We start from the raw sequence: 115,343 nt of genomic DNA, 5'->3' as shown, positions 1-115,343 counted from the left end.
GCCGTCATGGTGGTATGTGGTGTCGCTCTACGGCGTCTCGGCGGGGGCGATCTTCGTTGCCGCCATCGCCATGTCGCAGCTTGGTCCCTATCGTGCCGTCTGCTGGCGGGACCTCCGCATCATCATCACCCGTTTCTTGCCCTTCAAGGCCGCCTAGACATGTGTGGTATCGCAGGCATCGTCAATCTGCGCGGCTCCGCCGTGGAGCCGGCCGAGATCTCGCGGCTCACCAGTCTGATCGCGCATCGCGGTCCGTTCGGCGAGGGCATCTGGTTCAACGCCAAGCGAAACCTCGCCTTCGGCCATCGCCGGCTCGCCATCATCGATCCCGGCGAGGGCGGCTATCAGCCGATGCAATCAGGCGATGGCCGCCATGTGATCGTCTACAATGGCGAGATCTATAACTTCCTCGAATTGCGCCGCGAGCTCGAGGCGAAGGGCGCGGTGTTCCGCAGCCAGTCCGATACCGAAGTGATCCTTGCCGCCTGGCAGGCGTGGGGCGAGGACATGCTGCTGCGCTTCAACGGCATGTGGGCGCTGGCGATCTACGACACCGCCACGGATGATCTGTTCCTTGCGCGCGACCGTTTCGGCATCAAGCCGATGCTCTATGCGCTGTCGTCCGAGCGGTTCGTGTTCGCGTCCGAGCAGCGGGCGCTGGCGCGGAGCGGACTGATCGAGACATCGCTCGACATCGATGTGGCGCGGCGGCTGTTGCTTGATCCGTTCGGGATCGAAGGCAGCGAGCGGACCCTGTTCGCGCAACTGCGCCGCCTGCAGGGCGGCCACTGCATGTGGCTGCGCCAGGGCAAGGTGCAGGTGCGCCGCTGGTGGCGGACCGTGGATCACCTGCCTGATGTCCCGGCTAGCGAGGCCGAACGCGTGGCGCGCTTTCGCGAACTGTTTCAGGATTCCGTGGCCTTGCGCATGCGCAGCGACGTTCCGATCGGGACTTGCCTGTCCGGCGGCTTCGACTCGTCCGCGGTGATCTGCACCATGTCGGCGCATGAGAAGGCCGGCATGGGGCCGCGCGACAGCACCGCCTGGCGGCACGCCTTTGTCGCGACCTTTCCCGGCGACAGCAACGACGAGCGGCCGATGGCGGAGGAAGCGGCCGCGTGGGCCGAGGTGGCGCCGAGCTTTCTCGAGATCGGCCGCTCTGATGCGCTCACCGACATCGACCGGATCCTCGACGACAATGACGACGTCTATATTGGGCTGCCGAGCGCGCCGTGGCTGATCTATCGCGAACTCCGGCGCCAGAACGTCACCGTGTCGCTTGACGGCCACGGCGCGGATGAATTGATGGGCGCCTACATGCAGGAGGGGCAGTCGACCGCATTCCGGATCCGGAACGCAGCGGCCGCGCTCACGTCACGATCGAAGCTGGCGCAGCGCGGCATCGATTTCTTGCGGGCGCAGATGATCAGGCGGCAGGGGTATTACTTCCTGCGCGGCGGCGCGGCGGCGATGCCCGCACCGTTGCGGCTGGTCGCCGAGGATGACGAAATGCCGGGCGCGTGGGGGGCGCTGAACCGGCGCCTCTACCGCATGTTTCACTCGACCACGTTGCCCACCATTCTTCGCAATTTCGACCGGCTCTCGATGGCGCACGGGATCGAGGTCCGGATGCCGTTCATGGACTGGCGGCTGGTCACCTACACGATGGCGCTGCCGGAAACGAGCAAATCGGCCGACGGCATGACCAAGGTGGTGGCGCGGCAGGCGATGGCAAACCTGATGCCCGAGAGCATCCGCACCGCGCGCCGCAAGGTCGGATTCAATTCGCCGATGCCGGAATGGCTGAACGGTCCGTTGGCCGGCTGGACCACAGAGCTGCTCGATCGGAAGGTCCCGGCATTTGCCGAGTTCGTCGACGAGGTGCCGCTTCGAAAGGCGGTCGGCCGCTTGACGGCATCGCAAAGCTGGGGTTGGGAATCCGTCGGCCGGATCTGGCCGTATCTGAACATGAAATGGATGTTGGCGAGGTCCGCGTAAGCAATGCGTCTGTTCCAGAACAGCGGTCTCTATCCGTCCTATCTGCCGCGGCTGAACCAGCTCGCGGCAAAGGCATCGACCTTCGCGGCGCGGCGCGACGTGTTCCTGCACGATCGCTTTGGCGCGGCGCATTTCCTCAAGCCGGTGCTCGACGGCGCACCCGAAACCTTCTTCACCAACGGCGACGACGAAGTGCTGCAGCGCCGATGGGCGCATGAGCACGGCATCAAGGGGACGCCGACGCTCGAGGCAATCCTGCTTGCGCAGATCGAGCATCACGGAACCGAGGTGTTCTACAATCTCGATCCGGTGCGCTATCCGAGCGCGTTCGTCGCAAAGCTTCCCGGCTGCGTGAAGAAGACATTGTGCTGGCGCGCGGCACCCTCCGGAAATGCCGACCTGACCGCCTATGGCGCGGTGCTTGGAAACTTCCCTTCGATCCTCGAAGCCTGGCGCAGCAAGGGGTGCCGCGCGGAGCTGTTCTACCCCGCGGTCGATCCGGTGATGGAGCAATACGGCCACGGCGAACGGCCGATCGACGTGGCGTTTGTCGGTGGATATTCGCGGCACCACAGCGCGCGGGGCAGGGCCCTTGAACAGGTCGCGGCGCTGGCGGCTGATCGCAACATCGTGTTCCGCCTCGATGCGTCGCGGCTGACGCGGCTCGCCGAAAGCCCGGTCGGACGATTATTGCCGCTGGGGAAGCACCGGCGTCCCGAAGCCATCGCGCGGATCGCGAGGTTGCCGCTGTTCGGCAGGGACCTCTACGAGTTGTTCGGATCGGCGAAGATCGTGCTCAACGGCGCAATCGACATGGCCGGCAACGATCGCGGCAACATGCGCTGCTTCGAGGCGATGGGCTGCGGGTCGCTGCTCGTGTCGGACGCCGGCAATTATCCGGAGGGGATGGAGGATGGCGTCACGATGCGCACCTACGACGCTGCTGAAAGGGCCACCGAGGTAATTTCAAGCAGCCTGCAGGATTGGCCACATTGGGCTGGGATCGCCGTAGCCGGTAGGAGGCGCGTGCAGGAGACCTACAGCAAGGCCTCGCAATGGGCACAGTTTATCGATCTCGTCGCGCGGATTGGGCCGTGCTAGACCATCGTAGCGGGAGCTTGCGGGATGGCCCGATGCTGAAAATATGGGGTGATGACATGACTTGCGGGTTGAGGTGGCCGGACTTGCGGGCCCGGATCGCCGGCCAACTGGCTCGCTTTCCGTAAGCCGCATGAATCTCGATTTCCTGATCCAGCGATTAACCGGCCGCAATTTCGACTATCTCGTCCAGCGGTTGATCGGCCGTGCCACCTGCCGGCTGCAGGACGGAGCGGTGCTTGGCACTAGCGCGAGAGTTAAGAACATCGTCGGCGACACCGACAGGATCGTGGTTGGAAGCCACAGCCGGATTCTCGGAGAGCTTATGACGTTCGCTCATGGCGGTGAGGTGCGGATCGGCGAGTGGTGCTATGTTGGAGAGGGGACACGGATCTGGTCCGCGGTGTCCATCGAAATCGGAGACCGTGTTCTCATCTCGCATTCGGCGAACGTCTTCGACAGCCTCACGCATCCGCTGCGCGCAGCGGAGCGGCATCAGCAAGTCAAACAGATTTTCACGCGCGGCCATCCGCGCGACATCTCGCTTGACGAGCGTCCTGTCCGGATTTGCGATGATGCCTGGATTGGGGCCGGTGCAATGGTTTTGCGCGGCGTCACGGTGGGGCAGGGCGCCGTTGTCGCGGCCGGTGCGGTCGTGACTAGGGATGTTCCGCCGTTTTCGATCGTCGCGGGAAATCCGGCCGTCCTGGTGAGGGAGCTTGGCCCCGATGAGCGGTGAGCGCAAGTTTACTACCTGGGAGGAAGCAGTGGTCTGGCTGCGCAATCAGCCGGACCAGCGCCAGCTCGTGCTCGACGCGTTTTACGACGATCCGCTGATCGGCGCTGCCGAGCGTTATTTCCAGAGCTCCGAGTGGCAGGCGGTTGCCGCGCTGCTGGCGGGCCGGACTGGTGCCGCGCTCGACGTTGGTGCCGGCCGCGGCATCGCGAGCTACGCGCTCGCTCGAAGCGGCTTTGCCGTGACTGCGCTCGAGCCGGATCACAGCGCGATCGTGGGTGCGGCGGCGATCCGCGAGCTGGCGGCGCAGACGCAATTGCCAATCCGGGTGGTCGAAGAGTTTTCCGAGCGGCTGCCGTTCGCCGATGCGATCTTCGATCTGGTCTTCGCCCGTGCCGTGCTGCACCATACGCGCGATCTCGAAGGTGCATGCCGGGAGATGTTCCGCGTGTTGCGGCCCGGCGGCATGCTGATCGCGGCGCGCGAACATGTCATCACCAAGGAGGCCGATCTTCCGCAGTTCCTTGCGCAGCATCCGCTGCATCATCTTTACGGCGGCGAGCATGCCTTCCTGCTCGATCGCTACACCGGCGCGCTGACCGCCGCGGGATTTTCCGCGATTGACACGCTGGCGCCGCTGCAAAGCCCGATCAACCTGTTTCCCTATACGCTGGACACGCTGAGAGCAGCGATCGTGACCAAGTTGACGCAAAAGGTTCCGGTGGCGCCGCTGTGGCGAACCGCGCTTGCGTCACGCCAGGTCTTCGTCTCACTGCTGTCGATGGCCGAACGTTTCGACAATCGACCTGGCCGGCTCTACTCCTTCGTCTGTCACAAGGCCTGAGCGATGATCGTCTGGGTCACCGGCGCCAACGGGTTCATCGGCCGCCATCTCGTGCATGAATTGGCTGCGACGGGCCATGAGGTGCATGGCGTCGGGCACGGGGCACTCGATGCAGCGGAAGCCCGGCGCCTTGGTTTGCAGAGCTGGATCAACGGTGAGATTGACGCGGCCAATCTCAACACGCTTGCCGCTGCGCATGGGTTGCCGACGCAGGTCTTTCATCTGGCCGGTGGATCATCCGTCGGCGTCTCGATCGAGCGGCCGTTCGAGGATTTTTCGCGGACCGTCGCCAGCACAGCGCGGCTGCTCGAATGGCTGCGCGGATCCGCGCCGGATTGCGCAGTGATCGCCGCGTCGAGTGCGGCCGTTTATGGCGCCGACCATATCGGCCCGATCGCTGAAAGTGTCGTGCCGGCTCCGATGTCGCCCTATGGGCAGCACAAGCTCATGATGGAGCAATTGTGCCGGAGCTACGCGCGGTCGTTCGGCCTCGGTTGCACCGTCGTACGGCTGTTCTCGGTCTTTGGTCCCAACCTCCGCAAACAATTGCTCTGGGACATCTGCTCGCGGCTGAAGGCCGGGGAGCAGGTGCTCACCCTCGGCGGGACGGGTAACGAGATACGCGACTGGACCGACGTTCGCGACGTCGTCCGACTGCTTGCCGGCCTCGCGGAAGCGTCGCCGCAGCAGACTTTCCGAATCATCAACGGCGGTTCGGGCCAAGGGACGAGCGTTGCCGACATCGCCGCCGGCCTGATCGGGCAGTGGGGCAGCAACACCGTCGTGCGACACTCAGGAGTAAGCCGGCCTGGCGATCCCGTGAGCCTGCTGGCGGACGATGCGATGTTGCGCCAAATCGGGTTCGATTGGCGCATTCCGCTTGCTCAGGGCCTTGCCGACTACGTGACGTGGTTCAAGGGGCAAGCTTCGTGACGTCGCTCCCGTTGCGGATCGCGTTCAGTCACATTTCGCGCCGGCTTTGGGCCGGCGGATTCAATTACCAGCGCAATCTGTTCGCCGCGCTCGGCCGGTTCCGGCCGGGCGAATTCGTTCCGGTCGTCTTTGCCGGGAACACAGCCGATGAGAATGAACTCGCGGAGCTTGCCGCAACACCGGGTGTTGAGGTGGTCCGGTCGGCAGCATTCGATGGACAGCCAGGTTTAGCCGCGGCACTGGGGCTTGGGCTGGACCCCGGAGCCGCCGCGGCGTTTCGTTCCGCGCGTGCGGATGTTGTCGTTGAAGCGGCACGTTTCTTCGGTTGGCGACTGGCGATTCCGGCCGTGGCATGGATTCCTGATCTGCAGCACCGTTCGCTGCCTCAGTTGTTTCCGAGGACGGCACGCTGGCGCCGCGAGATCGGTTTTCGCGTTCAGATGGCGTCGGGGCGAACCATCATGCTGAGCAGCGAGAGCGCCTTTCGCGATTTTAAAGCCTACTACCCACATGCCAGAAACCGGGTCAGCGTGGTTCGCTTCGCAACCCAGCCGCCGGCCGCTCTGCTGAACACGGATCCGTCCGAGGTGATCGCGACCTACGGCCTGCCGGAAAACTATTTCTACCTGCCCAATCAGTTCTACCGTCACAAGAACCACCAACTCGTGGTCGACGCGCTCACGATCCTGAAGGAGCGCGGCGCCAACGTGGTGGTCTGTGCCTCCGGCAGCACCGAGGACCGCCGCGAGCCGGGCTACTACGAACAGGTCAACGCGCAGGTTCGCGAGCGCGGCCTCGATGCGCATTTCCGCCATGTTGGGACGATCCCCTTGTCACACGTCTACGCGCTGCTGCGGGCTTCAACCGCACTGATCAATCCATCGCGTTTCGAGGGATGGAGCACGACGGTCGAGGAGGCGAAGTCGTTCGGCGTTCCGATGATCCTGTCCGATCTCGACGTGCACAAGGAGCAGACCGACGGGGCTGCGCGCTATTTCGGCGTCAATGATCCGGTCGCGCTCGCAGACCACCTAATGCAAGTTTCACAGGAGGCGCGCGGGCTCGTCGTCCGGAACGTCGTCCCGCATCAGGACGACAGCGTCCGCGCCTTTGCGGCGAGCTTTGCGGCCACCATGCGGCGGGCTGCCGGTCAGGAGATCAGTGAGCCAGTCGCAAGATAGAAGCTGAGATCGCACAGCAGATCGCGCGGGCGCTGCTTCACCCGGTGAGGTTGACGTTCATCGCGTGAACGGGGTAGAGGAGAGCTCAGGCGCTGGGTCGGATGTCATGCCGCGGCGGCCAGACTGCGCGTCCTGTCGAATTGTCCACGAAACCCAGACCAACAGGTTAGTCCCACGTGTGCGGCATATTCGGCCTCATCGCCAAGAACGGGCTCGTTGATGCTGATCAAGTCGATCGACTGACCGATCTGGTCGCGCACCGCGGGCCGGATGGGCGTGGGGTGAGGGTCAGTGGCAATGTCGGGTTGGGACACCGGCGCCTCGCCATCATCGATCTAACCGAAGACGGCGCGCAGCCGATGCGCGACAGGCTGCTGCCGATCTGGATCACCTACAACGGTGAAATCTACAACTACCTCGAGCTCCGCGCGGAACTCGAGGCGCTCGGACATGTCTTCCACACCGCGTCCGACACCGAGGTCCTGCTGGCCGCCTATGTCCATTGGGGCGAAAACTGCCTCGAGCGCTTCAACGGCATGTGGTCGTTTGCAATCCATGACGAGCGCGACAATACGCTGTTCTGCGCGCGTGATCGCTTCGGTGTGAAGCCATTCTACTATGCCGACACGGCGACGCAGTTCGCATTCGGCTCAGAAATTCGCCAGTTGCTGCCGTTGATCGGGCGCTCCGTCGCCGACGACGATCTTGTCAGGGATTTTCTGGTCTGCGGCCTCAGCGACCATACCAATCGGACCTTCTTCAAGGGCATCGAGAAGCTCGCCCCCGGACACAAGATGCGCGTCGATGTCGCAACGGGCCGGATCAGGACGGAGCGCTATTATTCGCTGGCGCCTCGCCCGGACGTGGCGGACGGGCAGGATGCCGCCAGATTGCTGCGAGAGCTGCTCGACGACGCAACACGTCTGCGCCTGCGTTCGGACGTTCGCGTCGGAACCTGCCTGTCGGGAGGACTGGACAGTTCGAGCGTCGCGACGCTGGCGGCACGGCGCTATGCGACCACATCCAACGATCGCTTCTTTGCCATCACCGCGGTCAGCGAGCAGGCCGCCAATAACGAGGAAGCGTACGCCGCCGAAATCGTGGCAAGCGCCGAGCTGAACTGGTTGCGCACCAAGCCGGGCTACGAGGATTTCGCCTCGACGGCGGAAACCCTGCTCGAGGTTCAGGAGGAGCCATTCGGAGGCCCCTCGATCATGATGCAGTATGAGGTGATGAAGACGGCGCGCGCGAACGGCGTGATTGTGCTTCTCGACGGTCAGGGCGGCGATGAAACGCTGCTCGGATATCATCGCTATTATGCGGCCTGGCTCCGCGACCACTTTCATCGCTCGGGTGTGCGCGGATTTTTTTCCGCCTTCGGCGCGGCCAGGAACGCGGGCGTTTCAGCCAGCCGCCTGTTGATGTACTTGTTCGGGGCCAGCCTGGCGGGACTGCGAGCCGGCGTCTATCGTTGGCGATACGCATTCCTGAAAAGTCCAGCCCTGCCGGAGTCGCTTCGCCGTTTTGCGCGAAACACGAACGATGCACGGGAGATGCAGGTTCTGGAGATTACCGAAACCAACCTGCCGATGCTGCTGCGCTTCGAGGACAAGAATTCGATGCGGTTCGGCATCGAAACACGATTGCCATTCCTCGACTACCGCTTTGTCGAATTTTCACTGGGCTTGCCGACCCGGACCAAGGTCAATCACGGCTGGACAAAATGGCCGCTCCGCGCAGCCATGCAGGATGTTCTTCCGGCCAACATCTGCTGGCGCAAGGACAAGATCGGCTTTGCCGCTCCCGATCAGCTCTGGCTCAACCGACACTCGCCTGTGATGTATGACAAGGTGATCGGCAGCGCGCTGCTAGCCCGCTACGTCGACATGGCTGCAGTCAAGAGGAAATTCCACCGGCTCGACCTCGGAATGCGCTGGCGGCTCTATTGCGTGGCGCTCTGGGGCGAACGCTTCCGGGTTGGAGCCCCATGAAGATCTGTATGCTGTCGAGTGTCCATTCGGCCAACGACATTCGAATTGTTGAGAAGGAAGCGCGAAGCCTGTCCGAGGCAGGTCACGAGGTGACCGTCGTGGCGCGGCCGCCGCGCCCAGGTGACGCCGGACGCATCGTGTTCAAACTGATCGAGCAGCCCTCGGTCGCGCGCTGGAAGCGCCCGTGGGTCGCGGGGAGGGCGGCAATTGCACTTGCCCGCGCATCCGGGGCCGACGTCGTGCAATTCCACGATCCGGAACTGATACCGTTCGCGCTCTTGCTTAAGAGCCGACGCTGCAAGGTGGTCTATGATGTTCACGAGGACGTGCCGTCGGACATCCATTCCAAGCGGTGGATTTGGCCCTGGATGCGGCCTCTCGTGGCGCGCGCGATGGAACTGGTGGAGCGGAGCGCCGCGCGGCGCTTTGATGCGATCGTGGCTGCGACACCAGCGATAGCGGATCGCTTTCACAGCTATGGCGCTAATGTCACGCTGGTCAGGAACACCGTGCGGCTCGACGAATTCATCGAACCGACGCCGACCACAAAGCGGCAGCGCCAGGCGGTTTACGTGGGCCGCACCAGTTTCGATCGCGGGCTGGTCGAAATGGTGGAAGCATGCGCCGCGGTGCGTCTGCCGCTCGTGCTCGCGGGAACCATCGGCCGCGAAGAACAGGCCTGGCTTGAGAAATCATCCGCCGACGTGTCATACAGGGGCAGCCTGGGACGCGCTGAGATCGCGACACTGCTGAACGAAAGTCTCATCGGACTCAACCTGCTATTGCCCGAACCGAATTATTTACTCTCACTTCCAACGAAGCTTTTTGAATATATGGCCGCTGGGCTACCTGTCATTTCAAGTGATTTGCCGAAATCCAAGGAGATCGTCGAGGCGGCGGGCTGCGGCATCGTCGTGTCGCTCAGGGATCGCGCGGCGCTGCTCGACAGCCTGACCAGGCTCGCGGACGACCCTCAAATGGCGATCGGATTGGGGCTGGCGGGACGGGCGGCGGTTGTCGGGAATTTCAATTGGCAGCACGACGCGGCGGAACTCAACGACCTCTACCAGCGATTTGCTTCGCCCGGGGCGGCAGCATGAACATCTGGCTGGTGCATCCCTTTGCTGGCGGACCCGGCCTGGGGCGTCACTATCGTCCATTCTGGCTGGCGGACGCCTGGGGCAAGATGGGGCACCGGGTGGTGGTGGTCAGCGCCGCCTTCCATCATCTGCACAGGCAGCCGCGCGTTCCGGGGCCGCAGCGGATCAACGACATCGACTTCTGGTTTCTCGATACACCGCGCTATGGCAGCGGCAGCCTGGGGCGGCTCCGCAACAATTTGAGCTTTGGGCCGGCCTTCGGCTCAGCGGCGGCTGCAATTGCCGCACAGTTCGGCAAACCGGATCTGATGATCGCGTCGAGCCCGCACCTATTCTTCATCTCAGTGGCGCAACAGGTCGCGCGGCGTTTCGATGCGAGGTTCTGGCTGGAGGTCCGCGACCTCTGGCCGGAGAGCATCATCGCGCTCGGAATGACCCCGGCATGGCATCCGCTGATGAAGGTGCTCGGCTGGAAGGAGCGCTCGGCGTATCGCGCGGCAGATCGCGTGATCTGCCTGCTGGCCGGAGCGGAACCCCATATGCGGGCACGTGGCTTGCCGGCCGGCAGGTTCATGTGGATCCCGAACGGGGTCTCCGACGGCGAGATCCAGAGCGCACTGACGATCGACAATCTTCGTCACCCCCTGACCGATCGCATCAATCTGCTGAAGCAGCAGGGCAGGCGCGTGGTGCTTTACGCCGGCGGCATGGGTCCTCCGAACGCCGTGGAGGCCATTCTCGATGCGGCTGCCATCCTCGGCAAATCGAACTCCGAGATTCGTTTCGTGATGGTCGGTTCAGGGACCTCGCGAGCCGCGCTCGAACAGCGGGCGGTCGCGCTTGGCAATGTCGAGTTTCACGATGAAGTCGATCGATCGGTCGTGCACGGCATGCTGCATGCTTCCGATTGCGCGGTCGTCGCCTTCCACAAGAACGCGCTCTATCACCATGGCATCAGTCCCAACAAGCTGTTCGACTACTGCCTGTTCGCGCCGCGCAGCGTCATTGCCTGCGAAGAGCGGGCGCTGGCCGGGCTCCAGGATCTGGTGACCGCGCGATGCGCACCTGATGATGCTGATGCGCTTGCGGCATCCCTGCGCGCCGCCCTCGACGGTCCGGCGCGTCCGCGCGGCGATCGTGTCGCCGCCGCGCAGCGATACAGCTATTCGACGCTCGCGGCGCAGTATCTGGCCGAGCCCCGTGATCCGGTCTGAAGTGTGGCCATTGCGACACAGGATCGCGAGATAAATTCTTTTATAATCAGATAGTTGCGATGTTCATGGCGTGAACGAATTTGCTTGACGTTCATCGTGTGAACGCGCTATCAGCCTCTCCAGTGGGGATAGGCGTGATGGCAGGGACTCTACCGACGGATGAGAATGACAGCGACCGGCTCGTGCTCGGGCTGCTCACCTCTCTTGAGGCGGATGGCGCGCAATCGCAGCGGCACATCGCGGCCGAACTGGGCGTCGCGCTCGGTCTGGTCAACGCTTACCTGAAGCGGGCGATCAAGAAGGGCTTCGTCAAGGTCGGGTCGGCGCCCGCGCGGCGATATGCCTACTACCTCACGCCGCAGGGCTTCTCCGAGAAATCGCGGCTCACCGTCCAATTCCTGTCCGACTCCTTTTCGCTCTTCCGCAAGGCGAAGGATGAATATGGCAAGCTGTTTGAACGCGCGCAGGCGCGTGGCTTCAGGCGGGTTGTGCTTGCCGGACAATCGGACCTTTGCGAAATCGCGATCCTGTGCGCGGTCGACGGGCCGATCTCGGTCCTTGCGATCGTTGACCCCGATGCAACCGCGTCCCGGTTCATCGGAGTCAGGGTGGTTTCCTCCTACGCGTTGGTGGACGAGCCGTTTGATGCGGTCGTCGTGACCCATTTGACCGGCGCGCGAAATGTATTCGACCAGGCGGTCAGCAAGTTCGGCGCAGAGAAAGTGCTCGCTCCAGACCTGCTGGGCTTGCGTCCAAAGCAGCCACAGGGGGCGTGATGGCGATGCAGCCCGATTCGCGCTGGTACGTCGTGCAGACACAGGTCAATGCCGAAGCCAAGGCGGCGGCGGGCCTCGTGCGGCAGGGCTTCGCCACTTACCTTCCCCGCTATCAGAGACGCCGCAGTCATGCGCGGAAGGTGGAGTTGGTGCCGCGGCCGCTATTCCCGCGCTACCTGTTCGTCGCAATCGATGTTGCGGCCCAGCGCTGGCGTGCCATTCAATCGACGCTCGGTGTTTCGCATCTCGTGTGCGTGGGCGACCGGCCGGCCGCGGTGGAAAGTGGCGTCATCGACACGCTGAAAGCGCGCGAGGACGAAGCCGGATTTATCCAGCTCGTACGCAGGCCGGCTTTCTCGCCCGGTGACACCGTGCGAATTGTCCAGGGTGCATTCGTCGATAGTCTTGCGCTCGTCGAAGATGCCAGCGATCACCATCGCGTGGCTGTTCTTTTGAACCTGCTGGGCCGCAAGGTTCGCGTTCTTGTCGGGGCGGATCTGATCGCCGCGGCTTGAGTGCGTCCGCTGCCTGGCGGGCGTGATGGATTTATTTGGGCTTGGGTGTGACGCTCGATTCACCCCGAGTGCGGTAGCTTGCCTGAAGCAAACAGCTTGCCTAAACAAAGCAGAAAGTTCGAAGAGAGGAATTTCATGACGATCTACGCGCTGATCGGTGCCGCCGGCTACATCGCGCCACGGCACATGCGGGCGATGGCCGATACCGGCGGAAAGCTCGCGGTGGCCTATGATCCCAATGACTCCGTGGGAATCATGGACAGCCATTTTCCGGATGCCGAGTTCTTTACGGAATTTGAGCTGTTTGATCGCCACGTCGGTGCGTTGCAGCGCGACGGCAAAAAGCTCGACTACATGACGATCTGCTCGCCGAACTACCTTCACGACGCGCACTGCCGATTTGCGCTTCGCTCCGGGGTGGATGCCATCTGCGAAAAGCCGCTGGTGCTCAATCCCGGCGACATCGACGGATTGGCGGCCATCGAGCGCGATACCGGCCGGCGCATCTCCACCATTCTGCAATTGCGCCTGCATCCGGCGATCATCGCGCTTCGCGACCGCTTCGCCAATTCGAAGAAGCGCCACAAGGTGGAACTCACCTACATCACGTCGCGCGGGCGCTGGTATCACACCTCCTGGAAGGGCGCCGAGGAAAGGTCCGGCGGCGTCGCCACCAATATCGGGGTGCATTTCTTCGACATGCTGAGCTTCGTGTTCGGGCCCGCCAGCCGCAACGAGGCGCATCTGCGCGAGCCGGAGCGGGCTGCCGGCTCGCTGGAATGCGAGCGCGCTGACGTGAGCTGGTTCCTGTCGCTGGACCGCAACGACCTGCCGGAGAGCGTGAAAGGCAAGAAGACGACCTTTCGCTCCATCACCGTCGATGGCGAAGAGGTCGAGTTCTCCGAAGGATTCACCGATCTCCATACCAGGAGCTATGAAGAGATCGTCGCCGGCCGCGGCTTCCGTCTGGACGAAGTCCGCCCCTCGATCGATATCGTTTCCACGTTCCGCACGGCGCCGCTCGTTCGAAGCAATGGCGTTCACGCCTTTGCCCAGAAGGCGATGCACAAATGAGCGAGATGCGCGAGGATCCGCGCTTCCCCGGCGTGTTGATCCATCAATCGAGCTACGTCGACGACGGTGCCGTGCTTGGACGCGGCACCAAGGTCTGGCACTTCTGCCATATTCTGTCGCGCACGGTGATCGGCGAGAATTGCTCGATCGGCCAGAACGTGATGATCGGTCCAAACGTGAGGATCGGAAACGGCTGCAAGATCCAGAACAACGTCTCGATCTATGACGGCGTCGAGCTTGCGGACGACGTGTTTTGCGGTCCGAGCTGCGTCTTCACGAACGTCAACAATCCGCGCGCCGACGTTTCCAGGAAGGATGAGTTTCGCAAGACGCCGATCGGACGTGGTGTGAGCATCGGTGCCAATGCGACCATCGTCTGCGGGCATTCGTTGGGCGAATACTGCTTCATCGGGGCCGGTTCGGTGATCACGAAGGATGTCCCTGCGTTTGCATTGATGGCAGGAAATCCCGCAAGAAGGATCGGCTGGATGAGCAGGGCCGGCGAGCGGCTCGATAACGATCTGAAGTGTCCGCGGTCCGGCGAAGCTTACGTTGAAATTGATGGTCGATGCCTTCTCAAAGAGAAGCACTAGGCTGGCGTTTTTTCCAAACCAACTTCAGTTAACCCAGATGATCCCAGTCACCCATCCGGCTCCTCCGCTCACCGCGGTCGACGCGCCCAATCTTCGGCGTCTTGAGTTTCTGCTGCTTTGCGATTTCATGCCAGGCAGCGCCTCCACGATCATTGACCACGTCATGGGTCTCAAGGAGTTCTCCAGGCACTCGATCCAGATCTTCAACTCGAGGGGCGACGTCTCCAATCTGCTCGAGCTCGACCGATTTGACGGTGTCATCATCCACTATTCTCTCGTCGCCTGCATGGACACCTATATCGGCCCGAATCTGCGGGCCGCCATTTGCAGGTTCAAGGGGCTGAAGGCCGCCTTCATCCAGGATGAGTATCGCTGGATCAACGACACGATGGCCGCGTTCCGGCAACTCGGCGTCCATATCCTGTTCAGTGTCGTCCCGCAGGAGATCATGGACGACTACTATCCGCAGGATCGGCTGCCGAATGTCGTCCGGGAAACCGTGCTTACCGGCTACGTTCCGGGTGAATTGCTCGATAGGACAGTGCCGCGTCTCGAGGATCGATCCATCGATGTCGGTTACCGCGCGAGAAAGGTTCCCGACTGGTTGGGAAGCTTCGCTCAGGAGAAATGGCTGATTTCCGGTCGGTTTGAGGCGGATGCCGCCCAGTACGGACTGACCTGCGACATGTCCACGCGCGAGGAAGACCGCATCTACGGCGAGAACTGGATCAAGTTCCTTGCCAACTGCAAGGCTGTCCTCGGCACCGAAAGTGGTGCCAGCGTTTGCGACTTCACCGGCGAGATTCAGCGCAACGTGGATCAACATCTGGCCCGCGATCCGTCGGCGAGCTTCGAAACGCTGCGCGATCTGTATTTCAAGGATGAGGACAACCGAGTCATTCTTGCCGTCATCTCGCCGAGATGCTTCGAGGCGGCCGCGCTGCAAACATTGATGATCCTGTACGAGGGCACCTATTCCGGAAGGCTTGAGCCCTGGCGGCACTATGTGCCGCTGAAAAAGGATCATTCCAACATGGCCGAGGTCATGGAGGTGCTGCGCGATCCCGTGCGGGCGCAGGAGATTGTCGACCGGGCCTATCGTGAGGTGGCGCTCAATCCCGACAACAGCTTCGAGGCAATGGTCCGGCAGGTCGATCGCGCTATCGACCGTCGATATCACCCAGAAATGGCGGCAACGAAACGGTGCTATGCCGAAGGGGAGCTTGTCGCATTGGTCGCGCGCGAAAAGCGCCGCACGCGGCGACGGGAGCTGATGCAGAAAGTGATGCGGAAGGCGAAGCAGACGGTGCGCCACCGTCTGGTCGTCATCGCGAAGGTCGTTGCAGCGAATGGCGTCATCCACGTGGCGCGTTTGACGCCGGGTCCACTACGTCGTTGGGCGAAACGGATCGTTTTGAGGCACACGAGAATTCGTCGCCTGATCGGGATTGATGCGTGACAGTTGCCGTCCCACGCTGCCGGGTGCAGGGTTAATCTTCGATCGTGCGCATCCTTATCCTGCACGAACTTGACGATCTTGGCTCGGCGCGGCGTACGTCGATCAATCACGCGTTCGCACTCGTCAAATATGCCCCTCAGCACGAATACACGTTGCATAGCGCGCGCCAACCCGTCACCGCCCGTCTTCGCGAACAGGCCTTCGACGCGATCATTCTCGACACCACGTTTCTGTGCTGGAGATGGGCGAGGCCGAAATCGCTGTGGCTGGATCGGCTCCTCGATGCCTACGACTTCATCGCGAAGTCGGATGCCGTCAAGGTGGCGCTGCCCCAGGACGAGTACGACCACGCCGAAATACTCGACAACTGGCTTTCGGACTGGAAGGTCGATCTGATCTATTCCGTCTGCCACGACCATCATGCGGAGTTCTATCCTCGCGCGCGGAAGCATGCCCGGGTGCTCGAGGCGCTGACGGGATACGTTGACGACGCCGACATCGGGCTGATGCAGCGCTTTGCCGTCCCGTTCAAGGACAGGGAGATCGACGTCGGCTACAGGGCCAGGGCGCTGCCCGCCTATTTCGGAAGAATTGGCCAGGTGAAGACCGAATTGGGCGATCGCTTCCGCTCCAGCATGGCCGATCGCCAGCTGAAGCTGGATATCTCGACGCAGGCGCGCGACGCCCTCGTTGGCGACGCCTGGCTCCAGTTTCTGGGCAACAGCAAGTTCACCCTGGGCTGCGAGAGCGGAAGTTCGCTGCTGGACGCCAGGGGGGAGATCAGGGAATGCGTCGAGCGGCGGCTGCAGCGCAACCCGGCGGCCAGCTTTGAGGAATTGGAGCAGGCCTGTTTTGCCGGTCAGGATATGCGGAACGTCTATACCGCAGCAGGTCCGCGTCTGTTCGAGGCGGCGATCGCACGGTCCTGTCAGATCCTGACGCCCGGCAATTACGCCGGCGCCCTGAAGGCGGGTGAGCACTACATCGCGCTCGCGCCGGATTGCTCGAATGCCGAAGACGTCTACGAGCAGATGCTGGACGAGGACGCCAACCAGGCGCGGATCGAGGCCTGTTACCGCGCCTTGGTCGAGGATCCGAAGTTCCGCTATAGGAATTTCGTGGCAGGTCTGCTAGCGGAGGTTCGTGATGCGGCGGTCAGGAAGGGCCGACGACTCCCTGATTGCGGTAGCTCAACCGGTGCGGTAACAGACGAGCTTGCCTTACGGGAATCGTTTACCCGCGCTGTTCTTCGGGCGCATCAGCATCACATCGAGGATGTGAAGGAAATCAGGTTGCTACCCAATTTCCTTCACGCCGTTGTCGTTACGCTTGTCCGCCAGATGCTGTCACTCGCGCGCAGAATTCGCGGATAGCTTTGGTGTCTTTGCAGCGATCTTGAATATCGAGGTTCTCTGAATTCATGTGTGGCATTGCAGGATTTGCATCTCTGTCCGGTCATCCCGTCGCAAGGCGCGTCGCGTCGCTCAACGCGATGAGCAGCCTGATTGCGCATCGCGGGCCCGATGGTTCGGGGCAATGGAGCGATGACGCCGGAAGCGTCGGGCTGGTCCACCGTCGGCTTGCGATCATCGATCTGACGCCCGCCGGCGCCCAGCCCATGAAGGGGGCGAACGGCACCGTGATTTCCTACAACGGGGAAATCTACAACTTCGTCGAACTTCGCGAGCAGCTCTCGGACGGCTGGACGTTCCAGTCCCATTCGGACACGGAGGTGATCCTCGCCGCCTACGCCAAATGGGGCGAGCGCTGCGTCGATCATCTGCGCGGGATGTTCGCCTTCGCAATCTGGGACGAGAGAAACAAGAAGCTGTTTGCCGCGCGCGATCGGTTCGGGATCAAGCCGTTCTACTATACGGTGCAACAGGGGGTCTTCTACTTCGCGTCGGAGGCCAAGGCGCTGCTGCCGTTCCTGAGCGAGGTCGAAACCGACGCCGATGCGCTGAGCGAGTATCTCACGTTTCAGTACACGATCGGCAAGAAGACCCTGTTCAAGGGGATATCGGCCCTGCTGCCCGGCCATCTGCTTCGGCTCGCCGGCGGCGACGTCATGACGTCCCGGTACTGGGACGTGCAGTACGATGTCGATTTCGATCGCAGTCCCGCCTATTTCGAGCGGCGCTTCACCGAACTGCTGTCCGACTCGATGCAGGTGCATTTGCGCTCCGACGTTCCGGTCGGCGGTTACGTGTCTGGCGGTCTCGACTCCAGCCTCGTTGCGCTGATGGCCTCCAAGCTGGATCACCGCAGCCGCGACGCATTCCACGGCCGCTTTCTCGAATTTCCAGGCTATGACGAGAGCGGCTACGCCAAGACGGTGACCGATCTGGCTGATATGTCGCTCCACATGGTCGACATCACTGCCGCCGACTTCCGCAACAGCATCGGCGACGTGATCTACCATCTGGACTTTCCGGTCGCCGGACCGGGGTCGTTTCCGCAATACATGGTGTCCGCGCTGGCGGCGAAGAACGTCAAGGTCGTGCTGGGCGGACAGGGCGGCGACGAGCTGCTCGGCGGCTATGCGCGGTATCTGGTCGCCTATTTCGAGCAATGCATCAAGGCGGCGATCGACGGCACCTACCAGAGCGGCCACTACGTGGTCACGATCGAGTCGATCGTGCCCAATCTCGGTCTGCTGCGCGAATACAAGCCGATGATCAAGGAATTCTGGCGCGATGGCCTGTTCGCGGATCTTGATCGCAGGTACTTCCGCCTGGTCGATCGTTCGACCGACATGGTCGGTGAGGTCGATTGGCGCGCGTTGAACAAGGAAGCGGTGTTCGAGTCCTTCCGCGCCATTTTCAACAACCAGGACAATGTGCGGAAGGAAGCCTATTTCGACAAGATGACGCACTTCGACTTCAAGTGCCTGTTGCCGGCTCTGCTTCACGTCGAGGACCGCATGAGCATGGCGCACGGCCTGGAGAGCCGGGTGCCGTTGCTGGATCATCCCCTCGTGGAGTTTCTCGCTACCGTGCCGGCCGACGTGAAGTTTATGGGCGGGCAGATGAAGCAGCTCATGAAGACGGCTTATCGCGACACCCTGCCGAAGGCACTGCTGCAGCGCCGCGACAAGATGGGTTTCCCGGTGCCGCTGAAGGAATGGTTCGACGGCGAGCTCAAGGACTTTGTCCTGGATATCTTTGGTGAACAACGTTCGAAGCATCGCCCGTTCTTCAACAGCGATGTCGTGCTCTCCAGCTTTGGCGAGCAATCCCGCTTCTCCCGAAAGACGTGGGGTCTTCTCAGTCTGGAACTCTGGCACCAACGGTTTCATGACCGGGCGGCCGAGTTCCGCGCGATGGTCAGTGCTTAAACTTCTCAATCTGGATGGTGGCTATGAAGATATTTGTAACCGGCGGAGCCGGGCAGGTCGGATCAACGGTTATCGATATGCTGCTGTCGCGCGGCGACACGGTGGTTGCGATCGACAATTATGCGACCGGCAGAGCCGACAATCTCACCAAGCACGCAAATCTGACCCTGGTCGAGGACACGATCGCGAATGCCGCCGTGGTCGATCAGCTGTTCTCCGACTTCCGGCCTGAGGTCGTGATCCATACCGCTGCGTCCTACAAGGATCCGGAGGACTGGAGCAGCGATGCATTGGTGAACGCGGTCGGCACGGCCAACATCGCGAAGGCCTGCAAGACCTTCGGCGTATCCCGTCTGATCTACTTCCAGACGGCGCTCTGCTACGGCACCAAGCCGCTGCAGTCGCCGATCCCGCTCGACCATCCCATCAACCCGGTCAATTCCAGCTACGCCATCTCGAAGACCGCCGGCGAGCACTACGTGCAGTTCTCCGGGATCGAATGGGTGACGTTCCGCCTTGCCAACGTGATCGGGCCGCGAAACGTGTCCGGGCCGCTGCCGATCTTCTACGGGCGGCTGGCCAAGGGACAGAAATGCTTCGTCACCCCGGCGCGCCGCGACTTCTGCTACGCGGGTGATCTTGCGCGCGTCGTCGTCAAAGCCGCCGATGGTGTCGGCCGCGGCACCTATCACTTCTCTTCGGGCAAGGATGTCGCCATCAAGGAGCTCTACGATTCCGTGGTGCGCGCCATGAAGATCAATGATTACCCGGAGCCGGAAGTGAAGCCGCTCGGTCCGGACGATGCACCTTCGATCCTCCTCGACCCGTCACGTACGTTCAAGGATTTCGGCGCTGTCGAGTTCACCTCGCTCGACGAGATCGCCCGCCTGTCCGTTGAACGCTGGGAGAAGGAAGGCGTCGTCGGCGGTTATACGCACCTGAAGGAAGCGCGTGCGGAAATCCGCACCTGATCGGAACCACGAGATGCGCATCATCATCACCGGCGGCGCAGGCTGCCTCGGCTCGAACCTGATCGAGCACTGGTTGCCGCAAGGCCACGAGATTCTGGTCATCGACAATTTCGCCACCGGCAAGCGCGAGGTTGTGCCGGCGCTTCCCGGCCTGACCTTGATTGAAGGTTCGATCGCCGATCGGGATCTCGTTGCTTCGGCATTCGAGAAGTTCCGACCGACGCATGTCGTGCATTCGGCGGCTTCCTACAAGGACCTGGCGAACTGGCGGGAAGATATCGCAACCAACGTCGATGGCACCGCGAACGTGATCGACGCGGCGCGGGCCGCCGGCGCGGGCCGGATCCTGAACTTCCAGACCGTGCTGTGTTACGGCCGGCCGGAAAGCACGCCGATCCCGGTCGAGCATCCGCTGCGGCCGTTCACCAGCTATGGCATCTCGAAGGTCGCCGGTGAGCAGTACCTGGCGATGAGCGGCCTGCCTTACGTGTCGCTGCGGCTTGCCAACGTGACGGGGCCTCGCCTGGCGATTGGTCCGATCCCGACCTTCTACAAGCGCCTAAAGGCCGGGCAGGGCTGCTTCTGCAGCGACGCGCAGCGCGATTTCCTCGACATGTCCGACTTTCTGGCCGCGCTGGATCTCGCAATGGCCGAGCAGGCGCCGACCGGCGTCTTCAACGTATCGAGCGGGATCGGTCACTCGATCAAGGAAATCTACGACCTCGTGCGTTCCCACCTTGGACTGCCGGCCGATCCTGACGTGAAGGTGGTGCCGGTCGGTGATGACGACGTGCCGTCCGTCGTTCCCGATCCGAGCAGGACCCGCGCGGTTCTCGGTTGGCAAGCCAAGGTGCCATTCGATGAGACCATCAAGCGCCTGCTTGCGTGGTACGACGCCTATGGCGTGAGCGATGTCTATAGTCACCTGGCGGCACCAAAGAGCTGATCATGAAGTCATTTAACGGATCGACTATCCTCGTCGTCGGCGGAGCCGGGTTCGTCGGCTCAAATCTCGTGCGGCTGCTGCTCGAGCAGGCGCCGGCCAAGGTCATTGTCGTCGACAATCTGCTGTCGGCCGATGCCTCGAACGTGCCGCCTGATCCCCGGATCCAGTTCGTGCCGCGTCCGATCACCGAAGACGCGGTGCTGGCCGCGTTGCCGGAAGATCTCGACTTTGCCTTCCATCTTGCATGCTTCCACGGCAACCAGTCATCGATCGCCGATCCACTGGCCGATCATGACAACAACACGCTGACCAGCCTGAAGCTGTTCGAACGGCTCAAGGGCATCCGCTCGCTGCAAAAGGTGGTGTACGCCGCGGCTGGCTGTGCCGTGGCCGAGAAGACCTTTGACGGCGCCTCGGCAACGACCGAGGACGCTCCGGTCTCGCTGTTCCACGACAGCCCCTACTCGATCTCCAAGCTGATCGGGGAGATGTACGGCAACTACTACTTCACCCGGTACAAGCTGCCGTTCGTGAAGGCGCGGTTCCAGAACGTCTACGGGCCAGGCGAAATACTGGGAGCCGGCCGCTGGCGCGGCACCGTTCACACGGTTTGGCGCAATGTCACCCCGACCTTCATCTGGAAGGCTCTGCATGGCGAAGCCCTTCCGGTCGAGAATGGCGGGATCGCGTCGCGCGATTTCATCTTCGTGGAAGACATGGCGCGGGGACTGATGGCGTGCGCCCTCGGCGGTGAGCCCGGCGAAATCTACAATCTGGCGTCGGGTGTCGAGACCAGCATCCTTGATCTGGCGAAGCGGGTGAATTCGATCGCCGGCAACAAGACTCCGATCGCGCTCACGCCGGCGCGTGATTGGGACCGGTCCGGTCAGCGCTTCGGCGATCCGGGGAAGGCGCGCGAAAAGCTCGGCTTCGTCGCGAGCGTCGCGCATGAGGATGGCCTCAAGCGGACCATCGCGTGGACCCGGGAAAACCATGGCCGCATCCTTGGCTGCATGCGCAATCACGTAGCGCATGTGGCCGACGTCGCGAAGTATTCCTGATGTCGATCAAGATCCTCACTGTGGTCGGTGCGCGGCCGCAGTTCATCAAGGCCGCAGCGGTCAGCCGGGCCATTCGAGAAACGGATGGACTGACAGAGGTGATGATTCACACCGGTCAGCATTTCGATGCGAACATGTCCGATCTGTTCTTCGAGGAACTGGCCATCCCGAAGCCGAAACATCATCTGGATATCAATGGCGGCGGTCACGGCGACATGACCGGGCGGATGTTGATGGAAATCGAGCCGATCCTGCTTGCCGAAAAGCCGGACTGGGTCGTGGTCTACGGCGACACCAATTCGACGCTGGCTGGTTCGCTGGCGGCGGCCAAGATTCACATTCCGGTCGCCCATGTCGAAGCCGGGCTGCGTTCCTTCAACCGGCGCATGCCTGAAGAGCTGAACCGGATCGTGACGGATCATCTCTCGACGCTTCACCTCTGTCCCACCGCAACCGCAATCGCGAACCTTGCGGCCGAGGGCGTGGTCAAGGGCGTGCATCACGTCGGCGATGTGATGTACGATGCCACCCTGTTCGCTCTGGAAAAGGCCGAGGTCAGCTCCACCATCCTGAACGAACTGGGGCTGCAACCCGGGCAATACGGGCTTGCCACCGTGCACCGCGCTGAGAACACCGACGATCCGGAGCGGCTCCGTGATGTCGTTCAATTCCTGCTGGAGCAGTCGCGCGGGCGCACCGTGGTCCTGCCGTTGCATCCGCGTACCCGAGGTGCCGCCTCGCGGTTGGGTGTGAGCCTGGAAGGGCTGCGTATCATTGACCCGGTCGGTTATCTCGACATGGCGAAGCTGCTGCACCACGCGACCGAAGTGTACACGGACTCCGGCGGCCTGCAGAAGGAAGCCTACTTTCATCGCGTGCCGTGCGTGACGCTGCGCGACGAAACCGAGTGGACCGAGACGGTTACAAACGGCTGGAACCGGCTCTGGAAGGGACCGGCGCATCGGGCGCGGAACGACATCACCGACTACGGCCAGGGACGGGCAGCTTTCGAGATCGCGGAACTGCTGCGAGACCAGGCCCCGCTGCGGGCAGCAAGCTGAGATCGTTACCAACGGGATTCGTACCCGTTGGCCTCCTGGCGGCTGTCCAGCATCTCAAGCAGTCATCGTCACTTTGCCGCGAGCCCGACTTGGTCTGCTCGTGGTGAGGCGTAAACTCCAGTCCAAGAGGTCGACCTTGGAAATCAACGGCAAGAAGTTCCTCGTCATCGGCGGAGCGGGATTGATCGGCTCGCATGCGGTCGAACAGCTCGCGAAGCACGATGTCGGCGAGATCGTGATCTTCGATAATTTCGCGCGCGGCTCGCTCGAGAATGTCGAGCGGGTGCTCAGCGATCCGCGCGTCAAGATATTCGAGGCAGGTGGCGACGTCTGCCAATCCGATATCCTTGACGCCGCGATGAAGGGCAAGGATGGCGTGTTCCATTTTGCCGCGCTGTGGCTGTTGCAATGCCATGAATTCCCGCGGGCGGCCTTCGACACCAATATCCGGGGCACGTTCAACGTGCTCGAAGCCTGCGTCGCGAACCGGATCAAGCGTCTCGTCTATTCCTCTTCGGCCTCGGTTTACGGCGATGCGGTCGAGGAGCCGATGACCGAAGACCATCCGTTCAACAACAAGAATTTCTACGGCGCGACCAAGATCGCCGGCGAAGCGATGGCGACGGCGTTCTGTCACCGTTATGGCCTGCCTGCGGTCGGCTTGCGCTACATGAACGTCTACGGGCCGCGTCAGGATTATCAGGGCGCCTATATCGCGGTCATCATGAAGATGCTCGACGCGATCGACCGCGGCGAAGGGCCGACCATTCTGGGAGACGGTTCGGAAGCCTTCGACTTCGTTTCAGTGCTCGATTGCGCGCGGGCAAATCTCTGCGCGATGTCGGCCGATACGGTTGCCCGCTACTACAATGTCGGGACCGGCGAGCGAACGTCGCTCAAGGAGCTTGCGGAAATGCTGCTCCAGCTGACCGGGTCGAACCAGCCGATCAAGTACGCGCCACGCAGCAACGCGACCTTCGTGCGCAATCGGGTCGGCTCCACGAAGCGCGCGGCCGAGGAGATCGGCTTCACCGCCGAAGTCGATTTGCGTGAGGGACTGCAGATGCTGATCGAATGGCGGTCGAAGCATCGGGCCGGCCTCGAGCGGCGGCGCGCCAAGGCCGGCATTGAGTAAGGCTCTGCAGTCCAGGATCGGACGGATCTAGATATGTGCGGCGTCGCGGGCATTCTTAACCTCGATGGGCGGCCAGTGTCCTCGCACGTTCTGCGTGCGATGACGCAGGCGATCGCCCATCGTGGCCCTGACGGCGAAGGCCAATGGATTGACGGTTCGATCGGTCTCGGGCATCGCCGGCTGGCGATCATCGATCTGAGCCCGACCGGCGCGCAGCCGATGCAAACGGCGGATGGCCGGTTTGTGATTTCCTACAATGGCGAAATCTACAACTATCGGGAACTTCGTGCCGAGCTCGAAGCCCAGGGACATGTCTTCAGGTCCAGCAGCGATACCGAGGTCCTCTTGCAGGCGATCGCGGCGTGGGGACTGGGTGCCCTGCAGCGTTTCAACGGCATGTTTGCCTTCGCGCTGTGGGACCGCAAGGAGCGCAGACTTACGCTTGCGAGGGATCGCTACGGCATCAAGCCGCTGTACTACTGGTTGGGTGGCAACCAGTTGCTGTTCGCGTCGGAATCGAAGGCGTTTCGCGCCGTTCCGAACTTCAACGCGCAGCTCGATTCCGAGGGTTTGCTCGAGTACTTCACATTCCAGAATTTCTTCACGGACCGCACCTTGCTCAAGGGCGTCCGTATCCTACCCGCGGGCTGCTATATCAGCGTATCGAGCGAGGCAGGCGCCGGAACGCAGCCGAAGCTGACGCGCTACTGGGACTACAATTTCCAGGAGCCGGAAACGGCGCGGTCCGAAGCGGACTATCAAGAAGAGGTCGATCATCTGCTTCAACAGGCGGTGAAGCGGCAGCTCGTCTCTGATGTCGACGTCGGGGCGTATCTGTCGGGCGGAATGGACTCGGGAACGATTACCGCGATCGCGGCGCAATCGCTCAGCTACATGCGGACGTTCACCTGCGGTTTCGACCTGAGCTCGGTATCCGGCATCGAGCTCCAATACGACGAGCGTGCCGCCTCGGAAAGAATGTCGTATCTGTTTCGCACCGAGCACTACGAAATGGTGCTCAAATCGGGCGACATGGAGCGCGTTCTTCCCAAGCTGGCCTGGCATCTGGAAGAGCCGCGCGTCGGACAGAGCTATCCGAACTACTACGTCGCGCAGCTCGCCAGCAAGTTCAACAAGGTCGTCCTTGCGGGAACGGGCGGCGACGAGATCTTCGGTGGCTACCCCTGGCGCTACTACCGCGCGGTCGTGAACCAGAGCTTCGAGGAATATATCGACAAGTACTACGAGTACTGGCAGCGGCTTGTACCGAACACTGTGCTGAAGCGCGTCTTCGCACCGATCTGGGGCGACGTGCAGGGCGTCTCGACCCGTGATATCTTCAGGGACATGTTCAATCAGCACGCCGAGCGTCTGACCCGCCCGGAGGATTACGTCAATCATTCGCTCTATCTGGAGGCCAAGACCTTTCTCCACGGCTTGTTGACCATGGAAGACAAGCTCTCGATGGCGCATTCGCTAGAGACGCGCGTTCCGTTCCTCGACAACGATCTTGTCGACTTTGCCATGAAGCTGCCGGTCCGGATGAAGCTCGGAAAGCTCGATGAAGTCGTGGCATTGGACGAAAACGAGCTGGGCAGGAAGACGGCCCGCTACTTTCAGAAGGCCCGTGATGGCAAGATGCTGCTGCGAAACGTGATGCAGCAGCACATTCCCCAGGAAGTCGTGGAACGCGAGAAGCAGGGCTTCTCCGGTCCTGACGCAAGCTGGTTCAAGGGCCAAAGCATCGACTTCGTCCGCAACGTCCTGTTCGATGATCGGGCGAAGATCTATCGCTATCTCGATCCCAAGCCGATCAGGGAGTTGGTCGACGATCATCTCAACGGTCGGGAGAATCGCAGACTGCTGATATGGTCGCTGATCAACGTCGAATACGCGTTGCGCGCGCATGTTGAGAACTGCGGATGATATCCCGGCAAGGGGTGATTCCCTCGCAGCTTCCTTGGTCCCTAAGAAAGCGAAAGCGCGATCTTAACAAAGACAAAATGTCGGCCAGATGTATGCAGAGCTGCGTCGTTTCGAAAGTCGGCGTGCCGCGCGTTGAAGCCGTCGACCGCTCTTTCGATGTCGGAGCCACGCGGCTCGTCTCACGCAAGAAGACGCGCGGCCGGGCAAATCCGCCACTTGATCGAGAGTGGTCGGCTGACCAGCTAAGGTCGGAAACGCGTACGCGGTCGCTCGGCTCCCGGTCAATCGGGTGGGCCGGACCACGAAAGGTCGACAGTTTGAGGTCGTTGATAAGATCGAATCCCTTCACCATGATGCGCCGTGCCAAGGAATGGAAGGACTCCGCGGAGGCGGGCATTTCCGAACTGAAGGCGGAGGTTGACGTGTTGCGCGACGGACTAACCGTCGCACAATCACGGATCGCCGAACTCGAAGCGCAACGAGCTGATGCTCAGTTGGGCGCCTCTCACGCCAGAGATCCATCCGTGGCTACGGACGCGAAATCGTTGCGCGGGCGCCTCGCAGCAGTGAAATTGTTGACCGGGAATTACGCTTCGGTCTTGTTCCGACTGGTCGGCAGCAAGTCTCGCCGTTTGCGTCTTTTGCCGATCCGCGCATCGACTTCACTTCTTTTTCTGCAAGTTAGAGCTGACCTTTCTCCAGATCTGGTTGGGCTTGCACCGAGCAAGTCAGAGTTGCGGGCATGGGCCCGCGATCCGGCCGTCGAGTGGAAACTGGGTGAGTGCATATCCGCTGATCCTCAACCTCGCCGCGATGAGTGGTCAGTGGACGATTTCCTGGCAGTTCGTCAGCTGATCGCATCGTCGACAGCTGACAACGAGCTTGTATGGAGAAGTTTGATAGCATCTGATCAGGCAATTGACGGTGTAAAGACCTGGCCTTTTGGATTCCGGCCCGAACACGCTGATCCCGACGTTCGCCGCCGTCGGCTGATGATCGCGGTTGGTCTTGCCCTTCCTAAAAGCTTGACGGCGCTGCACCAGATTGAAGCCGCGGGGCAGCCGGCCACGCACAATCCGCCCTTTGGCGAGGAGCCGATCCAAGACGTTCCCCCACCCAAAGGGGAGCCTGCCGTTGCCCGCCGCCGTTCGGTTCTTTTCGTCAATCCGAGCTATTACAATTTCCACTTTCTGGCCGACTCCTTGCGCAAGCGCGGCTGGGACGCCCTGTCGATGGCAATCATTGACCCGAAGTCCGAATACGCCCAGCATTTCCACGGCCATGATTGGAACCTGTTCGAAACGGACGCCGACAAACAACAACAGGTCTTGCGTGAACGCTTCCAGGAGGCGGCTGAACGATTTGACATGTTTCATTTCGCCGGCGTCGGGACCCTTTCCTTCTTCCCCTACAACTATGACACCTCGAGGGATCACGATCGCGTCCCTTGGGATGTGTTGGACTTGAAGCGGCGCGGCGCGAAGATCGCCTACAGCATTACCGGATGCCATGACTTGATCACGCAAACAGGCTTCGAGGCCTGGAGCCCTGGCATGTGCCCGAAATGCGCGTGGCGCGACCGGCCAGAGATCTGTTCCAATCATCGCATGTCTGCTTGGGGCTGGAAGGTCGTGCAACTGGCGGATCTCATCTGCATAGAGACCGATCCACCGCTCGACTTTCGTGATACGGCCGCGGTTTTTCGTGAGCCGCTGTCCTTTGCTATCGATCCCGAGTTCTGGCGTCCTGAGCTTGGGCAGAGTATCCCGGTGCCCGGGTTGTGGCGCGAGCCCAAGGCCGACGGTGAAATCCTGATCTATCATTCGGTCGGCAATTACGAAATGCGTACCCGCCAAGGCGTCAACGTCAAAGGAACGGGTGCCGTTGTTGCCGCGATCGATAGGCTGAAGGCGGAGGGCCATCCGGTTCGGTTGCTATTCCGCAAGGACGTGCCGAGCGTCGACAACCGCTGGATGCTCGCCCAAGCCGACATCATCGTCGATCAGCTCAACTATGGCCGCTACGGCGCGACTGCGCGGGAAGGCATGATGCTCGGTCGGCCCGTCGTGGGCCGGGTAAACAAGGTCGAAGCCCGCGGTCTGCCTGCCGTCCGGGCCATTGCCGAGTGTCCGATCGTCGACGCGTCGGAGGAAACCATCTATGAGGTGCTCCGAAGGCTGGTTACCGACCCAGGCGAACGTTCCCGTATCGGCGCCGTGAGCCGTGCACACGCGATGCGCTGGTGGTCGAAAGACGTGTTGGCTGAACGCTATGAGCGGGTTTATGACCACCTGCACGAGCACGGCCGCCCGCCCGCGACGCTAGAGTGAGAGCGAATGCCTTCGCCAAATATCGATTTGACAGGTAGCCACGTGTTGCTGACGGGCGCAGCCGGGTTCCTGGGCTCAAGGTTGCTGCGCCTCTTGCAAAGCAGGGGAGTTGCTGTAACGGCGTTGATCAGGCCGGGCGCGCCGCTTGCTGGCGATACGAATGCGCGCACCGTGGAAGCCGATCTATCAGGCGATTTTTCGCCGGACCTGCAACAAGTTGGTCGAGTCGATGCAATCATTCACCTTGCGCAGGCTGGCGGCTGGAAGGACTTTCCCAGGCAGACGGGTGCCATAGCAGCGGTGTCGATCGCCGCAGCTGCTCGTTTGGCGGAGTACGGTGTTAGCCATGGCGCCCGCCAATTCATCCTGGCTTCGTCCGGTGGAATCTATGGACCATCCGCCCAGGCCCTGACCGAGGATGCGCCAATTCGGCCGACCAGCGAGCTTGGCTTCTACCTCCAGGCAAAGGCTTCAGCCGAAACGTTGTTGCAGTGTTTCGAGCCGCATCTTGTTGTCTCGCGCCTCAGATATTTCTTCATATACGGCCCCGGGCAAAGTGAGGACTTTCTCATAGCGCGGATCAGCAGGTCAATTGCGCGCGGAGAGTCGATACGTCTTGGCGAGGCGTGTGGTCCGCGCCTCAACCCAATCTATGTCGACGATGCAGCGCGGGCGACTATGGCGGCACTGGACCTCAAAGAGTCTTGTGCTATCAATGTCGCTGGCCCGGAGATCGCGTCACTTCGGGAGATTGCGGAGCTAATTGCGAACGTATCGAATCATCGCGTCGCGATTGAGCCTGTCGACAAGTCACCTGACCACTATGTGGGCGCGACCGACCGAATGGTGAAACTGCTCGGGTCGCCGACGATTGGACTCAAGGACGGAATATCCCGCGTGTGCCATCTCGAGAAGGCTGAATGACTATGGATTGGCTGCGAACTTCTTGGCGTGACGTCGAAGTCGACGAAAGTGATGATCTTCTTGAGCCCGTTCTCGATGATCCTGCAGAACACGCCTGTGCTGTAGAATTTGGCCAAATCAGTGGAAAGCTCATTTCGCCCGACTCAGGCCTGCCACTGCATTTCAACGGTGTCGATCTGTCCACGAATTCAGGCGAATTGTTTCCCATCGACAATAGGTTGCCCGTTCTTTTGCCCCAAGCCGCTCGGCATTTCGCTGATCGGAACATCGAGACCCTGTCGATCGGCTCGATAAAGAGCGCCTTTGATCAGTATCTGTACTTGTGCGCCGTCAAGAACGCTGGAGGCGAACTGAATACGCCATTCGACGATCCCTGGTACAAGCGCCACTTGTTCCGCTCTCGCGTCTTGCTCGCCACCGCCCGTGGGCTAGTTCTGGACATTGGTTGCGATAGCCCGGATTTGAGCCGGCGCATGTTCCCGCCCTCTTGCGAATATCTTGGGATCGAACCATCGCTCGGCAGAAGCGAGCAATTTCGCGTTGTTGGCATGGCCGAGTTTCTTCCGTTTGCTGAGGCCACGTTCGATTGCGTGTCTTTCCTGACCAGCCTTGATCACGTTTTTGATTACCATACTGCAATCGCGGAAGCGGCGCGTGTCCTGAAGCCAGGCGGAAAGCTGTACTTGGCAACCCTGATCTGGACTGAAAGCGCCGAGCTCTATCGAGATGCAATTCACTTCCATCACTTCCGTGACTATGAGATTCAAGGTGCTTTGAGGGGATTCTCGATCGCACATATCAAGCGATACGGTTGGAAAGGTGATAGGCATCGCTTCGGGGTGTATCTCGAAGCGACAAAATTGTAGATTCTAAGAGGGAATATGCGCTCCAATTGCCCCAACGCTTCGGCATTGGACATCGATGGCGGCGACGGATCGAATGATTGATGGCGTCGCGGAGCGTTTTCAGTTGAGGATGGGTTACTGAGGCCGATGCATTTTGGAACTGGACGGTACTGTCAGAACGACGGACTTGAAGGAGCTTGTCTTAAGCTCCTTTCGCAACCGGTTCATCTAAAGAGTGGATTGGACTGACCGCGGATGTCGCCAGATCGTCAGCACTCATTGGAATTCGGTGACTTCACTGAGGCAGGTTATCGACAACTGCTTCGGCTTGCCAAATCGTCCTATCGGGCCGTTGATTTCCCCTCAGCCGGTGCCAGCGGCACGATTCTTTGGCGCCACGACTGTGACGTATCGATGCATCGCGCTGCGAAGGTTGCCGAGATCGAGGCTGAGGAGGGCGTGAAGGCAACCTATTTCCTGCTTCCGAGGTGTCTCTACTACAATCTGATGTCGGCCGACGTTGCTGAATGCGTACGCCGCATAAAGTCGCTGGGGCACGACATCGCGTTGCATTTCGACCCGACATATTATGGTGAGATGCTGCGTGGGCAGGCGTTGTTGAACGCAATAACCCGTGAACGCGATTTGATCGCAGACGAATTTGGTTCACCGCCAGTGGCGATTAGTTTTCACCTGTTCGGCATTCTTGATCAATCCGAACTCGAGGATGATATCGTCGCTGGCATGATCAACGCATACGGCCGCTCGCTTAAGGCGAGTTATGGCTATGTGTCCGATAGCAACGGCGTCTGGCGCTACCGGCGTCTCAAGACGGTGCTCGAGGAGGCTACGGAGGAGCGGCTGCAGGTGCTTACGCATCCGGAGTGGTGGACTCCCGAGATCATGCCACCGCGGGCTCGGCTGCAAAGAGCCATTGACGGCTACGCGAGCGCGATGGGTCGTTGGTATGACGAAATAACAGCCAGACACGATCGTCCGAACATCCGATGAACGATCCGACGGCCAGAGACACGTAATGCATCGGGTTGTTCTACGGACCGGATTCGGCGAGAACATTTTTGCGCGCCTGAATATCCCGCATGAAATGATGCGTACTTTGACCCTGAAAGTATTTGAACGACCGATTGCTAGTTCTTTACCTGATTGTCGGGTGGTCCGGCATTCGTGGTCACTCCGATTGATCGCAGGGCGCGCTTGGCTCGCGGTCCAGAGGCGGATGCTAATTGTGCCAGAATGGCGTTACATCTGTCGGCGTAGGCAGCGGGCCAAGGCATGATGTCGCGGGCCGTTGCCATCACCTGCCAAGGTGTCTCCAAGAGCTTTGCGCTTGTCGACGGCGGAAGCGCCTGGCGGCTCGCGTTCGGGCTGGGACGCGACGTTCCTCATTTTACGGCGCTCGAAGGCGTCAGCTTCGATGTGCCCAAGGGAGAGTTCCTCGGCGTGCTCGGCCGCAACGGGGCCGGCAAATCCACGCTGCTTCGGGTCATCGGCGGCGTCTACGCGCCGGATACCGGCCGGGTCGCGGTGCACGGGGCGATGTCGGGCCTCTATGAACTCGGACTGGTCGGCAATCCGGAGCTCACGGGACGACAATATGCCGACCGGCTGCTGACCGTGCATGGATTTTCGCCGAGCGAGCGTGCGGCAATGATCTCGGATATCCACGATTTCTCCGAACTCGGAGACCGATTCGAGGATCCGGTGCTGACATACTCGGCCGGGATGAGCGCGCGGCTCTATTTCTCGACCGCGACGGCCGGACAGTATGAGGTCTATCTCCTCGATGAGGTGCTGGCGGTCGGCGATCAGCACTTTCAGTCGAAGTGCTGGCGGCGGTTGCGGGAACGGGTATCGGGCGGGGCGTCCGGGGTCCTCGTGACGCACGACTGGTCCGCGATCGTACGCCTGTGCGAAACGGCGCACGTCCTGGACCGTGGCAAGGTGGTCTTTTCGGGGCCGGCCGAGCGTGCCGTCAGGCGCTACCTCTACGGCGAGCAGGCAAAGTCGACATACCGCGACGGAATTGCGCGATTCGCGGGTGCGCCTGTCTACCCGCGCACGATCATGACGGGAGCGGATTTCAGGCTTGAGGCAGAGGTCGAGATACTCACCCGGGCGGAGGTTGGCATGGTGGTTGCGGTCGAGCGCCTGCAGCCGGCCTACGGCTGGGAGACAGGGCTGATGACGCGTCGGCACACGCCTGTTGGCGAGGATCCCGGGCGCTATGCGATCGGCGTCGATATCCCGGCATTGCCACTTGCGCCTGGCAGCTACCAGATCAGCCTGCACCTCGTGATGCCGGATCCACACAATTCGGTGGTCAAAATTGTTCTCGATGGATTCAGTTGGCTCGACGGCAACGGACTCGGGCTCGACGTCGAGGGGATGGAAGGGCGCGGATTTAGCCTGCCAGCCAAGTGGAAGGTGATTGGTTGATGCGCGCGGCAATTCGGGTGAGAGATGTGAGCAAGGTATTCGCGCTTGCCGACCATGGCGGCGGATCCGTGTCGCTGATGGAGGCGCTGCGGACCGGCAAGCGCGAGATCACGACGCGTCATGTGCAGGCGCTCGATTCGATCAGCTTTGACGTGGCGGAGGGCGAGCGCGTCGGCATCATAGGCCGCAACGGAGCCGGCAAGACGACGCTGCTTTCGATCATTGCGGGGCTTACCGAGCCGACCTCGGGCTCTGTGGAGGTCGACGGCGACCTGCACGCGATGCTTACGGTAGGCGCGGTGCTGCGCGAGGACATGACCGGCCGCGACAACATTTTCCTCGACGCTGCCGTGCACGGCCGTAGCCGGCAGCAGGCCAGTGACGTCGCCGATGAAATCATCGCGTTCGCCGAACTTGGTGAATTTATCGATCGTCCGGTGCGAACCTATTCTTCGGGGATGAAGGCCCGGCTCGCGTTTTCGATGGGGGCGTTCATCAATCCCGACATTCTGGTCATCGACGAGACGCTCTCGGTCGGCGATGCCTTCTTTGCCGCCAAGGCGACGCGGCGTATGCAAGAAGTTGCGGCCAGTGGCCGTATTGTGATTGTCGTGAGTCACGGTTTGGGCTCGATCGTGGAAATGTGCTCACGATGCCTCTGGCTCGATGACGGCCGGCTCGTCATGGACGGTTCGCCGCAGGTCGTCACCAAAGCCTACGAGGCGGCCGTGCGTGAGGCGGACGAGGCGGAGCTGATGCGCAAGTTTGAAGGGAGCGTGGTGAACCGGGCCGCCCCCCTTCAGCTCAATGCCGTCGAAATCATTCAGCGCGGGGAGGCGCGCAAGGCGACCGCGCTCGCCATGGTGCCGTTGGCGATCGTCGCGCGCGGGCGGCTCGACTCGACCCCGCCGGTGCAAGATCTCGAGGTTGTTCTCACACGGGTCGACGGACGTTTGGTCTGGCGGCGGCGTCTTTCGGAGGTGGGGATGGCGCTGCCCGCGTCCGGTCCGTTCACGGTCACCATCGACATGGATCCTTTCGTGCTGGGGGCCAATCTCTATCGCTTCGATGTTGCGCTCGTCGGTCGCGGGGACGACAAGGAATCGATTTCCTGCGTGCTGGAGGTCGTCGACGAGGAAGGACAAATAGGTGGGCAGCCGCTGATCTTCTATCCTCCGCGGATCAGCGCGCGCCGCCTTGAGGACGTCAAGACATGATGCTGGCAGGTTTTGATCGGCGAGATCTCGGCATGCTGAGTAATCTCTTCCGCATGACGTTGGGCGACCGCTATCTGGGGTCGGCGCTGGGATTGGTATGGGCGGTGTTGTCGCCGCTGATGCTGATGTGCATCTTCACGTTCGTGTTCACCGTGGTTTTTCCGGGGCGGCTGCCGGGACGTACGGGCTCGTTGCCATTCGTGGTCTGGCTGCTGAGCGGCTACGGGCCGTGGCTTGCGATCAGCGAAGGCCTGTCGGCGGCAACGACGTCCGTGGTCGGAAACGCGGGCGTCGTGAAGAATATCGCCTTCAAGTCGGAGCTGTTGCCGATGGTGGGCGCACTGATGGGGTTGGTGCCGCTCGTCGTCGCGCTCGTTATCGTACTCATACTGCAGGTGGTTTCAGGAGAGATGCCCGGCCCAGGTTATCTGGCGCTACCGCTGATCGTGGCCCTGCATATCCTGTTCGTGTCGGGACTGGGATTGTTCCTTGGGGCGCTCAACGTCTTTGTACGGGATACCGCACTGGCGCTGCCGAATGTGCTCACCGTGCTGCTGTTCGCTTCTCCGATCTTCTACCCGCTTTCGTCCTACCCGGATTTCATTCGGCCTATTGTGCAGCTCAACCCCTTCTATGTCATCGCGGAATGCTACCGCACTGCAACTGTAGCCGGGTCGATGCCTAGCTTCAGGATGATCTGTTATCTGGCAGTGGTTGGCGCAGCTGTGTTCTGGGCCGGGCTGTGGTGGTTCCGGCGGCTCAAGTCGTTCTTCGATACGCGGCTGTAGCGGGTGGGCACCACGATGGGATGCCTCGTTGCGATCCATCAACCCAACTTCTTTCCGTGGCTCGGGTACTTTGACAAGATCCGGCGTGCCGATGTGTTCGTGCTGCTCGATGCCGTCGATTATCCGCGCTCGGGATCGGGGGGCATGGGATCGTGGTCGAACAGGGTGCGAATTGCTATCCAGGGCGAGGCGCGCTGGGCCACGTGTCCTGTCCATCGCCTGCCGTTGGGGGCGCCGCTCAATGCCGCGGAGATCGATGACGGCCGGCCCTGGCGCCGCAAGATGATTGCGACATTGCAGGCAAGCTACGGCAAGGCCCCGCAATTTCGTGAAGCGATGGCACTCTTGCAGCCTCTGTTCGAGCAACAAGAAACGAACCTTGCAACATTCAACATCACGGCCATCAAGGTGATCGCGGAGCATCTCGGCCTTGCGACGCGGTTTCTGCGGCAGTCCGAACTGCCGCATGCAGGCAAAGCGACCGAACTCCTCATCTCGCTCGTCAAGGCGGTCGGCGGGGACGCTTATCTCGCCGGCGGCGGTGCCGGAGGGTATCAGCAGGACGAACTGTTCGAGCAGCATGGCGTTCGTCTGGTCAGCCAGGGTTTCGTGCCGCAACCGTATGGCCCGCATGAGGCGTTCATTCCGGGCCTCTCCGTGATCGACTATCTGATGTGGGACGGGCGGCCAGCAACGGGATCACCTGGAGGCAGCTATGATTAGAGGGCACGTCATCGCGCTTACCGAAATTCGAAACGAAGACTCTCCGCAATTGTTTCACTGGATCAACGATCCCGATACGGTGCGCTTCAACGCTCCATTCTCCCCGGTTCACGAAACCACTCATGAGAGTTGGCTGAAATCGGTCATCACTTCAACAGCCAAGATCGTCTTCGCCATTCGCGCGCTTCCCGACCTTCGTTTGATCGGCGTAGTGCAGCTGATCGACCTTCATCCGATCCATCGCACCGCTGAGCTGACGATCCGGATCGGGCAGGAGGCTGAGCGCGGTCGTGGCGCGGGAGCGGAGGCCGTGGCGCTTGCGATCGATTTCGCCTTCAAGGACCGAAATCTTCAACGCGTGTGGCTCAGGGTATTCGCAGACAACGAAAGGGCTATCAAGGCGTACCAGAAGGCCGGGCTAACGATCGAGGGGACCATGCGCCGCGCTTGTTTTATCGACGGCAGGTGGACGGACCAGTTGGTGATGGCCAAACTTCGCGATTGCGCTTGAGTTTCACGGTGACGGACGGGCGCGCAACGTTCGCCGCGACTACGATCTGCTGCAGCAGACGGCCGGACGCCGCAATGTGAGATGGGCAGCACGAACGCGATCTTGATTAAGCTACGCGGCAACCGGGCCTCCGCCGCCGGGGTGGACGAGCCAAGCCAGCCCACCGCTTTTGGGCTTGTCGGACGGGTGCGGGACGTCTATGCACCATCTCGCCAAAGGCGCCTTACCTTGCGGATTTTATTCAGCACGCTGATTTGAACGCAACCACACCTACGAGCGTTAGACATGAATTCGGAACTGATCGAAAAGCTGGACCGCAAAACCGCCAGGATTGGTATCGTGGGCTTGGGCTACGTCGGCCTGCCGCTCATGCTTCGCTACAGCGAGGTGGGCTACAAGGTCATTGGCTTTGATATCGACCAGACCAAGGTCGATGCGCTTCGCGCCGGCCAGTCCTATATCGAACATATATCGAGCGCGAGCATCAAGCGGGCGACGGAGCTCGGCTTCGAGCCGACCACGGATTTCTCGCGGGCGCGAGAGGTCGACGCGCTCATCCTCTGCGTTCCGACCCCGCTCAACAAATATCGCGAACCCGATCTCAGCTTCGTGCTGAACACCACGGAATCGCTGCTGCCATATCTCCACAAGGGAATGGTGCTGTCGCTCGAAAGCACGACCTATCCCGGCACGACCGAGGAGGAACTGAAGCCGCGCATCGAAAAGTGCGGCTTCAGCGTCGGCGCCGATGTCTTCCTGGTCTTCTCGCCGGAACGCGAAGATCCCGGCAACCAGAACTTCTCGACCCGCTCGATCCCGAAGGTCTGCGGCGGCTGCACGCCCGCGTGTCTCGAGGCCGGCATCGCCCTCTATCGTCAGGTGATCGACAAGGTCGTTCCGGTGAGCTCGACGCAGGCTGCCGAGCTGACCAAGCTGCTGGAGAACATCCATCGTTCGGTGAATATCGGCCTCGTCAACGAAATGAAGATGGTCGCCGACAAGATGGGGATCGACATTCACGAGGTGATCCGCGCGGCAGCAACTAAGCCGTTCGGGTTTGTGCCGTACTATCCCGGTCCCGGCATTGGCGGGCACTGCATTCCGATCGACCCGTTCTACCTGACCTGGAAGGCGCGGGAATACGGCATGCATACGCGGTTCATCGAGCTCGCCGGAGAGATCAATTCCTCGATGCCCGATTACGTGGTGTCGAAGATCTCGCTGGCGCTCAATCAGAGGCACAAGTCGATCAGCGGCAGCTCGATCCTGGTTCTCGGCATCGCCTACAAGAAGAATGTCGACGACGTTCGCGAGTCACCCTCCGTGCTGCTGATGGAGAAGCTTCGCGATCTCGGCGCCAGCGTCGCCTACAGCGATCCGCACGTTCCCGCGTTCCCGAAGATGCGGGCGCATTCGTTCGATCTGTCGAGTGTCGCGCTCACCGAGGCCAATCTACGGCGCTTCGATTGCCTCCTGCTTGCAACCGACCACGACAAGTTCGACTACCAGCTGCTCGGCGCGCACGCGCCGCTGCTCGTCGATTGTCGCGGCAAGTTCCCCGAGCCGGCAGACAATATCATTCGCGCGTAGGCGATATCATTCGCGCACAGGCGATCTCGTCGCGGCGGCGGCTATCCCGCCCACCGCGTGCCCTTTCGGGTGAGACGGGTTCGAAAGCGGCGCACTAGCCGGCGCTTGCGCCTTGTAACTGTCCGCCCGCCGCGGTCGTCGACGCTGCCGTCGGTTCGAAGGCCGACCGCGGCGTAACGTACCAGAGCAGGAAAAGCAGACCGGTACCGTTGGTCAGCAAGGCCGTCGAAAGCGGTACATTGAGCAGAACGTGCGGCAGGACCCCGGCGGATAGCAGCACAAATCGCGGCGGCAGGCCTGACGACAGGCGATTGCCAAGCGCAATGATCAGGCCGCAACCAAGTGCGGACATCGGGGCGAATACGAGGCCGACCGAGGCGATTCCCTCGGTGGCGAACAGCGAGGCATTGAAGGAGCCGAGGTCGTAGGCCTTGGCCATCACGGCCCATATTGGCTCGTCGTAGGCGCATGCAGCCACGACCTTCACGACGTTGATCTGGCAGAAATGGGTCAGCGGATGCGCTGAGAAGTAGTTGTTGTAGACCTCGAGGGCGAGCGACGGGACCGCGATCATCCTGTTGTTGACGGTGCCGAAATAGACCATTCCGGATCTGAACGGAATCACGCCGGTCTTGACTAGGGAGACCAGGACAACGCCGACGAAGACAGGCAGGAATAGCGAGAGGATCGTCGTAAGCCGCACCTCCACCAGCTTGCAGATGAGCGCGAGAAGCAGCAGCCAGAACGGAGCGAACAGCGCCATTTTGGTCAGCATGATGGGATAGAACAGAACCATCAGGACCAGGGTGATCGCTGCCTGCCAGTTCCGCTTGCTGACGACGAAGCAGGCGAAGGCGAAAGGCAACAGGGCGTTTGAGGCGATCGAGGTTGCGTATCGAAGGAAGCCGGGAAACTCGATCTCCGCGCGATATTTGTACATCTCGGAGAGATCAACCAGCTTGAGGTGGTAGAGAGCGCCGATGCCGACGATTGCGGCCGAGGCGATCAGGATGACGGAAGGCATCATGTGAAAGGCGCGTGCCGGCATGACGATCGCCTGCTGCACAGGCGCGGTGATCAACAGTGCGGGGGCAAGGAATGCAAATCCTGAAAGCACGATCGAGACAAGCGCCAGGCGGTGATCGTAATCAAGCAGCGAAAATTCGATCAGCCAGAGATATCCCAGGATCATCATGTAGAAGTAGAAGCCGACGAGATAGCCAAAGCTGAAGCGTGCGATCGCGAACAGGATGACGACGGGGCTGAACGCCAGCACATTCAGGATGGCAGCTGTCACGTGGGTCTGGTCGATACCGGTGACACCCGGAAACGTATCGACGGCCGTGATGAAGTAGAGCGAAACGCAACACACCACGATGTGGGCATAGGCGAGCAGGGCAAGTTTGGCCTGGGGCCAACCAAGCTCTAGCTGAGTGATCCGATCGTTCATTCTCGCTCACCGCCGTATCGGGCTGTACGTTTGGACTGTTCCATTGCTGGTCATCGCGCCAGGCCGACTGGGCCCCCACGATCGCCAGACGATGGCACCGTCCTGGGCCTAGTGACTTGGGCCTAGGGACATGACACGGCGCCGATAAGACGACAAGAATATGCTTGTATTTTATTCCATTGTTCCTGCCCAATGGTGTCAATGCGGCTTGCTGGAATCTTGCCGCGCGTTTGCCGAACCGACGGCCTCTGGTAGACTGTCTGGATAATTGCACAGGCGGGATTGGATGAAGGGTATCATTCTTGCTGGTGGTACCGGGTCTCGGCTTTACCCGGTGACGATTGTCGTGTCGAAGCAGCTCTTGCCGATTTTCGACAAGCCCATGATCTATTACCCGCTCTCGACCTTGATGCTGAGTGGCATCAGGGAGATTCTGATTATCTCCACACCCCAGGATCAGCCGTTGTTTCGTCGGTTGCTGGGTGACGGCTCGGACTTCGGTCTCAAGCTGGAATACGCAAGCCAGGACCAACCTCGGGGCTTGGCTGATGCCTTCATTGTCGGGCGTGATTTCGTCGGCAAGGACAACGTCGCCCTGGTCCTCGGCGACAATTTGTTCTTCGGTCATGGGTTGCCGGAGATATTGAACCGCGCCAGCGCGCGAGCTTCGGGAGCCACTATTTTTGGCTATGTCACCAAGCGGCCCCAGGACTATGGCGTGGTCCAGCTTGATGGGGATGGACGGGCGATTTCGATCGAGGAAAAGCCACGTCTGCCGAAATCCAATCTCGCCGTGACGGGCCTGTATTTCTACGACAATGACGTGCTCGAGATTGCGTCCTCCATCAAGCCCTCGACGAGAGGCGAACTCGAGATCACCGACGTCAATCGCGCCTACATGGAGCGCGGTGAACTGCATGTCGAGATTTTGGGGCGCGGCTTCGCGTGGCTGGACACCGGGACCCATGCCTCGCTGGTCGAGGCCAGTCATTTCGTGCAGGTCCTCGAGCAGCGCCAGGGCCTTCGGATCGCGTGTCCGGAAGAGATCGCGCTGAGGCTAGGCTACATCTCCCTTGACGCCTTTCGCAGCGTTGCGGAGCGAAATGCGAAGAGCAGCTATGGCGAGTATCTTTTGTCGATCTATGATAGCTTTGGCAATTCGAGGCGGTCGCACTGAGGTCGACGCCAGTGGTGCCTAGCAAAGCAACGATCTTTGTCACCGGAGGAGCCGGCTTCATCGGCTCTGCCGTTATTCGGCGTTTGCTGAATTGCACCGACGCTTCGATCGTCAATGTCGACAAGATGACGTACGCGTCCAGCCTTCACTCGATTCCGTCGGAGCTAAGCAGCGAACGCTATGCCCTCTCGAGAACGGATATCTGCGACAGTCCGGGCTTGCGCAGTCTGTTCGATCACTACCGGCCTCAGGCCGTGATGCATCTTGCTGCGGAAAGCCATGTCGATCGCTCGATCGACGCGCCCAGCGATTTCATCCAGACCAATGTTGTCGGCACCTTCACGCTGCTGCAGGAGTCGCTGCGTTACTGGCGGGCCTTGGAGCCCGCGGAGCGCGACGCGTTCCGGCTCGTTCATGTCTCGACGGACGAGGTGTTTGGCACGCTGGGTGCGGATGGCCATTTCGTGGAAACAAGCCCGTATGCGCCAAACTCACCTTATTCTGCCAGCAAGGCCGCTTCCGATCATCTCGTGCGTGCGTGGTACGAGACCTACGAATTGCCGACCCTGGTGACAAATTGTTCCAACAACTACGGACCCTATCAATTTCCCGAGAAGCTGATCCCTCACATGATCATCAGGGGATTGGCCGATGAGGCGCTACCTGTCTACGGTGATGGTCAGCACATCCGTGACTGGCTGTATGTCGAGGACCATGCGGAGGCGTTGATCCGCGTTTTTCAGCACGGGAGAGTGGGTGAGACCTACAATATCGGCGGCAGGAGCGAACGAACCAATCTCGAGGTCGTGGAACTGCTCTGTACGTTGCTCGATGAGGCCAGGGGGGCCGAGATGGGCGCGCACAAGCGCCTGATCTCGTTTGTCAGGGATCGTCCCGGCCACGATCGCCGCTACGCCATCGACCCGTCCAAGATCGAGCGAGAACTCGGCTGGAGCCCGCAGGAGAGCTTTGAGGCCGGTATCAGAAAGACGGTATATTGGTACCTTAATAACAAGCCCTGGTGGGAAGCGATTCTTCGGCGAGGATACCAGGCCCAGCGGTTGGGATAGCGGACGCCCTTCCAGGCCCGCGGGGCTTTGGTTGATGCCTGGCGCTCGTGAAGCGCTTCAGACGTTCCCTGGCGAGAGCGGAGACCGAGGTCGTCGCGCCGGTCGTTCCGGCTGAATCGCGACTGTCGCTGCGCTGACGGGATTGGCCTGCTCGCGGCACGCTATCGGTCTGCCGACAGCGAAATTGAAGCGGAAATCGGGGCCGAATCAGATGTTGGCAGGACGAGCAATACCGGATATTCGGCGTCGGATGCGTCGAACACACCATTTGGCTGAAGCAGGTAAGGGCCGCCATGACTGAAACTCAACAGGCGATCGACGCCGCCAATGCGGCGTTCTGGGACGAACTGTGCGGCTCGGCGGCAGCCCGCGCATGGGGGATCACCGATTCCTCGATGGAGTCGCTGCGGCGCTACGACGAGAATTATTTCCACTTCTATCCGTATCTCGAGAAATACATCGACTGGAAGGCGATGCGCGGCAAGCGCGTGCTCGAGATCGGGCTCGGTTACGGCAGCGTCTCGCAGAAGATCGCGGAGAGTGGCGCCGACTTCACTGGTCTCGATATCGCCGCCAATCCGGTCACGATGGTCAATCACCGGATCAAGCAGAGCGGGCTGAACGGCAGGGCCGTTCAGGGCAGCATTCTCAGCAATTCGCTTCCCGACAATTCGTTCGACGCGGTTGTCGCGATCGGTTGTCTGCATCATACCGGCAACCTCGCCGCTGCAATCGCAGCCTGCCGCCGGCTTCTGGTGCCAGGCGGACGCCTCGTCGGCATGGTCTACTATGCCTACTCCTACCGCCAGTTCGTGCTCGAGCCGAAACGCGCGCTTCGCTATATGCTGCGTGAACTCGGCGGCTATCGCGGGACCTTCCGCGACGGTGAAACCGCCGCCTACGATAAAACGCAGGACGGTTCGCTGGCGCCGGCGACCGAATTCATCTCGGCCAGGTCGTTGCGGGAGATCTGCGCCGGATACTCGAATTTTCAGGCGGTCCCGGAGAACGCCGATCAGGAACGGCCATTCAAGCTCTGGAAGCGTCCCCAACTCCTTGCCTCGCCGATCCCGCGGTATTGCGGACTGGACATTTATTGGAGCTGCAACAAGTCGGGCGCGTGAGATTGCTGCTTGCTGTTTTTGGCCCGCATATTTCGCGGCCTATCGGTTATGGCAGGCTCGAAGCATCACGCCGCGGGCCGTGCCGCTGGATCGGCCCATACGCCTTGCCTAATCCCAAGTTTTCTGGGTAATGGACGTTACCGTGCGGCTTGCAAGGCCGCTTGTTCCCTCGGCTGTTCGGCTGGCTGCAACGGTCGGCCGCGAGACAAGACAGGGCCTGTTGCATGATCAGATTTGGCCTGCTCGGGTGCGGGCGTATCGCCAAGCGCCATTCCGATCTCCTGGGTGGCAATCACATCGAGGGAGCAAGCCTGGTTGCAGTCTGCGATCCGGTTCGCGCCCGCGCCGATGCGGTTGCCGCGAAGTTCGCCGTTGCGGCCCATCACGACATGGACGAATTCTTGGGCCGCAAGGATATCGACGCTGTCGCTGTGCTGACGCCGAGCGGCTTGCATCCCGCGCATGTGATCGCCTGCGCCAGGGCCGGCAAGCATGTCGTGGTCGAGAAGCCGATGGCGCTGCGGTTGCAGGACGCCGACGACATGATCCGGGCCTGCGACCAGGCCGGGGTCAAGATGTTCATCGTCAAGCAGAACCGGTTCAACGTGCCGGTGGTCAAGGCGCGCGAGGCGCTCGACGCCGGCCGCTTCGGCAAGCTCATCCTGGGGACGGTCCGGGTGCGCTGGTGCCGCGACCAGGCCTATTACGATCAGGACCAATGGCGCGGCACCTGGGCTTACGACGGCGGCGTGCTGACCAATCAGGCGAGCCACCATGTCGATATGCTGGAGTGGTTCTTCGGCGATGTGGTGAGCGTGCATGCCCGCGCGACAACGGCGCTGGCCAAGATCGAAACCGAGGACACCGCGGTCGCAACGCTGAAGTTCCGCAACGGCGCGCTCGGGATCATCGAGGCGACCACGGCGGCGCGCCCGACCGATCTCGAGGGCTCGCTGTCGATCCTGGGCGAGAAGGGCACCGTCGAGATTTCCGGTTTCGCGGTCAACCAGATCCGGCACTGGCGCTTTGTCGACGAGCTGCCGTCGGACAAGGACGTCGTGGAGAAGTTCTCGGTCAACCCGCCGAACGTCTACGGCTTCGGCCATCAAGCTTACTATCATCATGTGGTGGATTGCCTGGAGAACCAGCGCGCCGCGCTGGTCGACGGGCTCGAGGGACGCAAGAGCCTGGAGCTAATCTCGGCGCTCTATGAGTCGATCGAGACCGGCGAGGAAGTGGCGCTGCGCTTCACGCCGCGCTTGAGCCGGTTGGGTGTCGTTTCGTGAACCGGCCGGAAGTGCATCAGGCCAGCGTGCGCGATGTCGCGTTCGGCGAACGCGTCAAGGTCGTCGAGCCCTGCAACCTTTATGGCTGCACGCTCGGTGACGACTGTTTCGTCGGGCCCTTCACCGAAATCCAGAAGGGCGTGGTGGTCGGAGCGCGCACGCGCGTGCAATCGCATGCCTTCGTCTGCGAACTCGTTACGATCGGCGAGGATTGCTTCATCGGGCACGGTGTGATGTTCGTCAATGACACATTCTCCACCGGCGGCCCGGCGCGCGGACGCAAGGAGCTGTGGCGCGAGACGGTGATCGGCAACCGGGTGTCGATCGGCTCCAATGCCACGATCATGCCGGTCCGGATCGCCGATGACGTCGTCATCGGCGCAGGATCGGTGGTGACCAAGGACATCACGACGCCCGGCACCTATGCCGGCAATCCGGCGCGCCGGCTGCTGGCGAGCCAATAGGGGATATCTGATGCCGGTGCCGTATGCCGACCTGCAACTGCAATACCAGTCCATCAAGGACGAGATCGATGCGGCGATCGCCGGCGTCATCCGCGACAACGCCTTTATTCGCGGCAGCTATGTCGACCGCTTCGAGCGTGAGTTTGCCGCGGCTGCCGAGGTCGCCCATTGCGCGTCCTGCGCCAACGGCACCGATGCGCTTTACCTCGCGATGCGGGCGCTGAAGGTGAAGCCAGGCGACGAGGTGATCACGACGGCGCATTCCTGGATCTCGACCGCGGCGATGATCACCCATTCCGGCGCCACCGTCGTGTTCTGCGACACCGATGACGCGACGTTCACGATCGATCCGGCCGCGATCGAGGCCGCGATCACGCCGCGCACCGTCGGCATCATCCCGGTGCATCTGTACGGTCAGCCCGCGGATATGGACGCGATCATGGCGATCGCGCAGAAGCACAAGCTCTGGGTGATCGAGGACTGCGCCCAGGCCCATCTCGCGCGCTACAAGGGCCGCATGGTCGGCACGTTCGGCGAAGCCGCGACCTATTCATTCTACCCCGGCAAGAATCTCGGCGCGATGGGCGATGCGGGCGCGGTCGTCACCAACGATGCGACGCTCGCGGAGCAGATGGCCATGCTGGCGCGTCACGGCGGGCTGGTGAAGCACCAGCACCATGTCGAGGGTATCAACAGCCGGCTCGACGGCATGCAGGCCGCGATCCTCTCGGCCAAGCTGCCGCACCTGGAGGCGTGGACCGAGGCCCGTCAGGCCGCTGCCGAGGTCTATGATACCGGCCTCAACCAGATCGAGGACGTCGTGGTGCCCGAGGTCGCACCGGCGCGCAGCCACGTCTATCACCTCTACACGATCAGGCATCCGCGCCGCGACGCGCTTGCCGCCTATCTCAACGCAAATGGCGTGCAGACCGCGATCAATTACCCCACCGCGCTGCCGTTCCTGCCGGCCTATGCGCGGTTCGGCCACCGGCCGGAGCAATTCCCGAACGCGCACCGCGACCAGGGCCAGATCCTCTCGCTGCCGATCTTCGCCGAGATCACGCGCCAGCAGCAGGACGAGGTGATCGACCTGGTTCGGAAGTTCTGATCGCGGTCATCGGCCTCGCGCCAAGCGCGGGGCTCAACGTCGCTGCAGCAGAGGCCTCAGGAACAGATCCAGATTGGAGCCTGAGAACAGGTAGCCCTTCAGGCCGGCGGCACGCGCCGCCTCGAGATCGGTCGGCTGATCGCCGACCAGGAAGCTGCGTTCGAGATCGACCGGAAAACGCGCCAGCAGGTCATTGATCATGCCGGGCGACGGCTTGCGGCGATGGCTGACCTGCCGATACCGCTCCACGGTCCCCTCAGGATGGAACGGGCAGTATTCGAAGGCGTCGATATGTGCGCCGATCTTGCCGAGCTCTGCGGCCATCCAGCCGTGGAGCTCCTGGATATGCGCCTCTTCGTAGAGGCCTCTTGCAACGCCTGACTGGTTGGTCACGACGAACGCAAAATAGCCCATGTCGTTGACGGCCTTCACCGCCTCGCGCGCGCCGTCGATCCAGATCAGCCTGTGGCTCTCGAAGAGGTAACCGATGTCCTGGTTCAGGACGCCGTCCCGATCGAAGAAAACCGCCGGCCGTCGCGGCTGATCTCCGGAAGCGCTGCTCATGAGGTGATGATCCGTCCGTCTCCACAAGGCATGAGCCAGCTCAATAGTTCACAATGCCGCGCGCGACAATGTGGACTAGTCACCCCCCGGGTGGCCGGCGCTCGCGCTTCTCTGACATCAAGGACTATCGCTCGTCGGAAATCACCTTGCCGTCGTTCGGCAATGCGCCTGCGCCGACCAGCTCGACCGTGCCGCCGAGTTTCGTCACGGCACGCAGCGTTGCCGCAACCTCGTCCTGCAGCGACGAGGGCGGCGAAGCGCATTCGGCCTTCAGCGTCATTGCGTCGGCTTCGCCGGCACGCGTGACCACGAGGCGCAGCCGTCCGAGCCCGGGATGGCGCTTGCCGATTTCCGCGATCTGCTCGGGGCGCACGAACATCCCCTTCACCTTGGTGGTCTGGTCGGCGCGGCCCATCCAGCCCTTGATACGCATATTGGTGCGCCCGCACGGACTCGCGCCGGGCAGCGCCGCGGTCAGGTCGCCGAGCGCAAGCCGAATCCAGGGGTGATGCGGATCGAGCGAGGTCACCACGATCTCGCCGACATCGCCCGGTGCGACAGGATCGCCGGTGCCCGGCTTGACGATCTCCAGGATCAGCTCCTCATTGACCGTCATTCCCTCGCGTGCCGGCGTCTCGAACGCGACCAGGCCGAGATCGGCGGTGCCGAAGGCCTGATAGGCCTCGACGCCGCGCGACTTCATCTCCTCCTGCAACGACTTCGGAAATGCGGCGCCGGACACCAGCGCGCGCTTGATCGAGGACACGTCGCGGCCGCCCGCTGCGGCAGCGTCGAGCAGGATTTTCAGGAAGTCCGGAGTGCCGCTGTAGCCGACCGGGCGATAGGCCTCGATCAGCTCGAATTGCTGCTCGGTATTGCCCGGGCCCGCCGGGATCACCGCGCAGCCGAGCGCCCGCGCCGAGGCGTCGAAGATGAAGCCGCCGGGCGTGAGGTGGTAGCTGAAAGTGTTCAGCACCACATCGCCCTCGCGGAAGCCCGCCGCAAACAGCGCCCGCGCGCCGCGCCAGGGGTCTGTCTGGCGGCCCTCGGGCTCGAAGATCGGGCCGGGCGATGTGAACAGGCGGGCGAACGAACCGGGCTTGTCGGACACGAAGCCGCCAAAGGGCGGGGCAGCCTTGTGCAGGGCCGGCAATTCCGACTTGCGCAGCACCGGCAGCTCCGCCAGCGCTTCCCAGCTGGTGATGGATGCGGGATCGGTGCCCCTCAGCAAATTGGCATAGGCGGGCGCTGCCATCGCCTTGCGCAGCACCTCCGGCAGCCGGGCGAACAGGGCGGCGTCGCGCTGGGCCGGCTCGCGCGTTTCAAGGGCGTCGTAATGGTCGGTCATGGCGGATCCTTGAGGGAAGATGTGCGCAGGGTTACGTGCCGGCTGGCGCGTGCTATCAGACGGCGAGCGCTGACATTGGGACGGTTCCAGGGAGCACGATGGCTGAGGCAGAGAGCGTTGCGGCGGACGGGGCCGCCGACGTCGTCGCGAGGTTGAAGCGCCGCATCATCGACCACGCCCTGCCGCTGTGGTCGACGGTCGGCTGGGACAGCACAACGGGCGGCTTTGTCGACCGTTTGCATCAGGATGGGACAGCCGATCACGCCGCGCCGCGCCGCCTGCTTGTGCAAGCGCGCCAGATCTATTGCTACGCCAAGGCGGCCCAGATGGGCTGGTACCCGGAAGGCCGCGCGATCGCGCTGAAGGGGCTGGACTACCTGCTGGCCAAGGCCAAGGCGCCGGACGGCCGGCCGGGCTTCGTCTACAGCCTCACGCCCGACGGCGGCGTGCATGAGCCGTTGCGAGACACCTATGGCCACGCCTTCGTGCTGCTGGCGCTCGCGACCGTCTACGGCCTCGACCAGGACGCCCAGGTTCGCGCCGAGATCGACGCGCTGCTGTCGTTCCTCGAGACCCAGTTGCGCTCGCCCCATGGCGGTTTCCAGGAAGGCCTGCCGCCCTCGATGCCGCGCCGGCAGAATCCGCAGATGCACCTGTTCGAGGCGATGATCGCGTGCTTCGACGCAACGCACGATCTGTCGTTCCAGAACCGCGCCGGCGAGTTCTTCGCGCTGTTCCTCGCCAACCTCTACGACAAGCAGACGCGCACCCTCGGCGAATATTTCGAGGAGGACTGGTCGAAGATTCCGCCGGTCAGTGTCGAACCCGGGCATCTCGCGGAATGGGTCTGGCTGCTGAAGGGATTTGAACGCATCACCGGCTGCCCCACCGGGCGTCCGCGCGGCGAACTGCTGGCCTCGGCGCTGCGCTATCGCGACGCGGCCACCGGCTGCCTGATCGATGAGGGCGACGCCGAGGGCAACATCCGTCGCCACACACGGCGGCTGTGGCCGCAAAGCGAGCTGGCGAAGGCCTGGATCGCGCAGGCCGAGTCGGGCGAAGCCGGCGCGGCAGACGAGGCGCGCGCGGCGCTGGTGCTGCTCGAGCGGCACTATCTCAGCCATCCGGTCGGCGGCGGCTGGTATGACCAGTTCGACCGCGAAGGACACTCGCTGATTGCCACGATCCCGGCGTCGTCGTTCTACCATGTGCTCTGCGCGGTCTCGGAAGCGGAGCAGGTGCTCGGCTAGAACCGTCTTCCTGGTTTGATGCGTTTCCTGCACGCGAACCGGTCCTCAACTCCGCGCCACAACGCGCCAAAACCTCAGAGCCAGCGCTTGCGCCGCTTGAAGCTCTTCAGGTTCTTAAAACTCTTGCGCTGGTCGCCGGCGCCGCCGAGGTAGAATTCCTTGACGTCTTCGTTGTCGCGCAGCTCGTCGGCGGAGCCGTCGAGCACCACCTTGCCCTGTTCCATGATGTAGCCGTGGCTCGCGACCGAGAGCGCGGCGCGCGCGTTCTGCTCGACCAAGAGGATCGTGACACCGAGATCGCGGTTGATCTCCTTGATGATCGCGAACACTTCCTTGACGAGCAGGGGTGACAGCCCCATCGAGGGTTCATCCATCAGGATCATCTTCGGGCGCGCCATCAGCGCACGGCCGATCGCAAGCATCTGCTGCTCGCCGCCGGAGAGATAGCCGGCAAGGCCGGTGCGCTCCTTCAGGCGCGGGAAATATTTGAACACCATGTCGATGTCGGCCGAGACCTCGCCGTCGCGGCGGGTGAAGGCGCCGAGCCGCAGATTTTCCAGCGACGTCATGTCGGCGACGATGCGGCGGCCCTCCATCACCTGGAAGATGCCGCGGCGGACAATCTTGTCCGGGTCGATGCCGTTGATGCGCTGGCCCTCGAACAGGATCTCGCCGCGCGTGACTTCGCCGTCCTCGGTCTTGAGCAGGCCGGAGATCGCCTTCAGCGTGGTCGACTTGCCGGCACCATTGGCGCCGAGCAGCGCCACGATCGCACCCTTCGGCACCTCGAGGCTGAGGCCGCGCAGCACCAGGATGACGTCGTCATAGACGACCTCGATGTTATTGACGCTGAGCAGCGGCGGCGGCGGCACTGCCGTCGGCCCGGGGCGGGTAGCTTCGAGGGTTTCGTTCATGGTCTCGATCACTTTCCACTGTCGTCACCCGCGAACGCGGGTGACCCAGTATTCCAGAGACGCCGGCGATCAAAACGTGAGAGCGCGGCGATCTGGATCCCCCGCTTTCGCGGGGGATGACGATTGTTGTTGAGGCTGCGCTAATGGCAGCCTCACGACTTCACCAGCCAAACCATTCCGGCTTGCGCGGCAGTTCGACGGTCTTCACCTTCTCGAGCTTGATCGTGCCCTTGCCCATCAGGTCGTTGATGTCGCCATCGGTCGCGCCCGACACCTTCGAGCGATACAGATCGACCTTCGTCGTCGGCCGGTGATCCTTCTCGGTCCAGGTCGACGGGTTGCAGACGCCCTCCATGCCGGCCGGCACCCAGTCCTTCTTCTGGTAGAAGCCCTTGGCGACGTTCTCGCCGGTGGCGCCGCCATTCTTGGCAGCCCAGTCGAGCGCTTCCTTCAGATAGAGCGCGCTGCACACCGCCGCGATGTAGTGCACGGGCCGATAGACCTTGCCCGACGGATCGGACATCTTCGAAATCTCCATCACCGTCTTCATGCCGGGCGCGTTGCCGCCCCAGCTCACCGCGGTGCGGAGCGGGAAGATCACGCCGTCGGCGGCATCGCCGGCGGTCTTGGCGGCGTTCTCGTCCATGCCCCAGACATTGCCCATGAACTGGACGTCGACGCCGGCGGTCTTGCAGGCCTTCAACACGGAGATGTTGGAGGCGGCCGTATTGCCGAGATAGGCGTAATTGGCGCCGGAGCTCTTCAGGCTCAGGCACTGTGCCGAGTAGTCGCCGGGCGACAGTGCGAACACCAGCGGCGGCAGCACCTCGAAGCCGAGTTCGGTGGCGAGCGCTTCGCCGGCCGCCTTCGGCGCGTTCGGGTAGGGATGGTTGGCGCCCATGTGGACGAACTTCGGCTTGCCGGACTTGCCCTTGGCCTTCCAGTCCTCCGCGGCCCAGGTCAGCATCGCGCGCATCGAGTCCGAATAGCTCGGACCGTAGAAGAAATTGTACGGTGCGGGCTTGGCCTTGCCGCTGGTGCCTTCCGGATCGGTCAGTGCGGCCGCGTAGGAGCCGGAGATGTCGGGGATCTTGTCCTGCGCGAGGAAGCCGGTCAGCGCCTCGGTATCCGCGGTGCCCCAGCCCATGATCGCCGCGACCTTGCCGTCGGGCGCCGACCACTTCTTGTACAGCGCGATAGCGCGCGGCACCTGGTAGCCATAGTCGTTGCTGTCGACATTGAGCTGCTTGCCGCCGACGCCGCCGTTCTTGTTGACCCAGGCGAAGGTATCGGCGACGCCCTGGCCGTAGGGCGTGCCCACGTCGGAGGTGCCGCCGGAGAGGTCCTGCAGATGGCCGATGGCGATCTGGGCCTGGGCGGTGGCGGCAGCGCTGCTGATCAGCAGCGCAAGGGAGACCGAGCTCAAAAGGGATCTAATCGTCATTTTGGTTTCCTCCTGCTTATTCGTTGAACCGAATTTTGAGTTGCGTTCCGTGCCTTGCGTCAGTGCGAGAACGGATAAAGCTTCCAGTAGGCCTTGATCTGCCGCCAGCGATGCGCGAGCCCGTCCGGCTCGAACATCAAAAAGCCGATGATGATCAGGCCGATCGCGATCTCGCGCAGGAAGGTGATGTTGTTGTTGAGCTGCAGCGCCTTGTCGATGGCGCCGCCCTTCAGCCACGCGCTCAGCCATTCCATCGATTCCGGCAGCAGCACCACGAAGGCCGTGCCCATCAGCGTGCCCATCACCGAGCCGGTGCCGCCGATGATGACCATGGCGAGGAACAGCACCGAGCGTTCGATGCCAAAACCTTCCTGGGAGACCACCAGCTGATAATGCGCGTAGAGCGCGCCGGCGATGCCGGCAAAGAAGGCGGCAAGCCCGAACGACAACGTCCGGTACTTGGTCAGGTTGATGCCCATGATCTCGGCGGAGAGATAGTGGTCGCGGATCGCGACCAGCGCGCGGCCGTCGCGCGTGCGCATCAGATTGGTGACCAGCAGATAGCTGATCACCATGTAGGTGAGCACGACGTAGAAATACTGCCGGTCACCGCGCAGGGTGTAGCCGAAGATCGAGAACGGGTTGGCGCTGGCCGGCACCGAGCCGCCGGAGAACCAGTCGGCCCGCGAGAAGAAATCGAGCAGGATGTATTGCGCGGCAAGCGTTGCGATGACGAGATAGAGACCCTTGAGCCGCGCCGCCGGCACGCCGAAGATCAGGCCGACCAGCGCCGTGACCACGCCGGCGAGCGGGATGGCGAAGAACACCGGGATCGGCAGATTGTTGGAGATGTAGGCCGAGGTGAAGGCGCCGAACAGGAAGAACGCGGCGTGGCCGATCGAGATCTGGCCGGTGAAGCCGACCAGGACGTTGAGGCCGAGGGCTGCGATCGCGAAGATGCCGATCTGGATCGAGACGCTGAGCCAGTAATTGGTCAGCACCATCGGTGCAAAGCAGGCGAGCAGGATGCCGGCGATCGCGAAGTTGCGGCTGGTTGCGGTCGGGAAGATCGTGGTGTCTGCCGCGTAGCTGGTGCGGAAATCGCCCGACGGAATCAGGGTGCTTGTTGCCATGGATCAGACCCGCTCGATGTCCTTGGTGCCGAACAGCCCGTAGGGCTTGATCATCAGGATGATGATCAGGACGTAGAACGGCGCGATTTCGTAGAGATTGCCCCAGTGCAGATACTCGCTGTCGACATACTGGGCGACGTTTTCCAGGAGCCCGATGATGATGCCGCCCAGCACGGCGCCGCCGACCGAGTCGAGTCCGCCCAGGATCGCGGCGGGAAACACCTTGATGCCGTAGGCGGAGAGGCCGGACGACACGCCGTTCACGACCGCAACCACGACCCCGGCAACCGCCGAGACCGTAGCCGAAATCGCCCACGCCATCGCGAACACGTTCTTCACGGAGATGCCGAGCGACTGCGCGACCTGCTGGTTGAAGGCGGTGGCGCGCATGGCCAGGCCGTATTTGGAGGCGCGGAAGAACCAGGCCATGCCGACCATCATGGCGAGCGAGACCACGAGGCTCATGAGATAGACGGTCTGGATCTGCAGCCCGAACAGGCTGACCGACTGGCTCTCGAACACCCGCGGGAACGGTTGCGGGTTGACGCCGAAGATCCACTTCAGCGCGGCCTGGAACACGGTCGAGAGGCCGATCGTCACCATGATCACGGAGATGATCGGTTCGCCGATCATCGGCCGCAGGATCACGATCTGGATCGCGATGCCGAAGATGAACATGAACACCAGCGTGATCGGCATCCCGACCCAGAACGGCACCTGGTACCTGGTCAACAGCGCCCAGCACACCCAGGCGCCGACCAGCAGCAATTCGCCCTGCGCGAAGTTCACGACCTGCGTTGCCTTGTAGATCAGCACGAACGACATCGCGACCACGCCATAGAGCGTGCCGACCACGAGGCCGTTGACGATCAGCTGGATCAGGAACTGGGTGTTCATGGGGTTTTGCCAGGTTTGCTGTTCGTCATCGTCGGGCTTGACCCGGCGATCCATCGCGAAGGAGGGCTCTTGCGAAGGGGATGGATGCGCGGGTCAAGCCCGCGCATGACGACCGAATATTCGACCATCAACGCCATCATTCCGCGGCCTCCGCGGTCACGGCGCGGCCGAGATCGACGACCTCGAGCGTGGTGCGCACGCGCTGCGTGGTGCCGTCCTGGAAGCGGATCACGGTGTCGACCGGGATTTTGGCCATGCCGCGGTAGATCGCATCGATGATGTCGGCGTATTTCTCGTTGATGACGCCGCGGCGGACTTTTCGGGTGCGGGTCAGCTCGCCGTCGTCGGCATCGAGTTCCTTGTAGAGCAAGAGGAAGCGCGAGATGCGCTGCGCCGGCGGCAGAGTGGCGTTGACCGTCTCGACCTCTTTCTTCAGCAGCGCATAGACCTCCGGACGCGACGACAGGTCGGTATAGGTCGTGAACGAGAGCCGGTTCTTCTCCGCCCATTTCGAGATGATCGAGTAGCGGATGCAGATCATCGCGGCGAGCGCGTCGCGGCCGGCGCCCAACACGACGGCCTCGGCGACATAGGGCGAGAATTTCAGCTTGTTCTCGATGTATTGCGGCGAGAAGCGCTCGCCGCGCGAGGTCTCGGCGAGATCCTTGATGCGGTCGATCACGACGAGCTGCCGGTTGTCGTTGTAGTAGCCGGCATCGCCCGAATGCATCCAGCCGTCCTTGATGTCGGCCACCGACGCTTCCGGGTTCTTGTAGTAGCCGAGGAACATGTTGGGGTGGCGGACCACGATCTCGCCGACGCCGTTGACGTCGGCATTGTCGACCCGGATCTCGATGCTGTCGGCCATCGGAATGCCGGTGGTATCGGGATCGACCTTGCCTTCGGGATGCAGCGTGTAGGCGCCAAGCAGCTCGGTCTGGCCGTAGAGCGTGCGCAGCGGCACGCCCATCGCCTGGAAGAACTTGAAAGTATCCGGCCCGAGTGCTGCGCCGCCGGTCGCCGCCGAGCGCAGCCGCGTGAAGCCGAGCCGGTCGCGCAGAGCGCGGAACAGCAGCTGGTCGGCGAGCACCGAATGCGTGCCCTCGGCGAGCGCGGCAAGCCCGGTTTTCATGCCGAGATCGTAGAGCCGCTGCTTGAACGGCGAGGCGTCCATCACCCCGGCGCGGACGTCGGCCGCGATTGATTCCCAGACCCGTGGCGCGAACAGAACGAAGGTCGGCGCGATCTCGCGGAAGTCGTTCATCATGGTGTCGGGCTCTTCGACGAAGTTGACCTTCATCCGGCAGAGCAGCCCTTTGCCGAGCACGTACACCTGCTCCATGATCCACGGCAGCGGCAGCACCGAGACATACTCGTCGTCCGGCCCCTTCGGGTCGAAGGCGAGATAGGTCGCGCAGTGCCGCAGCACGCGGCCCGCCGCGAGCATTGCGAGCTTCGGGTTCGCCGTCGTGCCTGAGGTCGTGCAGAGGATCGCGACGTCCTCGCCTTTGGTTTCGTCGACCAGCCTGTCGTACAAGGCGGGCTCACGTGCGGCGCGGTCGCGGCCGAGCGCAACCAGCTTGGCTGCCTCCATCAGCCGCGGATCGTCGTATTTCCGCATGCCGCGCGGGTCGGAATAGACGATGTGCTTGAGGTGAGGCGCGCGGTCGGCGAGCGTGAGCAGCTTGTCGACCTGCTCCTCGTCCTCGGCGAACACCAGCTTGGCTTCGCCATAGCTCAGCAGATAGGCGGCTTCCTCGTCGAGCACGTCGCGATAGAGGCCGAGGCTCATCGCGCCGATCGCGTGGCTGGCGATCTCGGCGGCGACCCAGTCCGGCCGGTTGTCTCCGATGATGCCGATCACGTCGCCGCGGCCGAGCCCGAGCTCGACCATGCCGAGCGCGAAATCATGGGTGCGCGTCTGGTAATCGTTCCAGGTGAATTCGCGCCACAGCCCGAGATCCTTCTCGCGCAGCGCGATCTCGTTGCCGTGCTCTTTGGCATTCAGGCGCAGCAGCTTTGGATAGGTGTCGGCCTGCGCGGCGCGTCCGGCATAGTCCATCATGCCGCGCTCTCCCGCACCGCCGGCTTGTCGTCGGGGTCGACCAGCGCCTCGTCCTCTTCGCCGAGATAGGCGCGCTTGACATGGGGATCGGCGAGCACGGCGGCCGGATCGCCCTCGGCGATCTTGCGGCCGAAATCCAGCACCATGACGCGGTGGGAGATGTCCATCACGACGCCCATGTCGTGCTCGATCATCATCACGGTCATGCCGAACTCTTCATTGAGATCGACAATGTAGCGCGCCATGTCCTCCTTCTCTTCGAAGTTCATGCCGGCCATCGGCTCGTCGAGCAGGATCAGTTGCGGCTCGAGCGCCATCGCGCGGGCGAGCTCGACGCGCTTGCGCAGGCCGTAGGGCAGGGTGCCGGCGGTCGCCTTGCGCACCGACTGCAGGTCGAGGAAGTCGATGATCTCCTCGACCTTGCGGCGGTGCTCCAGCTCCTCGCGGCGCGCGCCGGTCAGCCAGTACAGCGATCCCGTGATGAAGTTGTTCTTCAAGAGGTGATGGCGGCCGACCATGATGTTGTCGAGCACGCTCATGTGGTGGAACAGCGCGAGGTTCTGGAAGGTCCGGCCGATGCCGAGGCGGGGCCGCGCGTTCGGGGTGAGGCCGGTGATATCCTTGCCGCCATAAAAGAGCTGGCCTTCGGTCGGCCTATAACGGCCGGAAATGCAGTTAACGATCGAGGTCTTGCCGGCGCCGTTCGGGCCGATGATCGAGAACAGCTCGCCCTGATTCACGCCGAAGCTCACTTCGGTCAGCGCGCGGACGCCGCCAAAGCGCAATGAGACTCCGCGCACCTCGAGACTGTAAGCCACCCTGTTCCCTCCAGATACAGGCGCTTTGGCGCGCTCTTTATCTTCGTTTCGATCTTCGCCTGAATCTTGGCTTCGATCTTATATGGGCCGCCGAAGGGAGACCATCCGACTAATGATGCCGGCGTTCGGGAGCATCGCTCGCCCCGATCGCCTGCATCATGCGCGGTAACGCCGCACCCGCCTGCAAGCCCGGTCTCGCGTCATCCGCCGTCAGCGATCCACCAAGGTGCTGCGCGGCATTACGCGAGGTGGCTCTGAATACGAGAAAGCGATAGGTTGAATTGTCATGTGCCCGACATTTGATCAGGAATTTTCGCTGGCATTCCAGGCGTCGGGCTGCTGGCTTCGCGCACGGTGTTGCTGCAGTGCAATATCGTGTCAGTATCTTTGGGGTGGGATGCCGTCGCTAGAATGATTGCTGCTGATTATTTAAGGCGCATCGCGGCCTGGTCGCGCGAACTGAGCGAGCAAGAAATCGAAATCGCGCGCGCCGGCATTTCCGAGAAGTCCTACCGCGCCAACGAATTCATCTTCATGCGCGGCGACAATTTCCAGTACTGGACCGGCATCGTCAGCGGGCTCGCGCGCATGGGCATCGTGTCGCGCGGCGGCAAGGCGGCGAGTTTCGCGGGCCTCACCGCCGGCGCGTGGTTCGGCGAGGGGACCGTGCTCAAGAACGAGCCGCGGCGCTACGACGTGGTCGCGCTGCGCGACACAAGGCTGGCGATGATGGATCGCCGGACCTTCGTCTGGCTGTTCGAGAACAGCGTCGGGTTCAACCGTTTCCTGGTGGGATCGCTCAACGAACGGCTCGGCCAGTTCATCGCGCTGCTCGAATACGGCCGCACGCTGGATGCGACGGCGCGGCTGGCGCGCTCGATCGCCTCGCTGTTCAATCCGATCCTCTACCCCGACCTCACTCTGCACCTGGAGATCACCCAGGAGGAGATCGGGGCGCTGTCGGGAATCTCGCGGCAGAATGCCAACCAGTGCCTGAAGCGGCTCGAGCGCGAGGGGCTGCTGCGGCTCGAATATGGCGGGGTGACCATCATCAACCTCGACCGGCTCCGCCACTACGGCGAGTGACGGGGCAGGGTAGTGTTGAGCCACTTTCTGAGGTTCTAAAGTCCTGATTTCACACGATTAAGCCATTAGACTTGGCGAAGGCCGGATGCTACAGACCGGCCTCGTCGGGATCGCGCGGTCTCGCGCTCTCTGGAGATGACATGGCGGCACAGGACTCAAAGCGGCGCGTCGCGCTGATCACCGGCGTGACCGGGCAGGACGGCGCGTATCTCGCCGAATATCTGCTTGGCCTCGGCTATACCGTGCATGGAATCAAGCGCCGGTCGTCCTCGTTCAACACCGCGCGCGTCGACCATCTCTACCAGGATCCGCATGCCGGCAATGTGCCGTTCCTGATGCACTACGGCGACATGACGGATTCGACCAATCTGATTCGGCTGATGCAGCAGATCCGGCCGACCGAGATCTACAACCTCGCCGCCCAGAGCCACGTCCAGGTCAGCTTCGAGAGCCCGGAATATACAGCGAACGCGGACGCCATCGGCGTGCTGCGCCTGCTGGAAGCGATCCGCATCCTTGGCATGGAAAAGGAGACGCGGTTCTATCAGGCCTCGACTTCGGAGCTCTACGGGCTCGTGCAGGAGGTGCCGCAGAAGGAGACCACGCCATTCTATCCCCGCTCGCCCTATGGCGTCGCCAAGCTCTACGGCTACTGGATCACGGTGAACTACCGTGAGGCCTATGGCATGTTCGCCAGCAATGGCATCCTGTTCAACCATGAGAGCCCGATCCGCGGCGAGACCTTCGTGACGCGCAAGATCACGCGCGCCGTCGCCCGCATCGAGGTCGGCCTCGAGAGCAAGCTCTATCTCGGCAATCTCGATGCCAAGCGCGACTGGGGCCATGCCCGCGACTATGTCGAGGGCATGCACAAAATCCTGCAGGCCGACCAGCCTGATGATTTCGTGCTCGCGACCGGCGAGACGCGGTCGGTCCGCGAGTTCGTCGAACTGGCGTTTGCGGAGGTCGGCCGCGGCATCGAATGGCGCGGCAAGGGCGTCGACGAGGTCGGCGTCGACAAGGCGTCCGGCAAGACCCTGGTGCAGATCGACCCGACCTATTTCCGCCCGACCGAGGTCGATCTCCTGATCGGCGACGCCAGCAAGGCGCGCGCCAAGCTCGGCTGGGCGCCGAAGACTCCGTTCGCGCAACTGGTGAAGGAGATGGTCGCCAGCGATCTTGCGGAAGCCAGGCAGGACGCGGGCAATGGCAAGCACGTTTGAACTGAAGGGCAAGACGGTTTTCGTCGCCGGCCATCGCGGCATGGTCGGCTCGGCGCTGATACGCCGGCTGGCGCGCGAACAGGCCGATCTGCTGACGGTGTCGCGCAGCGAGGTCGATTTGCGCGACCAGGCCGCGGTGAACGCCTGGTTTGCCGCGAAGCGTCCGCAGGCCGTGTTCCTCGCCGCCGCCAAGGTCGGCGGCATCGTCGCCAACAACACGCTGCGGGCCGAATTCCTCTACGACAATCTCGCGATCTCGACCAATGTGATCCAGGCCGCCCATGCCAATGGATGCGAGAAGCTGATGTTCTTCGGCTCGTCCTGCATCTATCCGCGCTTGGCGCCGCAGCCGCTGCGCGAGGATTCGATGCTGACCGGCCCGCTGGAGCCGACCAACGAGCCCTATGCCATCGCCAAGATCGCCGGCATCAAGATGGCCGAGGCCTATCGCAGCCAGTATGGCTCAGATTTCATCAGCGTGATGCCGACCAATCTCTACGGTCCCGGCGACAATTATCATCCCGAATACAGCCACGTCGTCGCCGCGCTGATCCGCCGCTTCCACGAGGCCAAGGTCTCTGGCGCCAGCAATGTCGTGGTGTGGGGCACCGGCACGCCGCGCCGCGAATTCCTCTATGTCGACGATCTCGCCGACGCCTGCATCCATCTGATGAAGACCTATTCGTCGCCGGACCTGGTCAATATCGGCACCGGCGAGGACATCACCATCGCCGAATTCGCCCGCGTGGTCGCCGCCGCCGTCGGCTATCGCGGCGAGATCGGCTTCGACACCTCGCGCCCGGACGGCACGCCGCGCAAGCTGCTCGACGTCAGCCGTCTGGCCAGGCTCGGCTGGCGCGCCACCACCTCGCTCGAGGATGGCATCAAGCTCGCCTATCAGGCCTATCTGAACGAGACGAAGTGACGCGGTGAACCTCCCGCCCTCCGACTGAGAATATCTGTCGGCTTGGCGACGCCGCGCGATAGGATGCGCATACCCAAGCGGCCGCAAGAGCCGCCAGTGCGTCGGAGGAGGCCTCATGAAAGTTCTACGCCGCCAATTCCTGCAACTTGCAGCCGGTGCGGCTGCGCTTCCGCTCACATGTGGCAGCGCGCGTGCCGAGGCTTATCCGGCGCGGCCGGTTCGCCTCGTGATCGGCTACACCCCCGGCGGTTCGGCAGACCTCACCGCGCGCCTGATGGGGCAGTGGCTGTCGGAAAAGCTCGGGCAATCCTTCATTATCGAGAACCGGCCGGGCGGCGGCACCAACATCGCCACGGAGGCGGCGCTGCGCGCAGCACCCGACGGCTACACGCTGCTGCTGGTCGCGCCGGCAAATGCGATCAACGCGACGCTCTACGAGAAGCTGCCCTTCGACTTCATGCGCGAGACGGAGCCGATCGCGGGCATCATCCGCTTTCCTAACGTTGTGGTCGTGCACCCCTCACTGCCGATCAAGTCGATTCCCGAATTGATCGCCTATGCAAAGGCCAATCCCGGCAAGCTCAACATGGCGTCGTCAGGCAACGGTTCGACGATCCACATGTCGGGCGAACTGTTCAAGATGCTCACCGGCATCAAGATGCAGCACGTGCCCTACCGGGGCGGCGCGCCGGCGATCACCGACATGCTGTCCGGCGTGATGCAGGTGATGTTCGACAATCTTCCGACCTGTGCCGAGCACGTCAAATCCGGCAAGCTGCGTGGACTTGCCGTCACCAGCACGACCCGTTCGGACGTGCTTCCGGACCTGCCGCCGGTCGCCGACTTCCTGCCGGGCTACGAGGCGAGCGCCTGGTACGGCCTCGCAGCGCCGAAGAACACGCCGCCTGAAATCGTCGGCAAGCTCAACAAGGCCGTCAATGAAATCCTCGCCGATCCCAAGGCGAAGGCGCGATTCACCGAGCTCGGCGCGATGATGCTGCCGGGCTCGGCTGCCGACTTCGGCAGACTGGTGGCGGACGAGACCGAGAAATGGGGCAAGGTGGTCAAGTTCGCCGGCGCCAAGGTGGACTAGCTTCGCGCCGTCGCGCGCGGCGGATTTTTTGAAAGCGCTGCCGCCATCGCCGAGATCAACGGCCGCATGAAGAAGGCATCTTCGGCCGGGTAGATGTCGGTGCGCAGGCCGTGGGACTTGAGTTCGTCCGATACCGCCGGTCCGACTGAAGCAATCGGCGTACGCGCGAGCCCCTCGCGTAACCTGTCCTCGCAACCGCGCGCCCGTGCCACCTCGATGAGGCGGCGGACCTGGCCGAGATTGGTCAGCGCGATCGCATCGATGCGGCCCTGCGCCATCTCCTCGATCGCGGTGACGATGTTGGCGTCGGCGGCTTGCGCGTCATAGACATAGGGCAGCACCGTATCGACCTCGGCGCCACGTGCCTTGATCGCGCCGATCAGGGTGGCGTGGTCCTTGTCCGGATAGAGCTGGAGACCGAGGCGGCGGCCGCTCAGGTCGAGCTTCGCCAGCATCTCGGCGACGCCTTCCGAGGTCGGCTTATCTGTCGTCATTTGCGGCTCCAGGGCGATCTCGCGCAGCGCGCGGCCGGGCTTGGGGCCGCGGGCGAATTTGCGCGTTTTGCCGAGGCTGGTGATAAACTCCGCCTCGACCCCGAGACGGCGCACGACCTTCATCAGGCGGCGCAGCCCTTCACCGGTCATCAGCACGAGGTCGTCGAGCGGCCGTTCGATGGCGCGGCGAATCCAGGCCTCGATCGGCGCCGGGTCAGGCGCATCATGGATGGTGAACATCGGGCATTGCAGCACGTCGGCGCCCTGTTCGGCGAGCAGGCGGGAAAACTGCGCCTCCTCGCGGGTCTCGAGGATCAGGATGCGGTAGCCGTTCAGCCGGTCAGCCATGATGGTCCCTAACAAACATTGTCGTCATTTGTTCGATTTGACCCCCGCGCCGGGATTGGCGCAAGGCCGCCTGCGGTGTAGACGAGGGCCGAAAATTCCACATACCTGCTCAAGCTTTGGTCAATTGGCATGCCCGCCCATCAATTCGTTCTGACCCTGTCCTGTCCGGACCGCCCGGGGATCGTCTCGGCGGTCTCGACCTTCCTCGCGCATAACGGGCAGAACATCCTGGATGCCCAGCAGTTCGACGATATCGAGACCGGCAAGTTCTTCATGCGCGTGGTGTTCACCGCGGCCGACCTCGCTGTGGAGCTGGCAGCGCTGCAGACCGGCTTTGCCGCGATCGCCGAACGTTTCGCCATGGAATGGCAGATGCGCGATCGCGCCAGCCGCCAGCGGGTGATGCTGCTGGTGTCCAAGTCCGATCATTGCCTGGTCGACATCCTCTATCGCTGGCGCACCGGCGAATTGGAGATGATCCCGACCGCGATCGTTTCCAACCATCCGCGCGAGAGCTATGGTTCGCTCGATTTCGGCGAGATCCCGTTCCATCACCTGCCGGTGACGAAAGAGACCAAGCGGCAGCAGGAAGACGCGGTGTGGCAGCTCGCCCAGGACACCAACACCGATCTCGTGGTGCTGGCCCGCTACATGCAGATCCTGTCGGACGAAATGTCGGCGCGGCTGTCGGGCCGCTGCATCAACATCCATCATTCCTTCCTGCCCGGCTTCAAGGGCGCCAAGCCCTACCACCAGGCGCATGAGCGCGGCGTCAAGCTGATCGGCGCCACCGCGCATTACGTCACCAGCGATCTCGACGAGGGGCCGATCATCGACCAGGACGTCGAGCGCATCAGCCATCGCGACACGCCGGAGGATCTGGTGCGCAAGGGCCGCGACATCGAGCGCCGCGTGCTGGCGCGCGCGATCCGTTACCATCTCGCCGACCGCGTTATCCTCAACGGCCGCAAGACCGTGGTGTTCGTGGACTGATCCGCGGTTCACTTGGTTGTCGCGCTTTGACGGCTATGGTGTCGCCTTGCATCGAGGTGCTGCATGAAACTCATCCACATGAGCGACATCCATCTGACGACGCCGGGCAGGACGATTTTTGGTCGCGATCCCCTGCACAATTTCGAGCGCGCGCTCGATCACGTGCTTGCCGATCACCGCGACGCCGAAATCATGGTGATCTCGGGCGATCTGTCCGATCGGGGCGATCTTGCGGACTATCAGTTGCTGCGCGAACACCTGAGCCGGTTTCCGATCCCGGTGCGGCTCTGCATCGGCAATCACGACCGTCGCGAGACGTTTCTCGGCGTGTTTCCCGAATGCGCCGACGCGGACGGGTTCGCGCAGGGCGTTCACGATGCCTCGTTCGGGCGTTGCCTGCTGCTGGACACCTACGAGCCACAGACCGCCGCCGGCAGCTTTTGCCCGACGCGGCAGGCCTGGCTGGAGCGCCAGCTGTCGGAGCATGACGGTCCGTTTTTCCTGTTCATGCATCACAATCCGTTCCCGACGCATATCGCCCCGGTGGACCGGATCGGCCTGCTCGATGATGCCGCGTTCCGCTCGATCGTCGCCAAGCACCGGAGCAAGATCCGGCACATCTTCTTTGGTCACTGCCACATGGTGCTGAGTGGGTCGGTTGCCGGCGTCCCCACGACCTCGCTGCGTGGGACGAACCACGCGAGCTATCCCGTGTTCGCGGAAGTGCTGACCGTCGCCGATCTGCCGGAGTCCTACGGCGTGGCCTTCATTGGCGATGACTACGTCACAATGCACATGGTGGAGTTCGGCTATCGCGGCGACCTCCTCAGCGAGGATTCGCTCGACTAGGAAGCTCCATTGCCCGGCCGGAGGCTCAGTGGGGCGCGTCCTGCGTCGCCGGCTTGGCGTCGTCGCCGCGCTCGGCCGCGGGGATCTGGCGCTTGCGTTCCCGCTCCTGCATGAACTTGTCGTATTCGGGGGTGCCCTGCCGCGGCGGCGCGTCCGCGGGCAGGCCGCCGGCCCAGGCCGGAATGTAGTCGGCCATGCCGGAGGAGAGCTTTTGGTTCACGGTGCTGCATCCCCCGAGCGCGCAGGCCGCGAGCGCGAGGGCAATCAGGACAGGGATGTGGCGCGTGACGATCGGCATGGGAGGCAGCATACAACCCTGGTCTTTATGGATGATGGACGTCGGGCGCGACCGTTCGGCTGCAATTGTGCTTGTTTGTTGACATCGCCGCTTTGTTTGTACGATCGTACAAATGAATCAAGCCGGCGAGCCCTTGTGTGTGTGCGAGACCGGTTCTCGCCGGGCATTGAATTTCGGGGAGCGGCCTTGGTATCCTGATACTAGTTTCGGCCGCGAGCCTGATCGCACCCCCGCGCAACACACGTCGATCGTCCGATTGACAGAGGGTACGGGGAGACGCCTTGTCGCGTTGCGCCTTGGCCGTGACATGCTTGGGTTAAGGTAGGGCAAGAGCCGGGGGACTCGGCTCGACGCAGAAGAATGGAAGGGGGAGGGACGTCGATGTTCAATCGTCGCAAATTGTTGCTGTGGGGCGCCGCTTCGGCCGTGCTTCCGGGATTGTGCGCCAGCGTGCCGGCGCGGGCGGACGACGCCGTCAAGATCGGCCTGATCCTGCCGATGACCGGCGGCCAGGCTTCGACCGGCAAGCAGATCGATAACGCCATCAAGCTCTACATGCAGCAGAAGGGCGACACCGTCGCCGGCAAGAAGATCGAGATCATCCTGAAGGACGACGCCGCGGTGCCCGACAACACCAAGCGGCTCGCGCAGGAGCTGATCGTCAACGACAAGGTCAGCTTCATCGCCGGCTTCGGCGTGACGCCCGCGGCGCTTGCCGCGGCGCCGCTGGCGACGCAGGCGAAGATCCCGGAAGTCGTGATGGCGGCCGGCACCTCCATCATCACCGAGCGCTCGCCCTATATCGTGCGCACCAGCTTCACGCTGGCGCAGTCCTCCACCATCATCGGCGACTGGGCGGTCAAGAACGGCATCAAGAAGGTTGCGACGCTGACCTCGGATTACGCGCCGGGCAACGACGCGCTGACCTTCTTCAAGCAGCACTTCACCGCCGGCGGCGGCGAGGTCGTGGAAGAGGTCAAGGTCCCGCTCGCCAATCCTGACTTCGCGCCGTTCCTGCAGCGCATGAAGGACGCCAAGCCCGACGCGATGTTCGTGTTCGTGCCGGCGGGGCAGGGCGGCAATTTCATGAAGCAATATGCCGAGCGCGGGCTCGACAAGAGCGGCATCAAGGTGATCGGCCCCGGCGACGTGATGGACGACGATTTGCTCAACAATATGGGCGATGCCGCGCTCGGCGCGGTGACCGCGCATCTCTATTCGGCGGCGCATCCGTCGGCGATGAACAAGGACTTCGTCGCCGCCTACAAGAAGGCATACGGCAACCGACCTGGCTTCATGGCGGTCAGCGGCTATGACGGCATCCATCTGATCTACGAGGCGCTGAAGAAGACCAATGGTGCGACCGACGGCGACAAGCTGATCGAGGCGATGAAGGGCATGAAGTGGGAGAGCCCGCGCGGCCCGATCTCGATTGATCCGGAAACCCGCGACATCGTGCAGAACATCTATATCCGCAAGGTCGAGAAGGTCGACGGCGAGCTCTACAACGTCGAGTTCGCAACCTTCGAGGCCGTCAAGGATTCCGGCAAGACGAAGAAATAGCGTCGCCAGCGACACCATTCCGCGGCGTGCGCTCCGCCCTCACCACGTCATGCCCGGCCTTGTGCCGGGCATCCATGTCTTTCTTCCCGGCGAGCAGGAAGACGTGGATGGCCGGGACAAGCCCGGCCATGACAATGAGTTGATGTTCGACGTGTAGTTCTGCGCCCTCACGGCTGAGCTGACCCGATGGCCTCTATCCTCACCAACCTGTTCGATGGCGTCGCCTACGGCATGTTGCTGTTCGTGCTCGCCTGCGGGCTGGCGGTGACGCTCGGGCTGATGAACTTCGTCAATCTCGCGCACGGCGCCTTCGCCATGGCCGGCGGCTATATCTGTGCCGTGCTGGTCAACAATTCCGGCTGGCCGTTCTTCGCAGGCCTGCCGCTCGCCTTCGTCGGAAGCGCGGTGATTGGCATCGCGCTGGAGCGCACGCTGTACCGCCATCTCTATGCCCGCAGCCATCTCGACCAGGTGCTGTTCTCGATCGGTCTCGTCTTCATGTCGGTCGCCGCGGTCGACTACATCATGGGATCGTCGCGGGTCTTCATCAAGCTGCCGGCAGCGCTGGAAGGCCAGATCGATCTGTTCGGCGTCGGCATCGGCCGCTACCGGCTGATGATCGTCGTGATTTGCGGCCTGCTCACGCTGGCGCTGCAGCTGATCCTCGCGAAGACGCGGTTCGGCAGCCGGCTGCGCGCCGCGGTCGACGATCCGCGCGCCGCGATCGGGCTCGGTATCAACGTGCCGCAGGTGTTCGCCTTCACCTTCGCCTTCGGCTGCGGTCTCGCCGGCCTCGGCGGCGCGCTGAGCGCGGAGATCCTCGGGCTCGATCCGTACTTCCCGCTGAAATTCATGATCTATTTCCTGATCGTCGTGACCGTTGGCGGCTCCTCCTCGATCACCGGGCCGTTCCTGGCTTCGCTGCTGCTCGGCATCGCCGACGTCGCCGGCAAATATTACGTGCCCAAGGTCGGACCCTTCGTGATCTACACGGTGATGATCGTGATCCTGCTCTGGCGTCCCAACGGCCTGTTCGGCCGCACCGCGGCGCGGTGAGGGTGGCATGACCGCGCTGTCCGACGTCTCCACTCACGCGATGGCCAGCGCGCGCTGGCGGATCAGCGAGGTCGCCTTCTGGGTGCTGACGCTCGCCTGCGCCTTCCTGTTCCCGTCGCGCTATCTGATCATGACCGACATCGTGCGGCTCGGCCTGTTCGCGTTGTCGCTCGACCTGATCCTCGGTTACGCCGGCATCGTCTCGCTCGGCCACGCGGCGTTCTTCGGCGTTGGCGCCTACTCAGCCGGGCTGCTGGCGCTGCATGGCATCGTCAACGAACCCGTCATTGCGCTGGTCGTCGCCGGTCTCGTTGCGGCTGTGCTCGGCTTCCTGACCAGCTTCCTCGTCATCCGCGGCGTCGACCTGACGCGGCTGATGGTGACGCTCGGCATCGCGCTGCTGCTCGAAGCGCTCGCCGAACGCTTCTCCAACATCACCGGCGGCACCGATGGCCTGCAGGGCATCGAGATGCAGCCGATCCTCGGGCTGTTCAGCTTCGACATGTTCGGCAAGACCGGGTTCTTCTACTCGCTGATCGTGCTGTTCATCCTGTTCCTGTTTGCCCGCCGCGTGGTGTATTCGCCGTTCGGCCTGTCGCTGCGCGCGATCCGGAACAATCCGCTGCGTGCCGCCGCGATCGGCGTGCCGGTCAACCGCCGCCTGATCGGGGTCTACACGCTCGCCGCATTTTATGCCGGGATCGCCGGTGCGCTGTTCACCCAGACCACGGCGCTCGCCTCGCTCGACGTGTTTTCCTTCGAGCGCTCCGCCGACCTGATGCTGGTGCTCGTGATCGGCGGCACCGGCTATCTCTATGGCGGGCTGATCGGCGCCGTCGTGTTCAAGATGCTGCAGGAGCTGTTTCAGACCCTCACCCCGCAATACTGGCTGTTCTGGATCGGCCTCGTGTTGGTCGTCATCGTGCTGGTCGGCCGCGCGCGCATCCACCGCTGGGTGCTGTTCATGCCGAACCTGATCATCCGCCAGCTCGCCGGCCGCAAGGCAGCTGTCGCCGTGCCGGAGAGCGATGCGTCATGACGATCGCGCTGGAAACCCGCAGCCTGGAAAAATCCTTCGGCGGCCTTCGCGTCACCCGCGATCTCTCGCTGCAGGTGATGCAGGGTGCCCGCCACGCGCTGATCGGACCGAACGGTGCAGGCAAAACCACCGTCATCAATCAGCTTACCGGGGTGCTGACGCCGAACAGCGGACGCATCCTGCTCGAAGGTAGCGACATCACCGGCCTCTCCGTGCACAAGCGGGTGCTGCGCGGACTGTCGCGCACCTTCCAGATCAACCAGCTCTATGCCGACCTGAGCCCGCTCGAGACCATCGGGCTTGCGGTCTCGGAACGGATGGGCCGCGGTGGCGACTGGTGGCGGCGGATGGGAACGCGCCACGACGTCAACGCCGAGATCGCCGAGATATTGTCGCGCTTCCATCTGCTCGACGTGATGACCGAGTTCACCTCGACGCTGCCCTATGGCAAGCAACGGCTGCTCGAGATCGCGGTCGCGATCGCCGCGAAGCCGCGGGTCTTGCTGCTCGACGAGCCCGCGGCCGGCGTGCCCGAGAGCGAGCGCCACGATATCCTGGCGGCGGTCGCGGCGCTGCCGCGCGACGTCACCGTGCTCCTGATCGAGCACGACATGGACCTGGTGTTCTCCTTCGCCGACCGCATCTCGGTGCTGGTCAATGGCGGCCTGCTCACCGAGGGCGCGCCCGACGAGGTGGCGCGCGATCCGCAGGTCAGGGCGGTCTATCTCGGCGAGGCGGCCGATGTCTGACCTGCTCTCCATCAAGGGCTTGCGCGCCGGATACGGCGAGGCGGTGGTGCTGCCCGATATGTCGCTTTCGCTTGCCGAGGGCCAAGTGCTCGCGCTGCTCGGCCGCAACGGCACCGGCAAGACCACGCTGATCAATTCGATCGTCGGCATCGTCAGGCGCCTCAGTGGCAGCGTCGCGCTGGCAGGCCACGACATCACCGCGATGCGGCCCGACCAGCGCGCCCGCGCCGGGATCGGCTGGGTGCCGCAGGAGCGCAATATCTTCCGCTCGCTGACGGTGGAAGAGAACATGACCGCGGTGGCGCAGCCCGGGCCGTGGACGGTCGAGCGGGTGTACGAGATGTTTCCGCGGCTGAAAGAGCGGCGCGGCAATTTCGGCAACCAGCTGTCCGGCGGCGAGCAGCAGATGCTGGCGATCGGCCGCGCGCTGACCTTGAATCCGAAGGTGCTGCTGCTCGACGAGCCGACCGAAGGCCTCGCGCCGATCATCGTTGAGGAATTGTTAAAGGCGATCGGAACCATCACGCGCGCCGGCGGCATCTGCTCGATCATCGTCGAGCAGAATGCACAAAAGATTCTCGGGCTCGCCGACCGCGTTGTGATATTGGAACGCGGCATGATCGTGCACGATGCCGCAAGCAGTGCGTTGAAAGCCGATCCCTCCGTCCTCGAGCGCCACCTCGGCGTCTCCGGGGCCAAGGCACATTAGAACGCACATTAGAAACGTTCGGGAGTTGACCATGCAGCGAACCAAGCCTCCGTTCCGCGCCGACGAGGTCGGCAGCCTGTTGCGGCCGCCGAAGATCAAGGAAGCCCGCGCCAGATTGGAGAAGGGCGAGATTTCGGCCGAGGAGCTGCGCAAGGTCGAGGACATGGAAATCGAGAAGGTCGTGCACAAGCAGGCTTCGGTGGGCCTGAAGCTTGCGACCGACGGAGAGTTCCGCCGCTCGTGGTGGCACTTCGATTTCCTCAGCCACCTGACCGGTTGCGAGCTGTTCCATCCCGACATGGGCATCCAGTTCGCGGGCGTGCAGACCCGGCACGACGCCATCAGGGTGATGGGCAAGCTCGACTTCTCCGATCATCACCCGATGCTCGATCACTTCAGGTTCCTGAAGAAGTACGCCGACCAGGCGCATGTCACGCCGAAGATGACGATCCCGTCGCCGGCGGTGCTGCATTTCCGAGGCGGCCGCAAGCTGATCTCGAAGGAGGTCTATCCGGACCTCGAGGAATTCTATCAGGACCTCGGCAAGACCTATCGCAAGGCGGTGAAAGCGTTCTACGACGCCGGCTGCCGTTACCTGCAATTCGACGACACGGTGTGGGCCTATCTGTGCTCGCAGGAGGAACTGCAGAAGTCGCGCGACCGCGGCGACAATCCCGACGGCCTGCAGGAGATCTACGCCCGCGTCATCAATTACGCGATCGCCGATCGTCCGTCCGACATGGTGATCACCACGCATGTCTGCCGCGGCAATTTCCGTTCGACCTGGATCTCCTCGGGCGGCTACGAGCCGGTCGCCGAGACCATGCTCGCCGGCACCAATTACGACGGCTATTTCCTCGAATACGATTCCGACCGTGCCGGCGGCTTCGAGCCGCTGCGCTTCCTGCCCAAGGGCAACAAGGTCGTGGTGGTCGGCGTCATCACCTCCAAGTTCGGCGAGCTCGAGAAGAAGGACGACATCAAGCGGCGGCTGGAGGAGGCATCGAAGTTTGCCCCGATCGAGCAGCTCGCGCTGTCGCCGCAATGCGGCTTCGCCTCGACCGAGGAGGGCAACATCCTCTCCGAGGAGGAGCAGTGGGCCAAGCTGCGGCTCGCGGTCGAGGTCGCCAACGAGGTGTGGGGCAAATGACGCGTTAGCGATCACTCGTCACTTCTCCGCCAGATAGACCTCGCCGAGCAGCGAGGAGTTCGACCACGGCACCTGCTTGCCCTTGGTCGCGGCGACGACCTCGGCACGGACACGGGTCAGCATCTGCTGCACCTCGAGGCCGGGCGTGCCGACATGGCGCGACAGTGCCGCTGAGAACGGGCTGTTGGCGCCTTCGCCGTCGAGCGCAACCTGGCCCGGCGCGGTCGCAAACGCGATCAGTGTGCCGGCGCCGAGCGTCGAGCCCGATCCGAGCGAGGCGGGGGCGGCGAGGCCGGAGCCGGCCTCGATGCCGCGGCTCGGACCTGCGGATGCCACCTGTGGCGCCATCGGATTGTTGCGGCAGGCATCGAGGATCAGGGTACGCATACGACGAGGACCGCGTGATGGACGCATGCGCGCGGGTACGGCGAGCTCTATGATGGCGTTTGCGTGAAGGTCAGGCGGCCTGCTGATCGGCGGGCTTGTCGGCTTGGCGCAGGAGCTTCCATTCCCAGGGCAGCAATTCGTGCAGACGCGATGCGGGAAGATCGGCGATACGGGCGAGGACGTCGGCGAGCCAGGCTTTCGGATCGACGTCGTTGAGACGACAGGTCGTGATCATCGTCAGCATGATGGCGGCACGGTCGGCACCACGCTGGCTGCCGGCGAAGGTCCAGTTGCGCCTTCCCAAGGCGATGCCTCTCAATGCGCGCTCAGCACAATTGTTGGTCAAGCAGATCCTGCCATCGTCGAGGAAGCGGGCGAAGTCGTCCCAGCGCCTGAGCATGTAATTCATAGGCTTCAGGACCTCGGAGGAGCGAGAGAGGGTTTCGCGCTCACGCAGCAACCAGGCGTGCATGTCCCCGAGGAGCGGCTTGCTCTTTTCCTGGCGCACGGCGCGCCGCTCTTCGGCGCCGCAGCCGTTAATGGCGCGCTCGATCTCGAACAACACATCCAGGCGCCTGACCGCCTCCAGCGCGATCGGAGAGACCGGTTTACCTCTCTTGCCTTCCCGGGCATTCTTCTCGATGTCAGCCAGCTCGAAGAAGCCCCGCCGCGCATGGGCGAAGCAAAACGCCGGCGTAATCGGCAGCACCTTCTTCTGCGGGTCGAACAGCGGCTCGAAGCCGTTGTAGCAATCGGCTTGCAGGATGCCGGCGAAGGCGGCCAGATGCTTCTGCGGATGCTCGCCTCGTCGGTCGCTCGAGGCGTAATAGACCGCCGCCGGCGGCGCAGGCCCGGCAAAGGGCCGGTCATCCCGCACATAAGTCCAGATCCGCCCGGTCGTGCACTTGCCCTTCGCCAGGATACGGATGGTGGTGTCATCGCCATGAAGGCGCTCAGCAGCGAGCACATGGCGTTCGATCAAGTGGAAGAGTGGCATGACGGCGAAGGTCCCGTGGCCGACCTGGTCGGCCAGCGTCGACAGCGGCAAATCGATCCTCTCGGCCTTAAAGCGCGCACTCTGGCGGTTGAGCGGGATATGCATGCCGAACTTGTCGAACAGGATCGTCGCCAGCAATTGTGGGCCGATGAAGCCGCGCGGCGTGGCATGGAACGGCGCAGGCGGCTGGCTGATCTTCTCGCAATCGCGGCAGGTGAACTTCTCGCGCACTGTCTCGATGACCTTGAAGCGACGCGGGATCTCCTCCAGCGTCTTGGTCACATCCTCGCCGACCTTCGCCAGCCGCGATCCGCCGCAGCAGGCGCAGCTCGTCGGAGCGTCAATGACGACGCGCTCGTGTTCGATGTCGTCCGGCCAAGGCTTGCGCACCGGCCGCTTGCGCGTGAAGGGGCGGACGTTCTGCGTCTTCGCCGCTGCGGCCTGCGCCGCAAGCTCATCCTCGCTCGCCGTGGCGACGAGGTCTTCGAGCTCCAGTTCCAACTGCTCGAGCAGCCGCGCCGTGCGCTCGGAGCGCTGCCCGTACAGTTCGCGTTTGAGCTTCTCGATCCGCAGCTCGAGATGCGCGACCAGCGCCTCGTTGTTCGACAGCTCCGCCTGCGCGCTGGCAGCCATCGCCTCAGCTCGCAGCCGCGCCTCACGCTCGGCCTGCAGCGCCGCCAGGGCACTGACAAGGTCCGATGGAAGATCGTCCGGCTTTGATATCACGAAGCCATTGAATCAGATCAAGCAGCAGATTCAAACCTGCAAAACGACTAACCGACCCGCGTCGGACGCTGGGTTTCTTGAGGGTTGCGCCAATCGATCCCGGACAACAGATAGCTCAATTGCGCCGGAGAGATCGTTACCGATTCACCGGCAACCGATGGCCAGATGAACCTTCCTCTCTCGAGTCTTTTGGTAAACAAGCATGCTCCCTGGCCATCGTGCCAGATCATCTTCACAAGATCGCTGCGGCGACCGCGGAAGACGAACAGATGACCGCTGAGCGGGTCTTTGCGCAACACCTCCTGCACTTGGAGTGCCAACGACGGAAAGCCTCTGCGCATATCCGTGTAGCCTGTCGCGAGCCACACTCGCGCGCCTGTCGGAACCGGGATCATCGGCGCACCAGGGCATCGAGAACTCGCCGCAGCGCGTCTCCATCAACGTCACCGTCGACCCGGATGCGGTGTCCGCTACCGAGATCAATCTCGATGATGCCCTGGCTCCTCCGTCGACGCGCCGGCGCCGTCGTCAATGGCGCTTCGGCCACATCCCGCGGCGGCACAGACGGCCCAATCTCGACCGGCACCAACGGCGCTACACTCGTTTCACCGTGCTTGCAAAGCTCTTTGCGCCACCTGAACAGCTGGCTCACATGAAGGCCGGCCATGCGAGCCACCTCGGAAACAGTGGCTCCGGGCTCGAACGATGCTGCAACTAGCCGTTCCTTCTCATCCTGTGACCACCGACGCCGCCGCTCGACCGATGTGATCACCTCTGCCCGCGAAATCGTCATAGCGCTTCTCCTAGGATTACCCCTAGGACCTGCAGCGCTCGCGTCCGTCAAACAAGGCGGCCCTCAATGGAGGGATACGGATCAGGATGTTGGTGCGGATCTGATCGTCGAGACCGGCCATGATGGTGTCCATGTCGACCATCGCGTCGGTCATGCGGCCGCCCGCCTTGAACTCGATATCGACGGGCACGAGATAGTTGCGGCCATCGACCTGCACGCCATGACCGGCGTAGTAGACCACGGCGATCTGCGACCGTGCCGCCTCGCGCAGGAAGTCGTGGATCGTCTTCTGCATCGCGTCGCGATCGAGATCGAGGCCCTCGGAGACGGTGAAGCCGATCTCGCGCAGGCTCCTGGCGATGGCGCGCGCATCGTTCGGCGGATTGGGCAGCGCCTTCACATGTCCATAAGCGCCGTTGCCGATCACCAGCGCGACGCGCCGGCTGGTTGCTGCGGCCTGTGACGGCGCGGCGGGCGGCGCCGGTGCGGTGACGGAGCCTGCCGGTGGCGCGGTCGGGCTGCTCTCGGCGGCAGGTGCCGCCGGTGCCTTGCGGGGGGCTGCATCGTTGCGCGGTGCTGCATCGGCCTCCTTGAGCAGCGCGAGCCGCACCTTGGCGGTGGCCTGGTTGGCCTTGCTGCCGGCATCGGACGCCACGCCCTCGAGCACCGAGGCGTAGTCTTCCTTGGCGTGCGCGGCATCACCCTTCGCTTCATAGCTGAGGCCGCGCTGGGTATACGCCGAGATCAAGACGCTGCCCGGCGGCGTCATGATGTTGACGGGCGCCTTCGCCTTCGCGAGCCGGATCGCTTCTGAGGTGTCCGCAATCGCGCGCGCGATGTCGCCCTTGGCGCGCCAGATCACGGCGCGGCTGATCAAGGGCTGCGGCAGCGACGGATCGAGCCTGACGGCCTCGTTGATGTCGGCGAGCGCGCCGTCGAGATCGCCGAGCGCCTGCTTCGAGGAGCCGCGGTTCTGGTAGGAGAAGGCCGACTTCGGACCGGCCTTGATCGCGGCGTCATAGTCGGCGATCGCCTTGGCGTAGTCGCCCTTGCCGCGATAGGCGTTGCCGCGGTTGTGAAAGATGATGCCGCTCGGCGGCCCCATGCGCAGCGCGTCGTTGAAGTCGGCGACCGCGATGTCGTACTCGCCCTTGTCGTAATAGGCCGAGCCGCGCAGATTGTAGACGGCGGTGCTCGGCTTGAGGCGCAGCGCCTCGGTGGCGTCAGCGATCACCTGCGCGTAGTTGCCCTTCTTGTTCCAGCCGACCGCGCGCCAGAAATAGATGGTCGCGAGCTTCTCGCCGGAAAACACCTTCAGCGCGATGATCTTGGTGCAGGCGTCGATCATCTGGTCGGCCGGCGTCGTGTCGGTCGTACAGAGCGGGCCGAGTTGCGACCGCGCCTGGGCGAGGCAGGGCGCCGACCAGAGCAGGGCGGCAAGGAAGGCGGGGATCAGGAGCAGGCGGCGCATCGGTCATCCACGGGTAAGCCGTCATGGCGATCGGCGACGGCGAGGCGATCTATGCGTGTTTGGTGATCGGGCAGTAAAGGGGGGTTCAACTGGTGGGAAAATGGTGGTAAGACGCTGCTACACACTATCTCTGCCCACGTTCTGCCCACTCGCCGCCGCCCACCCCAGGTCTCATGAAGAACGACGAAATCCTCAGTCAGATCACGGATTTCTGCCGGCGCTCCGACATGGCGGAGACGACGTTCGGCCGCCGTGCCGTCAACGACGGCAAGCTGGTGCACCGGCTGCGAGAGGGCAAGCGCATCACCATCGACACGCTCGACCGCATCAATGCCTTCATCGCGACCTCGACGCCGGGCGGCGTGGCGCCGCCGCGCGGCCTGGTGGTTCCGCCGGAGAAGCGCGATCCGCGGGGCAATTTCCGCTTTTTCGAGAACCGCCAGCGCTATCTGCTGTTCGTGCACACCTGCAGCGAGAAGCGGGTGATCGCCGACCGGGTCTCGCTGGAACTGGCCGCCATCAACCCGCGGCCGCCGGCGTTGCGGGTGTTCGATGCCGGGATGGGCGACGGCACCGTGCTGGCGCGGGTCCTGCGTGCCATGCATGGCCGCTTCCCACATATGCCGTTCTATGTCGCCGGCAAGGAACTGAGCCTGGAGGACGTCCGCCTCACCCTGGACAAGGTCCCCGACCGCCTGTTCGAGCATCCGGCAAGCGTCTTCGTGTTCACCAACATGTACTACGCCGAGGCGCCCTGGCTGACGCCCAAGAACTCCACGGCGGCCGCCAGCATGATCTGGCACGAGGTGGCGCTGCGCGGGGCCTCCTCGGGTGAATTCGAGGCCCAGATCGCGGAACTCGGCCCGTTCCTGGAGCAGAATTGGCGGGCCAATCTCAGCCCCGGAAATGCGATGCCGGTCTATGAGCGGCCGGTGGCGCTGGTCCTGTACCGCGACGACCACCGGTTCCTGCTCGATTCCATCATTCCGCGGGCCGGCCGCACCGAGGCCAATTTCGATCTCGTGATCGCCTCCCAGCCCTACCGGGCCAAATCCTCGGTGAATTTCCGCGCCAAGCGGATCATCGCGCCGCTCGCACGCGCGTTGCGCGGCGGCGGCCGACTGATAGGAATCCACTCCCACGGCGGCGATCCCGGGCTTGAAATGATTCAAGCCGTCTGGCCCGGAGAAAATCCTTTCGCCGTCAGCCGTCATGAGATACTGCGCGCGGTGAAATACGAGTTGGGGTCGGCCGGTCGCGAGCTGAACTTCAACGCCTACGCCGATAACCGTTCGATCTTCCGATATGATATGGAAGCGCTGCCCAATGAGGTGACCGGCTCGATCGGAACCTCGACGGCCTTTGCAGCGTGGAATGCGGCGGTGTATGTCGCGCAGATCGAAGATGAGCGGTTGACCGAAACGACCGAAAACGGACGAGCTCTCGAGGCTACGCGCGAAGTTCTCCGCAAACACAACGGGCTGTGGTTCTACGACGAATCCTACGTCATCTCGCGGCGACGAGACTGACATTCCGGGGACATATTCACCAACCAACGTCGGACTTCGACGAAACAAGGGGTTTGCTTGATGCGCGCGTCTTATCTCTTCACCAGCGAGTCGGTCTCGGAAGGCCATCCGGACAAGGTCTGCGATCGCATCTCGGATGAGATCGTCGATCTGTTCTATCGCGAGGGCCCGAAGGCGGGCATCGACCCGTGGCAGATCCGTGCGGCGTGCGAAACGCTCGCGACAACCAACAAGGTGGTGATCGCCGGCGAAACCCGCGGCCCGGCCTCGGTCACCAATGAGCACATCGAGGGCGTCGTGCGCGACGCGATCAAGGACATCGGCTACGAGCAGGACGGCTTCCACTGGAAGACCTGCGACATCGAGATCCTGCTGCATCCGCAGTCGGCCGACATCGCGCAGGGCGTCGATGCGCTGCAGCCGGGCGAGGTCAAGGAAGAGGGTGCTGGCGACCAGGGCATCATGTTCGGTTACGCCACCAACGAGACGCCGGACCTGATGCCGGCACCGATCTTCTATGCTCACAAGATCCTGCGGCTGATCTCCGAAGCGCGCCACTCCGGCAAGGAGAAGGTGCTGGGTCCGGACTCCAAGAGCCAGGTCACCGTGCAGTACGAGAACGGCAAGCCGGTTGGCGTCCGCGAGATCGTGGTCTCGCACCAGCATCTGGTCGAGGATCTCTCGTCCAGCCAGATCCGCGACATCGTCGAGCCCTATGTGCGCGAGGCGCTGCCGAAGGAGTGGATCAACGGCAAGACGATCTGGCACATCAATCCGACCGGCAAGTTCTTCATCGGCGGTCCCGACGGCGACTCCGGCCTGACCGGCCGCAAGATCATCGTCGACACCTATGGCGGCGCGGCTCCGCATGGCGGCGGCGCGTTCTCTGGCAAGGATCCGACCAAGGTCGACCGCTCGGCAGCGTATGCCGCGCGCTACGTCGCCAAGAACATCGTCGCGGCCGGTCTTGCCGACCGCTGCACGCTGCAGCTTGCCTACGCAATCGGCGTGGCGCGTCCGCTCTCGATCTACATCGACACCCACGGCACCGGTAAGGTCGCGGAGGACGAGCTCGAGAAGGCGGCGGCCAAGGCGATGGATCTGACGCCGCGCGGCATCCGCTCCCATCTCGACCTCAACCGCCCGATCTACGCGCGCACCTCGGCCTACGGCCATTTCGGCCGCACGCCGGACAATGAGGGCGGCTTCTCCTGGGAGAAGACCGATCTCGTCGAGCCGCTGAAGCGCGCGCTCTGATGCTCTTGCCTCGCCCCGCTTGCGGGGAGAGGTCGCCACGAAGTGGCGGGTGAGGGGGACTCTCCGCGAGTTCAGTGCGCGGATGGAGCCCCTCACCCCGACCCTCTCCCCGTAAGAACGGGGAGAGGGAGAAGGCCGCGCCGCAGGGCGTTCGGCTCGCTTTGTTACTGACACGCTGGATTCACCGATTAGGAAACAGACATGAACGTCCCCACGAAGCCCGGCTTCACCGACTACATCGTCAAGGACATTTCGCTGGCCGATTTCGGCCGCAAGGAAATCTCGCTCGCCGAGACCGAGATGCCCGGCCTGATGGCCACCCGCGAGGAATACGGCCCCAAGCAGCCGCTCAAGGGCGCGCGCATCGCGGGCTCGCTGCACATGACGATCCAGACCGCGGTCCTGATCGAGACGCTGGCCGCGCTCGGCGCCGACATCCGCTGGGTCTCCTGCAACATCTATTCGACCCAGGATCACGCCGCGGCCGCGATCGCCGCGGCCGGCATTCCGGTGTTCGCCGTGAAGGGCGAGACGCTGACCGAATACTGGGACTACACCGCAAAACTGTTCGACTGGCACGGCGGCGGCACGCCCAACATGATCCTCGATGACGGCGGCGACGCCACCATGCTGGTGCATGCCGGCTACCGCGCCGAGCAGGGCGACACCGCGTTCCTCGACAAGCCGACCTCCGAGGAAGAGGAGATCTTCTACGCGCTGGTCAAGCGTCTGTTGCAGGAGAAGCCGAAGGGCTGGTTCGCCGAGATCGCCAAGAACATCCAGGGCGTCTCGGAAGAGACCACCACGGGCGTGCATCGTCTCTACGAGATGGCCAACAAGGGCACGCTGTTGTTCCCGGCGATCAACGTCAACGACAGCGTCACCAAGTCGAAGTTCGACAACCTCTATGGCTGCCGCGAGTCGCTGGTCGACGGCATTCGCCGCGGCACCGACGTGATGCTGTCGGGCAAGGTCGCGATGGTCGCGGGCTTCGGCGACGTCGGCAAGGGCTCGGCCGCCTCGCTGCGCCAGGCCGGCTGCCGCGTCATGGTCTCCGAAGTCGATCCGATCTGCGCGCTGCAGGCGGCGATGGAGGGCTATGAGGTCACGACCATGGAAGACGCGGCGCCGCGCGCCGACATCTTCGTCACCGCCACCGGCAACAAGGACATCATCACCATCGAGCACATGCGCGCGATGAAGGATCGCGCCATCGTCTGCAACATCGGTCACTTCGACAACGAGATCCAGATCGCCAGCTTGCGCAATCTGAAGTGGACCAACATCAAGCCGCAGGTCGACGAGATCGAATTCCCCGACAAGCACCGCATCATTATGCTGTCGGAGGGGCGCCTGGTGAACCTCGGCAACGCGATGGGCCACCCGTCCTTCGTGATGTCGGCCTCCTTCACCAACCAGACGCTGGCGCAGATCGAGCTGTTCGCCAACAACAAGGACGGCAAGTACGCCAGGAAGGTCTACGTGCTGCCGAAGACGCTCGACGAGAAGGTCGCCCGCCTGCACCTCGCCAAGATCGGCGTCAAGCTGACCGAGCTGCGCAAGGACCAGGCCGACTACATCGGCGTCAAGCAGGAAGGCCCGTTCAAGTCGGATCACTATCGCTACTGATCTGCGGTCGTCACAGTCGATCACGTGAAGAGCCCCGGCATCGCCCGGGGCTTTTTGCTGCGGTGGTTGGACAGGCTGTCGCATGCGTTGTTTCGCGTATACGCGAGGGGGCTGGAATCGGCGATTGTGGGCAGGAGGTTAATGCCGGATTAACCGGCAGCGCCTAGGCTTCCGGGTCCGAGGCTGCAGCGGAGGATTTGTTCCCATGGAAGCCCAGAAGATTGCGGTCGACGCCGTGGTCGCGTTGACCGATTGCGATCGCGACACCGTCATTGCCTTCATCCGCAAGCTCTATCTCGCCGGCGTCCGCGACCCAAAGCGACTGACCTTCAAGAGCCTGCAGGCGCTGCGCGCCTGATTGTTTCGATTCACATTTCAAACAGCAGAGCACTCGGTGTCATCACCCGCGCATGCGGGTGATCCAGTATTCCGGAGACGCCGGTGCTTGAACCGAGAGGCCGCGGCGTACTGGATCGCCCGCATCAAGCCGGGCGATGACAGATGTCGGTGAGAATGCAGCTTCGCGTCCGTCGCGCGACTTTCTCCGCAGACTCCACGTCGTCCCGGCGAAGGCCGGGACCCATAACCACAGGGTTGTGTTGTTGGAAACAGGCTGTTGCCCCAGCGTCACGCAAGAATTCGCATTTGTGGTAATGGGTCCCGGCCTTCGCCGGGACGACGGTGAATGTGTGGCGCCGCTTGTGAGCCCATACTTCCGCGTTCTCGCGACATGAATTGTCCGAGCTTTGCTCTTCGTATCGCCCTCTCTCGATCTGAGGGCGCAGGGAAAGCCGGGTGCCGATCGCACCCATGGGCCCCGAGCAATGGGTAGAAAGCTCGGGGGTAGGACCACAGGTGTAACCGGAGCAATCCGGCTTTCCCTGCGCGATGGGTTACGGCTTACTTCGTGCTCTCCCCGGCGAGACTGGGCTTGCTTGTCACCGCCCTCGCATCACACCTTCGCGTGTTGCGACGAGACACCTGCCGCTAGGGCGTCAGGACCACACGACTTCACCGTCCGCATCCGTCACACTCGTCAGTCGTGACGTCAGCGTCCACCGCATCTCACACCGCGTTCGTGACGATCGCGACGCGCCCCTCGATCGGGTGAGACGGGCGAACCATACACCGAGTTATATTTCTGATAAAGCGAAATATTTTTTGCTTGAGGGGCTTGCGCCGTCGGGCAACTCAGTGGCAGAGGCGCGGCCTCTACCTTCCGTCATTCCGGGGCAGCCCGAAGGGCTGAGCCCGGAATCCATTGAGCCGCAGAACAAGTGGTGGAATGGATTCCGGGCTCTCGCTTCGCGAGCCCCGGAATGACGACGGAAAGGATCAACATCATCCCGACACCCGCACCGAGCCGTGCCCGAGCTGCCGCGAGATATCACTCGCACAGTCGCGCAGTGCGGCTGCGATGGCGCTGTCCCAGCTGGCGTCGAAGGTGCCCTCCGGGCCCATCGCCGTGATCACCAGCGCGACGTGGCCGGCGTGATCGAACACCGGCGCGGCGAAGGCGTTGACGCCGGGCAGGGGATCACCGATTGCGCGCGCGAGCCCGCGGCTTTGCACCTCGGCAAGCATCTCCGTGGTCTTGGCGCTGATGGTCTCGCGTTTCGGATTGTAGCCGACGCCGAGGCGATCGAGCCCGCTCTCGAGCGCCGTTTTGACGGCGTTCGGCGGCATGAAGGCGGCAAACGCCCGGCCGGTCGCGGTCTCGAGCAGCGCCACCACCGAGCCGACGCGCATCGCGATATGCACGGGATGGCTCGGCTCCTCGAGCCGCACCACGGTGGCGCCGTGGGTGCCCCAGACCGACAGCGACACCGCGTGATTGATGCTGTTGGCGAGCGCGGCGATCCGCGGCGTCGCGATTCGCACGGCCGAGAGCCGGCGCAGGCTGATCAGGCCGAGCTCGAGCGCCAGCGCCCCGATCTCGTAGCGGCCGGTGGTCTCGTCCTGCTCGATCAGGCCGATGCGGGAAAAGCTGACCAGATAGGGATGCGCCTTGGCCGGCGGCATGCCGGCCTCGCGCGCGAGATCGCGCAGCATCATCGGTTCGCCGCTGCGGGCGAGCGCGCGGAGCAATTCCCCGCCGACCTCGATCGACTGTATGCCGCGGCTTTCTCTCGTCATGTGGCCCTGTTTGCGTTCGTGCTTTCGCAATTGGCAAGAAAGCACGCCGTTCGCGAGACGTCGATGTGCGGGACGTCTTTGTACGTCATATCCGTTCCCACCCCGTCATCCCCGCGCAAAGGCTTCGCCTTTGTCGCTGGAGGTGCGAGCCCTTGCGAGCCTCGAAGGATGCACGGCCACAGTCGGGCCGTCGACCCTTCGAGACGGCCGCGTTGCGGCCTCCTCAGGATGACGGGACTTATGTCATGCCGCGCTTCTCTCTGCCGCTGCGCCGGCGATGTGCTTGCCCGCGATGTAGCCGAAGGTCAGCGCCGGGCCGAGCGTAATGCCGGCGCCGGGATAGTTGCCGCCCATGATGCTCGCCATGTCGTTCCCGGCGGCATAGAGGCCGGCAATCGGCTGGCCGTCGGCGTCGAGCGCGCGGGCATTGGCGTCGGTCCGGATACCGGCATAGGTACCGAGATCGCCGATCACCATCTTGATGGCGTAGAACGGCCCGTGCTGGATCGGCGCGATGCAGGGATTGGGCCCGTGCAGCGCATCGCCCTGGTAGCGGTTATAGGCGCGCGAGCCCTTGCCGAAGGCGGGATCGCGTCCCTCGGCGGCGGTATTGTTGAACGCCGCGACGGTTGCCTCGAGCGCTTTTGCGTCGATGCCGGCCTGCGCGGCAAGCTCCGACAGCGTCGCGCCGCGCTTGAGATAGCCGGTCTTCAGATGATGGCTTGTTGGCATCGGGCGCGGCGGCACGCAGCCGAGGCCGTACTTGCGCAGGGTCGCGTGATCGCAGAGCAAGAAGGCCGCGATCTCTTCGCCAGGCTTCGCCGCCTTGATCATCTCCTGCACGAAGTCGTGGTAGGAATTGCCTTCATTGGCAAAGCGCCGGCCGTCGCGCATCACCGCGATCACGCCGGGTTTGGCGCGATCGATGAAATGTGGCATCACGCCCTTCGAGCCGTCCTTGCGCGTGGTGACCGACACCGGCACCCAGGCCGCCGCATTCGGCAGCGAATCCTCGACGCGGCCGCCGGCGGATTCCGCGAGACGCAAACCGTCACCCGTGTTGCCTGTCGGTCCCGGCGAGTAGTGCTCTTTTCCGGTCGGCGCATGCGGAAACATCTTCTGCCGCCGCGCCACGTCATGCGGAAAGCCGCCGCAGGCGAGCACCACGCCGCGCTTCGCATTGACGCGGATGGTGCGGCCCTCGCGCACCACGATCGCGCCGCGCACCGCGCCGTTCTCGACGATCAATTCGCGCACCGGTGAATTGAGCCAGAGCGGGATCTTGAGGTCGAAGGCGGATTTCGCCAGCCGGCCGGCCAGCGCATTGCCGTTGGTCAGCGTCATGCCACGGCCGTTGCGCATCACGTCCAGCGCGTGTTTCGACAGCCGCTTCGCGACGTAGGCCGCCGACGTCAGCGAGCGCGTCGCGCGCATGAAATGCACGATCTCCTTGCCGGAGCCGAGCATCATGCCGAACACGGTGAGCTCGGGCAGGGGGCTGCCGAGATCCTTGACGGCGTCGCCGAGTTCGTGAGCGTCGAACGGCCGCGTCACCATCGAGCGGCCGCCCTGCGCGCCGCCGGGGGCTTCCGCATGATAGTCGGGGAAAGTCAGCGGCATGTCGAAGCGCACGGCCGTGCTGGTGATGAAGAAGTCGACCGCCTTCGGGCCTTCGGTCAGGAACGCGTCGACGCGCGCGGCGTCAAAGCTGTTGCCGGCCTCATGGCGCAGATAGGTCCTGGCCTGATCGGGGCTCTCCGCGATGCCCCAGGCCTTCGCCAGCGAGGTGCCGGGAATCCACAGCCAGCCGCCGGAGCGCGCAGTGGTGCCGCCGAAGCGCGACTCCTTCTCGACGACGAGAACCTTTAGGCCGTGATGGCCCGCGGTGACCGCCGCCGACAGCCCGGCGCAGCCGGAGCCGACGACCAGCGCGTCGCATTCATAAGTTTCTTCGTTGGCCACGCGATCGATCCTATTTCTTGAGCAGCGGGCACTTCGACTCGGAGACCGGACGATAGGCGTCCTCGCCCTTCACCGTCTTGATGATGTCGAGATAATCCCACGGTTCCTTGGATTCCGATGGCTTCTTCACCTTCGCCAGATACATGTCGCGGATCACGCGGCCGTCTTCGCGCAATTTGCCGCCATGCACGAAGGTGTCCTCGATCGGCAGCTCGCGCATCTTGGCCATCACCTTTTGCGGATCGTCGGTGCCGGCGGCCTGGATCGCCTTGAGATAATGCAACACCGAGCCGTAGACGCCGGTCTGAATCATGGTCGGCATCACGTTGGTGCGGGCGAAGAATTTCTTCGACCAGGCGCGGGTTTTCTCGTCCATGTTCCAGTACGACGCCGTCGTCATGTAGGTGCCCTGCGCGGCGTTGAGCCCGATCGCATGCACGTCGGTGTCGAACATCAAAAGGCCGACCAGCTTCTGGCCGCCCTGCACCAGGCCGAACTCGCCGGACTGCTTGATCGAATTGTCGGTATCCTGGCCGGCATTGGCGAACGCCACCACGTCGGCTCTCGAGCTCTGTGCCTGCAGCGCAAAGGAGGAGAAGTCGGCGGTGTTGGTCGGATGCCGGACGCTGCCGAGCACCTTGCCGCCCATCTCGTTGATGAAGCGGGTCGCGTCCTTCTCGAGCTGCTGGCCGAAGGCATAGTCCGCGGTGATGAAGTACCAGGACTTGCCGCCCTCCGCGATCACCGCCGACGCCGTCACCTTGGAGAGCGCGTAGGTGTCGTAGGTGAAGTGCACGGTGTTGGGGCTACACAATTCATCCGTCAGCGAGCTCGCGCCGGGGCCGGACAACAGCGCGATCTTGTTGCGCTCGCGCACCATGTTGTGCACGGCGATCGCGATGCCGGAATTCGGGATATCGACGACGGCGTCGACCTTGCCGTTGTCGAACCAGCCGCGCACGACCTGCACGCCGACATCGGTCTTCATCTGGTGGTCGGCCGAGATGATCTCGATCGGCTTGCCGAGCACGGTGGGGCCGAACTCCTCCACCGCCATCCTGGCCGCCTCGACCGAGCCCGGGCCGGAATTGTCGCGTCCCCAGCTCGACAGGTCGGTCAGCACCCCGATGCGCACGACGTCATCGGAAACCTGGGCGTGAGCGACAGTCGTCATTGCCGCGAGAATGGCTGCCGCCAGAACGTGTCTCATCATTCCTCCTGTCGATGTCCGCACTCTTCGGCACGGGTGATCGTATGATTAGTAATTATCTAATCAGTTTGGCAATAGCGAATAATGAGTGTGTGATTGTTGCCACATGGTTGCTCTCTCGAATAAGGCGGCGCTTCACATTCGGTGAGCGTACGCTTACATCGCTGATCCGGGACGGCACCGCGGCAGGGCTTCTGGCCCACGCCGCAGTGCCAAGGATGAAACAGGGGAGTTTTCGCGGACGGCGTTGCGATTCGCCGCCCGGGGCTAAGCCGCCCAGCAAGGGTCTAGGCTGCTACGGGGCGGTGCATGGAGAGCATCGGCGCGCTGCGATCATAGACGGATCATGTTGAGACAGCTCTTCGCGCCGCAGCTCGTCCCTCTCTACGTGCTGGTGGCCTCTACGCTCTACGTTCACTTCCGCGGCAAGCAGCGGTTGCGCCTCGCCCGCCAGCTCGGCGACCATTCGACCTACCTCGCGCCTTACAATGTGCTGATGTATGCGGGCTCGGCCGTAGCAAACACGCCTGTGATCCCGGTCGAGCAGTTTCCCGAGCTGAAGAAGCTCTCCGACAATTGGGAGACCATTCGCGACGAGGCGACCCGCCTGTTCGACGATGGCTTCATCCGTGCCGCCGCCAAGAACAACGACTGGGGCTTCTACTCCTTCTTCAAGAGCGGCTGGAAGCGCTTCTATCTGAAATGGTACGACGACTTCTTGCCGTCGGCGCGCACGCTGTGCCCGAAGACGGTGGAGCTGCTGAACTCGATTCCGAACGTGCACGGCGCGATGTTCGCGATGCTGCCGCCCGGCGGCAGGCTCGGGGCGCATCGCGATCCCTTCGCCGGCTCGCTGCGCTATCACCTCGGCCTGGTGACGCCGAACTCGAATGAGTGCCGCATCCTGGTCGACGGCGTCGAATGCGTCTGGCGCGACGGCGAGGCCTTCATGTTCGACGAGACCTTCATCCACAGCGCCGAGAACAAGACCGACGTCAACCGCATCATCCTGTTCTGCGACGTCGAGCGCCCGATGAAGTACGGCTTCATGACCAGGATGAACCGCTGGGTCAGCCACAACATCGTCAAGGCGTCGGCCACCCAGAACGTCGACGGCGAGCATGTCGGCGCGCTGAACAAGGTGTTCGGCAAGCTCTACGAGCTCCATCTCGCCAGCCGCAAGGTCAAGGAGTGGAATCGGAACGTGCACTACACGCTGAAGTATTCCGTAACCGCGCTGATCCTCGGCCTGATCGTGGTGTCGGCGCTGCGGTGATGTGCCGAAGGCGTCATCCGCCGCGTCGTGCGGAAGCATGGCGGACTACGCTTCGCTAATCCCTACAAAATGCAAAAGCCCGGAGCGCGCTCCGGGGCTTCTTTCTGGGGCGTGAACTGTGGGACGTCGCAGCCAGGATCAGTCGCGTTCGAAGACCTTGGCGCCGGGGTAGACGCGCCGGGCGTAGGCGACGACCGACTCCCGGTCCTGAGTCTCCAGAAACGGAGTTCGGATCTTGCACGACCCGACGATGAGGTGCCACAGGCCATTAAGCTTCTGAATGTTGACGATCATTTCAGTGTTCCTCGAAGAACCCGCATTCGTGACAGTCTTGCGATTCACGCCTCGGAGCAGTGATCCTGATCACAGATTCGGGAACACAACGCGCGCCCGCTGTAACGAAGATTGCTATTGTTAGTCGCGCCTCCAGGGAGAGAAGTTCTGTGCTATTTGCGCATCCGCTGGAGTAGCCTGGAGCATAAGAATCCCTCTCCATCGCTCAATTGTACAAGCGTCAGCACAGGTCATGACAAGGAATAGGGAAGTTATACCAACGTATGTTGATGTCTGTCCGCAGCCGCGGAGTGCGTTGCCGGAGCCCGGACAACCGTTCATCGCCCTTTAGTCAACATTCCGCATTGCCCAGCCCGACGCCCTTCGCTCTCCGATTCGTTGCACTGAAGTGATACAGTCGCATCAGGCATCCGCATTGAGGGGACCTTGTCATGTCGGAGACTACAGGAGCATTCGCGACCACTGCGCTGAGCGGCTACGAGCTGCTCGCCGATCCGCAGCTGAACAAGGGCACGGCGTTCTCCGAGGCCGAGCGCGAGGCGTTCGACCTGCATGGCCTGCTGCCGCCCAATGTCGCGACATTGGACGAACAGGTCTCGCGCCGGCTGCAGGCGCTGCGCGGCTTCGAGAACGATCTCGAGCGCTACGCTTTCCTGCGCGAATTGCAGGACACCAACGAGACGCTATTCTACGCGCTGCTGGTCGAGAACCTCGAGGAGCTGCTGCCGATCGTCTACACGCCGACCGTCGGCGCCGGCTGTCAGCAGTTCAGCCGGCTGTTCCGCAAGCCGCGCGGGCTGTTCCTCTCGATCCCGCACAAGCACCGCATCGACCGCATCCTGGCGCAGCCGCGCTTCGATCATGTCGAGGCGATCGTGGTGACCGACGGCGAGCGCATCCTCGGGCTCGGCGACCAGGGCGCCGGCGGCATGGGCATCCCGATCGGCAAGCTCTCGCTCTACACCGGCTGCGGCGGCCTGCATCCCGCGACGACGCTGCCGATCCTGCTCGACGTCGGCACCGACAATCCCGACTGCCTGGCCGATCCGCTCTATATCGGCTGGCGCAACGAGCGCGTCCGCGGCCAGGAGTATGACGACTTCATCGAGGCCTTCGTCTCGGCGGTGATCAAGCGCTGGCCGCGCGTCCTGCTGCAGTGGGAAGATTTTGCCAAGAACAACGCGACGCGCATGCTCGAGCGCTATCGCGACCGGCTCCTCACCTTCAACGACGACATCCAGGGCACCGCGGCGGTCGCGACCGGCGCCTTGCTCTCCGCGATCAACGTCACCGGCGTGCCGCTGACCGAGCAGCGCGTCGCCGTGCTCGGCGCAGGATCCGCGGGCTGCGGCATCGCCAGCCTGATCCGCGCCGCGATGGTCGATGCCGGCCTGTCGGAGAGCGAGGCGGCGAAGCGCTTCTTCATGGTCGACCGCGACGGCCTGCTGCTCGAGGGCATGAGCGGGCTCGCGCCGTTCCAGCTTCCCTTCGTCCAGGACAAGCAGGCGATCACCGGCTGGAAGCTCAGCCATCCTGACAAGATCGCGCTGCTCGACGTCGTGCGCAACGCCAGGCCGACCGTGCTGATCGGCGTGTCCGGTCAGGCCGGCGCGTTCTCCGAGCCGATCGTCCGCGCGATGGCCGAGTGCAATGCGCGGCCGGTGATCTTCCCGCTGTCCAACCCGACCTCGCGCGAGGAAGCGACGCCGGTCGATATCGAGGCGTGGACCGAGGGGCGGGCATTGATCGGTGTCGGCAGCCCGTTCCCGCCGATCACGCGCGACGGCGCCCGCTTCAAGGTCGACCAGACCAACAACTCCTACATCTTCCCCGGCGTCGGCGTCGGCGCGCTTGCGGTTGGCGCTGTCAGGGTCAGTGACGGCATGTTCATGGCCGCGGCGAAGGCGCTGGCCAGCGTCTCGCCGGCCCGCAACAACCCGAAGCACAATCTGCTGCCGCCGGTCAGCGCGCTGCGCGACGTGTCGCTGACGGTTGCGCTCGCGGTGGCGCTGCAGGCGCACAAGGAAGGGCTCGCCAAGGATATTCCGATCGACCAGGTCGAGGCGCGCATCCACGCCAAGGTCTGGACCCCGAGCTACGTGCCGTATCGCCGCACGCCCTGATCGCGAACGCCGGTCGCGTTCCGCGGCATTGGGGTGCTAGCAGCCGCGGCAAATGCCCTTGATCTTGCGGTCGACGATCACATCCTCCTGATCGAGGGTCTGCTGCGACGCCGACGTCGCGGCGGGAATGTCGGCGGCGCGCGGCTGGCGATGCCCGACCGGCGCCGACCATGGCCTGGTCGCGGTTTCGTTCGCCGCGTATGCGCCGGGTGCCTCGACCGGCGCAGCGAAGGAAGCGGTCGCCAAGGCTGCGGAGAGAATTGCAGCCAGGCCAAGTTGCCGGAAGTCGATCATGAAAACCTCCATACAGTCATCGCCGCGTTGTGTGCGTCTCTGATAGACGGACGCGTTTTGTCATTCCGATATTCCTCGATCCGTCGAACGTGATGACGCGCTCGCGGTTCGGTGATCGGGCCGGAGGAAATATTCTTCGAACTGTCACGGTCATTGGTCACAGGAGCCGAACTTGGTCGGCTTCATCCATCGTGCGGAGAAACCCAATGACCAAATTGACCATCGCGACGGTTGCGCTGATTGCGGCGGCTGCGTTCTCGGCTCAGGCGTTCGCCGCCGGCAACAATGCTGCGATGCGGCGCGCCCATGCTCAGGCAACGACAACGGTCGGCAGCAAGTTCACCGATTGCGTGCGCGCACCGAATGTCGGATCGTTCGCAACCGCGCCCTTCACCGAGCCGCCCTGCATGCCCGGCACGATGCGCTGAGCGCGCCCAGCAAAAAAGCCCCGGACCGCGAGGTCCGGGGCTTTGCATCATCTCTTGTGCGGTCTCCCTATTCCGGCTTGCCGATCGTCACGGCGAGCGTGCCGACGCCGTCGACGCCGCATTCGAGCTTGTCGCCGGGCTGTAGCTGCGAGACGCCGGCCGGCGTGCCGGTCATGATGATGTCGCCGGCGGCGAGCTTCACCTGCTGCGAGAGCTGCCAGATGATCTCCGGCACGTTCCAGATCAGCTCGGTGAGGTCGCCCTTCTGCGCTTCCTTGCCGTTGACGGTGAGCCAGATCTTGCCGGCGGTCGGGTGGCCGATCTTCGCGGCCGGCTGGATCGCGGAGCAGGGCGCGGAATAGTCGAACGACTTGCCGATCTCCCAGGGACGCTCCTTCTTGCGCGAGGCGATCTGCAGGTCGCGGCGGGTCAGGTCGATGCCGACCGCATAGCCGTAGACATGCTCGAGCGCCTTGTCGGCGGGAATGTTCAGCCCGCCGCTCTTCATTGCCACCACCAGCTCGACCTCGTGATGCAGGTCCTTGGTCAGCGGCGGATAGGGGATGGTCGCACCGTCAGGTACCAGCATATCGGCATGCTTGCCGAAGAAGAACGGCGGCGCACGCTCGTCATTGCCCATCTCCCTGATATGCTCGAGATAGTTGCGGCCGACGCACCAGATGCGGCGGACCGGATAGGTGCCGGACTCGCCGACGACGGGAAGCGAGGGCTGCGGGGGAAGCGGAATGACGGTGGAGGCGGCGTTCATGAACGGGTCCCGGAGGGTTGAGGGAGGGAGCGCGGCCGGTATTTACGCGCTTACGCCGCGCAGGGCTAGTGGCTGTGGCTGCATCCGGCGCAGAGGTGAGGCCAGCTTTCCGCCGAGCCTGGGCGCCACTGGCCAGCGCGAGCCGTGAAGCCCAAAGGGATGTTCAAGGGGATGTTCATGAGGAAATGGCTTTCAATCGGCCTTGCGCTGATCGCTGTGGCCCTGGTCGCCGCCGCCGTCCGCTTCTTCACGGTGACACCGGAACGGATCGACCGCGGGCAGAACAAGGTGCAGCGCGTGGCGCTGGAGATCACGCCCGCCGCCCGCGCCCTGCAGGCGACGCTCGACGTCGCGGATATGCACGCGGACAGCCTGCTGTGGAAGCGCGACCTGATCGCGCGGTCCGATCGCGGCCACATCGATCTGCCGCGGCTGATCGAGGGGCACTACGCGCTGCAGGTGTTCTCGTCGGTCACCAAGTCGCCCAAGGGCCAGAACTATGATGCCAACGGCGGCGACACCGATACGATCACGAACCTCGCCATCATCGATCTGCAGCCGCCGCGGACCTGGTTCTCGCTGCTGCAGCGCTCGCTGTGGCATGCCGAGAAGTTGCGGAGCTTCGCCGAGAACTCCGCCGGACGCCTTCGCCTGATCACGTCACCGGCCGACATCGATCAGCTGCTTGCCGACCGCAAGAACGGCGTGACGGTGGTGGGCGGCATGCTGTCGATCGAGGGTCTGCAGAACATCGAGGGCAACATCGGCAATCTCGACGTGCTCTACGCCGCCGGGTTCAGAATGGCCGGTCTCGCCCATTTCTTCGACAATGATGTCGCTGGCTCCATGCACGGCGTGGCCAAGGGCGGACTATCGCCGCTCGGCCGCCAGGTCGTGCAGCGGATGGAGGCGCTTGGAATGGTCGTCGACCTCGCCCATGCCAGCCACGCCGCGGTCGCCGACGTGCTGGCGATGGCGACGCGCCCGGTGGTCTCAAGCCATGGCGGCGTGCAGGCGACCTGCAAGGTCAACCGTAACCTCACCGACGACGAAGTCAGGGCGATCGCGCGGACCGGCGGCGTGATCGGCATCGGCTATTGGCAGGGGGCGGTCTGCTCGCTCGATCCGAAGGATGTCGCGCGGGCGATTGCCCATGTCCGCGACCTGGTCGGGATCGACCATGTCGGCCTCGGCTCGGATTTCGACGGCTCGACCACCACGGGATTCGATGCGAGTGGGATCGTCGCTGTGACCCAGGCCTTGATGTCGAGCGGGTTCTCTGAAGACGACATCCGCAGGGTCATGGGCGGCAATGTCCTGCGCGTGCTGCGCGCAGGTCTTGCCGCGAAGGGATAAGAAGGGGAACCTCAGCCAGTTGCGCTGACCGGCGCGAGCTCGATCACGTCGTGACGATGCTGCAGGCGGAAGAACGAGGCGTAGCGGCCGCCGCGGCGCAGCAGATCGTCATGGCGTCCACGCTCGACGATCTCGCCGCCCTCGACCACCAGGATCGCGTCGGCATGCATGATGGTGTGCAGGCGGTGCGCGATCACGATGGTGGTGCGGCCCTGGCAGAGATGCTCGATCGCTTCCTGCACCTGCTTCTCGGACTCCGAATCGAGCGCGGCGGTGGCCTCGTCGAGCAGGATGATCGGCGCGTCCTTGATCAGCGCGCGGGCGACCGCGATGCGCTGGCGCTGGCCGCCGGAGAGCTGGGTGCCGTGTTCGCCGACCGGCGTGTCGTAGCCGAGCGGGAAGCTCATGATGAAGTCGTGCGCGCAGGCGGCCTTGGCGGCGTCGATGATCTCGGCCTCGCTGGCATCGGGCTTGCCGAAGGCGATGTTGGCGCGGATCGTGTCGCGGAACAGATAGACGTCCTGGCCGACATAAGCGGTCTGCCGGCGCAGCGACCTGCGCGGCACCGACGAGATCGACTGTCCGTCGATCAGGATCTCGCCCGCTTGCGTCTCGTAGAAGCGCAGCAGCAGCGCGAGCACCGTCGACTTGCCGCCGCCGGAGGGGCCGACCAGCGCGGTGACCTTGCCGGGCTCGGCCATGAAGCTCATGCGGTCCAGCACCGGCTCGCCGGGCCGATAGGCGAAGCTGACGTCGCGCAGCTCGATCCGCGCGTCGGATAGTTTCAGCGCCGGCTTGTCGTCGTCGGTCTGCTCGCTTGCCGGGCTGTCGACGACCTCGAGCAGCATCCGCGCGCCGACCAGCTGGCTGTTGAGGTCGATGTTGAGCCGCGCCAGCCGCTTGGCCGGCTCGGTCGCCATCAGGAAGGCGGTCAGGAATGTGAAGAACTGGCCCGGCGTGGAACCGAGCGCCACGACGCTGTAGCCGCCATACATCAGGCAGCCGGCGACCGCGAAGCCGCCGAGCATCTCCATCAGCGGGTTGGAGCGGTTGGCGACCCGCGCCATCTTGTTGGCGTTGCGCTCGACGATCGCGATGTTCTCGTCGATCCGCTGCTGCATGGTGTCTTCCAGCGTGAACGCCTTCACGGTGCGGATGCCCTGCAGCGATTCCTGCATCGTCTCCATGATGTCGGCGGTGCCGGTGAACTGGTTGTGGGCGAGGCCCTTGATCCGCTTCACCAGCCTGCGCAGCATCAGCATCGCCGGCGGCACCGCCACGAGCCCGATGAACGACATCAGAGGGTCCTGCCAGACCATCACGGCGAGCATGCTGATCAGCATCAGGAAGTCGCGGCCGATCGCATTGACCAGCATGTTGAGCACGTCGGTGATCGACTTGGCGCCGGCGGTCAGCCGCGCCAGGAATTCCGACGAGTGCCGCTGCGAGAAGAAGCCGATGCTCTCGCTCATCAGCTTGGCGAATAATTGCCGCTGGTTCTGCGCCAGGATGGCGTTGCTGATCTTGGTCAGGATCACCATGTGGCCGTAGGTCGCCACGCCCTTGATGAACAGCAGCGCCACCGTGATCCCGGCAAACATCGCAATGCCAGGAATGTTCTTGTCGACATAGGCCTGATTGATCACCTGGCCGAGCACGTAGGTGGCGCCCGCCGTCGAGCCGGCTGCAACGGCCATCAGGGCAAACGCCGTCAGATAGCGCCGCCAGAAGGTAATCCCTTGTTCCATGACAAGGCGGCGAATCAGGATCGCCGCGCCATAGGGGTCGTCGGTAATTTTCTTTGGAAACTGAGCCATCCGCGGTCCATTGACGGCGGGCCGTGCCGGCCGTCAGGTTGCGGGACCTCATTGCCCGCTTGGCGGGGCTTTTTCAAGCCCAATAACGGCTTGATAACGGCTTGATTTTTAGGCCGATTCTGCCTGTCGCGCGGGGCCACCGCGCTCCCGGAACAGCTTCTCCTCCCAGGCCAGCGCATGGGTTGCGATGGTCTCGAGATCGTCGTAGCGCGGCGTCCAGTCGAGAGCCGAGCGGATCCTTGTGGTGTCGGCCACCATGGTCATGATGTCGCCGGGCCGGCGCGCGGCGTAGGCGACGGCGAAATTCCGCATCGAGACCCGGCGCACCGTCTCGATCGTCTCGAGCACGGAATAGCCGCGGCCATAACCGCAGTTCAGCGTCACCGATTGCCCGCCGGCGCGCAGATAGGACAGCGCCGAGCGATGCGCCTCGACGAGGTCGCTGACATGGATGAAGTCGCGCACGCAGCTGCCGTCCTGCGTCGGATAGTCGGTGCCGAACACGTCGATCTTGGCGCGCTGGCCGGTCGCGGCCTCGACCGCGATCTTGAGCAGATGGGTGGCGCCGACGGTGGCGAGGCCGGCGCGTCCCTTCGGGTCGGCGCCGGCGACGTTGAAGTAGCGCAGCACGACGTAGCTCATGCCATGGGCAGAGGCGACATCGTGCAGCATGATCTCGGTCATCAGCTTCGAGGAGCCGTAGGGCGACAGCGGCCGGGTCGGCGCGATCTCCGGCACCGGCACCTGGTCCGGATTGCCGTAGACGGCCGCGGTCGAGGAGAAGATGAAGCGGCCGACGCCGCCCTTCACCGCGGCATTGAGCAGGCTGCGCGTCGTCATGGTGTTGTTGCGGTAGTAGCCGAGCGGATCGCGCATCGAGTCCGGCACCACCACCGAACCTGCGAAATGGATGATGCTGTCGATGCTGTGCTGGGCGATCACGCCCTCGACGAGGTTCTCGTCACCGGCATCGCCGATGAACAGCGGCACGCCGTCGGGCAGGAACGCGGAGAATCCGGTGGAGAGATTGTCGATCACGACGACGCTCTCGCCGGCATCGACCAGCGCATGGACCATGTGACTTCCGATATAGCCGGCGCCGCCGGTTACGAGCACGGTCATGGTGAGAGCTCTCCCGATATCTTTGGCCGGCGATGCTAGCGGGAGCGCGGTGAAGAGGGGGTTTCGACACAGCCGAACTGGCCACTATGCTTAATGTTGCGTATAGGAACTGGCGCGAAACGGAGACTTGCGTGCCGATCGAGAACACACCTGCGCCCGAGCTCGAGCTCATCGTGCCGAACCTGCACCGACGCTATTCGGGTGTCACCGCGACCAACCGCATGGTCGCGCCGAAGCTTGCCAAAATGTTTTGCGCGGCATGGCTCGGCTCGCATCGGCCCGACGGCATCGACGCGATGGGATTTGCCGATCTGATGCGGTTGTGGCGGCGCGCGTCGCCATTGATCTGGCATGCGCGGCGCAATGACGAGATGATCGCAGGCCTCGTGCTGCGTGCGCTCGGCTGGCCGCTGAAACTGCTGTTCACGTCAGCCGCGCAACGTCATCACACCTGGCTGACGCGCTGGCTGATCCGCAACATGGATGCGATCATCGCGACCAGCCCGCTGTCGGCCTCGTATCTGAAGCGCGAGGCCACCGTGGTGATGCATGGCGTCGACACTGATCGCTATGCGCCGCCGGCCGATCGCGCCGCGGCCTTTGCCGAAAGCGGATTGCCGGGGCGCCATGCGATCGGCTGTTTCGGACGGGTGCGCGCGCAGAAGGGGAGCGACGTGTTCGTCGAGGCGATGTGCAGGCTGCTGCCGCGCTATCCCGATTTCACCGCCGTCATCGTCGGCGCCGTGGTGCCGGAGCAGCAGGTCTTTGCCAACGAGCTGAAGCGGCGCATCGAGGCGGCCGGCCTGCAATCGCGCATCATCATCACAGGTGAACTGCCGATCGAGGATGTCGTGCGCTGGTACCAGCGGCTGACGATCTACGCCTTCACCTCGCGCAATGAAGGCTTCGGCCTGACCCTGATCGAGGCGATGTCGGCAGCCGCGGCGCTGGTCGCGTCGCGCGCGGGCGCTGCCGAGTTCGTCGTCGAGGATGGCACGACCGGCGTGCTGACGCCGCCCGGCGACGCCGACACGCTGGTGGCTGCGCTGGAGCCATTGATGCGCGATCCGGCGTCGGCAGCGGCGATGGGGGCGCGGGCCCGCCAACGAGTTGTGGATAAGTTCAGCCTCGATGCGGAAGCGCGCGCAATCGCGGCGGTCTATCGCACGCTGATCTGAGCCAGCACGCGTTGCGCGATATCGACGACCTCTTCGGCTGCGATGTCGCGCATGCAGCGATGGTCGTTCATGGTGCAGACCGTGCGCTGACACGGCTGGCACGCGAGCTTGCTCCTGGTCTGCCGCACCGTTGCGGCGAGCTCATTGAGCGGGGCCCACAGATAGGGGTCGGTCGGGCCGAAAATGCCCATGGTCGGCGTGCCGATCGCGGCCGCGATGTGCATCAACCCGGAGTCGTTGGCGATGGCGACATTGGCCGCGGCCATCGCCAGCACACCGTTGCGCAAATCGGTGCCGGTGAGATCGCGGACCCGCGCGCCGCCGGCGGCTGCGATCTCCTGCGCCAGCGCCTTCTCGCCGGGGCCGCCGACCACCCAGACGTCAAAGCCACGCTCGGCGAACAGCCGCGCGGCTTCCGGATAATAGGTCCAGCGCTTGGAAGCGCCGACCGAGCCGGGGCCGAGTGCGACGGCGGGGCCGGTGCCGAGGCCGTTGGCCTGCCGCCACCGTCCGATCTCGTCGGCGGGAACCCGGAGCTGCGGCACCGGCCATTCGCCCGGGCGGGGCGCGCCGTCGGGCAGCGCCAGCACGGCGTTCTTGTCGATGAAGCGCGGCAGCTTCCTTTCACCCCAGCGCATCGCGTTGATCAGGCCGAATCTCGCCTCGCCGAAGAAGCCGACCCGTTCCGGGATCCCGGCCAGTGCCGGGGCAATGGCGGACTTCCAGGTGCGCGGCATCACCAGCGCGGTGGCGTAGTTCCGGGAGCGAAGCTCGGCAGCGAGTTCCCGCTGCTTGCCCAGGGCCAGCCGGCTGCGCGGCAGGTCGAAGACGATCCCGGCGCGGACACCCGGCATATAATCGACCAGAGGCGCGCAAAGGCCGGACGTCAGCAGATCGACCGGCCGGTTGGGCCAGCGCTTGCGGAGAACCCGGACCACGGTGTGGCCGCGCACGAAATCCCCAATCCAAACATAGGGCACGATCAGGATAGGTCTGCTATCCTCCGTATCCTGTGTTTCGATATCAGATATTGAATCAATATTCATTTCTAAGGGGGCCAAGACCGGGTCGGACGCGGCCAAGTCGGTAACTGGTTCGCGATTAGAGGTAAAGCCGTCGTTGCCTGTGGCGCCGGAGTGGGGCAAAGCTGGCGGCTGCAAAGGAATCTGGCGGGATTTCATCATGCTTCTGGTAACCGGGGGCGCCGGTTTTATCGGCTCGAACGTCGTGGCCGCGTTGAACGACGCCGGGCGCAGCGACGTTGCGGTCTGCGATATCCTTGGGCAGGACGGCAAATGGCGGAACCTGGCCAAGCGTCAGCTTGCCGATGTCGTTCCCCCGGCCGAGCTCGGCGACTGGCTGAAGGGACGGCGGCTGGACGCCGTCATCCATCTCGGCGCCATCTCGGAGACCACGGCGACCGACGGCGATCTGGTGATCGAGACCAATTTCCGGCTCTCGATGCGGCTGCTCGACTGGTGCACCGCCAATGCCACGCCGTTCATCTATGCCTCCTCGGCCGCGACCTATGGCGACGGCGGGCAGGGGTTCGACGACGATGCGTCGGTCGAGGCGCTGAAGCGGCTGCGGCCGATGAACCTGTACGGCTGGAGCAAGCAGCTGTTCGATCTCGCCGTCGCCGAGCGCGTGGCGAAGGGCGAGCGGCTGCCGCCGCAATGGGCCGGGCTGAAATTCTTCAACGTGTTCGGCCCGAATGAATATCACAAGGGCGCGATGATGAGCGTGCTGGCGCGTCGCTTCGACGACATCAAGGCGGGCCGCGTCGTGCAGCTGTTCAAGTCGCATCGCGAGGGCATCGCCGATGGCGATCAGCGCCGCGACTTCATCTATGTCGACGACGTCGTGCGGGTGATGATGTGGCTGATCGCGACGCCGCGGGTCTCCGGGCTGTTCAATGTCGGAACCGGCGAAGCGCGCAGCTTCAAGGACCTGATCGTCTCGGCCTATGGCGCGCTCGGCCTGGAGCCGAACATCGAGTATGTCGACATGCCGGAGCAGATCCGCGGCAGCTACCAGTACTTCACCCAGAGCGTTGTCGATCGTCTCGGGCGCGCCGGATACAATGGCGGCTTTACTCGGTTGGAAGACGCGGTCGGGGCCTATGTGAAGGGCTTTCTCGACCGCCCAGATCGCTATCGCTAAGCGGATCAGTGTGACAGATGTTCGATTTTGAAGCGATCTCGCATGCGATGTCCGGTCAGACCGTGCTCTGTGTCGGCGATCTGATGCTCGACGAGTTCGTGTACGGCGACGTGTCGCGAATCTCGCCGGAGGCGCCGGCGCCGGTGATCGCGGTCAGGCGCAGCGAGACCAATATCGGCGGCGCCGGCAACGTCGCGCGCAATATCGCCGCGCTCGGCGGGCGCTGCATCTTCGTCGGCCTGATCGGCGAGGATGCCGCCGGCACCGCGTTGAGCGAGGCGCTGGCGAAGGAGGCCGGCATCGAGGCCGTGCTGGTGCGCGACGCCGCGCGGCCGACCACGCGCAAGGTACGCTTTGTTTCCGAACAATTCTCGACCCACATGCTGCGCTCCGATTGGGAGCTTGCCGCGCCGGCGGCGCCCGCCATCGAGCAGCAGTTGATCGACGCGATCCTGCCGCATCTTGCGCGTGCCGACATCGTGCTGCTGTCCGATTACGCCAAGGGCGTGCTCACCGCGCGCGTGATCCGCAACGTGATCGACGCCGCGCGCCAGGCCAAGAAGCGCGTCATCGTCGATCCCAAGAGCGCCAACCTCGCGATCTATCGCGGCGCCACCGTGCTGACGCCGAACCGGAAGGAATTTGCCGAGGCGACCCGCAGCCGCGCCGACAGCCAGGACAGCATCGCCCAGGCCGCGCCCGATGCGATGTATCTCGCGGATTGCGAGGCGATGCTGGTGACGCAGGGCGAGCGCGGCATGACGCTGGTGACGCGGGACGGCGGCTCGATCCATGTGCCGGCGCTGCCGGTCAAGGTGCGCGACGTCTCAGGCGCCGGCGATACCGTTGCGGCGGCGCTGGCGCTGGCGCTGGCGGGTGGTGCCGATTGGGATGGCGCGCTGCGGATTGCCAGCGCCGCGGCGGCGGTCGCGGTCGGCAAGACCGGGACCGCGATCGTCAGGTCCGCCGAATTGCGGCGACGGATCCTGCCGCACGCCTCGCTCGCGGCCGAGGACAAGATCGTGCCGGCCGGCGGCGATATCGATGCGCATCTCGAGGAATGGCGCAAACAGGATCTGCGCATCGGCTTCACCAACGGCTGTTTCGACATCCTGCATCCCGGCCACGTCAAGGTGCTGACCGCCGCGCGCAGCACCTGCGACCGCCTGATCGTCGGGCTGAACAGCGACGCCTCGGTGCGGCGGCTGAAGGGCGAGGGGCGTCCGGTGCAGAACGAGCGCGCCCGCGCCGAGGTGCTGGCGGCGCTGGAAGCGGTCGACCTTGTCGCAATCTTCGAGGAGGACACGCCCGTCAATCTGATCACGAAGGTGCGGCCAACCGTGCTGGTCAAGGGTGGCGACTACACCCGCGAGCAGGTGGTCGGTCACGAGATCGTCGAAGCCGCCGGCGGCGAGGTCGTGCTGGTCGAAATCCTGCCCGGCCACAGCACCACGTCGCTGGTTGCCCGGGCCCGCGAGGGCAAGGCGTGAGCGCGAGCGTGGCATCTCAGGCAGGCGCCGCGGCGTGCCCGGCCTGGCGCGATCCGGCGCGCTGGCACACCACGACCGATGTGGTCGCGGTGCTGATCGCGCTGGCGCTGCCGTGGTCGACCTCGCTGGTCGGCATCTTCGGCGTGGTGCTGTTGATCGCGATTGCGCCGACGGTCGACCTGAGGGCGTTCTGGACGCTGCTGAAGCGACCGATCTGCGTGGCGCCGATCGCGCTGTTCTGTCTCGCGCTGGTCGGCACGCTCTGGTCGGACGCCGCATGGGGCGCGCGATTCTACGCGGTCGGGCCGACGGCCAAGCTGCTGGTGCTTCCGGTGCTGCTCTATCATTTCCAGCGCTCGACGCGCGGGAGCTGGGTGTTCGTGGCCTTCGTCGTATCCTGCACGCTGTTGATGCTGATGTCCTGGCTGGTGTTCGCCTATCCCGGCCTCGCACTGAGGGCGCCTGGTCCCGGGGAACAGGGAGTCTTCGTCAAGAACTACATCAACCAGAGCCAGGAATTCACGCTGTGCGCGGTCGGGCTCTCCTATCCGGTCGTCATGCTGTTGCGGGAAAAACGGATCCTGCCGGCCGTGCTGCTGATCGCGATTGCGCTCAGCCTGTTCGCCAACATGGCGCTGGTGGTGGTGTCGCGGACCGCGATGGTGACGGTTCCGATCATGTTCGCCGTGTTTGCGCTGCTCCATCTGCGCTGGCGCAGCATCATCCTGATCGCCTGCGCGACCGCCGCGTTGTCCGTGGTGGCGTGGTATGCGTCGCCGCAATTGCGCTCGACGGCCGAGTCATTCCAGCGTGACTACAAGCTCTACAAGGAGCGCAACGAACCGACGTCGATGGGTTTGCGGCTGGAATTCTGGCGCAAGTCGCTCGGGTTCTTTGCCGAGGCCCCGCTGGTCGGCCATGGCACCGGCTCGACGCGCGGCCTGTTCGAGCGCGTCGCGGTCGGCGGTGAGACCCAGGCCAGCGGCGGAGTGATCGGCAATCCTCACAATCAAACGTTGAACGTCGCCGTGCAGTGGGGCATTCTGGGCGTCGCGATACTTTACGCCATGTGGCTGTTGCATCTCTTGCTGTTTCGCGGCGACGGTCTCGCCAACTGGATCGGACTCCTCGTTGTGGTGCAGAATATTTTTACTTCGTTGTTTAATTCACACATCTTCGACTTTCACGAAGGCTGGATGTATGTGCTGGGCGTCGGGGTTGCCGGCGGCATGGCGTTGAAGGGGCGATTGGGGACCGATATGGAACCCGAACCTCCCGCCGGTCCATGATCGCTGGCAAGGGCTGTGCAGATACGCTATCAGCCTGCCAATGTCCCATCGCGAACTCCCAGCTGCCGGCAACCCGTCTGTTAGATGACGCGTCTTTCACAATTCACCCTGCGCAACTTCCTGATTATGGCGCATGACGCGCTGGCGACGACGTTTGCGTTGCTGGCGAGCTTTTATCTGCGTTTCGAGGGCAGCCTCCTTACCGACCGCCTGCCGCACCTGTTGTACATTCTGCCCTGGTTCGTGCTGTTCAGCGTTGCGGTCAGCTATTTCTCCAACCTGACCACGGCGAAATGGCGCTTCACCTCGCTGCCGGACGCGGTGAATATCCTGCGGGTCGCGGCGGTGCTGACGCTGGCACTGGTCGTGCTGGATTATGTCTACTTCTTCACGGGCGCGAGCGCGCAAAGTCCGGTGTTCCTCGGCCGGGTCACGATCATCCTGTTCTTCTTCCTTGAAGTGTTCGCGCTGAGCGCGTTGCGGATCGGCTATCGTTATTTCCGCTATTCGCGCACGCGCCTGCATGCCCGGTCCGACAACGCCGCGCCTGCGCTGCTGGTCGGACGCACCGCCGACGCGGAAGTCGTGCTGCGTGGCATCGAGAACGGCGCCATCAAGCGGCTCTGGCCGGTCGGCGTGCTGTCGCCGTCGAACGCGGATCGCGGCCAGATGATCCGCAACATTCCCGTGGTCGGCGGCCTCGATGACATCGAGGCCGTGATTCGCGATTTCGAGACCCGCCAGCGGCCGATCAAGCGCGTGGTCATGATGCCCTCGGCGTTCGAGCCGGAGGCGCACCCTGAAAGCGTGCTGATGCGCGCCAAGCGGCTCGGCCTGATGGTCAGCCGCCTGCCGTCGCTGGAAGGCGGCGATGTGCCGCGGCTCACCAATGTCGCGGTCGAGGACCTGCTGCTGCGGCCGAGCCAGAAGATCGACTACGCGCGGCTCGAGGCGCTGGTACGGGGCAAGTCCGTGATCGTGACCGGCGGCGGCGGCTCGATCGGCGCGGAAATCTGCGACCGGGTCGCGACCTTCGGCGCGGCGCGCCTCTTGGTCGTGGAGAATTCCGAGCCGGCGCTCTATGCGGTCACCGAGGCGCTGTTGGCGCGCGACACCGGCGCCGAGATCGAGGGCCGGATCGCCGACATCAGGGATCGCGAACGCATCACGCGCCTGATGAGCGAGTTCAAGCCCGACATCGTGTTCCATGCCGCGGCGCTCAAGCATGTGCCGATCCTGGAGCGCGACTGGAGCGAGGGGGTCAAGACCAACATCTTCGGTTCTGTCAACGTGGCCGACGCTGCGCGCGCTGCGGGCGCCAGCGCGATGGTGATGATCTCGACCGACAAGGCGATCGAGCCGGTATCGATGCTGGGCCTGACCAAGCGTTTTGCCGAGATGTATTGTCAGGCGCTGGACCACGACCTGATGACCGAGGCGAAGGGCAAGCTGCACATGCGGTTGATCTCGGTGCGGTTCGGCAACGTGCTGGCGTCCAACGGGTCGGTGGTGCCGAAGTTCAAGGCGCAGATCGAGGCCGGCGGACCGATCACGGTCACCCATCCCGACATGGTTCGCTATTTCATGACGATCCGCGAGGCCTGCGATCTCGTGATCACCGCGGCGACGCACGCGGTGACGCCGGCGCGGCCCGACGTCTCGGTCTATGTGCTGAACATGGGACAGCCGGTGAAGATCGTCGATCTCGCCGAGCGGATGATCCGTCTGTCGGGCCTGCAGCCCGGCGTCGACGTCGAGATCGTGTTCAGCGGCATCCGTCCCGGCGAGCGGCTGAACGAGATCCTGTTCGCCAGCCAGGAGCCGACGCTCGAGATCGGCGTCGCCGGCGTCATGGCGGCCAAGCCGAACCAGCCCCCGATGGCGACGCTGCGCAAGTGGCTCGCGGCACTGGAGGATGCGATCGAGAGAGATGACCGCGTGACCATCCACGCCGTGCTTCAGGATGCCGTGCCCGAGTTCGGATCGAATGCCGCCTGACCGCGCCGTCCCGCGCACGATGAGGCAAGCCCGTTTCGAAAGCCATTGATGCGCAGTTCTCGAAAAGTCGTCGTCGTCAGCCAGCACTATCCGCCGGACCACAGCACGACCGCCGCGATCATGGCCGCGATCGCCGAGCGGATCGCGCAGGAGGCCGAGGTGATGGTCGTCTCCGGCATGCCGGGCTCGGCGCAGGCGTCCGCGCCCGGGCGCCCCCTGGTCGTCGAGATCAGGAACTGGCTGCCGGGCAAGGCCGCGCTGATCAAGCGCGCACTGGCCGAGGCGCTGTTCACCGGCCGGATCTTTTTTGCGCTGCTGTCGCGGCTGCAGCGCGGCGACGTGGCGCTGACCGTGACCGCGCCCTTCGCGCTGCCCTATGCGGTTGCCGCCGCGGCATGGTTGAAGGGGGCAAGGTCGGCGCTGATCCTGCACGACCTGTTTCCCGACGTGCTGGTGATGGCCGGGCTGCTGCGGCCGACCTCGCTGGTGGCACGGGCGATGCGTGCGATCAACGCGCTGATGTTCCGTGCCTTGAACGCGGTCATCGTGATCGGCCGCGACGCCGAAAAACTGCTGTTGCGGTATGGCGGCATGACGCCTGACAAGATCAGGTTCATTCCGAACTGGGCCACGCTCACTCCGGGCAACCGTCCCGTCAGTCCCGACAATCCGTTTCGCAAGGCCATCGCCGCCCGCTTCGTGGTCGGCCTGTCCGGCAATCTCGGCTTCACCCACGATCCGGACATCGTGTTCGACGCCGCGCGGCTGTTGCAGGACGAGACCGACATCCATTTCCTGCTCTCGGGCTGGGGCATGGGGTTCGTACGGCTGAAGGAAATGCAGGCCACCACGCGGCTCGCCAATGTCACGCTTGTCGACCGCGTCGCCGACGGCGAGCTGGATGCGCTGCTCTCCAGCGCGGACGTCTGGCTCATTCCCTATCGCAAGAACGTCGCCGGGGTGTCGGTCCCTAGCCGGTTCTACAATTTGCTTGCGGCGGGACGGCCTGTCATCCTCGTCTCCGAGCCCGAGGCGGAGGCTGCGCTCACCGTCAGCGAAAACCGGCTCGGCTGGGTCGTGACACCCGAGCGGGCCGATCAACTCGCCGACGCCGTCAGGCTGGCGTCGCGATCGCAGGACACCGCGATGGCCGAGCGCGCCGTCGCGACCGCGCGGACTTTCAGCCCCGAGCGGGCGCTGGCGAGCTATGCTGCGCTGGTTCGGGAACTGCTCTCCAATCGCGATGCGGAGCGGACGGCATGAAGGATGGTCGGCGGACGGTTCTGGTGACGGGCGCGAGCGGCTTCGTCGGTCGCCATGTGGTGCCGGTGCTGGCGCGCAACGGCTGGCTGGTGCGGCGCGCGGTGCGGACCCCGCCGCAGGATGCAAACGACGTGGCGATCGGCTCGCTCAGCCCGGCCACCGATTGGCGCGCCGCGCTCGATGGCGTCGACGCCGTGGTTCATCTTGCGGCCCGCGTTCACCAGCAGTCCGACGAACAGGCGATCGAGCTCTACCGCAACGTCAACATCGAGGGCACGCTGCATCTGGCGCGTTCGGCGGCCGCTGCCGGCGTCCGGGATTTCATTTTCGTCAGCACGATCCTGGTGCATGGGCGCAGCAATTACGGGCGTCCGCCGTATCGCGAGGACGATGTCCTGACGCCGCGCGGTCTTTACGGAAACTCGAAGGCGGCCGCCGAGGTCGGCTTGAAGGAAATCGTGCCGGGCAGCGGCATGCGGGTCACCGTGATCAGGCCGCCGCTGATCTACGGCGCCGGCGCGAAGGGAAACTTCGACCTGCTCAAGCGCGCGGTGATGAATCGCATGCCGCTGCCGCTCGCTTATGTGAAGAATCGCCGCGCGTTCCTGTCGGCGGAAAACCTGGCGTCGTTCATCCTGCATCGGTTGTTGCAACCGGGACATGATTTCGAGGTGTTCCTGGTGGCTGACCGCGAGCAGGTTTCGACGCGGGAGTTCGTCGAGCGCCTTGCCCGCGCGGCGCAAACCTCGCCGCGCCTGTTCTGGCTGCCGCAGCCGCTGTTGAAGGTGCTGCTCGGGATCAGCGGCCGCAAGGAAGCCTATGACAGCTTGTTCGCCTCGCTCGAACTCGATCTCTCCAAGGTCGCGAGCACCGGATGGCAGCAGCCGATCAGCCTCGACGAGGGGCTGCGGCGCGCGCTGAGCCGGACCGATATCTGACGCGATCAGAGCCGTCGCGAGAACCGGCGCAGCTGCCAACCGACGGCGAGCCCGCCGGCCAGCAGCAGGGCGATGTCCGCGCTGAGGGAATTGAGGCCGACCGAGGCGAATGCGAGCAGCGCCAGCACGAGGTTGAGCGCAAAGACCTCGCCGACGACGCGCCATACCGTGAATCCGTTGTCGGTCGCGCGCTGATAGAAGTGCGAGCGATGCGCGGCCCAGAATGGCTCGCGCCGCGCCATGCGGCGGAACAGCGTGACCGTCGCATCCGTCAGATAATACAGCGGCAGCAGCAGCGCGGCGGCGAACTGCTGGTGCAAGGCAAGCTCGAGCAGGCACCAGCCGAGCAGCAAGCCGATCGGCAGGCTGCCGACATCGCCAAGGAATATCTTTGCGACCGGCCGGTTGAACGGCGCGAAGCCGAGCAGCGCGCCGCACAGCGCCGCCGCGATCAGCGCGGGTGCGGCGCCGACATGGCCAAAACTGCCGAGCAGGGCGACCGCCACCGTGATCGGCACGGCCTCGGCCGCCGTCATCAGGTCGAGCCCGTCCATGAAATTGACGAGGTTCACGAACCAGAGGCCTGCGATCAGCAGCAGGCCGCGTTCGAGCCAGATCGGGCAGGCCGGAACGAGCCTGAGATCATCCGGCGCCGAGAACACCACGGCCGCGACGGCGGCCGCCTGCAGCAACAGCCGCGGCACGACGGGCAGCGAGCGGATGTCGTCGACAAAACCGACCACCGCGATGAATAGGCAGGACGCGAACACCGTGAATGGAATAGTCAGGTCCGGCGATCCGGTGAGGGCGATGACGATGCCGCCCGCGAGCAGCGTGGCTGCGGTGACCGCGATGCCGGCGCCCTGCGGGGTCGGAACGCGGTGCGACGAGCGCGCATTCGGTTTCGCCAGCGCCACACGCAGCAGCAGTGGCCGCGTCGCCTGGATCAGGACGGCCGAGATCGCTGCGGCGAGAGCCGCTGCGATCAACGACAGGAGGATTTCGAAAGCGCTCATTCTGGTCCGGTTATTGTGATCCTGGGACTCGCTATTGCGATCCCGGGACTTCGATCGGCGCGGCGCCCTTGGCGGCCTTTTCCGGGCTCAGGATCCATACCAGGCCGCCGAACACTCCGACCACGAACGTCACCGCGCCGAACAACAGCGAGACGTTGACGCCCTCATTGGCGATCAGTCCGGCATAGCCGAAGGCCAGCGCCATCGTGGCCTCGCGCACGCCCCAGCCTGCGATCGAGATCGGCATCATCGTGATCAGCATCACCGGCGGCAGCAGCTGGAAGATCTCTCCGAAGGTGACCGGGGCCGCGATCGACTTCACCACACACCAGCCGATCACGACGGTCACCACGTGAATGGCGATCGAGAGGGTTGCCACCTTCAATCCATGCGCACGGCTGAACAGCACCCGGTTCGCGATCACGGCGCAGGCATGGATGTGATGCGTCGCCCACCACCGCGCCAGCCAGGGCCACGGCAACACGCCGATCAGCAGGAAGCCAAATCCGGCCGCCAGTCCGGCGAGGTCCAACAGCAGCAATGCGGTCCAGCCATGGGGATCGGAGATCAGCCGATAGCTCCAGGGCAGGGTAGCGGCGATCACGACGGCAAGCGCGATCAACCCGACTGCGCGGTCGACGAAGATCGAATAGGTGGCGGCGCGCCAGCCCGCGCCGGCGCGCGCGACGAGCCAAAGCCGCACCGCGTCGCCGCCGATCGAGGACGGAAGCGTCTGGTTGAAGAAGGTGCCGATCACGTTGAAGCGCATCGCCTGGGAGGTCTCCAGCGGCGCGCCGCACTCCACGCCGATCTCCCGCCAGCGCAGCACGCCGAGAAAGATCTGCAGGAACGTGACCGCGATCGCGAGGCCGAGCCAGCCCAGGCTCTCGACCTGGATGCGTGAGGCAAGGTCATACAGATTAACCTTGCGCAGCGAGAAATAGAGCAGCGCAGCCGAGATCAGGATCTTGACGGTCGAAAGCAGGATTCGGCGCATTTCTGTTCGCGCTGCCAGGTTTTCAGAATGTTTCAAAAACTGCGCAAAACGCTTTCGCGCGCCCAAATTCGCCGCCTTGGTATGGTTTTCGCACCGATCTGGCAATACCCGTACTGGTCCCCTATTGCGGCAAACGCGACGGGGCGGCTAAAGAGGCCGGAACGGGGATGGCCAACACTCCCCCGGGGTTTACAATACCGGTAACATCCGACGAGACATCTGGGAGCGCTCGGATAGTGCTTCCCGGGTAACAAGGCTGCGGGCCTCAGTGGCCGGGGGCCGATTTGATATGTCGTCCGCAGGCGGTACGACAGGACTTGCACGACAGGACTTGAGGCATCGATGGATCGACGAATTATTCCCCTGATCATGTGCGGTGGCGCGGGCACCCGGCTGTGGCCGGCGTCGCGCGAGGTGCATCCGAAGCAGTTCCTGTCGCTGTTCGGGGCCCGCTCGACCTTCCAGGAGACGCTGCTGCGGGTCTCGGACGCCAGCGTGTTCGAGCGGCCGATCGTGATCACCAACGAGGCCTATCGCTTTATGGTGCTGGAGCAACTGGCCGAGATCGGCCGCGAGGCCGATGTGCTGCTGGAGCCGATGCGCCGGGACTCAGGCCCTGCCATTGCGGCCGGTGCGGTGTTCGCGCAGAGCCGTGACGGCGAGGCGATCGTGCTGGCGCTCGCCGCCGACCATCTGGTGCGGGATACCCAGGCCTTTGTCGCCGCGTGCCGCGGCGGACTGGTTGCCGCGGAAGCCGGCCGCATCGTGACATTCGGCGTCAAGCCGGAACGGCCCGCCACCGAATACGGCTACATCAGCCCAGGCGAGGTGGTCGCCGGCGAGGTGCGCGCGGTGGCGAAATTCGTCGAGAAGCCGGATGCCGCGACGGCGGCGGGCTATATCGATGCGGGCTATCTCTGGAACAGCGGCAACTTCATGTTCCGTGCCGGCGTGCTGCTCGACGAGTATCGCAATGTCGATGCCGACAGCGTTGCCTCGGTGGAGCTGTCGGTTGCATCGGCGGCGCGCGATCTCGGCTTCGTCAAGCTCGATGCGCAGGCCTTCGGTACGGCAAAGGCGATCTCGATCGACTATGCCGTCATGGAGAAGACATCGCATGCTGCGGTGGTGCCGGTGGCGTGCGGCTGGTCCGACATCGGCTCGTGGCGCCAGGTCTGGGAGCTGTCCGACAAGGACAGCCTGGGCAATGCCGCGCGCGGCACCGCCGTGTTCGAGGACTCCCGCAACTGCAACGTCACGACCGACCGGGCGCTGGTCGCGCTCGAAGGCGTCGACGATCTCGTCGTGGTCGCGACCCAGGACGCCGTGCTGGTGTCGCGCCAGAAGGACGCCAACGGGCTGAAGCGGCTGGTCGCAAAGCTGAAGGTTGCGGCGCCCGAGGTGACCGAGAACCACATCAAGGTGCATCGCCCCTGGGGCTCCTATCAGTCGGTCGACAATGGCGACCGCCACCAGGTCAAGCGCATCATCGTCCGCCCGGGCGGGCGGCTCTCCTTGCAAAAGCACCATCACCGCTCCGAGCACTGGATCGTGGTGCGCGGCACCGCGCAGGTCACCGTCAACGAGCTAATCAAGACGGTGCATGAGAACGAATCGATCTACATCCCGATCGGCGCGGTGCATCGGCTGGAGAACCCCGGCAAGATTCAGCTCGAGCTGATCGAGGTGCAGACCGGCAGCTATCTCGGCGAGGACGACATCATCCGCATCGAGGACGACTATCAGCGCACCTGAGGCGAGCCGGTTCCCGTGCCGTCCATGAGCCGCGGGACGATGTAACTCTTTGAATCAAAACGTGTCCGGATTTCGTTGTTGGCATTCGCCACATTTGGGGCGCCGTGCTATAGCGGCTGCCAACGAAGCGGGGTGATTTGCGCCGGAGGCGCAGATCGGGAATAGGGGTCCTGATTCCGCCTGAGCCAGGGGTGGCTCTGCGAGAAGCCCGGGACAACCGCCAGAACGTCACTTGGGGTCTACGATATGAATGCAAAAGTGTCCGCAGCCGGCGCGAAGGCCGATATCGGCCGCGTATTGCGCGTCGGCGTGATCGGCGCCGGCGTGATGGGCAGCAACCATGCCCGCGTGCTGGCCGGACTGCCCGGCGTCATGCTGGTCGGCATCGTCGATCCGCTGCCCGAACACCGCACGCGCGCCATCGACCTGGTCGGCTGCCGCGCCTTCGAGAGCCTCGATCAACTGCTCGCCGAGGGCGTCGATGCGGTGACGATCGCAGCGCCCACCCATCTGCATCACGAGATCGCGCTCGCCTGCATCGCGCGCAACATCCATATCATGGTCGAGAAGCCGGTCGCGTCCACGGTCGAGGAGGGGCGCGAGATCGTCGCCGCCGCCGAGAAGGCCGGCGTCACGCTGATGGTCGGCCATGTCGAGCGTTTCAATCCGGCGGTCGCCGCGATCAAGCAGGCGATCTCGGGCGAGGACATCCTGTCGATCGGCATCACCCGGGTCGGCCCGTTCCCGCCGCGGATGTCCAATGTCGGCGTCGTGATCGATCTCGCCGTGCACGACATCGACCTGATCCGCTGGTTCACCGAGTCCGACATCGTCGAGGTGCAGCCGCAGCTCTCGAGCGCGGTCGCCGAGCGCGAGGACATCGCGCTGCTGCAATTCCGCACGGCCTCCGGCGTGCTCGCCCACATCAACACCAACTGGCTGACGCCGTTCAAGGCGCGCAACGTGACGGTGGCGACGCGCGGCAAATATGTGATGGGCGACCTGCTGACGCGCCAGGTCACCGAATGTTTCGGCTTCAAGCCGGACGGCAGCTATTCGATGCGTCATCTGCCGGTCGGTCACGACGAGCCGTTGCGCGCCGAGCTGATCGCCTTCCTCGATGCCGTGCGCAGCGGCAAGGTGCCGGCGGTGTCCGGCGACGAGGGCGTGGCGAGCCTCGAGATCGCGATCCGCTGCCTGGAATCGCCCGCGCGGCCTGCGGCCTCGACGCTGCGCAAGGGGCCGCGCCGCATCGCCGGCTGACCGTCAATCATTCAACATTTGCAAAGAGCCTCCATGAACCAGCACCTGCAGCTTGAGCCCATTCCCTTCATCGACATCTCCGCGCAGCGCCGGCGGCTCGGCAAGTCGATCGATGACGCGGTCGCGCGCGTGCTCGATCATTGCCAGTTCATCAACGGGCCGGAAGTGACCGCGCTGGAGAAGGCACTGGCGGACTATAGCGGCGCCAAGCATGTGGTGAGCTGCGCCAGCGGCACCGACGCGCTGCTGATGGTGTTGATGGCGAAGAATGTCGGGCCGGGCGATGCGGTGCTGTGCCCGACCTTCACCTTCTGCGCGACCGGCGAGGTCGTGACGCTGACCGGCGCGACGCCGGTGTTCGTCGATGTCGACGAAGAGACCTTCAACATCGACGTCAACTCGCTCAAGCGCGGCATCGCGACGGCGCGGGCGCGCGGGTTGAAGCCGGTTGCCGTGATCCCGGTCGATCTGTTCGGCCAGAGCGCCGATCATGATGCGATCGCCGCGGTCGCCGAGGCCGAAGGCCTGTTCGTGCTCGATGACGCCGCGCAAGGCTTTGGCGCCACCTACAAGAACCGCAAGCTCGGCACTTTCGGGCTCGCGACCGGCACCAGCTTCTTCCCGGCCAAGCCGCTCGGCTGCTTCGGCGACGGCGGCGCGATCTTCACCGACGACGAGGAGCTCGCACGCACGCTGCGCAGTATCCGCGTCCACGGCCAGGGCTCCGACAAGTACGACAACGTGCGGCTCGGCCTCACCGCGCGGCTCGACACCATGCAGGCGGCGATCCTGCTCGAGAAGCTGAAGATCTTCGACGACGAGATCGCGGCGCGCAACAAGGTGGCGGAACGCTATACGCGTGCACTCGGCAACCTCGTCGCGGTGCCGCGGCTTGCTCCGGGCTGCACCTCGGTGTGGGCGCAATACACCATCCGTCTGTCCAACGGCATCGATCGCGACGCCTTCGCGGCCGCCTTGAAGGCGCAGGGCGTCCCGACCATGATCTATTATCCGAAGTCGGTCCACCAGCAGACGGCCTATAGCCACTTCCCGGTCGCGGACGGCGGCCTGCCGGTCAGCGAACGGCTGTCGAAGGACGTCATCGCCCTGCCGATGCACCCCTATCTCGACGAGGCGACGCAGGACCGCGTCATCGCGGCTGTGCGCAGCGCGCTACAGGCATGATCCCGAAAAGTGGCTTCCGGTTTTCGGGCTGGATCATGCCTAGATCGCTAACGTCCTGAATACGTCATTTTGACCTAGGGTGATGATGCGCTAGAAGCAGCAGATGCTTGGGCGCATCTTCACTGTCGGCGGCTATACCCTGCTATCGCGGGTGACCGGATTTGCGCGCGACATCATGCTCGCGGCGATCCTCGGTGCCGGACCGGTCGCCGACGCCTTCTTCGTGGCGCTCAGGCTGCCCAATCATTTCCGCGCGATCTTCGCCGAAGGCGCCTTCAACGCCGCCTTCGTGCCGGCCTATGCCCATGTCCATGGCGAGCGCGGCGAAGCCTCGGCGCGGCTGTTCGCCGACCGCATCTTCACGCTGCTGCTCGCGTCGCAGGTGATTCTGCTGGTGGTGGCGATGGCGTTCATGCCGCAGGCGATGAGCATCCTCGCGCCGGGCTTCACCGAGGACGCGGCGCAGCGCAAGCTCGCGATCGAGCTGACGCGGATTACCTTTCCCTATCTGCTGCTGATCACGATGGTGACGCTCTATGGCGGCATGCTCAACGTGATGCATCGCTTCGCCAGCGCCGCCGCGGCGCCGATCTTGCTCAACCTCGCCATGATGATGACGCTGGCGCTCGCGGCGTTCTTCCCCAGCGCCGGTCATGCCGCGGCCTGGGGCGTTCTGATCTCGGGCTTCCTGCAGTACTTCCTGCTCGCCGGCGACCTCGCGCGCCATGGCGGCCTGCCGCGGTTCGCGCCCTTGAGGCTCGACGAGGACGTCCGCGCCTTCTTCCGCGCGCTGGGCCCGGCGACGCTGGGCTCGATGGGAACGCAGGTTGCGCTGTTCGCCGACACCATCATCGCGACCTTCCTGCCGGCCGGCGCGCTGTCGGCACTGTATTATGCCGACCGCCTCAACCAATTGCCGATCGGCGTGATCGGAATCGCGATCGGCACCGTGCTGCTGCCGGAGATGTCGCGGCGGCTGTCCGCCGACGACCACGCCGGCGCCATGGCCGCGCAGCGCCGCGCCTTCGATTTCACGCTGCTGTTCTCGGTGCCGTTCGTGGCGGCGTTCCTGACCGTCGCCGATCCGATCATGCGCGCGATGTTCGCCCGCGGCGCGTTCTCGAAGGCCGATGCCGCAAGCGCCGGCGCCACGCTCGCGGCCTACGCGGTCGGGCTGATCCCGTTCGTGATGATCCGCAGCGCGGTCGCGACCTTCTATGCCCGCAAGGATACCGCAACGCCGGTGAAGGCGGCGCTGACCGGGGTCGCGGTCAACGTCGCGCTGAAGATCGCGCTGGTCGGCACGCTAGCACAGGTAGGCCTCGCGCTCGCGACCGCGATCGGGGCCTGGGTCAATCTGCTGCTCGTTTTGATGTTCGCGATCCGCCGCGGCTATCTCGTGCTCGATCGCGCGCTGATCCGCTCGTTCGGCACCTTCGCGCTGTGCGGTGTGCTGCTCGCGCTTGCGCTGTGGCTGACCTGGCATTTCGCCTATGTGTGGTTCGCGCCGATGCAGATCCTTCGCGACGAGCTGATCCTGCTGCTGCTGATTGCGGTGGGCATCTTCGTCTATGCCTTGCTGATCCTCACGCTGTTCGGCCGCGGCTGGCTGTTCGCGCTCCGGCGCGTTTAGCCTAGAGGCTAACCCGTTTCGGCTGTATCCGGCACGCCTTGCCCTCGATGCTGGCGGCCACCAGCGGCGCCTTGTCGGCGGCGACGGGCGGGGAGAAGACGAAGCCCTGCACCAGGTCGCAATCGAGCCCGCCGAGCACGTCCAGTTCGGCCGGCAGTTCGGCCCCCTCGGCCACCACCTTCATGCCCAGCCCGTGCGACAAAGCGATGATGCCGCCGAGTAGTTTGCGCTTCTCCGGCGCGGTGGAAATGCCATCGACGAAGGCGCGGTCCACCTTCAGCCAGTCGAAGGGCAGGCGCGTCAGATAGCCGAGCGAGGAATAGCCCGAGCCGAAATCGTCCAGCGCCAGCCGGATGCCGAGACCGGAGAGCGCCGTCAGCGTGCGACTGATCCGCTGCTCGGTATGATCCACGAACAGGCTTTCGGTGAGCTCGAGGCAGAGCAGCTCAGCCGGAAAGCCGGTCTCCGCCAGCACGGCCGAGACTGCCGTCTCGAAATCCACGTTCCAGATCTGCGCCGGCGAGACATTGACCGAGACGGAGCGCTGCGGCAGCCCGGCATCCAGCCAGGCGCGGCCCTGCCGGCAGGCCTCGCGCAGCACCCACAGGCCGAGATCAACGATGAGCCCGGAGCTTTCGGCGATGGGGATGAACTCCGCCGGCGAGATCGGCCCGCGCTCGGGATGGGTCCAGCGCAGCAGCGCTTCGAAGCCGGTGACGCGGCCGGTCCTCAGGTCCACCTGCGGCTGGTAATGGGCCTCGAGGGCGCCGGCCTCCACGGCGCGGCGCAGATGCCGGCCGAGATCGAGCCTTTGATCGACCGCCTGCGCATGAACCGGCTCGAACAGTTGTGCCCGGCCGCGCCCGGCCTCCTTGGCCATGTACAGCGCCAGGTCCGCATTGCGCACGGCGCTCTCCGCCGCTGCGCCATGCTCCGGCAGGCGGGCGATGCCGATGGTGGCGCCGACAAAGGCCTCGCCCTCGATGAGATCGACGGGGCCGGACAGCTTGGCGATGAGCCGATCGGCAAGCCCGGTCAGCGCGGCGTCGGACATGCCGCATCCCTCCGCCAGCACGGCGAATTCGTCGCCGCCGAGCCGGGCGATGAAGGCGCGCGGCCCCAGGTCCTGCCGCAATACAGCCGCCACCCGGATCAGCAATTCGTCGCCGGCGGCATGGCCGAGGGAGTCGTTGACCTCCTTGAAGCGATCGAGGTCGATGAGCAGCAGCGCGCCGCTCCGGCCTTCCAGGGCGCAGCCCTCGATCAAGTCGGCGAGCCGGCGCTTGAACAGCGCGCGATTGGCAAGGCCGGTCAAGGGGTCGGTGTAGGCGAGCTGCTCGAGCTGGCGCTCGGCCTCCTTGCGCTCGGTGACGTCCTGCACGGTGCCGATGATGCCGATGACCTTGTCGTGGGCGACCTCAGCCTTGCAGATCACCGCAAGATCGCGGGCCGTGCCGTCCGCGTGCAACATGCGCAGGTCGGTGGCCTCGGTCCTGCGGCTGCGCAGGACCCGTTTCTGCACCTCCCGGAAGCGGTCGGCGTCGCCGTCCAGGAAATAGGGCCTCATGTTCTCATTGGTCGGCTCGAACGCGTCGGGCTCGAAGCCGAGAAGCTGGTAGAGCTCGGGCGCCCAGACCGTGCGGCCGATGTCCAGCCTGTAGCTCCAGGTGCCGATCTTGCCGAGCCGGTGGGCTTCCTCCAGCGCCCGCGTGCGCTGGTCGAGCAGCGCCTTGGCCGCCCTAAGCTGGGTGATGTCGCTGGACGTACCGCGATAGCCGAGAAAGTTGCCGTCATCGGCGAAGATGGGCTTGCCGCTGGTGCAGATGCTGACGCGCGACCCGTCCTGGCCGATCAGCGTATAGATGAAGTCGCGAAAAGGGCGGTGGGCCTCCATATCGGCCCGGTGCCGCGCCATCGCCTCTGCGTCCTCGGGCGCATAAGCCAGATCCCAGCGCGCCCTCCCGCCACTGGCAACGGTCTGGAAGGCCGCGTTGCCGGCGAGCGACTTGGGATAAGGCAGCATCCGATGGGCGGCGTCGCTCTCCCAGCACCAGTCCGAGGCGGTGCTGACGAAATCGGCCAGCCGTTGCTCGCTCTCCGCCAGGCGGCGCAGCGCGGAGGTCTCCTCCGTGACGTCGCGGACAATGCCGGACACGCGCCGGACCTGACCGTGCGCGTCGAATTCCGGCTCGCCATGCACCACACAGTCGAGCAGGCGACCATCGGAACTGCGGAGCGTCGTCTGCACCGCGTAGGGCCGCCCCTCCGCCCAGCAGGCCGCGTAATGCGCCTCCAGAACCTTCCGGCTTTCAGGCAAATAGCGCTCGCGCACCGTGGCGATGGGGATGAAGCCGTCGGCCGTCTCGAATTCGTAGAAGGCGGCGAGCTCAGGCGATATCCAGAAATCGGTCGCAGCGGGACTCTCCGCTTCCCAGTAGCCCATGCGGGCCAACCTGATGGCACACCGCAACGACCGCTCTTCGTGCCAACGCCGACGCGCGATCCGCGTGGGGGCCTGCCCTTGCGACAATTTGCGAGCGGCCATCGGTCCCCAACCAAAATGCCAAACTACAATTACGCGGCATAGCATATCGCGCGACAATCTTGCAGAGACGGCGGTCACAACCTGGGGTTCTTCCGGTTCTTTGGTGTAGTTTTTGTGAATCCTGCAACCGGCACCAAGTGTGCGGAAGAACCTGATCTGGATGAAACTCTCGGTGTCGCGGTTAAGTTCAGGTTGCTTTGGCAGTCGTCTCTATCCCCGCTGCTCCGGCAAATCCGTCGGGTCGGATTCTCTATCATCAGAAGTTTTCGCACGGCCCGTTGCGTGAGATTCTGCAGCTCATGGTTTGGCGCCTCGTTCCGGTGGAGAGGCCCGGTATCCCGCTTCGCTCCAAAACGCTCTGGTTTTGCGTTGTCAAATCAAATGCATAGGTGCCGGTTGTGTGATCGCGCTTCGTGCGGCGGAAAGCGGTTTGCGCTTCGCTGACATCCACGCCAATATGTATGCAAACAACCAAGGCAATTGGAGAGACGATGGCAGCTCCCATCAAGTTCGGCGTCGGACAAAGTGTGCGGCGCAAGGAGGATGACGCTCTGATTCGCGGCAAGGGCCGCTACACCGACGACGTCGCCCCGTCTCCCGCATTGCATGCGCTGATGCTGCGCTCGCCGCATGCGCACGCGACTTACACGATCGATGCCGGCAAGGCCCGCGGCATGCCCGGCGTGGCGCTGATCCTGACCGCGGCCGATGTCGCCGATCTCGGCGGCCTGCCATGCCTGTTCAATCTCGAAACCGATCCGTTCACCGCGCCGCCTTATCCGATCCTGGCGAAGGACGAAGTGCGCCATGTCGGCGACGCCATAGCCTTCGTGGTCGCCGATACCGTCGATCATGCCCGTGACGCGATCGAGGCGATCGACGTCAAATGGACGCCGCTGCCGGCCGTGGCTGGCCTCGTCAACGCGGTGAAGAAGGGCGCGCCGCAGGTGTGGCCGGACAAGCCCGGCAATGTGCTGTTCGACGTCTCGATCGGCGACAAGAAGGCCGCGGAAGATGCTTCCGCCAAGGCGCATGCGGTGGCCGAGATCACCATCGTCAATCCGCGCGTCATCACCAATTTCATGGAGACGCGCGCGGCGGTCGCCGAATACGACGCCAGGAAGGATCATCTGACGCTGACGATCGGCAGCCAGGGCAGCCATCGCCTGCGCGAGATCCTCTGCGACATGATCCTGAAGATGCCGAAGGAAAACATGCGGGTGATCTGCCCCGATGTCGGCGGCGGCTTCGGCACCAAACTGTTTCCCTATCGCGAATATGCACTGATCTCGGTCGCCGCCCGCAAGCTCAAGAAGACCATCAAATGGACCGCCGAGCGCTCCGACCATTTCATGGGCGACGCGCAGGGCCGCGACAATCTCACCACCGCGAAGATGGCGCTCGCCGAGGACGGCAAATTCCTCGGCATGGATGTCGACCTGATGGGCGACATGGGCGCGTATCTCTCGACCTTTGCGCCCTATATCCCGCATGGCGGTGCCGGCATGCTGCCGGGCCTCTATGACATTCAGGCCTTCCACTGCCGGGTCCGCACCGTGTTCACCAACACGGTGCCGGTCGATGCCTATCGCGGCGCCGGCCGCCCGGAAGCCGCCTACGTCATCGAGCGGCTGGTCGATGCGGCCGCGCGAAAACTCGGCATGACGCCCGATGCCATCAGGCGGAAGAATTTCATTCCGCCGAAGTCGCTGCCCTACACGACCGCGACCGGCAAGGTCTACGACTCCGGCGACTTCGTCGCGCACATGAAGCGCGCGATGGAGATTGCCAACTGGAAGGAGTTTTCGAAACGCGCCAAGGCGGCGAAGAAGGACGGCCTGGTGCGCGGCATCGGCATGGCGAGCTATGTCGAGGTCTGCGGCACCATGGGCGAGGAGACCGCCAATGTGGCGCTCGATGCCAATGGCGATATCTCGATCCTGATCGGCACGCAGTCGAGCGGGCAGGGTCACCAGACCGCCTATGCGCAGATCGTCGCCGAGCAGTTCGGCGTGCCGCCCGAGCGCGTCCAC

The 115,343-nt window shown here is 63.7% G+C and carries 98 protein-coding genes and 2 pseudogenes (2 of these 100 only partly in view); 72 read left to right on the top strand and 28 right to left on the bottom strand.

Translation table 11 applies throughout. The features are described from left to right. From HAP48_RS47715 to HAP48_RS47555, 33 genes are all read left to right on the top strand, one after another. Positions 1–157, top strand: the 3' end of a protein-coding gene (locus tag HAP48_RS47715; RefSeq protein WP_166207691.1) for a lipopolysaccharide biosynthesis protein. 1,397 nt of this gene lie to the left of the window's left edge; 157 of the gene's 1,554 nt are visible here — the last part of the coding sequence; its start codon lies beyond the left edge, outside the window; the stop codon is at positions 155–157. A 2-nt stretch (positions 158–159) separates the two neighbouring features. Continuing rightward, entirely contained in the window at positions 160–1,998 is a 1,839-nt protein-coding gene (asnB, locus tag HAP48_RS47710; protein WP_166207688.1) for an asparagine synthase (glutamine-hydrolyzing), read from the top strand. 3 nt (positions 1,999–2,001) lie between these two features. Next, the gene (locus HAP48_RS47705; RefSeq protein ID WP_166207685.1) at positions 2,002–3,099 is read left to right on the top strand and encodes a glycosyltransferase family protein; all 1,098 of its coding nucleotides are present in this window, start codon (positions 2,002–2,004) and stop codon (positions 3,097–3,099) included. A 130-nt stretch (positions 3,100–3,229) separates the two neighbouring features. After that, a complete protein-coding gene (locus HAP48_RS47700; RefSeq protein ID WP_166207682.1) occupies positions 3,230–3,835 on the top strand; it encodes an acyltransferase in 606 nt (201 codons plus the stop codon). Next, positions 3,825–4,676 (top strand): class I SAM-dependent methyltransferase, encoded by an 852-nt coding sequence (locus tag HAP48_RS47695; protein WP_166207679.1) that lies wholly within the window; start codon positions 3,825–3,827, stop codon positions 4,674–4,676. Before HAP48_RS47700 ends, HAP48_RS47695 begins: the two co-directional genes overlap by 11 nt. Positions 4,677–4,679: 3 nt before the next feature. After that, a complete protein-coding gene (locus HAP48_RS47690; protein ID WP_165124688.1) occupies positions 4,680–5,609 on the top strand; it encodes an NAD-dependent epimerase/dehydratase family protein in 930 nt (309 codons plus the stop codon). Between the two features lie 11 nt (positions 5,610–5,620). Further along, positions 5,621–6,790, top strand: a complete 1,170-nt coding sequence (locus HAP48_RS47685) for a glycosyltransferase family 4 protein (RefSeq protein WP_224496867.1) — start codon at positions 5,621–5,623, stop codon at positions 6,788–6,790. Positions 6,791–6,966: 176 nt separating this feature from the next. Continuing rightward, a complete protein-coding gene (gene asnB, locus HAP48_RS47680; RefSeq protein ID WP_166207676.1) occupies positions 6,967–8,781 on the top strand; it encodes an asparagine synthase (glutamine-hydrolyzing) in 1,815 nt (604 codons plus the stop codon). Between the two features lie 8 nt (positions 8,782–8,789). Next, on the top strand, positions 8,790–9,881 hold the full coding sequence (locus HAP48_RS47675) for a glycosyltransferase family 4 protein (RefSeq protein WP_166207673.1): 1,092 nt from the start codon (positions 8,790–8,792) through the stop codon (positions 9,879–9,881). Next, complete coding sequence (locus HAP48_RS47670; protein WP_166207670.1) at positions 9,878–11,095, top strand: glycosyltransferase family 4 protein; 1,218 nt, start codon at positions 9,878–9,880, stop codon at positions 11,093–11,095. Before HAP48_RS47675 ends, HAP48_RS47670 begins: the two co-directional genes overlap by 4 nt. A gap of 137 nt (positions 11,096–11,232) precedes the next feature. Further along, entirely contained in the window at positions 11,233–11,871 is a 639-nt protein-coding gene (locus HAP48_RS47665) for a winged helix-turn-helix transcriptional regulator (protein WP_166215837.1), read from the top strand. Further along, the gene (nusG, locus tag HAP48_RS47660; RefSeq protein ID WP_166207666.1) at positions 11,871–12,386 is read left to right on the top strand and encodes a transcription termination/antitermination protein NusG; all 516 of its coding nucleotides are present in this window, start codon (positions 11,871–11,873) and stop codon (positions 12,384–12,386) included. The genes HAP48_RS47665 and nusG overlap by 1 nt, the downstream gene beginning before the upstream one ends. A gap of 135 nt (positions 12,387–12,521) precedes the next feature. Beyond that, complete coding sequence (locus HAP48_RS47655; RefSeq protein WP_166207663.1) at positions 12,522–13,460, top strand: Gfo/Idh/MocA family oxidoreductase; 939 nt, start codon at positions 12,522–12,524, stop codon at positions 13,458–13,460. Further along, positions 13,457–14,053 carry an acyltransferase gene (locus HAP48_RS47650; RefSeq protein ID WP_084518385.1) on the top strand — a complete coding sequence of 199 codons (597 nt, stop codon included), beginning with the start codon at positions 13,457–13,459 and terminating at the stop codon, positions 14,051–14,053. Before HAP48_RS47655 ends, HAP48_RS47650 begins: the two co-directional genes overlap by 4 nt. After that, entirely contained in the window at positions 14,013–15,512 is a 1,500-nt protein-coding gene (locus HAP48_RS47645) for a hypothetical protein (RefSeq protein ID WP_166207660.1), read from the top strand. Before HAP48_RS47650 ends, HAP48_RS47645 begins: the two co-directional genes overlap by 41 nt. A gap of 44 nt (positions 15,513–15,556) precedes the next feature. Beyond that, the gene (locus tag HAP48_RS47640) at positions 15,557–16,885 is read left to right on the top strand and encodes a hypothetical protein (protein ID WP_166207657.1); all 1,329 of its coding nucleotides are present in this window, start codon (positions 15,557–15,559) and stop codon (positions 16,883–16,885) included. A 47-nt stretch (positions 16,886–16,932) separates the two neighbouring features. Continuing rightward, positions 16,933–18,849 (top strand): asparagine synthase (glutamine-hydrolyzing), encoded by a 1,917-nt coding sequence (asnB, locus tag HAP48_RS47635; protein WP_166207654.1) that lies wholly within the window; start codon positions 16,933–16,935, stop codon positions 18,847–18,849. A gap of 23 nt (positions 18,850–18,872) precedes the next feature. Then, entirely contained in the window at positions 18,873–19,820 is a 948-nt protein-coding gene (locus HAP48_RS47630) for an NAD-dependent epimerase/dehydratase family protein (protein ID WP_166207651.1), read from the top strand. Between the two features lie 13 nt (positions 19,821–19,833). Further along, on the top strand, positions 19,834–20,766 hold the full coding sequence (locus tag HAP48_RS47625) for an NAD-dependent epimerase/dehydratase family protein (protein ID WP_166207648.1): 933 nt from the start codon (positions 19,834–19,836) through the stop codon (positions 20,764–20,766). A gap of 2 nt (positions 20,767–20,768) precedes the next feature. Beyond that, positions 20,769–21,827 (top strand): NAD-dependent epimerase/dehydratase family protein, encoded by a 1,059-nt coding sequence (locus HAP48_RS47620; protein ID WP_166207645.1) that lies wholly within the window; start codon positions 20,769–20,771, stop codon positions 21,825–21,827. After that, positions 21,827–22,888 (top strand): non-hydrolyzing UDP-N-acetylglucosamine 2-epimerase, encoded by a 1,062-nt coding sequence (wecB, locus tag HAP48_RS47615; RefSeq protein ID WP_166207642.1) that lies wholly within the window; start codon positions 21,827–21,829, stop codon positions 22,886–22,888. The genes HAP48_RS47620 and wecB overlap by 1 nt, the downstream gene beginning before the upstream one ends. Before the next feature lie 136 nt (positions 22,889–23,024). Further along, positions 23,025–24,023: an NAD-dependent epimerase/dehydratase family protein gene (locus HAP48_RS47610; RefSeq protein WP_165124653.1), complete on the top strand. Its 999-nt coding sequence runs from the start codon at positions 23,025–23,027 to the stop codon at positions 24,021–24,023. Positions 24,024–24,056: 33 nt separating this feature from the next. Beyond that, a complete protein-coding gene (gene asnB / locus HAP48_RS47605; RefSeq protein ID WP_166207639.1) occupies positions 24,057–25,949 on the top strand; it encodes an asparagine synthase (glutamine-hydrolyzing) in 1,893 nt (630 codons plus the stop codon). A 350-nt stretch (positions 25,950–26,299) separates the two neighbouring features. Continuing rightward, complete coding sequence (locus HAP48_RS47600) at positions 26,300–28,279, top strand: glycosyltransferase (RefSeq protein WP_166207636.1); 1,980 nt, start codon at positions 26,300–26,302, stop codon at positions 28,277–28,279. A gap of 6 nt (positions 28,280–28,285) precedes the next feature. Then, positions 28,286–29,203 carry an NAD-dependent epimerase/dehydratase family protein gene (locus HAP48_RS47595; protein ID WP_166207633.1) on the top strand — a complete coding sequence of 306 codons (918 nt, stop codon included), beginning with the start codon at positions 28,286–28,288 and terminating at the stop codon, positions 29,201–29,203. Continuing rightward, the gene (locus HAP48_RS47590; RefSeq protein ID WP_166207630.1) at positions 29,200–30,069 is read left to right on the top strand and encodes a class I SAM-dependent methyltransferase; all 870 of its coding nucleotides are present in this window, start codon (positions 29,200–29,202) and stop codon (positions 30,067–30,069) included. The genes HAP48_RS47595 and HAP48_RS47590 overlap by 4 nt, the downstream gene beginning before the upstream one ends. A gap of 234 nt (positions 30,070–30,303) precedes the next feature. Then, complete coding sequence (locus HAP48_RS47585; RefSeq protein ID WP_166207627.1) at positions 30,304–31,059, top strand: polysaccharide deacetylase family protein; 756 nt, start codon at positions 30,304–30,306, stop codon at positions 31,057–31,059. Between the two features lie 282 nt (positions 31,060–31,341). Next, on the top strand, positions 31,342–32,505 hold the full coding sequence (locus tag HAP48_RS47580; protein ID WP_225024737.1) for an ABC transporter ATP-binding protein: 1,164 nt from the start codon (positions 31,342–31,344) through the stop codon (positions 32,503–32,505). A gap of 26 nt (positions 32,506–32,531) precedes the next feature. Further along, entirely contained in the window at positions 32,532–33,722 is a 1,191-nt protein-coding gene (locus HAP48_RS47575; protein ID WP_210292776.1) for an ABC transporter ATP-binding protein, read from the top strand. Continuing rightward, positions 33,719–34,510 (top strand): ABC transporter permease, encoded by a 792-nt coding sequence (locus HAP48_RS47570; RefSeq protein ID WP_166207617.1) that lies wholly within the window; start codon positions 33,719–33,721, stop codon positions 34,508–34,510. Before HAP48_RS47575 ends, HAP48_RS47570 begins: the two co-directional genes overlap by 4 nt. A gap of 15 nt (positions 34,511–34,525) precedes the next feature. Continuing rightward, positions 34,526–35,233 (top strand): WbqC family protein, encoded by a 708-nt coding sequence (locus HAP48_RS47565; protein ID WP_166207613.1) that lies wholly within the window; start codon positions 34,526–34,528, stop codon positions 35,231–35,233. After that, on the top strand, positions 35,226–35,744 hold the full coding sequence (locus tag HAP48_RS47560; RefSeq protein WP_166207611.1) for a GNAT family N-acetyltransferase: 519 nt from the start codon (positions 35,226–35,228) through the stop codon (positions 35,742–35,744). Before HAP48_RS47565 ends, HAP48_RS47560 begins: the two co-directional genes overlap by 8 nt. 285 nt (positions 35,745–36,029) lie before the next feature. Next, complete coding sequence (locus HAP48_RS47555) at positions 36,030–37,334, top strand: nucleotide sugar dehydrogenase (protein WP_166207608.1); 1,305 nt, start codon at positions 36,030–36,032, stop codon at positions 37,332–37,334. 94 nt (positions 37,335–37,428) lie between these two features. On the opposite strand, the gene HAP48_RS47550 is transcribed toward HAP48_RS47555, so the two are convergent. Next, complete coding sequence (locus tag HAP48_RS47550) at positions 37,429–38,784, bottom strand: hypothetical protein (protein ID WP_166207605.1); 1,356 nt, start codon at positions 38,782–38,784, stop codon at positions 37,429–37,431. A gap of 286 nt (positions 38,785–39,070) precedes the next feature. On the opposite strand from HAP48_RS47550, the gene rfbA reads away from it, so the two are divergent. From rfbA to HAP48_RS47520, 6 genes are all read left to right on the top strand, one after another. Then, complete coding sequence (gene rfbA, locus HAP48_RS47545) at positions 39,071–39,961, top strand: glucose-1-phosphate thymidylyltransferase RfbA (RefSeq protein ID WP_166207602.1); 891 nt, start codon at positions 39,071–39,073, stop codon at positions 39,959–39,961. 14 nt (positions 39,962–39,975) lie between these two features. Further along, on the top strand, positions 39,976–41,031 hold the full coding sequence (gene rfbB, locus HAP48_RS47540; protein WP_166207599.1) for a dTDP-glucose 4,6-dehydratase: 1,056 nt from the start codon (positions 39,976–39,978) through the stop codon (positions 41,029–41,031). Positions 41,032–41,324: 293 nt separating this feature from the next. Next, positions 41,325–42,155: a class I SAM-dependent methyltransferase gene (locus tag HAP48_RS47535; protein WP_166207596.1), complete on the top strand. Its 831-nt coding sequence runs from the start codon at positions 41,325–41,327 to the stop codon at positions 42,153–42,155. Positions 42,156–42,379: 224 nt separating this feature from the next. Next, positions 42,380–43,441, top strand: coding sequence for a Gfo/Idh/MocA family protein (locus HAP48_RS47530; RefSeq protein WP_166207594.1), 1,062 nt, complete (start codon positions 42,380–42,382; stop codon positions 43,439–43,441). Continuing rightward, positions 43,438–43,905, top strand: coding sequence for an acyltransferase (locus tag HAP48_RS47525; protein WP_166207591.1), 468 nt, complete (start codon positions 43,438–43,440; stop codon positions 43,903–43,905). The genes HAP48_RS47530 and HAP48_RS47525 overlap by 4 nt, the downstream gene beginning before the upstream one ends. A 10-nt stretch (positions 43,906–43,915) precedes the next feature. After that, positions 43,916–45,013, top strand: coding sequence for a DegT/DnrJ/EryC1/StrS family aminotransferase (locus HAP48_RS47520; protein ID WP_166207588.1), 1,098 nt, complete (start codon positions 43,916–43,918; stop codon positions 45,011–45,013). A gap of 33 nt (positions 45,014–45,046) precedes the next feature. Here the strand turns inward: HAP48_RS47520 and HAP48_RS47515 are convergent, their stop codons facing one another. Together HAP48_RS47515 and HAP48_RS47510 are read right to left on the bottom strand one after the other, a co-directional pair. Continuing rightward, on the bottom strand, positions 45,047–45,577 hold the full coding sequence (locus tag HAP48_RS47515) for an HAD family hydrolase (protein WP_166207585.1): 531 nt from the start codon (positions 45,575–45,577) through the stop codon (positions 45,047–45,049). A gap of 124 nt (positions 45,578–45,701) precedes the next feature. Next, complete coding sequence (locus HAP48_RS47510) at positions 45,702–46,925, bottom strand: phenylacetate--CoA ligase family protein (protein ID WP_166207582.1); 1,224 nt, start codon at positions 46,923–46,925, stop codon at positions 45,702–45,704. Between the two features lie 98 nt (positions 46,926–47,023). On the opposite strand from HAP48_RS47510, the gene HAP48_RS47505 reads away from it, so the two are divergent. Further along, positions 47,024–48,175, top strand: coding sequence for an AGE family epimerase/isomerase (locus tag HAP48_RS47505; protein ID WP_166207579.1), 1,152 nt, complete (start codon positions 47,024–47,026; stop codon positions 48,173–48,175). 74 nt (positions 48,176–48,249) lie between these two features. On the opposite strand, the gene HAP48_RS47500 is transcribed toward HAP48_RS47505, so the two are convergent. The 6 genes from HAP48_RS47500 to HAP48_RS47475 form a co-directional block, all read right to left on the bottom strand. Next, a complete protein-coding gene (locus HAP48_RS47500) occupies positions 48,250–49,089 on the bottom strand; it encodes an ABC transporter ATP-binding protein (protein WP_029084718.1) in 840 nt (279 codons plus the stop codon). A 160-nt stretch (positions 49,090–49,249) separates the two neighbouring features. Then, the gene (locus HAP48_RS47495) at positions 49,250–50,533 is read right to left on the bottom strand and encodes an ABC transporter substrate-binding protein (protein WP_029084717.1); all 1,284 of its coding nucleotides are present in this window, start codon (positions 50,531–50,533) and stop codon (positions 49,250–49,252) included. A 59-nt stretch (positions 50,534–50,592) separates the two neighbouring features. Continuing rightward, complete coding sequence (locus tag HAP48_RS47490; protein WP_166207576.1) at positions 50,593–51,666, bottom strand: branched-chain amino acid ABC transporter permease; 1,074 nt, start codon at positions 51,664–51,666, stop codon at positions 50,593–50,595. 3 nt (positions 51,667–51,669) lie between these two features. Beyond that, positions 51,670–52,563, bottom strand: coding sequence for a branched-chain amino acid ABC transporter permease (locus HAP48_RS47485; protein ID WP_166207574.1), 894 nt, complete (start codon positions 52,561–52,563; stop codon positions 51,670–51,672). A gap of 136 nt (positions 52,564–52,699) precedes the next feature. Next, positions 52,700–54,628, bottom strand: a complete 1,929-nt coding sequence (locus HAP48_RS47480) for a long-chain fatty acid--CoA ligase (protein WP_166207571.1) — start codon at positions 54,626–54,628, stop codon at positions 52,700–52,702. Then, positions 54,625–55,446 carry an ABC transporter ATP-binding protein gene (locus HAP48_RS47475; RefSeq protein WP_166207568.1) on the bottom strand — a complete coding sequence of 274 codons (822 nt, stop codon included), beginning with the start codon at positions 55,444–55,446 and terminating at the stop codon, positions 54,625–54,627. Before HAP48_RS47475 ends, HAP48_RS47480 begins: the two co-directional genes overlap by 4 nt. A 411-nt stretch (positions 55,447–55,857) precedes the next feature. Between HAP48_RS47475 and HAP48_RS47470 the strand changes: the two genes are divergently transcribed. From HAP48_RS47470 to HAP48_RS47455, 4 genes are all read left to right on the top strand, one after another. Beyond that, on the top strand, positions 55,858–56,532 hold the full coding sequence (locus HAP48_RS47470; protein ID WP_029084712.1) for a Crp/Fnr family transcriptional regulator: 675 nt from the start codon (positions 55,858–55,860) through the stop codon (positions 56,530–56,532). 140 nt (positions 56,533–56,672) lie between these two features. Next, positions 56,673–57,755 (top strand): GDP-mannose 4,6-dehydratase, encoded by a 1,083-nt coding sequence (gene gmd / locus HAP48_RS47465; protein WP_166207565.1) that lies wholly within the window; start codon positions 56,673–56,675, stop codon positions 57,753–57,755. Beyond that, a complete protein-coding gene (gene fcl, locus HAP48_RS47460) occupies positions 57,739–58,680 on the top strand; it encodes a GDP-L-fucose synthase (RefSeq protein WP_275949010.1) in 942 nt (313 codons plus the stop codon). The genes gmd and fcl overlap by 17 nt, the downstream gene beginning before the upstream one ends. A 115-nt stretch (positions 58,681–58,795) precedes the next feature. Beyond that, positions 58,796–59,773, top strand: a complete 978-nt coding sequence (locus tag HAP48_RS47455; RefSeq protein WP_166207561.1) for a Bug family tripartite tricarboxylate transporter substrate binding protein — start codon at positions 58,796–58,798, stop codon at positions 59,771–59,773. Here HAP48_RS47455 and HAP48_RS47450 read toward each other — a convergent pair. Beyond that, on the bottom strand, positions 59,770–60,615 hold the full coding sequence (locus HAP48_RS47450; RefSeq protein WP_166207557.1) for a uroporphyrinogen-III synthase: 846 nt from the start codon (positions 60,613–60,615) through the stop codon (positions 59,770–59,772). The genes HAP48_RS47455 and HAP48_RS47450 overlap by 4 nt on opposite strands. Positions 60,616–60,744: 129 nt before the next feature. On the opposite strand from HAP48_RS47450, the gene purU reads away from it, so the two are divergent. Further along, the gene (purU, locus tag HAP48_RS47445) at positions 60,745–61,608 is read left to right on the top strand and encodes a formyltetrahydrofolate deformylase (RefSeq protein WP_166207554.1); all 864 of its coding nucleotides are present in this window, start codon (positions 60,745–60,747) and stop codon (positions 61,606–61,608) included. A gap of 63 nt (positions 61,609–61,671) precedes the next feature. After that, positions 61,672–62,457 carry a phosphodiesterase gene (locus HAP48_RS47440; protein WP_166207551.1) on the top strand — a complete coding sequence of 262 codons (786 nt, stop codon included), beginning with the start codon at positions 61,672–61,674 and terminating at the stop codon, positions 62,455–62,457. 25 nt (positions 62,458–62,482) lie between these two features. On the opposite strand, the gene HAP48_RS47435 is transcribed toward HAP48_RS47440, so the two are convergent. Then, entirely contained in the window at positions 62,483–62,755 is a 273-nt protein-coding gene (locus HAP48_RS47435) for a hypothetical protein (RefSeq protein ID WP_166207548.1), read from the bottom strand. 381 nt (positions 62,756–63,136) lie between these two features. Here HAP48_RS47435 and HAP48_RS47430 point away from each other — a divergent pair, with 381 nt between their 5' ends. The 6 genes from HAP48_RS47430 to HAP48_RS47405 all read left to right on the top strand — a co-directional run bounded on the left by HAP48_RS47430 (position 63,137) and on the right by HAP48_RS47405 (position 69,021). Further along, positions 63,137–64,318, top strand: coding sequence for an ABC transporter substrate-binding protein (locus HAP48_RS47430; RefSeq protein WP_166207545.1), 1,182 nt, complete (start codon positions 63,137–63,139; stop codon positions 64,316–64,318). Positions 64,319–64,504: 186 nt separating this feature from the next. Continuing rightward, positions 64,505–65,374, top strand: a complete 870-nt coding sequence (locus HAP48_RS47425) for a branched-chain amino acid ABC transporter permease (RefSeq protein WP_166207542.1) — start codon at positions 64,505–64,507, stop codon at positions 65,372–65,374. A 7-nt stretch (positions 65,375–65,381) separates the two neighbouring features. Continuing rightward, on the top strand, positions 65,382–66,413 hold the full coding sequence (locus HAP48_RS47420; RefSeq protein ID WP_166207539.1) for a branched-chain amino acid ABC transporter permease: 1,032 nt from the start codon (positions 65,382–65,384) through the stop codon (positions 66,411–66,413). Continuing rightward, positions 66,410–67,162 (top strand): ABC transporter ATP-binding protein, encoded by a 753-nt coding sequence (locus HAP48_RS47415; protein ID WP_166207536.1) that lies wholly within the window; start codon positions 66,410–66,412, stop codon positions 67,160–67,162. The genes HAP48_RS47420 and HAP48_RS47415 overlap by 4 nt, the downstream gene beginning before the upstream one ends. Continuing rightward, positions 67,155–67,871, top strand: coding sequence for an ABC transporter ATP-binding protein (locus tag HAP48_RS47410; protein ID WP_166207533.1), 717 nt, complete (start codon positions 67,155–67,157; stop codon positions 67,869–67,871). Before HAP48_RS47415 ends, HAP48_RS47410 begins: the two co-directional genes overlap by 8 nt. Before the next feature lie 31 nt (positions 67,872–67,902). Continuing rightward, positions 67,903–69,021, top strand: coding sequence for a cobalamin-independent methionine synthase II family protein (locus HAP48_RS47405; RefSeq protein WP_166207530.1), 1,119 nt, complete (start codon positions 67,903–67,905; stop codon positions 69,019–69,021). An 18-nt stretch (positions 69,022–69,039) separates the two neighbouring features. Here the strand turns inward: HAP48_RS47405 and HAP48_RS47400 are convergent. From HAP48_RS47400 to HAP48_RS47380, 5 genes and pseudogenes are all read right to left on the bottom strand, one after another. Next, positions 69,040–69,411: pseudogene (locus HAP48_RS47400) on the bottom strand (caspase family protein); the annotation flags it as partial. Positions 69,412–69,478: 67 nt separating this feature from the next. Next, positions 69,479–71,131: an IS66 family transposase gene (gene tnpC, locus HAP48_RS47395; protein ID WP_166207527.1), complete on the bottom strand. Its 1,653-nt coding sequence runs from the start codon at positions 71,129–71,131 to the stop codon at positions 69,479–69,481. 47 nt (positions 71,132–71,178) lie between these two features. Further along, a complete protein-coding gene (gene tnpB, locus HAP48_RS47390) occupies positions 71,179–71,526 on the bottom strand; it encodes an IS66 family insertion sequence element accessory protein TnpB (RefSeq protein WP_165124204.1) in 348 nt (115 codons plus the stop codon). Then, positions 71,523–71,924, bottom strand: coding sequence for an IS66-like element accessory protein TnpA (gene tnpA, locus HAP48_RS50330; RefSeq protein WP_166205105.1), 402 nt, complete (start codon positions 71,922–71,924; stop codon positions 71,523–71,525). The genes tnpB and tnpA overlap by 4 nt, the downstream gene beginning before the upstream one ends. A 79-nt stretch (positions 71,925–72,003) precedes the next feature. After that, a pseudogene (locus tag HAP48_RS47380) lies at positions 72,004–73,395 on the bottom strand (tetratricopeptide repeat protein); the annotation flags it as partial. Between the two features lie 173 nt (positions 73,396–73,568). Between HAP48_RS47380 and HAP48_RS47375 the strand changes: the two are divergent. The 4 genes from HAP48_RS47375 (at position 73,569) to HAP48_RS47360 (ending at position 78,168) form a co-directional block, all read left to right on the top strand. Beyond that, a complete protein-coding gene (locus HAP48_RS47375; protein WP_166207524.1) occupies positions 73,569–74,924 on the top strand; it encodes a hypothetical protein in 1,356 nt (451 codons plus the stop codon). Between the two features lie 60 nt (positions 74,925–74,984). Beyond that, positions 74,985–76,181 carry a methionine adenosyltransferase gene (gene metK, locus HAP48_RS47370; protein WP_166207521.1) on the top strand — a complete coding sequence of 399 codons (1,197 nt, stop codon included), beginning with the start codon at positions 74,985–74,987 and terminating at the stop codon, positions 76,179–76,181. Between the two features lie 201 nt (positions 76,182–76,382). Continuing rightward, positions 76,383–77,810, top strand: coding sequence for an adenosylhomocysteinase (ahcY, locus tag HAP48_RS47365; protein WP_166207518.1), 1,428 nt, complete (start codon positions 76,383–76,385; stop codon positions 77,808–77,810). Between the two features lie 205 nt (positions 77,811–78,015). After that, the gene (locus HAP48_RS47360; RefSeq protein WP_165124582.1) at positions 78,016–78,168 is read left to right on the top strand and encodes a hypothetical protein; all 153 of its coding nucleotides are present in this window, start codon (positions 78,016–78,018) and stop codon (positions 78,166–78,168) included. A 983-nt stretch (positions 78,169–79,151) separates the two neighbouring features. On the opposite strand, the gene HAP48_RS47355 is transcribed toward HAP48_RS47360, so the two are convergent. The 3 genes from HAP48_RS47355 to HAP48_RS47345 form a co-directional block, all read right to left on the bottom strand. Next, positions 79,152–79,946, bottom strand: coding sequence for an IclR family transcriptional regulator (locus HAP48_RS47355; protein WP_166207515.1), 795 nt, complete (start codon positions 79,944–79,946; stop codon positions 79,152–79,154). Positions 79,947–80,189: 243 nt separating this feature from the next. Continuing rightward, positions 80,190–81,908 (bottom strand): FAD-dependent oxidoreductase, encoded by a 1,719-nt coding sequence (locus HAP48_RS47350; RefSeq protein WP_175612283.1) that lies wholly within the window; start codon positions 81,906–81,908, stop codon positions 80,190–80,192. 10 nt (positions 81,909–81,918) lie between these two features. Then, complete coding sequence (locus tag HAP48_RS47345; protein WP_420869845.1) at positions 81,919–83,121, bottom strand: ABC transporter substrate-binding protein; 1,203 nt, start codon at positions 83,119–83,121, stop codon at positions 81,919–81,921. 343 nt (positions 83,122–83,464) lie between these two features. Here HAP48_RS47345 and HAP48_RS47340 point away from each other — a divergent pair, with 343 nt between their 5' ends. Then, positions 83,465–84,394: an aspartyl/asparaginyl beta-hydroxylase domain-containing protein gene (locus tag HAP48_RS47340; RefSeq protein ID WP_166207510.1), complete on the top strand. Its 930-nt coding sequence runs from the start codon at positions 83,465–83,467 to the stop codon at positions 84,392–84,394. Positions 84,395–84,532: 138 nt separating this feature from the next. On the opposite strand, the gene HAP48_RS47335 is transcribed toward HAP48_RS47340, so the two are convergent. Then, positions 84,533–84,688: a hypothetical protein gene (locus tag HAP48_RS47335; protein WP_165124580.1), complete on the bottom strand. Its 156-nt coding sequence runs from the start codon at positions 84,686–84,688 to the stop codon at positions 84,533–84,535. A 431-nt stretch (positions 84,689–85,119) separates the two neighbouring features. Here HAP48_RS47335 and HAP48_RS47330 point away from each other — a divergent pair, with 431 nt between their 5' ends. Further along, positions 85,120–86,811, top strand: coding sequence for an NAD-dependent malic enzyme (locus HAP48_RS47330; protein WP_166207507.1), 1,692 nt, complete (start codon positions 85,120–85,122; stop codon positions 86,809–86,811). Between the two features lie 36 nt (positions 86,812–86,847). On the opposite strand, the gene HAP48_RS47325 is transcribed toward HAP48_RS47330, so the two are convergent. Beyond that, complete coding sequence (locus HAP48_RS47325) at positions 86,848–87,105, bottom strand: hypothetical protein (RefSeq protein ID WP_224496866.1); 258 nt, start codon at positions 87,103–87,105, stop codon at positions 86,848–86,850. Positions 87,106–87,311: 206 nt separating this feature from the next. Between HAP48_RS47325 and HAP48_RS47320 the strand changes: the two genes are divergently transcribed. After that, positions 87,312–87,533: a hypothetical protein gene (locus HAP48_RS47320; protein ID WP_166207504.1), complete on the top strand. Its 222-nt coding sequence runs from the start codon at positions 87,312–87,314 to the stop codon at positions 87,531–87,533. A gap of 67 nt (positions 87,534–87,600) precedes the next feature. Here the strand turns inward: HAP48_RS47320 and HAP48_RS47315 are convergent, their stop codons facing one another. Next, positions 87,601–88,302, bottom strand: a complete 702-nt coding sequence (locus HAP48_RS47315; protein ID WP_166207501.1) for a fumarylacetoacetate hydrolase family protein — start codon at positions 88,300–88,302, stop codon at positions 87,601–87,603. A gap of 177 nt (positions 88,303–88,479) precedes the next feature. Here HAP48_RS47315 and HAP48_RS47310 point away from each other — a divergent pair, with 177 nt between their 5' ends. Continuing rightward, positions 88,480–89,658, top strand: a complete 1,179-nt coding sequence (locus HAP48_RS47310) for a dipeptidase (protein ID WP_166207498.1) — start codon at positions 88,480–88,482, stop codon at positions 89,656–89,658. Between the two features lie 11 nt (positions 89,659–89,669). On the opposite strand, the gene HAP48_RS47305 is transcribed toward HAP48_RS47310, so the two are convergent. Both HAP48_RS47305 and galE read right to left on the bottom strand, forming a co-directional pair. After that, the gene (locus HAP48_RS47305) at positions 89,670–91,475 is read right to left on the bottom strand and encodes an ABC transporter ATP-binding protein (RefSeq protein WP_166207495.1); all 1,806 of its coding nucleotides are present in this window, start codon (positions 91,473–91,475) and stop codon (positions 89,670–89,672) included. A 108-nt stretch (positions 91,476–91,583) separates the two neighbouring features. Further along, positions 91,584–92,597, bottom strand: coding sequence for a UDP-glucose 4-epimerase GalE (galE, locus tag HAP48_RS47300; protein ID WP_166207492.1), 1,014 nt, complete (start codon positions 92,595–92,597; stop codon positions 91,584–91,586). A gap of 86 nt (positions 92,598–92,683) precedes the next feature. Between galE and HAP48_RS47295 the strand changes: the two genes are divergently transcribed. Beyond that, a complete protein-coding gene (locus HAP48_RS47295) occupies positions 92,684–93,775 on the top strand; it encodes a glycosyltransferase family 4 protein (RefSeq protein ID WP_210292775.1) in 1,092 nt (363 codons plus the stop codon). Here HAP48_RS47295 and waaF read toward each other — a convergent pair. Further along, on the bottom strand, positions 93,757–94,821 hold the full coding sequence (gene waaF / locus HAP48_RS47290; RefSeq protein WP_166207489.1) for a lipopolysaccharide heptosyltransferase II: 1,065 nt from the start codon (positions 94,819–94,821) through the stop codon (positions 93,757–93,759). The genes HAP48_RS47295 and waaF overlap by 19 nt on opposite strands. Positions 94,822–94,957: 136 nt before the next feature. Between waaF and rfaD the strand changes: the two genes are divergently transcribed. The 6 genes from rfaD (at position 94,958) to HAP48_RS47260 (ending at position 102,916) form a co-directional block, all read left to right on the top strand. Further along, positions 94,958–95,938: an ADP-glyceromanno-heptose 6-epimerase gene (gene rfaD, locus HAP48_RS47285; RefSeq protein ID WP_166207487.1), complete on the top strand. Its 981-nt coding sequence runs from the start codon at positions 94,958–94,960 to the stop codon at positions 95,936–95,938. A gap of 17 nt (positions 95,939–95,955) precedes the next feature. Next, positions 95,956–97,428, top strand: a complete 1,473-nt coding sequence (rfaE1, locus tag HAP48_RS47280) for a D-glycero-beta-D-manno-heptose-7-phosphate kinase (RefSeq protein ID WP_166207485.1) — start codon at positions 95,956–95,958, stop codon at positions 97,426–97,428. A gap of 8 nt (positions 97,429–97,436) precedes the next feature. Further along, complete coding sequence (locus tag HAP48_RS47275) at positions 97,437–98,717, top strand: O-antigen ligase family protein (RefSeq protein WP_166207483.1); 1,281 nt, start codon at positions 97,437–97,439, stop codon at positions 98,715–98,717. An 84-nt stretch (positions 98,718–98,801) separates the two neighbouring features. Next, positions 98,802–100,715 (top strand): nucleoside-diphosphate sugar epimerase/dehydratase, encoded by a 1,914-nt coding sequence (locus HAP48_RS47270; RefSeq protein ID WP_166207480.1) that lies wholly within the window; start codon positions 98,802–98,804, stop codon positions 100,713–100,715. 48 nt (positions 100,716–100,763) lie between these two features. Further along, complete coding sequence (locus HAP48_RS47265; protein WP_166207477.1) at positions 100,764–101,978, top strand: glycosyltransferase family 4 protein; 1,215 nt, start codon at positions 100,764–100,766, stop codon at positions 101,976–101,978. Then, positions 101,975–102,916 carry an NAD-dependent epimerase/dehydratase family protein gene (locus HAP48_RS47260; protein ID WP_029085318.1) on the top strand — a complete coding sequence of 314 codons (942 nt, stop codon included), beginning with the start codon at positions 101,975–101,977 and terminating at the stop codon, positions 102,914–102,916. The genes HAP48_RS47265 and HAP48_RS47260 overlap by 4 nt, the downstream gene beginning before the upstream one ends. A gap of 5 nt (positions 102,917–102,921) precedes the next feature. Here the strand turns inward: HAP48_RS47260 and HAP48_RS47255 are convergent, their stop codons facing one another. Together HAP48_RS47255 and HAP48_RS47250 are read right to left on the bottom strand one after the other, a co-directional pair. Next, positions 102,922–103,932: an MraY family glycosyltransferase gene (locus HAP48_RS47255; protein ID WP_166207474.1), complete on the bottom strand. Its 1,011-nt coding sequence runs from the start codon at positions 103,930–103,932 to the stop codon at positions 102,922–102,924. Between the two features lie 31 nt (positions 103,933–103,963). Beyond that, on the bottom strand, positions 103,964–104,929 hold the full coding sequence (locus HAP48_RS47250) for a lysylphosphatidylglycerol synthase transmembrane domain-containing protein (protein WP_166207471.1): 966 nt from the start codon (positions 104,927–104,929) through the stop codon (positions 103,964–103,966). A 342-nt stretch (positions 104,930–105,271) separates the two neighbouring features. Between HAP48_RS47250 and HAP48_RS47245 the strand changes: the two genes are divergently transcribed. The 4 genes from HAP48_RS47245 to murJ all read left to right on the top strand — a co-directional run bounded on the left by HAP48_RS47245 (position 105,272) and on the right by murJ (position 110,765). Continuing rightward, positions 105,272–106,684: a mannose-1-phosphate guanylyltransferase/mannose-6-phosphate isomerase gene (locus HAP48_RS47245; protein ID WP_166207468.1), complete on the top strand. Its 1,413-nt coding sequence runs from the start codon at positions 105,272–105,274 to the stop codon at positions 106,682–106,684. 246 nt (positions 106,685–106,930) lie between these two features. Beyond that, a complete protein-coding gene (locus tag HAP48_RS47240; protein WP_166207465.1) occupies positions 106,931–107,947 on the top strand; it encodes a Gfo/Idh/MocA family protein in 1,017 nt (338 codons plus the stop codon). Positions 107,948–107,980: 33 nt separating this feature from the next. Continuing rightward, on the top strand, positions 107,981–109,132 hold the full coding sequence (locus tag HAP48_RS47235) for a DegT/DnrJ/EryC1/StrS family aminotransferase (protein WP_166207462.1): 1,152 nt from the start codon (positions 107,981–107,983) through the stop codon (positions 109,130–109,132). A gap of 103 nt (positions 109,133–109,235) precedes the next feature. Continuing rightward, positions 109,236–110,765, top strand: coding sequence for a murein biosynthesis integral membrane protein MurJ (gene murJ, locus HAP48_RS47230; RefSeq protein ID WP_166207459.1), 1,530 nt, complete (start codon positions 109,236–109,238; stop codon positions 110,763–110,765). A gap of 1 nt (position 110,766) precedes the next feature. On the opposite strand, the gene HAP48_RS47225 is transcribed toward murJ, so the two are convergent. After that, a complete protein-coding gene (locus tag HAP48_RS47225) occupies positions 110,767–113,208 on the bottom strand; it encodes a bifunctional diguanylate cyclase/phosphodiesterase (RefSeq protein ID WP_224496865.1) in 2,442 nt (813 codons plus the stop codon). A gap of 593 nt (positions 113,209–113,801) precedes the next feature. Here HAP48_RS47225 and HAP48_RS47220 point away from each other — a divergent pair. Beyond that, on the top strand, positions 113,802–115,343 hold the 5' portion of the coding sequence (locus HAP48_RS47220) for a xanthine dehydrogenase family protein molybdopterin-binding subunit (RefSeq protein WP_166207453.1). The gene runs 768 nt beyond the window's last position; 1,542 of the gene's 2,310 nt are visible here — the first part of the coding sequence; the start codon lies at positions 113,802–113,804; its stop codon lies beyond the right edge, outside the window.

Source organism: Bradyrhizobium septentrionale (assembly GCF_011516645.4).
GTDB lineage: Bacteria > Pseudomonadota > Alphaproteobacteria > Rhizobiales > Xanthobacteraceae > Bradyrhizobium > Bradyrhizobium septentrionale.
This window is presented reverse-complemented; position numbering and strand designations above follow the sequence as displayed.

What these genes read in the sequence shown, in the direction of transcription:
- asnB (WP_166207688.1), top strand. Translation starts at nt 160, where the DNA reads ATGTGTGGTATCGCAGGCATCGTCAATCTGCGCGGCTCCGCCGTGGAG.
- HAP48_RS47705 (WP_166207685.1), top strand. Translation starts at nt 2,002, where the DNA reads ATGCGTCTGTTCCAGAACAGCGGTCTCTATCCGTCCTATCTGCCGCGG.
- HAP48_RS47700 (WP_166207682.1), top strand. Translation starts at nt 3,230, where the DNA reads ATGAATCTCGATTTCCTGATCCAGCGATTAACCGGCCGCAATTTCGAC.
- HAP48_RS47695 (WP_166207679.1), top strand. Translation starts at nt 3,825, where the DNA reads ATGAGCGGTGAGCGCAAGTTTACTACCTGGGAGGAAGCAGTGGTCTGG.
- HAP48_RS47690 (WP_165124688.1), top strand. Translation starts at nt 4,680, where the DNA reads ATGATCGTCTGGGTCACCGGCGCCAACGGGTTCATCGGCCGCCATCTC.
- HAP48_RS47675 (WP_166207673.1), top strand. Translation starts at nt 8,790, where the DNA reads ATGCTGTCGAGTGTCCATTCGGCCAACGACATTCGAATTGTTGAGAAG.
- HAP48_RS47670 (WP_166207670.1), top strand. Translation starts at nt 9,878, where the DNA reads ATGAACATCTGGCTGGTGCATCCCTTTGCTGGCGGACCCGGCCTGGGG.
- HAP48_RS47665 (WP_166215837.1), top strand. Translation starts at nt 11,233, where the DNA reads ATGGCAGGGACTCTACCGACGGATGAGAATGACAGCGACCGGCTCGTG.
- nusG (WP_166207666.1), top strand. Translation starts at nt 11,871, where the DNA reads ATGGCGATGCAGCCCGATTCGCGCTGGTACGTCGTGCAGACACAGGTC.
- HAP48_RS47655 (WP_166207663.1), top strand. Translation starts at nt 12,522, where the DNA reads ATGACGATCTACGCGCTGATCGGTGCCGCCGGCTACATCGCGCCACGG.
- HAP48_RS47650 (WP_084518385.1), top strand. Translation starts at nt 13,457, where the DNA reads ATGAGCGAGATGCGCGAGGATCCGCGCTTCCCCGGCGTGTTGATCCAT.
- asnB (WP_166207654.1), top strand. Translation starts at nt 16,933, where the DNA reads ATGTGTGGCATTGCAGGATTTGCATCTCTGTCCGGTCATCCCGTCGCA.
- HAP48_RS47630 (WP_166207651.1), top strand. Translation starts at nt 18,873, where the DNA reads ATGAAGATATTTGTAACCGGCGGAGCCGGGCAGGTCGGATCAACGGTT.
- HAP48_RS47625 (WP_166207648.1), top strand. Translation starts at nt 19,834, where the DNA reads ATGCGCATCATCATCACCGGCGGCGCAGGCTGCCTCGGCTCGAACCTG.
- HAP48_RS47620 (WP_166207645.1), top strand. Translation starts at nt 20,769, where the DNA reads ATGAAGTCATTTAACGGATCGACTATCCTCGTCGTCGGCGGAGCCGGG.
- wecB (WP_166207642.1), top strand. Translation starts at nt 21,827, where the DNA reads ATGTCGATCAAGATCCTCACTGTGGTCGGTGCGCGGCCGCAGTTCATC.
- asnB (WP_166207639.1), top strand. Translation starts at nt 24,057, where the DNA reads ATGTGCGGCGTCGCGGGCATTCTTAACCTCGATGGGCGGCCAGTGTCC.
- HAP48_RS47600 (WP_166207636.1), top strand. Translation starts at nt 26,300, where the DNA reads ATGATGCGCCGTGCCAAGGAATGGAAGGACTCCGCGGAGGCGGGCATT.
- HAP48_RS47595 (WP_166207633.1), top strand. Translation starts at nt 28,286, where the DNA reads ATGCCTTCGCCAAATATCGATTTGACAGGTAGCCACGTGTTGCTGACG.
- HAP48_RS47590 (WP_166207630.1), top strand. Translation starts at nt 29,200, where the DNA reads ATGACTATGGATTGGCTGCGAACTTCTTGGCGTGACGTCGAAGTCGAC.
- HAP48_RS47585 (WP_166207627.1), top strand. Translation starts at nt 30,304, where the DNA reads ATGTCGCCAGATCGTCAGCACTCATTGGAATTCGGTGACTTCACTGAG.
- HAP48_RS47580 (WP_225024737.1), top strand. Translation starts at nt 31,342, where the DNA reads ATGATGTCGCGGGCCGTTGCCATCACCTGCCAAGGTGTCTCCAAGAGC.
- HAP48_RS47570 (WP_166207617.1), top strand. Translation starts at nt 33,719, where the DNA reads ATGATGCTGGCAGGTTTTGATCGGCGAGATCTCGGCATGCTGAGTAAT.
- HAP48_RS47565 (WP_166207613.1), top strand. Translation starts at nt 34,526, where the DNA reads ATGGGATGCCTCGTTGCGATCCATCAACCCAACTTCTTTCCGTGGCTC.
- HAP48_RS47560 (WP_166207611.1), top strand. Translation starts at nt 35,226, where the DNA reads ATGATTAGAGGGCACGTCATCGCGCTTACCGAAATTCGAAACGAAGAC.
- HAP48_RS47555 (WP_166207608.1), top strand. Translation starts at nt 36,030, where the DNA reads ATGAATTCGGAACTGATCGAAAAGCTGGACCGCAAAACCGCCAGGATT.
- HAP48_RS47550 (WP_166207605.1), bottom strand. Translation starts at nt 38,784, where the DNA reads ATGAACGATCGGATCACTCAGCTAGAGCTTGGTTGGCCCCAGGCCAAA.
- rfbA (WP_166207602.1), top strand. Translation starts at nt 39,071, where the DNA reads ATGAAGGGTATCATTCTTGCTGGTGGTACCGGGTCTCGGCTTTACCCG.
- HAP48_RS47535 (WP_166207596.1), top strand. Translation starts at nt 41,325, where the DNA reads ATGACTGAAACTCAACAGGCGATCGACGCCGCCAATGCGGCGTTCTGG.
- HAP48_RS47530 (WP_166207594.1), top strand. Translation starts at nt 42,380, where the DNA reads ATGATCAGATTTGGCCTGCTCGGGTGCGGGCGTATCGCCAAGCGCCAT.
- HAP48_RS47520 (WP_166207588.1), top strand. Translation starts at nt 43,916, where the DNA reads ATGCCGGTGCCGTATGCCGACCTGCAACTGCAATACCAGTCCATCAAG.
- HAP48_RS47515 (WP_166207585.1), bottom strand. Translation starts at nt 45,577, where the DNA reads ATGAGCAGCGCTTCCGGAGATCAGCCGCGACGGCCGGCGGTTTTCTTC.
- HAP48_RS47510 (WP_166207582.1), bottom strand. Translation starts at nt 46,925, where the DNA reads ATGACCGACCATTACGACGCCCTTGAAACGCGCGAGCCGGCCCAGCGC.
- HAP48_RS47505 (WP_166207579.1), top strand. Translation starts at nt 47,024, where the DNA reads ATGGCTGAGGCAGAGAGCGTTGCGGCGGACGGGGCCGCCGACGTCGTC.
- HAP48_RS47500 (WP_029084718.1), bottom strand. Translation starts at nt 49,089, where the DNA reads ATGAACGAAACCCTCGAAGCTACCCGCCCCGGGCCGACGGCAGTGCCG.
- HAP48_RS47495 (WP_029084717.1), bottom strand. Translation starts at nt 50,533, where the DNA reads ATGACGATTAGATCCCTTTTGAGCTCGGTCTCCCTTGCGCTGCTGATC.
- HAP48_RS47490 (WP_166207576.1), bottom strand. Translation starts at nt 51,666, where the DNA reads ATGGCAACAAGCACCCTGATTCCGTCGGGCGATTTCCGCACCAGCTAC.
- HAP48_RS47485 (WP_166207574.1), bottom strand. Translation starts at nt 52,563, where the DNA reads ATGAACACCCAGTTCCTGATCCAGCTGATCGTCAACGGCCTCGTGGTC.
- HAP48_RS47480 (WP_166207571.1), bottom strand. Translation starts at nt 54,628, where the DNA reads ATGATGGACTATGCCGGACGCGCCGCGCAGGCCGACACCTATCCAAAG.
- HAP48_RS47470 (WP_029084712.1), top strand. Translation starts at nt 55,858, where the DNA reads ATGATTGCTGCTGATTATTTAAGGCGCATCGCGGCCTGGTCGCGCGAA.
- gmd (WP_166207565.1), top strand. Translation starts at nt 56,673, where the DNA reads ATGGCGGCACAGGACTCAAAGCGGCGCGTCGCGCTGATCACCGGCGTG.
- fcl (WP_275949010.1), top strand. Translation starts at nt 57,739, where the DNA reads ATGGCAAGCACGTTTGAACTGAAGGGCAAGACGGTTTTCGTCGCCGGC.
- HAP48_RS47455 (WP_166207561.1), top strand. Translation starts at nt 58,796, where the DNA reads ATGAAAGTTCTACGCCGCCAATTCCTGCAACTTGCAGCCGGTGCGGCT.
- HAP48_RS47450 (WP_166207557.1), bottom strand. Translation starts at nt 60,615, where the DNA reads ATGGCTGACCGGCTGAACGGCTACCGCATCCTGATCCTCGAGACCCGC.
- purU (WP_166207554.1), top strand. Translation starts at nt 60,745, where the DNA reads ATGCCCGCCCATCAATTCGTTCTGACCCTGTCCTGTCCGGACCGCCCG.
- HAP48_RS47440 (WP_166207551.1), top strand. Translation starts at nt 61,672, where the DNA reads ATGAAACTCATCCACATGAGCGACATCCATCTGACGACGCCGGGCAGG.
- HAP48_RS47435 (WP_166207548.1), bottom strand. Translation starts at nt 62,755, where the DNA reads ATGCCGATCGTCACGCGCCACATCCCTGTCCTGATTGCCCTCGCGCTC.
- HAP48_RS47430 (WP_166207545.1), top strand. Translation starts at nt 63,137, where the DNA reads ATGTTCAATCGTCGCAAATTGTTGCTGTGGGGCGCCGCTTCGGCCGTG.
- HAP48_RS47425 (WP_166207542.1), top strand. Translation starts at nt 64,505, where the DNA reads ATGGCCTCTATCCTCACCAACCTGTTCGATGGCGTCGCCTACGGCATG.
- HAP48_RS47420 (WP_166207539.1), top strand. Translation starts at nt 65,382, where the DNA reads ATGACCGCGCTGTCCGACGTCTCCACTCACGCGATGGCCAGCGCGCGC.
- HAP48_RS47415 (WP_166207536.1), top strand. Translation starts at nt 66,410, where the DNA reads ATGACGATCGCGCTGGAAACCCGCAGCCTGGAAAAATCCTTCGGCGGC.
- HAP48_RS47410 (WP_166207533.1), top strand. Translation starts at nt 67,155, where the DNA reads ATGTCTGACCTGCTCTCCATCAAGGGCTTGCGCGCCGGATACGGCGAG.
- HAP48_RS47405 (WP_166207530.1), top strand. Translation starts at nt 67,903, where the DNA reads ATGCAGCGAACCAAGCCTCCGTTCCGCGCCGACGAGGTCGGCAGCCTG.
- tnpB (WP_165124204.1), bottom strand. Translation starts at nt 71,526, where the DNA reads ATGATCCCGGTTCCGACAGGCGCGCGAGTGTGGCTCGCGACAGGCTAC.
- tnpA (WP_166205105.1), bottom strand. Translation starts at nt 71,924, where the DNA reads ATGACGATTTCGCGGGCAGAGGTGATCACATCGGTCGAGCGGCGGCGT.
- HAP48_RS47375 (WP_166207524.1), top strand. Translation starts at nt 73,569, where the DNA reads ATGAAGAACGACGAAATCCTCAGTCAGATCACGGATTTCTGCCGGCGC.
- metK (WP_166207521.1), top strand. Translation starts at nt 74,985, where the DNA reads ATGCGCGCGTCTTATCTCTTCACCAGCGAGTCGGTCTCGGAAGGCCAT.
- ahcY (WP_166207518.1), top strand. Translation starts at nt 76,383, where the DNA reads ATGAACGTCCCCACGAAGCCCGGCTTCACCGACTACATCGTCAAGGAC.
- HAP48_RS47360 (WP_165124582.1), top strand. Translation starts at nt 78,016, where the DNA reads ATGGAAGCCCAGAAGATTGCGGTCGACGCCGTGGTCGCGTTGACCGAT.
- HAP48_RS47355 (WP_166207515.1), bottom strand. Translation starts at nt 79,946, where the DNA reads ATGACGAGAGAAAGCCGCGGCATACAGTCGATCGAGGTCGGCGGGGAA.
- HAP48_RS47345 (WP_420869845.1), bottom strand. Translation starts at nt 83,121, where the DNA reads ATGATGAGACACGTTCTGGCGGCAGCCATTCTCGCGGCAATGACGACT.
- HAP48_RS47340 (WP_166207510.1), top strand. Translation starts at nt 83,465, where the DNA reads ATGTTGAGACAGCTCTTCGCGCCGCAGCTCGTCCCTCTCTACGTGCTG.
- HAP48_RS47335 (WP_165124580.1), bottom strand. Translation starts at nt 84,688, where the DNA reads ATGATCGTCAACATTCAGAAGCTTAATGGCCTGTGGCACCTCATCGTC.
- HAP48_RS47330 (WP_166207507.1), top strand. Translation starts at nt 85,120, where the DNA reads ATGTCGGAGACTACAGGAGCATTCGCGACCACTGCGCTGAGCGGCTAC.
- HAP48_RS47325 (WP_224496866.1), bottom strand. Translation starts at nt 87,105, where the DNA reads ATGATCGACTTCCGGCAACTTGGCCTGGCTGCAATTCTCTCCGCAGCC.
- HAP48_RS47320 (WP_166207504.1), top strand. Translation starts at nt 87,312, where the DNA reads ATGACCAAATTGACCATCGCGACGGTTGCGCTGATTGCGGCGGCTGCG.
- HAP48_RS47315 (WP_166207501.1), bottom strand. Translation starts at nt 88,302, where the DNA reads ATGAACGCCGCCTCCACCGTCATTCCGCTTCCCCCGCAGCCCTCGCTT.
- HAP48_RS47310 (WP_166207498.1), top strand. Translation starts at nt 88,480, where the DNA reads ATGAGGAAATGGCTTTCAATCGGCCTTGCGCTGATCGCTGTGGCCCTG.
- HAP48_RS47305 (WP_166207495.1), bottom strand. Translation starts at nt 91,475, where the DNA reads ATGGCTCAGTTTCCAAAGAAAATTACCGACGACCCCTATGGCGCGGCG.
- galE (WP_166207492.1), bottom strand. Translation starts at nt 92,597, where the DNA reads ATGACCGTGCTCGTAACCGGCGGCGCCGGCTATATCGGAAGTCACATG.
- HAP48_RS47295 (WP_210292775.1), top strand. Translation starts at nt 92,684, where the DNA reads ATGCTTAATGTTGCGTATAGGAACTGGCGCGAAACGGAGACTTGCGTG.
- waaF (WP_166207489.1), bottom strand. Translation starts at nt 94,821, where the DNA reads ATGAATATTGATTCAATATCTGATATCGAAACACAGGATACGGAGGAT.
- rfaD (WP_166207487.1), top strand. Translation starts at nt 94,958, where the DNA reads ATGCTTCTGGTAACCGGGGGCGCCGGTTTTATCGGCTCGAACGTCGTG.
- rfaE1 (WP_166207485.1), top strand. Translation starts at nt 95,956, where the DNA reads ATGTTCGATTTTGAAGCGATCTCGCATGCGATGTCCGGTCAGACCGTG.
- HAP48_RS47270 (WP_166207480.1), top strand. Translation starts at nt 98,802, where the DNA reads ATGACGCGTCTTTCACAATTCACCCTGCGCAACTTCCTGATTATGGCG.
- HAP48_RS47265 (WP_166207477.1), top strand. Translation starts at nt 100,764, where the DNA reads ATGCGCAGTTCTCGAAAAGTCGTCGTCGTCAGCCAGCACTATCCGCCG.
- HAP48_RS47260 (WP_029085318.1), top strand. Translation starts at nt 101,975, where the DNA reads ATGAAGGATGGTCGGCGGACGGTTCTGGTGACGGGCGCGAGCGGCTTC.
- HAP48_RS47255 (WP_166207474.1), bottom strand. Translation starts at nt 103,932, where the DNA reads ATGAGCGCTTTCGAAATCCTCCTGTCGTTGATCGCAGCGGCTCTCGCC.
- HAP48_RS47250 (WP_166207471.1), bottom strand. Translation starts at nt 104,929, where the DNA reads ATGCGCCGAATCCTGCTTTCGACCGTCAAGATCCTGATCTCGGCTGCG.
- HAP48_RS47245 (WP_166207468.1), top strand. Translation starts at nt 105,272, where the DNA reads ATGGATCGACGAATTATTCCCCTGATCATGTGCGGTGGCGCGGGCACC.
- HAP48_RS47240 (WP_166207465.1), top strand. Translation starts at nt 106,931, where the DNA reads ATGAATGCAAAAGTGTCCGCAGCCGGCGCGAAGGCCGATATCGGCCGC.
- HAP48_RS47235 (WP_166207462.1), top strand. Translation starts at nt 107,981, where the DNA reads ATGAACCAGCACCTGCAGCTTGAGCCCATTCCCTTCATCGACATCTCC.
- murJ (WP_166207459.1), top strand. Translation starts at nt 109,236, where the DNA reads ATGCTTGGGCGCATCTTCACTGTCGGCGGCTATACCCTGCTATCGCGG.
- HAP48_RS47225 (WP_224496865.1), bottom strand. Translation starts at nt 113,208, where the DNA reads ATGGGCTACTGGGAAGCGGAGAGTCCCGCTGCGACCGATTTCTGGATA.